A 110,447-nucleotide genomic window follows, 5' to 3' on the forward strand; every position below is an offset into this window, starting at 1 on the left:
TTGCAGTTATCCGCCAGTACATCGAGCAGCAGCAGACACCGCACTAGATGCACCAAACCGGACGGCTGCGCCGTCCGCGCTCTTGACCCCGTCCTGAAGGACGGGGCTTGCCGCGCGCTTGGTCAAGCGCACTTTCCTTCTGTTGCTATGAATCGGCGCAAGCTTGCGCCCCGCCGCTGCCAAGAATTGGCGGCATGCCCCGATCACCGTCCCCGCCGCCAGCACATGGAACGCCGCAAGCACCCTTCCCGCGCCAACACAAGCCGACCCAAGCCATGGAAGGCGGCGCGCGACCCGCGCATCCAGGACTTGCAGGCCGCCACCGACGTGGCGGCCTTCGCCGCCTGCTTCGAGGCCAGCCCCAACATCGCCTGCCGGTTCGACGCCGAGCAACGCCTGCTCAACAAGCTGCCGCTGCACGACCAGCAGGGCCGCATCAACAGCGGCGAGATCTACCGCTTCTACACCAAGCCCTGGGACGACCAGAACCTGCGCGCCAACATCCAGGAATCCTTCCAATACCACCAGTTGATCCACGGCCAGGCGCACGAGGCTTGAGGCGGCCGGCGGGCTTTGTAAGCACTTGTGACAAGCGCAACAAATGTCGAAAATGTAAGTTACATTACGGCATCGTTTTCACCGCCACCGCGCTCTCACCCATGCATTTTTCCCGCAAGCTCCCGCGCCGCTGGGTCGGCCTGCTGCTGACGTTGCTGCTGCACCTGGCCCTGCTCTACTCCCTGCTGCTCGGCAAGCCCGCGCCGCAGCGGGAGGACGGCCAGGCGGCGCGGCCGGCGATGCAATGGCTGCTGCCGCCGCCGCCCAAGCGCGCGGCACCGATCGCCACGCCACCGCCGACCGCACCAAGCAGGCCGATCAAGCCGGCCAAGCCGGCGGCGGCGACGCTATTGCCGCCACCACCGCAGGCCATCGCCGCGCCGGCGGAGGCGCCGGCAGCCGAGCCGGCCGCCGCCCTGCCGGCCGAGCCCGTCTTCGGCGCGGCGCCGCCCAGCGCCGCCGACGTCATGCGCCAGCCCAAACGCGACCTGGGCAAGATCGACCTGGGCAAGCTCGAGCAGGAACTGCGCAAGGAATTCCCGCAACGTGGCGTACCGCAGCAGCCGCCCGACTCCAAACAGGCCAGGCTGGAGCGCGGCATCAACGCCGCCCACGAGGCGGTGCCGCCGAAATGGTACGAGCCGGCGCGGATGGTCGAGCTGAGCCAGCCCAACAGCCAGGTGCGCGTCTACAAGGTCAGCACCGCGTTGGGCGCCTACTGCATCACGGTCAAGGAAGACGGCAAGAAGAACTTCACCACTTGTCCGCGTTGATGCACGGCTAACTTATGCTAGACCGAGGCCATGGCCAGCTCGGCCTGGCCGAGCGGGCGCAGGCCGCGCAGGCGCAGCGCGATCAGCAGCGCCAGCCCGAGGCCCAGCGCCAGCACCAGCACCACGCCGTTCCAGCCGTCGCGGCCCCACATCACGCCGCTGGCCGAGCCGATCACGCTCGAGCCCATGTAGTAGAAGAACAGGTAGAGCGCCGAGGCCAGCGCCTTCGGCGCGCCGGCGCGCCGGCTGACCCAGCTGCTGGCCACCGAGTGGGTGGCGAAGAAGCCGAAGGTGAACAGGGCGGCGCCGGCGATGATCAGCGGCAGGCTGGACGACAAGGTCGCCAGCAGGCCGGCCAGCATGATCGCCAGCATCATCCACAGCACGCCACGGCGGCCCAGGCGGTCGGCCAGGCGGCCGGCCCAGACCGAGCTGAAGATGCCCAGCAGGTAGAGCAGCGAGACCATGCCGACCAGGCTCTGGCTCAGGCCGAACGGCGGCGCCAGCAGGCGGTAGCCGAGGTAGTTGTAGAAGCTGACGTAGCAGCCCATGAACAGGAAGGCCATGGCGAACAACCAGGGCAGGCCGGCGTCGCCGCAATGCTGGCGCACGCCGGCCAGCAGCGCGCGCCAGTCGCCCCGGCCGGGCGTGAAGTGGCGCGAGGCCGGCAGGCTGCGGTAGAACTCGGCCGCCGCCAGCAGGCCGGCCAGGCCCATCGCCAGCATGGCGACGCGCCACGACATCCAGTCGCTCAGCAGCGAAGTGAACACTCGCCCCGCCATGCCGCCGAAGGCGCTGCCGCTGATGTACAGGCCCATCGACAGGCCCAGCGAGGACGGCTCGATCTCCTCGCCCAGGTAGGCCATGGCGATGGCCGGCATGCCGCCCAGCACCGCGCCGAGGGCGGCGCGCAGCAGCAGCAACTGCGGGTAGTTCTGCGCGCCGGCGCACAGCAGGGTCAGCACGGCGGCGCCGGCCATCGCCGCCACCATCAGCGGCTTGCGGCCGAGCCGTTCCGAAATCGAACTGAGCAACAGCATCGAGACGGCCAGCGCCGCCGTCGACACCGACAGCGCCAGGCTGCTCTGCGCCGCAGTGAGCGCAAACTCGTGCGACAGCAGCGGCATCAGCGGCTGCACGCAGTACAACAGGGCGAAGCTGGAAAAGCCGCCGAAGAACATGGCGCGGTTGCTGCGCTTGAAGGCCGGTGTGCCGGCGGCGATGCGCGCCGGCGCGGGCGCGGGTGGAACGGAGGCGGGTGACATGGTGGCCTGGAGATGAACGGGATGGCTTCATCTTAGGATTGCGCATTATTACTGTCCAATATATATTTAAGGCGTCAGTAATACCTTAAAGAGATAACAAACATGGAACTGCGCCACCTGCGCTACTTCGTCGCCGTCGCCGAGGAACTCAGCTTCACCCGCGCCGCCGAGCGCCTGCACATCGGCCAGCCGCCGCTGAGCCAGCAGATCCAGGCGCTCGAGGCCGAAGTGGGCGCCCAACTGCTGGAACGCAGCAAGCGCTGGGTGCGCCTGACCGAGGCCGGCAAGCTGTTCCTCGACGACGCGCGCCGCGTGCTGGCCCTGTCCGAGCAGGCGGTGCAGACGGCGCGCCGGGCGCAGCGCGGCGAGACCGGCGAGCTGCGCATCGGCTTCACCGCCTCGACCCCGTTCACGCCGCTGTTCGCCGCCGTGGTCAACCGCTACCGCCAGCGCTATCCCGGCGTCAGCCTGCTGCTGCAGGAGATGCCCACCCTGCCCCAGCTGGCGCGCATCGCCGCGCGCGAGATGGACCTGGGCTTCGTCCGCCCGCCCGAGCACGCGGTGGCCGACAGCATCCGCCTGACCACGCTGCGCCAGGACCCGCTGCTGCTGGTGCTGCCGCAGGACCACCCGCTGGCGGCGCAGCAGGTGGTCGCCATCGGCCAGCTGGAGGGGCAGCCCTTCGTGATGTATCCGAAGAGCGCCGGCACCGGCATCCATCCGCAGATCTTCCGCCTGTGCCGCGCCGCCGGCTTCGTGCCGCACGTCGCCATCGAGGCCGGCGAGGCGACCACCATCATCGGCCTGGTGGCGGCCGGCTGCGGCATCTCGGTGCTGCCGGCCGCCTTCGAGATCCTGCACATGGAGGGGGTGTGCTACCGCCGCCTGGCCGACCCGGCCGCCGGCACCATGCTGCAGCTGGCCCAGCGCGCCGGCGAGAATTCGCCGCTGATCGCCGCCTTCGTCGCCGTGGCCGAGGAGGCCGCCGCCGAGGCGCGGCCGCACTGAAAAAAAAGGCGGCGCCTCGGCGCCGCCCCCTGCCGCAAGACGCGACCTTAGTTGAAGCTGAGCGCCGCGCTGTTGGCGTTGCTGAGCTTTTTGCCGGCCAGGTCGATGGTGAAGTGCTCGCTCGGCTTGGCCGAACCGAGGCCCTTGAAGATGGCGAACACCTGCTTGAACTGGCTTTGGAAGGCGGCTTGCACCGGGTTCTGGTCGGACAGTTTGTCGCCCACCTTGAGCGGCGCCGCCGGGCTGGCCGGGAAGGCGCCCATCAGCACCTTGTACTGCGCCACCCGCTCGGCGCCCATGTCGCGCAGCGCCAGCTCGCCGGCGTAGACGGTGCGGTGGAAGTCGCCGTAGAACTCGTAGCCGCTGATCTTGGCGAAGTCGTCCAGCTTGAGGCCGGCGGCGGCGGCCAGCTTGTCGGCGCGGGCGCTGGCGTCGGCCCAGTCGGCCGCCAGCTGGCCGGCCGGCACCAGCGTCTGCGGCGTCGCCGAGGCGGCGGCGCAGCTGGCGCCGAGCGGCAGCACGCCGGGCGCGTCCTTCAGCTGGGCCAGCGTGACCTTGCTCTGCAACTGCGACAGGATCAGCATCTGCTTGGCGTTCAGCGCGCTGGCCGCCTCCTTCATCTCGCAGGGCCAGTACTCGTCCATGAAGCGCAGGCGCGACAGCTCGCCGAAGTAGTAGCGGGTGAACTCGCCGTAGGACTTGGTGTCGAGGATGGCGCGGTTCCAGCGCTTGGCGGCGTCGGCGGCCAGGCTGCTGCCCTGCAGGTAGTCGTACTCGGTCTGGTACAGCGGGAACAGCTCGTTGTAGCGCGGCACCGCGTTCAGGCCGACGGTCTGCACGTCGACCACGTCCTTGCTCTGGTAGCGCACGATCTTGTAGGCGGCGCCGAACACCGCCAGCGACGGCGACTGCACGTTGACCAGGTAGTTGCCCTTGCTGTCGCTGTACTCGTTGCTGCCGTTGAAGTGCATGTGGCCGCCGATGTGCAGCTGCAGGCCGGTGGCCGCCAGCGCCGCCGTGGTGGCCGCCTCGGGCACGCGGGCGGTCTGGAAGGCGCCCGGCTTGAACACCGCCTTCATCGCCTCGGTCTGGTTGGCGTAGAAGTCCATCGTCGGGTAGTGCGAGAAGGCCATCAACTGCTTGCCCTGCGCCTTGGCGCGCTCGGTGACCGACTTGATCCACTCCAGCTGGTGCTGCTTGTGCGTCAGCACCTTGTTCCAGCCGGCGTTGCCGGCGCCGTCGTAGCCCTTGAAGCGCTTCGGATTGAGCGGGTCGAAATTGCTGTTGGGGAGGTAGACGTTGGCGTCGATCGCCAGCAGCCACAGGCCCTTGACCGGCTCGACCAGGTAGCTGGCGTCGACCACGTTGGCGCAGCGCGTGTAGTTCTTGCCCAGCTTGAGCTGGCCGGCGGCCTTGTAGGCGCCGCCCTCGCCCTCGGCGCAGATCTCGTACTCGCGGCTGGCGGCGCCGGCCTGGGCCTGCGCCTCGGCGTAGTTGTACTTGCCGCCGCTGTATTTGCTGAACGGCGTCTCCCAGTGCAGGTCGGCCTGGTTCGGCAGGTAGCCGAACTCGCCCAGCTTGGCCAGCAGCTTCTCGTAGCCCTGCTCCATCAGCTGGTCGGTGCAGACCACCGCCGGGTCCTTGGCCTTGCAGGCGGCGCTGCCGGTGGCGTAGACCTTCTGCTCCTTGCCGTCGCGCGTCAGGAAGTCGTTCTTGCCGGCCTCGTTGTCGTCGTGCGGCTCGTTCGGGTCGTGGTTGCCCGGTGCGATGAAGAAGCGCATGCCCTTGGCCTGGTATTCCTTGAGGATGGCGGCGATGCCGTCGATGTTGATCGGCTGGGCGTCGTCGGAAATGTCGCCCGGCAGCGCGACCAGGCGGATGCCCTTGCCGTAGGCGTCGTCGAGGGCGGCGCGGAAGGCGAAGTAGTTTTCGTTGAACAGCCGGGTCGAGGTCAGCTGGGCGTACATGGTGCGGATGGTGGCGTTCTTGCCGTCCTTGGTGGGGATGCCGGCGAACTGGGCGCTCTTCAGGTCGCCGTAGACGTTCTCGAAGTGCACATCGCTCATGAAGGCGACGCTGGGCGCGGCCTCGACGGCGGCGTCGGCGGGCTGCTGGTCGCTGCCGCAGGCGGCCAACAGCAGGGGCAAGACGGCCAGCATGAGGCGGCCGGGACGGCGTGGGGGGGCGATGCGCATGGATGCTCCGGGTCACTAGCGGGGAAGCGCCGAGTATGGCAGCGGCGTATGACCGCCGCGTTACAGGGCGGCGGGTTTCTTTCGACTTGCAAGGAAGCGGGCGGCGGCCGGCAAGGTCGCCGCCGCGGCGCCGCCGCACAAAAAAAAAGCGGCGCCAACGCGCCGCCCCGGTGTCCACGCGAAGCGCGGGCCGCCTCAGTCGTAGTCGGCGTCGAGCTCCGAGCCGGCGTAGTTCTCCAGTTCGGCGAACAGGGTCTTCATGGCCGTGCGGCCGCGAATGTGCTGGACCACCGTGCAGTGCTCGCGGTAGTTGGCGATGCGTTCGAGCAGCACCGGGTGGTGCTGCGCCGGCACCCGCGCCAGCAGCGCGGCCCAGCCCTCCTCGAAGTCCGGCTTGTTCTTGCGCACCGCCTTGACGAAGCGCTCGAAGTCCTTCTGCCCGGTGCGGGCGACCACCCGGCCGCCGCCCTCGATGGCGAAGATGATGGCCAGCGCGATCACCCCCTCGGCGTTCAGGTCGCTGTCGTTGACCGGGCCGCGCTCGTGGTGGCGGCGCAGCCAGCCGGCCAGGCGCACGATGGCCTGCACCTCCTTGCGCTGCTTGAGCAGGACGGCGTAGCGCTCGTAGCCGGTCCAGTTCTGGTTCGGGTCGGCCTGGCACAGGTCGACGAACAGGTCGCGCAGGCGGCGCTGGGTGTACACCGGGTCCTGGTCGTACTCGCCGACCAGGGCGTCCTCGGGCAGCGCCGACAACTCGCGCACCAGGCGGTAGCCGGCCTGGAAGGCCGCCTCGGCGCCGTGCTCGACGAGGAAGTCCAGCGCCGCGCCGTCGCCCTCGTCGAGCAACAGGCTGTCGAGGCCCATCGAGACGCAGCCGACGGTCAGCTGCAGCGCCTTCTGGATGCCGTCGGCGGTGCGCTCGTTGGTGAACTTCTCGGCCACCATGGCGGTGATGCCGGAAAGCTCGTCGGCCAGGTTGACGGCGACCTCGTCGTCGTGCGCGCCGGCGGCCAGTTGCTTGATCGCGCGGGTCAGCCGTGGCAGGTTTTCTACCACCAATGCAGGCAGCATGTGTCCGCCTTCCATCAGGAGAAGATGCCGCTGCCCAGGCTGCGGCGGGCGCTGGCGCGGCCGCTCACGCTGCGGCTGGTCGGCACCTGCTTGCGCAGACGGTACAGCAGCTCCTTGGTGGAGCGCTGCAGGTGGGCCGGCTCCTCGTCCGGGTCGTCGCCGAACTCGGCGTCGGCCAGGTCGGCGCTGTGGCGGAACTCGGGGAACAGCTCGAACAGGGCGCGGTCCCAGCCGTCCTCGGAGGCCTTGGCCAGCTCCACGGCCAGCGGCACGACGTCGTTGTCGGACGAGGTCTGGCCGGTCAGGTAGGGGCCCTTGGCGATGATCTCGCCGGCCACTTCCAGGATTTCCTTGGGCGCCATCGAGAACAGGATGGCGAAGGCGGTCGAGCCCCAGTCGGTGGCCGAGGCCTCGGCCAGCAGCGCGTGGCGGCGCTCCTCGTCGTCGGTGGCGAAGACCACGCCGTGGATGTGGGCGAACAGCGACTCGGCGATGCGCTCGGGGTCGTCCTCGATCAGGTCGTCGCCCCAGGTGGCGGCGAAGAAGGCCAGGCTGTCGGCCCAGGCCTTGGGCGGCACCAGCAGGGTCGCCAGCGACATCTTGCCGCCGTCGAAGCCGGCCATGTGCAGCGCGGTGACCTGCGGCGGGATGTTGCTCAACACCTCGACCACGGCCAGGTCGCCGTACTGGTCGGCGGCCTCGGAGAAGGCCTGTTCGGCGTGGCCCAGCGAGCCGGCCAGCACCAGTTCGGTGACCTGTTTGGTCAGCGCCGGCAGATTGCTTTTTTCAGTCATGGTTGATCTCCATCCTGGTCGAACATCTGGGAGAACTCGTCGGTCACGTCGTCGTCGTCATGCACGTCGTCGCCGTCGTCGTTGGCCGACAACTGGTCGAGCGACTGGTCGTCGTCGTCCCACTTGCGCGGGTTCTTGAACAGGAAGGCGGTGATGATGGCCTGGCGCGCCAGCTCGGGCAGGCTTTCCTCCAGCGCCGCGTACATCTTGGCCGCCTCGTCGCCGGCGCAGGAGGCCATGGCGAACACGCGCGACGGGTCGCCGAACTCGTAGTCCTCGGCCTCGGCCAGCAGGCCCTTGGGGTCGGAGAACTGGATGTGGTCGACCAGCGCGAAGGCCAGCATGTTGACGTCCTCGATGCCGCCGCCGCCGGCGTATTCGGAGACCAGCGCGTTGACCATCATCTGGTAGTTCTTGCGGTCGGGCGGATCGCCCAGAATGCCGTCGATCTGGCCGCCCAGCTCGCGCGACTGATAGGCAAATTCGGGGTGTACTTTTCTCATGGGGTGCTTTCTTTATTCTCTAAATGGTGCTGTCTGGTTGGCGCCGGGCGCCCGTGCCGGCGCCGTGGCCGGCGCCGCCGCCCGCGCAGTCGCTTGCGGCGGCGGCCGCGGCCGCCGTGTCAGTTGGCCGGCAGCACGGTGCCGTGCAGGTTGAAGACGGCGCGCCACATCTGGTAGGCCTCGCCCTCCGCATCGAGGATGATGCGGTGGTTCACGCTCTGGTTGTATTCGTCGCGCTTGACGGGATCGGACAGGATCTCGTAGGCCTTGGTGATGCTTTTGAAGCGCACCTCGGCGCCGGGGGCGTCGTTGCGGTCCGGGTGGAAACGCATCGCCAGCGAGCGGTAGACCTTCTTGATTTCCTCGTCCGAGGCGTTGGGCGCGACACCGAGCACATTGTATAAATTTTCCATACGGAAACTCCGGGCCGAATGCCAAAACAATTAAAGACGAATTATCCTATAGAACGGGGCACAGCGGCGGGCGGCGTCCCGCCGGGGCCGACATGGCGCCACTTAGCTGCGGGAAGGTGGCAGGAAAGCGGCAGAAAGCCGGCGCAAAGCCGGCCGATGGCGCGCCGCGCGGCGCGCCGGGGCGGCCCCGGAGCGCGCCCCGGCGTTGCCGCACAGGCAAGTTTTCCGCCGATCAGGTGCAGGCCCGGGGGGCGATACGGTAAAATGCCCGTCAACCCTACCCCCTACAAAGCAAATCCCTGATGAGCAACGATAAAAACAGCCCCGCACCGGCACTCACCTCCAATTTCCTGCGCGCCATCGTTGAGGCCGACCTGGCCGCCGGCACCCACAGCCGCGCCGGCCTGCCGCCGGTGATCACCCGCTTCCCGCCCGAGCCGAACGGCTACCTGCACGTCGGCCACGCCAAGTCGATCTGCCTGAACTTCGGCCTGGCGCGCGACTACAACGGCCGCTGCCACCTGCGCTTCGACGACACCAACCCGGCCAAGGAAGAGCAGGAATACGTCGACACCATCATCGACAGCGTCAAGTGGCTCGGCTTCAGCTACGACTACCAGGGTCCGCAGGGCGAGGAGCACCACCTGCACTACGCCAGCGACTACTTCGACCAGCTGTACGCCATGGCCGAGTACCTGATCACGGCCGGCTTCGCCTACGTCGACAGCCAGAGCGCCGACGACATGGCCGCCAACCGTGGCAACTTCGGCACGCCGGGCAAGAACTCGCCGTTCCGCGACCGTCCGCGCGAGGAGTCGCTGCAGTTGTTCCGCGACATGAAGGCCGGCAAGTTCGCCGACGGCGAGCACATCCTGCGCGCCAAGACCAGCGCCGACGCCATGGCCTCGCCCAACATGAACCTGCGCGACCCGGCCATCTACCGCATCCGCCACGCCCACCACGTGCGCACCGGCGACGCCTGGTGCATCTACCCGATGTACGACTACACCCATCCGATCTCGGACGCGCTGGAACAGATCACCCACTCGATCTGCACCTTGGAGTTCCAGGACCACCGGCCGTTCTACGACTGGCTGCTGGCCACGCTGGCCGAGGGCGGCTTCTTCCAACAGCCGGTGCCGCGCCAGTACGAGTTCTCGCGCCTCAACCTGACCTACGTCGTCACCAGCAAGCGCAAGCTGCGCCAGCTGGTCGACGAGAACATCGTCGACGGCTGGGACGACCCGCGCATGCCGACCATCGTCGGCCTGCGCCGCCGCGGCTACACGCCCGAATCCATCCAATTGTTCTGCGAGCGCATCGGCGTGACCAAGTCGGACGGCTGGATCGACATGAGCACGCTGGAGGGCTGCCTGCGCGAGGACCTCGACCCGAAGGCGCCGCGCGCCACCGCCGTGCTGCGTCCGCTCAAGCTGATCGTCGACAACTTCGGCGAGCACGACAGCGTCGACTGCCAGTCGCCGGTGCACCCGCACTTCCCCGAGCGCGGCATGCGCCAGTTCCCCTTCACGCGCGAGCTGTGGATCGAGGCCGACGACTTCATGGAAACGCCGAGCAAGGGCTACTTCCGCTACTACCCGCCGATCGGCGACGCGCCGGGCAGCCGGGTGCGCCTGCGCCACGGCTTCGTCACCGAGTGCACCGGCTACGACAAGGACGCCGACGGCAAGGTCGTGGCGGTGCACGTCACGCACTTCCCGGACTCCAAGTCGGGCACGCCCGGTTCGGACAACTACAAGGTCAAGGGCAACATCCACTGGGTCTCGGCCGCCACCGCGCTGGAGGCCGAGGTGCGCCTGTACGACCGCCTGTTCAGCGACCCGCAGCCCGACGCCGGCGGCAAGGACTTCATCGCCGCGCTCAATCCGAACGCCAAGGAGGTGGTCACCGCCTACCTGGAGCCGGGCATGAGCGCGGCGCTGCCGGACCAGCGCTACCAGTTCGAGCGGCACGGCTACTTCGTCGCCGACCGGGTCGATTCGAGCGCCGGCAAGCCGGTGTTCAACCGCATCGTCACGCTCAAGGACAGCTGGGTCGCCAAGTAATCAAGGCCCGGCCCGACGCCAGAAACCGCCCTCCGGGGCGGTTTTTTTATGGCCGCGCGCCGCGCCGGGCCAGGGTGACTATCCTGTCAGAAGTGACATTTTGACAAAAAGTTGCTTGACGGGAGTAAGCAGTCGTTTATATATTTGAGCAATATTGTCCAATCCACCCCGCCAGCGGGACTTCCAGCACAAGGAGCAGCCTCGAGCCACCGCATCATGCCTGCCTTCCTCGCGCACAAATTCGTACTCTCCCCAAAAAAACCGGTCTGGTGGAGCGGCGTGCTGCTGTCGCTGGGGGTGGGCGCGCTGCTGTACTTCGTCACCGCCGGCTCGATCGAGCACGACGCCGGCCAGCGCTTCAAGCACCAGGCGCGCAACACCCAGTACGCCATCGCCTCGCGCATCAAGGCCTACACCGACGTGCTGCGCGGCGCCGCCAGCTTCGTCCAGGCCAGCGAGCAGATCAACCGGGGCAAGTTCCACCACTACGTCGCCGGCCTCGACCTGCAGCAGCACTTCCCGGCGATCGACAACATCAACTACGCGCAATACCTGACCGAGGCGCAGCGCGCCGACTTCGAGCGGGCCATGGCCGACCCGGCCGAGCTGGCGCGCGACGGCTACCCGCCGCTGCGCATCAGCCCGCCGGGCCGGCGCGCCGACTACTCCGTCATCACCATGCTCGAGCCGGTGCAGCCCTTCGCCGAGAAGTTCGGCGTCGACATCGCCGCCAAGGAGCACGTCGCCAGCGTGCTGGCGCAGGCGCGCGACAACAACACCCTGAGCACCTCGGGCCAGCCGATCGACATCCTCAGCAAGCCGCGCCAGTCCGGCTTGGCGATGCGCCTGCCGGTCTACCGCAACGACCTGCCGCTGCACAGCGTGGCGCAGCGCCGCGCCGCCTACCTGGGCACGGTGGGCATCGGCTTCAGCGTGCACCGCCTGGTGCAGGGCGCGCTCGAGGAGATGCCGGTGCGCGCCGTGCGCCTGTCGCTGTACGACGGCGGCAAAAGCTCGGAGCCGGTGCTGCGCCAGACCGCGCCGGGCGACCTGCTGCTGTTCGACAGCCAGCCGCCGGGCGCGCACCAGCTGGCCGACGGCAAGCTGTTCTCCATCGTGCTGCCGCTCGACTTCAACGGGCGCGCCTGGAAGGCCCGCTTCAGCGCCCCCAAGTCCGACTGGTACACCAGCTTCGACGCCTACCTGCCCTGGCTGGCCCTGCTCACCGGCTTCGCCGGCACGCTGCTGATCTACGCCCTGTTCCACACCCTGTCGTCGTCGCGCCTGCGCGCCATCAAGATGGCCAAGGCGATGACCCAGGAGCTGCGCGACAGCCAAGCCAAGCTGCAGATGTCGCACCACAAGCTGCGCCGCCTGGCCGCCCACGCCGAGCAGATCAAGGAGCAGGAGCGCAAGCGCATCGCCCGCGAGATCCACGACGACCTGGGCCAGAACCTGCTGGTGCTGCGCATCGAGGCCGACATGCTGGCCTCGCGCACGCGCGGGCACCACCCGCGCCTGCACGCCCGCGCCCGCCTGACGCTGAGCCAGATCGACACCACCATCAAGAGCGTGCGCCACATCATCAACGACCTGCGCCCGACCGTGCTCGACCTGGGCCTGGCCGCCGCCGTCGAGTGGCAGATCGCCCAGTTCCGCCAGCGCTCCGGCATGGTCTGCGAGCTCATCGGCCACCAGCACGAGATCGCCATCAACGACCACTGCGCCACCGCCTTCTTCCGCGTGCTGCAGGAGTCGCTCAGCAACATCCTGCAGCACGCCAAGGCCAGCCTGGTGCGGGTCGAGCTGCGCCAGCAGCACGGCATGCTCAGCATGACCATCAGCGACAACGGCGTCGGCATCCGCGCCAACAGCCGCAACAAGATCGGCTCGTTCGGCCTGGTCGGCATCGAGGAGCGCATCAGCATCCTCGGCGGCGAGTGCGCCATCAGCGGCGGCGCCAACGCCGGCACCACGGTGACGGTGTCGGTGCCGATCGAACAGCAGGCCGCGGCGCCGTACCAGGCCGGCGCGGCCAGCCCGCTGGCCGCCGACGCGGTGGTCTGAGCGCGGCCGCCGCCCGGGGCGAATTCCGAGGGCGCTAGGAATTTCCCGACAAACATTGATAAATATCAATATGGATGAGATGACAAGGGACAAGAATCAGCATGCATGCTTTTCATCAACCCGTCTCACTGAAAGGGAACACCTCATGGACTCGACCGCATTCGACGCAATTACCCAATTGGATCTGGAACCCATCAAAGTCAAGCTGATGCACCGGGAATCCGGCGAGGGCTGGACCCTCGAGCACGCCAACGCGATCGAGTTCGAGTACCGCCGCTTCCTGATCCTGATGAAAAAGTTCCCCCACGAGCAGACCGCGCCGCTGGTCGACGTCGACACCTTCTGGCACTACCACATCCTCGACACGATGAAGTACGCCGCCGACTGCGACGCCATCTTCGGCCACTTCCTGCACCACTTCCCCTACATCGGCCTGCGCGGCGAGGACGACGAGCAGGCCCACCTGCGCGTCGGCCAGCGCATGAAGGAGTTGTACGAACAAACCTTCGGCGAGGATTATGTGCGCGCCGAGGCCGCCTATTCCGGCGTGGCCAACCAGGCGGCCTACTCCGGCGCCGCCGCCAAGACCGCCTATTCCGGCGCCGCCGCCGCGCAGACCGCCTACTCCGGCGCCGCCGCCAAGACCGCCTACTCGGGCGCCGCCGCCGCGCAAACGGCCTACTCCGGCGCCGCCGGCCAGACCGCCTACTCCGGTGCCAGCGCCGCCCAGGCCAGCGAGGCCATCGAGAACGCCCGCCTGGCCAGCTTCTACAGCGAGCGGCCGCGCCTGAAACCGGCCGCCTGAGCGCCTAAGTAGCATTTGAGCAATCCAGCCCCGCCGCCCGCCGGCGGGGTTGTTCGTCCCTCCCGCCGTCCGCCACTGTGTCGCCGTTCAGACACTATCGAAACGCAAGCAATTATCTGCCGTTCTGCCAGCCAGACCCTGTGCGATCCGCCTTCACTTTTTGAAGTTTGTGGTTGAAATTGGCGTTTTCCTGCCTATACTGGGAAAGTTGACACAAGGCAAGTCAACGACGAGGCCAGGCCGGCCGAGCCAACGCAGCGCCCTCCGGTGCCGAATCCACGCACCGTCCGGCAGCACGATTCCGCCACACCACCGCAGCGCATCCATATTTCCAAAAAGGGTATACGTCCATGATTTCCAATGACAGCTTCACAGCGATCGCCGCTCTCGACCTGGAACCGATCAAGGTCAAACTGATGCACGCCGAGTCGGGCGAGGGCTGGTCGCTCGACCAGGTCAACGCCGTCGAGTTCGAGTACCGCCGCTTCTTGTACCTGATGAAAATGTTCCCGCAGGAACAGACGGCGCCGCTGTTCGACGTCGACATCTTCTGGCACTACCACATCCTCGACACGATGAAATACGCCGCCGACTGCCAGGCCGTGTTCGGCTACTTCCTGCACCACTTCCCCTACCTCGGCCTGCGCGGCGAGGACGACGAGGCGGCCCACCACCGGGTCGGCGAGCGCATGCGCGAACTGTACGAGGCGACCTTCGGCGACAGCTATCTGCGTCCCGCCGCGGCGGCCTACTCGGGCGTGCCGCCGCAGCAGGCCAAGGCCAGCGCCTATTCCGGCGTGCCGGCCGTGGCGTACTCGGGCGTGCCGCCGCAGCAGGCCAAGGGCAGCGCCTATTCCGGCGTGCCAACGGTGGCGTATTCGGGCGTGCCGACGCAGAAGATGGCATACTCTGGAGTACCGACGCAGAACATGTCGGCCTACTCCGGCGTGCCGCCGCAGCAAGCGGTGGCCTACTCCGGCGTGCCGGGCGCGTCGACCACGGAGAATTTGTATTCGACCCGGCCGCGACTGAGCGCCTAGCCGTTTCAGCCAGTGCCGCCGCCTTCGCCTCGAGCGGCGGCGGCACGCCCGGCCCTTATTTCAGGAGCGCATCATGAGCATCAGCGCCATACCCTCCAGCGGCAGCGCCGTCAGCAGCGCCAGCGTGGTGCAAACCGCGCCCCCGCCGGCGGCCGAAGCCCCCAAGCAGCTCGACAAGCCGGCCGAACGTGTTGCACCGCCACCAGCACCGGCCGCCACCACGCCATCGGTCAACACCAGCGGACAGAAGATCGGCACCACCATCAGCACCTCGGCCTGAGCGGCCTGGCCGGCAGGCCGCGCGCTTGCCGCAGGTGGCAAACAACAGACGAAAAAAAAGCGCGAGCCATAGCTCGCGCCCGTCCGGCCTTGCGGCCGCCGCGGCCGCTATGGCCGCGCGACGACTTTATGCCGCCATCAGCTCGCGCAGTTCGCGGATGCTGAAGTCGCTGATCTCGTGCATGCGGATCAGGATGGTCGCGCCGATCGGCAGCGTGTTGTGGCGGATCTTGCTGATCACCGGTGGTGCGACTTCCAGCGCGCGCGACAGGGCCGCGTCGTTTTTCAGTTGCAGTTTTTCGATGATGGCATCCAAAACGCGATTTGGATTGTAGGTGGGCGACGCCGTGATTTCTTTGATAGACATAATGGTTTCAATCCGTTCTTTGGCCGCCTTTGGATAAAAGCGACACTAAAATAAAAAAATTTTTAGCTGAAATGCCAAGGCAGCACTGTTAAACGCAGTTGTTTATGCCGGTTTCGAGCGCACAATGCACATAATACACCTTTCTGTTAACGTTCGGCTAACGCAGGTGATATTTTTGTGATTTTTTGATAGATTTTGCAGCTATTTCTTATGCTAGGAAGATTTCAGTAGCGAAATGGCAATGAAAATCAACGGGATCGGCTGACGCCGGCGGCGAGGAAGCACCATTCGACGGCCAACAAGGTGGCCAGTTGCGCGATGCTGCTGGGGAGGAAAAGACACTGGTTGCCGGAATTGGTATTGAGCGAGGAGTAGCCATACCACCCCAGTTGCTGTCGGATTTCCGCCGGGGTGGGCGGTGGACGGCGGTCGAACTCGCGCAGATGCATATACGCCCGAACCTGTTCTTTGGTTGGATGCAGGATGGTAGGCATGCGCACTCCTTGAAGAAGTCGCCAATCACACGCCGTGGCGACACGGGAAAGACAAACTAATTAACGGCAGGCAAACCCAATTCTGCAGCGCCAACCTCGATTTTGCTCACAATATCGTCAAGCGACAAACCCGGGCTTGATGCACATCAAGCCGTCATGGTCGGCCGCCATCTGGAGCCAGTCTGCGCCGCGAAGCTTACAGCGGGCTTTCAGCGTTGCCCGAAAAACAGGCATGTTGCTTTTTTGGCGTCGGCAGCTCACGCCCCTGCTATTTCCTTGCCAGTTGTCACGACACCATTTTAACGCAGGCGGCCAGGGTGGCCGCCACGGTTGGATAGCGCAGGCGCACGCCCAACTCGTTTTTCAGCCGCCCGTTGCGCAGGCGCCGCGATTCCGACATGAACGACAGCAGCGCCGGCGTGACCACCTGGCGCAACTGCTCGCGCGGCAGGCGCGGCGGCCGGGCCAGGCCGTGGGCGTCGGCCACGGCGTCGAAGTAGGCACCCATCTTCAACTCGCTGTCGTCGGACGCGTGGTAGACCCGGTTCGGCGCGCCGCGCCACAGCGCGCGGGCGACGATGGCGGCCAGGTCGTCGGCGTGGATGTGGTTGGTGTAGACGTCGTCGGCCTCGCGCAGCGCCGGGGTGCCGGCCTGCAGGCGCTTGAGCGGCAGCCGCTCGGCGCCGTAGATGCCGGGCACGCGCAGGATGGCCAGGCGGCCCCGGGCGCGCACGGCCCAGGCGCGCAGCACCTGCTCGGCGTCGACCCGGCGGCGGGCGCGCGCGTTGTGCGGCGCCGGCGTGCGCGTCTCGTCGATCCAGGCGCCGCCGCAGTCGCCGTAGACGCCGCTGGTGCTGACATAAACCAGCCGCGCCCGCTCAGGTAAAATGGCGCTCAGATGGCGTGTGCGCCGGTCCAGCGCGCCGTCCGCTTGCGGCGGCGCCAGATGGACAATATAGTCCGCCAGGCCGGCCAGCCGGCGCAGCGTGGCCGGCCGGTCCAGGTCGGCCAGCAGCGGCACGGCGCCCAGCGCGCGCAGCTCGTCGCGCCGCTCGGGCCGGCTGGTGACGGCGAACACGCGGAAGCGCCCGCGCAGCAGCGGCAGCAGGCGCATGCCGACGTCGCCGCAACCGAGGATGAGCAGGCGCGGCAGGTTTATTTTTCGAGTCAGAGTTTTTTTCATATCAAGGATTGTATGACGTTCCACATTACTGTTCAGCCCAGCGGCCATCAATTCAGCTGCGAGGAAGACGAAACCGTGCTGGCCGCCGCCATGCGCGCCGGCGTCGGCCTGCCCTACGGCTGCAAGAACGGCGCCTGCAGCTCCTGCAAGGGCAAGGTCGTGTCCGGCTCGGTCAGCCACAAGGCGCACCAGCAGCGCGCCCTGACGCCGGAGGAGGAGGCCCAGGGCTTCTCGCTGTTCTGCTGCGCCAGCGCGCACAGCGACCTGGTGATCGAGGCGCGCGAGGTGGCCGGCAGCGAGGACTATCCGCTCAAGAAGATGCCGTCGCGCGTGGCCAGCATCGAGAAGGTGGCGCCCGACGTCGTCGTGCTGACCTTGCAACTGCCGGCCAACGAGCGGCTGCGCTACCGCGCCGGCCAGTATATCGAATTCATGCTGCGCGACGGCAAGCGGCGCAGCTACAGCATGGCCAGCGCGCCCGACGGCGACGCCCCGATCACCCTGCACATCCGCCACATGGCCGGCGGCCTGTTCACCGAGCAGGTGTTCGGCACGATGAAGGAGCGCGACATCCTGCGCTTCGAGGGCCCGCTCGGCACCTTCTTCGTGCGCGAGGACTCGGCCAAGCCGATGCTGCTGCTGGCCTCCGGCACCGGCTTCGCGCCAATCAAGGCCATCGTCGAGCACCTGATCCACGCCAAGTCGGATCGCGCCATGACCCTGTACTGGGGCGGCCGCCGCCCGCAGGACCTGTACATGGACGCGCTGTGCCGCCAGTGGGCCGAACAACTGCCCAACTTCCGCTACGTGCCGGTGGTGTCGAACGCGCTGGCGGAGGACCAGTGGCAGGGCCGCGCCGGCTTCGTCCACCAGGCCGTGATGGCCGACCTGCCCGACCTGTCCGGCCACCAGGTGTACGCCTGCGGCGCGCCGGTCATGGTCGACTCGGCCAAGCGCGACTTCGTCGCCCAGTGCCAGCTGCCGGCCGACGAGTTCTACGCCGACGCCTTCACCACCGAAGCCGACCTGAACCGGCCGTAAGGCCGGCTCACTTTCAGCATCCGTCCATGTCCGTCCCGCTCCCCTTCCGCAGCTTCGTGCGCAGCCGTCCCCACCTGACCCTGGCCATCGTGCTGGGCGCGCTGGTCGGCCCCTTCCTGCCGGCCGCCTGGCCCTTCCTGACACGCCTGCTGGCGGCCTGGGACGTGACCGTCTGGGCCTATCTGCTGACCATGGGCTGGATGATGGTGCGGGCCGACCACGGCCAGGTCAAGCGCGCCGCCGCGATCCAGGACGAGCGCTCGCCGGTGATCCTGGCGACGCTGAGCGCGGCGGCGATGATGAGCTTGTTGGTCATCTTCTCGCAGTTGTCGGCGCTGAAGGACTTGCCGGCCGGCGACAAGGCTTGGCACTACGCCTTCGTCATCGTCACCCTGCTCGGCTCCTGGTTCCTGGTCGGCACCCTGTTCTGTGTCCACTACGCCCACCTGTACTACCGCCAGGACGGCGGCCACAGGCCGCTCGCCTTTCCCGACCAGCAGCTGGAGCCGAACTACTGGGACTTCCTCTACTTTTCCTTCACCATCGCGGTGGCGGTGCAGACCGCCGACGTGTCGCTGCACACGCGCACCATGCGCAAGGTGGTGCTGGGCCAGGCGGTGCTGAGCTTCTTCTTCAACCTGGTCATATTGGGGCTCTCCATCAATCTTGCAGCAGGTCTGATCAATTCCTGAGTAACTAGCTCGACTAAGCATTCTGGAGTACCGGCGGTGGCCGAAAAAAGGAGTAATATGAAGTCATGTGCACAGCGTTTCAGCCAGATGCACACTGGCCGCGCCATGGCGTCGCACTGCGCGCCACGCGGCCCTCGAAGCACATTGCTTTGACCTGGGTTGGACGGGTTTATCTTTTTGTATAACCGGGAGTAAGCATATGCAGATCAAAGTCAACACCGATACCACCATCGAACATCATGCCAGCCTGGATGAACATGTGCAGACCGTCGTCGCCGCCGCCCTCAATCGCTTCGGCGAGCAGATCAGCCGGGTCGAAGTCCACCTGAGCGACAAGAACAGCCAGAAATCGGCCGACGGCGACAACCGCTGCCTGATGGAAGCCCGCGTCGCCGGCTACCAGCCGATCGCCGTCAGCGACCACGCCGCCACCCTGCACCAAGCCATCGCCGGCGCCGCCGACAAACTGAAACGCGCCGTCGACAGCGCCCTCGGCCGCCTGAACGACAAACGCCACAGCCCGGCGCCGGTCGCCGCCGAGGCCGAAGTGGAAGAAGAGTAAGTCCCCCGGCCGGCATGCCGCCGGCCCACCACACGGAGCACACAGCCGCCCCTCCCCGCCCACGCGGGGCCGGCGGCTTAGTTTTGCGCCAGCTGGCGCAAATAGCGCAGGCCCCGCAGGGCGCGCGTGCCATACCACGACAGCATTTCCCCATCGACCAGCAGGACCGGCTTGCCGATCTGCTTTTCCAGCGCGTCGGCGTGCGCCTCGGTGAAGCGGTAGGGCTCGCTCGACAGCAGCACGCCGTCGATCTGTTCGAGCAGCGCGGGCGACCAGTCGAAGCGCGGATAGCGCCCGCCGCCCAGCGCCGGCACGCTCCAGCCGAGCTGCGCCAACATGTTGGCGATATAGGTGTCGGCCGACACGCTCATCCACGGGTCCTGCCAGATGCAGTACAACATGGTCTGCGCCGGCCCGCGCGGCGCCGCTTGCAGCGCGGCGTACTCGGCGGCGAAGTCGGCGCACCAGGCCTCGGCCCGGTCCTCGGCGCAAAAGATGCCGCCCAGCAGGCGCACCAGCGCCAGGTTGTCGAACGGCGTGTTGGGATGGGTCACGACGATGTGCGGAATGAACTCGGCCAGCGCCGCGACGGTGGGCTTTTCGTTCTCGTCGATGTTGACCACCAGGTGGGTCGGCGCCAGCCGGCGGATCTTCTCCAGGTTGACGTCCTTGGTGCCGCCCACCTTGGGAACGGCGGCCACCAGCGCGGCCGGATGGATGCAAAAACCGGTGCGCCCGACCAGCTGGCCGGCCAGGCCAAGGTCGCACAACAACTCGGTGATGGACGGCACCAGCGAGACGATGCGCGCCTGGGGCGCGGCCGCGTGCGCGGTGCCGATTGCGTCGATGAAGCTCATGCTGCTCATGATATTTTCCTGCGGATGGCTGACGACGCCATTGGAACACAGGCGGCGGCGGCCGCGCACAAAATATTACAAAGGTAAAGTCCGGCGGGCCGCCGGCGGCGCGGGGATTGCGCTATGATCGACCTTCAGCTTGCCAGTAGGAACCTTGTTCTACGTTTTTGAAAGATTACCTTGAAACAAATCTGCACCTTCGGCACCTCCAACTACCGCATCAGCGACCTGCAATTACTGCGCGACTCGGACGACGAGGCGGCCATCGCCAAGCTGCTGGCCGATTGCCCCGTGGTCCAGGTGGCCAGCGGCGAGGTGGTGGCCGACGCCAGCCGCGCCCGCCTCTACATCGTGCTGCGCGGCGCGCTGGCGGTGGCCGCCGACACCCGCACCGGCATGGCCGACGGCACCGTCAGCAAGGTCCTGCCGGGCGAGAGCGTGGGCGAGCAGTCGGTGCTCGACGAGGAGACCAACCTGTCGTCGATCAGCGCGCTGGAGGACAGCGAGCTGCTGGTGATCGAGGCCGAACTGGTGTGGAAATTGATCGACGAGTCGAACGCGCTGGCGCGCAACCTGCTGCGCCTGCTGTCCTTCCGCATCCGCGCCGCCAACGCGCAACTGCGCCGGCGCCAGAAGCTGGGCGAGTTCTACCGCCAGTTGTCGATGATCGACGGTTTGACCGGCCTGTACAACCGCGCCTGGCTGAACGACCTGCTGCCGACCATGATCGCCACCGCGCACGGCGCCGGCACGCCGCTGGCGCTGATCATGATCGACCTCGACCACTTCAAGAAATTCAACGACCAGCACGGCCACCTGGCCGGCGACGAGGCACTGCGCGCCGCCGCCCACGTGCTCAGCGGCGCGCTGCGGCCGACCGATTTCGCGGTGCGCTACGGCGGCGAGGAAATGATGGTGCTGCTGCCGGACACCAACAGCAAGGTCGCCCTGCTGGTCGCCGAGCGGCTCTGCGAGCGCATGCAGAACGCCGTGGTGTTCAGCGACATGCGCGTGGCGCTGCCGCACATCACCGCCTCGCTGGGCGTGGCCAACCTGCGGCCGGGGCAGGACGACGAGGCGCTGATCGCCGTGGCCGACGCCGCCCTCTACCGCGCCAAGGACCAGGGCCGCAACCGCGTGGTCACCGAGTTGGCCCTGCCGGCGGGCGAGTGAGCGCGCGCCGCCAGGCTGAAGGAAGCGACAGCTAGGCGGCCTTGCCGAAGGCGACCCGGGCCGTGGTTTTACTGCCGGCGCTGGCCACCACGCCGACCGTGGTGTTGGCGTCGCCGGCCGTGTCGGCCGCCGCGGCGTCCGCTGCCGGCTTGGATTTGTGCGCCGCCAGGAAATCGTCATAGCCCTTGTCGACCAGCTGCTGGGTCTTGTCGATGTTGCTGGCGATGTCGCCGCCCAGCACGTTCAGGCCGCGCAGGATGCCGCGCGCCTCCGAGAAGCCGGTGGTGGCGCCGCCGCGTATCGTGTCGAGGAACTTCTGCAACACCGCGTCCGGGTCCTCGCCCGGATGCTGCTGGCGGAAGGCGTCGTAAAAAGCCGTCGACAAGGCTACAATGCGGCCCGCCGTGCCCTCCGGCGTGTTGTCCTGCGACATGGCGTTCTGGATCGCATTGTCGCCGAACTGGTCCTTGAGGGCCTCGTTGATGCCGGTCAGCGCCGATTTGAGCAGCAGCGCCAGCGGTTCGTTGCCGGCGCCGATGGACACCGTCAGCGAGGCCTGCACGATGGAGGCGTTGAGTTGCCCCTTGGCCTTTTGCACGGCGCTCATGCCGCTGTCGTCCTTGACCTTGACGTTGTCGTCCTTGACCTTGACGTTGTCGTTGGCCGGGGCGGCGGCGGCGGCGGTGGCGCCGACGGAAACGGGATTTGACACGATAGCTCTCCTTGGTCCAGCATTCTGTGCAACCATACGGGCGGCGCGCGCCCCCGGCCGGAACAGAATTGCAATAATTATAATTAACGGCAGAAAATCAGAAAACTGTAGCCCTTTTTTTAGCGAACTCATGAGCACCCACACCTTCCTCTGGCACGACTACGAAACCTTCGGCGCCCAGGCGCGCCGCGACCGGCCGGCCCAGTTCGCCGCCATCCGCACCGACGCCGAGCTCAACGAGATCGGCGAACCGATCATGCTGTATTGCCAACCGGCAAACGATTTCCTGCCCGACCCGCAGTCCTGCCTGATCACCGGCATCACGCCGCAGCAGTGCCTGCAGCTCGGCGTGCCCGAGCACCAGTTCGCCGCCACCATCGAGCAGGCCTTCTCCCAGGCCGGCACCATCGGCGTCGGCTACAACACCATCCGCTTCGACGACGAGATCACCCGCTTCATGTTCTGGCGCAACCTGATCGACCCGTATGCGCGCGAATGGCAGCACCAGTGCGGCCGCTGGGACCTGCTCGACGTGGTGCGCATGACCTACGCGCTGCGCCCCGAGGGCATCGAGTGGCCGCTGCGCGAGGACGGCAAGCCCAGCTTCCGCCTCGAGCACCTGGCCGCCGCCAACGGCCTGCTGCACGAGGCGGCGCACGACGCGCTGTCGGACGTGCGCGCCACCATCGCGCTGGCCCGCCTGATCAAGCGGAAGCAGCCCAAACTGTTCGACTTCTGCTTCGCGCTGCACAAGAAGGACCGCGTCGCCGACGAGATCGGCATGCAATTGGCGCCGGCGCTGCGCGCACCCTTCCTGCACGTGTCCGGCATGTTCCCGACCGAGCGCGGCTGCCTCGGCCTGGTCTGGCCGCTGGCGCAGCACCCGTCGAACAAGAACGAGATCATCGTCTGGGACTGCAGCCACGACCCGCGCGAGCTGTTCGGGCTGGACGCCGACACCATCCGCACGCGCATGTTCACGCGCGCCGACGCGATGCCCGAGGGCATGACGCGGCTGCCGGTGAAGAGCATCCACCTGAACAAGTCGCCGATGCTGGTGGCCAATTTGAAGACGCTGACGCCGGCCATGGCGGCGCGCTGGGGCATCGACCTCGAGCAGGGCCGCGCCAACGCCGCGCTGGCCGCCGCCGGGCCGGACATGGGCGCCGTCTGGGCCAAGGTGTTCCAGCGGCCCGGCGCGGCCGAGTCGCTCGACGTCGACGAGGACTTGTACGGCGGCTTCGTCGGCAACAACGACCGCCGCCTGCTCGACTCGCTGCGCAAGGAGAGCCCGGCCAAGCTGGCCGCCCTGCGGCCGTCCTTCGACGACCAGCGCCTGCAGGAACTGCTGTTCCGCTACCGCGCGCGCAACTTCCCGCAGACCTTGACGGAAGCCGAGCAGCAGCGCTGGGAGGAGCACCGCGCCGCCCGCCTGTTCGACGGCGAGGCCGGCGCCCGCACGGTCGACCAGTTGTTCGGCGAGATCGACCATCTGCAAGAGACCGCCGACGAACGCGGCGAGGAGATCCTCGGCGCGCTGTACGACTACGCCGAGATGGTGGCGCCGGCGCGCTACTAGCCGGGGCGCCGCGCCAGAACGGCGGCACAAAAAAATGGCCGGGGCGCATGTAGCGGCCCGGCCATTTTCACATCAGCTCAGCGACTCAGCCGCGGTGCAGATTGATCGCGTCGCGCGTTTCCAGCGCCACCCGGCGGGCGGCGGCGGCGAAGTCCTCGCCCGGCTGGCGCGTGGCGTACAGAATCGCGCGCGAGGAGTTGATCATCATGCCGCTGCCGTCGGCGGTCTTGCCCGAGGCGACGGTGGCGGCGATGTCGCCGCCCTGGGCGCCGATGCCCGGCACCAGCAGCGGCATGTCGCCGACGATGGCGCGCACCTGCGCCAGCTCCTCCGGATAGGTGGCGCCGACCACCAGCGCGCACTGGCCGTTGCTGTTCCACTTCTGCGCCACCAGGCGCGCCACGTGCTGGTACAGCGGCTTGCCGTCGACCTGCAGGAATTGCAGGTCGGAGCCGCCGGCGTTCGAGGTGCGGCACAGGATGATCACGCCACGCTCGCTCCACTCCATGTACGGCTCGATCGAGTCGGAGCCCATGTAGGGGTTGACGGTGACGGCGTCGGCGCCGTAGCGGTCGTAGGCCTCGCGGGCGTACTGGCGCGCGGTGGCGCCGATGTCGCCGCGCTTGGCGTCGAGGATCAGCGGAATGTGCGGGTAGTTGGCGCGCAGGTAGGAGCAGATGTTCTCCAGCTGGCGCTCGGCGCCCAGCGCCGCGAAGTAGGCGATCTGCGGCTTGAAGGAGCAGGCCAGGTCGGCGGTGGCGTCGATGATCTCGGTACAGAACTTGAAGATGCCGTCCGGATCGTTTTGGAACTGCGGCGGCAGCTTGGCCATGTCCGGGTCCAGTCCCACGCACAACAGGGAGTCGTTGGCCGTCCACGCGGCAGACAATTTATTAATGAAATTCACGACACACCCTTCTATTCAGTTGCAAACCCTCCATTGTACCGCGCCGGCCGGGCGGCGGCCCGAACGCCGCGCGCGCTCCCCGCGCGCGCCGGCAAGATCGGCGAAACGGTATTGAAATCCGCGCCAACGGCCACGATTTTTCGCTTTGATGTCAAAATCGCCGCAAATTCAGCGCGACCGGGACGCCCGTTGCGGCGCGGCTGAGGTATATTCACCATATCCATTTGCGGGAGCAAGCATGTCCACCACTTCATCACCCAGTTCCTTCTGGTCGCGCCTGCTGCGACTGGCCCTGTTCGCCGGCCTGCTCGGCGCCCTGCTGTCCGGCTGCGGCTACAACGACTTCCAAACCCGCGACGAGGCCACCAAGGCGGCCTCGGGCGAGGTGGTCAACCAGTACCAGCGCCGCGCCGACCTGATCCCCAACCTGGTCAACACCGTCAAGGGCTACGCCAGCCACGAGAAGGACACGCTGGAGGCGGTCACCCGCGCCCGCGCCGCCGCCACCAGCTTCCAGATCACCCCCGAGGTGCTGAACAATCCGGCCGCCTTCCAGAAGTTCCAGCAGGTGCAGGGCGAGCTGTCGGGCGCGCTGTCGCGGCTGATGGTCGTGTCGGAGAAGTATCCCGACCTGAAGGCCGACACCAGCTTCCGCGACCTGCAGTCGCAGCTCGAGGGCACCGAGAACCGCATCACCGTGGCGCGCCAGCGCTACATCGTCACCGTGCAGGAATACAACGTGCTGGCGCGCAGCTTCCCCAGCAACCTGACGGCGATGGTGTTCGGCTACCAAGTCAAGCCCTCGTTCACGGTGGAGAACGAAAAGGCCATCTCGACCGCGCCGACCGTCAATTTCGGCAAGTGATCCGATGAAAGCGCTGCGCGCATTGTTGTGGCTGCTCTGGCTGGCCGTGGCCCTGCCGGCCCCGGCGCAGCAGTTGCTGGCGGTGCCGCCGCTGGCCGCCCGCGTCACCGACCAGGCCGGCATGCTGGACGCCCGGCAACGCGGCGCGCTGGAGGCGGTGCTGGCCGACTACCAGGCCAAGACGGGCAGCCAGATCGCCGTGCTGCTGGTCAAGAGCACGGCGCCCGAGGCCATCGAGCAGTACAGCATCCGCGTCGCCGACGCCTGGAAGCTGGGCCGCAAGGGCGTCGACGACGGCGTGCTGCTGCTGGTGGCGAAGGACAATCCGCCGGCCCTGCGCCGGCTGCGCATCGAGGCCGGCCGTGGCGTGCAGGGCGTGCTGACCGATGCCCAATCCAAGCGGGTGTTGCAGGACGTCATCGCGCCGCACTTCCGCCAAAACGATTTCTACGGCGGCCTGGTGGCCGGCGTGGGCGCCATCAGCACCCTGCTGAACCAGGAAAAATTTCCCGCCGCCGACACCCGGGCGCCGGCCGAGGAGGACGGCGGCCTGGCCCTGTGGCTGCCGCTGCTGTTCTTCGGCGGCCTGGTGCTGCTGGCCCTGCTGCGTTCGCGCGGCGGCCCGCGCGTGGCGCGCGGCAACTGGGGCTCCGGCGCCAAGGGCGTGCTGCTGGGCGCCGTGCTCAACGAGCTGAGCCAATCCGGCCGCCATGGCGGCGGCTTCGGTGGCGGCGGCGGTGGCGGCGGTGGCGGCGGTGGCTTCTCCGGCGGCGGCGGCGGTTTCGACGGCGGCGGCGCCTCGGGGAACTGGTGATGGACGAGACGATGAACGAGCCAAGCAAGACCACCCTGGCCGGCCGCTGCGCGCGCGCCTGGCGCCACCTGTGCAGCACCAGCGGCGCCGGCCGGCGCGCCTTCCCGCCGGCCACGCTGGCGGCGATCGAGGCGGCCATCGGTGCCGGCGAGCAGCGCCACCGCGCCGAGATCCGCCTGATCGTCGAGGCGGCGCTGCCGCTGGCCGCCGCCTTCGACAACTTGTCCAACCGCGCGCGGGCGCGCCAGTTGTTCGCCCAGTACGGCGTGTGGGACACCGAGGAGAACTGCGGCGTGCTGGTCTACATCAACCTGGCCGAGCACGCCGTCGACATCGTCGCCGACCGCAACGCCGGCCGCCGCGTCGCGGCGGCCGACTGGCAGGACGTCTGCGCCCGCCTGACCGGCGGCTTCGCCCGGGGCGACTTCCACGCCAGCACGCTGGCCGCGCTGGAGCAGTTGAACACGCTGCTGCAGCAGCACTTCCCGGCCGACGGCGCCCGTCCCAACCAGTTGCCCAACGACGCCATCATCCTGTAGTTTAGAATCCGCTACCGCAACAGGGCGCCACGAGCGTCCTCAACTCTCGCTAGGAAGAGCATCCGATGAAACTATCCCAACAAGTCGCTATCGTGACCGGCGCCACCCAAGGCATCGGCCTGGCCTGCGCCAAACGCCTGCTGGCCGAAGGCGCCAGCGTGATGCTGGTCGACATCAAACCGGAGGGCGCCGCCGTCGCCGCCGAGCTCGGCGCGCAAGCCCGCTTCTTCGCCGCCGACGTCAGCCAGAAGGCCGATGTCGACGCCATGGTGGCCGCCACCCTGGCCGCCTTCGGCCGCATCGACATCCTGGTCAACAACGCCGGCGTCACCCACGCCGCCGACTTCCTCGACCTGACCGAGGACGACTTCGACCGCGTGCTGCGCATCAACCTGAAATCGATGTTCCTGTGCGGCCAGGCGGCGGCGCGCGAAATGGTCAAGCACGAGCGCGGCTGCATCATCAACATGTCCAGCGTCAACGCCGAGCTGGCCATTCCGAACCAGGTGCCGTATGTGGTGTCCAAGGGCGGCATCAACCAGCTGACCAAGGTGATGGCGCTGAACCTGGCGCCGTTCGGCGTGCGCGTCAACGGCATCGGCCCGGGCACCATTTTGACCGAGCTGGCCAAACAGGCCGTGCTGTCGAGCCCGGAGGCGCGCAACACCATCCTGTCGCGCACCCCGCTGGGCCGCTGCGGCGAACCGGAGGAGGTGGCCGGCATCGCCGCTTTCCTGGCCAGCGCCGACGCCAGCTACATGACCGGCCAGACCCTGTACGTCGACGGCGGCCGCCTGGCGCTGAACTACACGGTGCCGGTCAAGGATTGAGGCGGGATTGGGGCAGGTCAAGACATACACAAAACATATGTCTGATATCCGAAACAACAATTAGACATATATGTGGCGGCGCAGCATAATGCACCTGTCTCCACTATTCTCCTCCAAGAAAATAGTTTTAAGCCCGCTTTCACCAGCGGGCTTTTTTTTGTCCATTTTTCGGCCTGGAGCATTTCCACGGGCCATGGCGCGACGCCCCGCCGCGTTGCCGGCACGCCCTTGCGCACTGTCATAACAGCGTCACATAGCCCCCTTATACTGATTCACATCTGCGGTACATGCAACCGATGTGCATGACCGCAGGCAGGTGCGCCGGACCCGTCCGGCGCGCCACTCCCCTTTCCACGGCGCCGCTGCCGCAGCGACGCCAGCTACCGTTCTCTTCATCCCGCTCTCTTGACCCATAACCGGGTTTTTCAGCCCGCTTTCAACAGCGGGCTTTTTTTGGCCGGCGGACATGATATCGTTCGCCTCTTTCCTTCGCCCGGCTCACCATGCGCACCCTGCTCGCTCAACTACTCCTGACCAACAGCCACGCCAAACTGCGCTACTGGGGCGCGATGGTGTTGTACCTGCTGATCCTGATCCTCGGCTCGATCCCCGGCGCCCGCAGCGACATCGGCAACGTCGCCTCCGGCCTGATCCTGCACTCCTGCGCCTACGCCGGCCTGGCCTTCCTGGTCTTCACCGGCGGCAGCGGCACGCCGGCATGGCGCGCCGGCAAGGCCCTGCTGACCATCATGCTGATGGGCGCGCTGGACGAATACATACAGAGCTTCTTCCCCTACCGCCACGGCACGGTCTCCGACTGGCTGGTCGACTGCAACGCCGCCCTGCTCACCTCGCTGCTGATGTGGGCGTTATGGAGCCGCTACAAGGTGTTGCCGGCCGCCTGAACGGCACCCTCCGGCGTCAATCGCGCGACAGGCCGTCGCGCATGCCGGCGCCGCCCGGGCCGTCGTCGCCCGCGATGTCCGTACCGTCGCCAAACTCCAGTTTGCGTTGCACCTGGTCCAGTTCCAGATCCAAACCGATCCGCCGCAGGATGGCGCGGGTCTGGCGCCGCGCGCTGGCGTTGCCGGACAGGCCGGCGGCACGTTGCGCGTCGAGCCGGATGTCGAGCAATTGCTCGGCCTTGGCCAGCCGCACCAGCCCCTGCAAAGCCTGGCCAAACACATGCCGCTTGCGCGCATCGAGTTGCTCGCCATAGGTAGAAGCAATTATTTCCTCAATAATATTTTCCGTTGCATGCATCCGCATCATAGTGCCCCCCTTGGATTTCGACCGAACGATTATTGCTTGCTCACAGCCTGATTCTTTTGAGATTTATCAACTGTTTCGTGGCAGGCAAGAAATTGCCTGCCTGTCAAATATTGCAGGATAGTCAAGGTAGCGAACTCGAGGGAGTTTCGGTTTGATGTAGCTCAATATCCGAATGGGGATGAAAGAACAAAAACGCTGGTTTCTGCTCTTACATCAATTGCGCGTTTTTTCTATGACGAAGGGCGGACTACGTGAAAAGACTATATTCAATTTTTTGCTTGAATAAAATACGTGGGCAAAACAATCAAGCTCGGGAGATCGGCATGACTATCCAACATCGCACGGCCTGGCTGGGCGCAGCATTCCTGCTGGCCGCCAGCCCCTGCAGCAGAGCGCTATCGGCCGGCAGCCGGCCTCAGTAGATACGCTCGACCTCGTAGCCCCGGCGCTTGAGCAGTTGCGGCACGCTGTTCTCGCCGAGTAAATGCAGCAGGCCGACGCCGACGAACGGCCGTTGATCGTGCTGCATGATGCGTTCGATGGCGCTGGCCATCTCCGGATTGCGTTTGCCCAGCAGCGTTTCCTGCAGGAAGCTCGCCGAGATGGTGGGGCCGCTGGTCAAATCGCGCCACAGCGCGTTCATGCGCGGCGCGTCGGCCGCGCTCCAGGCGTCGATCAGGCTCTGCGAATTGCGCAGCGCCCGGCCGCTGTCCAGGTCGGCGAGGTTTTCGCGCAGATACTGCTCCTGCTGGCGGTCGTCCAGCGAGTCGAACAGCGCCAGCTGGTAGTCGGCGCTCTCCAGCTCGCGCACCGTCTTGTCCTGGCGCTTGGCGGCGGCCAGCAGGAAATATTCGACGCCCTGGCCCCGTTCCAGACCGTGGCCCTCCAGCTGCATGCCGACCAGGATGTTGGCCACCAGCCAGGGTTTGTACTGCTCCACCGTGCGCAGCGGCAGGCCGGCCTTGGCCAGCGCCTGCACCAACTGGCGCAGCGTGGCCGGCGCCAGATGGTGGACGATGCTGTCGCCGGCCGGATAGCGGCCGTGTTTGTCGAGCGCCTGTTGGAAGGGCAGGTTGTCGCGGATGTCCAATTCGATGACCAGGGCGCCGGAATCGGACAGCGTGCGCGTCACTTCGGGCTCCAGTGGAAAGAACGCCTGCTTGCCGACATGGATGGTGCCGAACAGGTGGGCGCTGCGGCCGTCGTGGCGCACACGGAACAGCGCGCCACGGCGCTGGGCCGGGTCGGCGACATCCGGCCCATCCAACTGGATCGGCGCCGCGAGGACCGCCGGCCCGCCCGGCACGCTCATCTCCACCGCGTGCGCCGAAAGGCCGAGCAGGAGGAGACAGAATGCGTAGCAAGAAGAGCGCAATGGCAAGATCGACCACATACAGTTTCCCCTGCCGGCGGCGGGCGCGCGCTGGCATCGAACAGCTTGGATGAACGAGAATAATTTGGAATAAAAGAAGGCCGCAGAATGCGTTACCGTTTCCAATGGTAAAGCATGATGCGGCCTCGGGAAATGCTTTTATCGATTACTTGCGATTTTTAAAAACCGATTACAACATGAAATAATTACATCAATTTGCAATAATATATCGATATCAATTGCGATATTCAAAACCATTCTTATGGATTGAATCATATTAGTGCGGCGCCCGCCTCCGCGCCAAGTGGCTGGCAAAGCGATACCCACATCCAAATCAGGGCCTTCATTGAAAGCGGCAGCAACGGCCCGATATGCGGACGATGATCCCACTCTCCATCCTCGACCTCTCGCCGATCGCCGAAGGCAGCAACGCTTCCGCATCGCTCCGCAACACGCTGGACCTGGCGCAACACGCCGAACGCTGGGGCTACCGGCGCTACTGGCTGGCCGAGCACCACGGCATGCCCGGCATCGCCAGCGCCGCCACCGCCGTGGTCATCGCCCACGTCGCCGGCGGCACCTCGACCATTCGCGTCGGCGCCGGCGGCATCATGCTGCCCAACCACTCGCCGCTGGTGGTGGCCGAGCAGTTCGGCACGCTCGAGGCGCTGTTCCCCGGCCGCATCGACCTGGGCCTCGGGCGCGCCCCCGGCTCCGACCAGCTGACCGCGCGCGCCCTGCGCCGCAACCTCGACAGCGAGGCCGACGCCTTCCCGCAGGACGTGCAGGAGCTGCAGGACTATCTGTCCGACCATCCGCGCCAGCGCGTGCTGGCGGTGCCCGGCCGGGGCGCCAAGGTGCCGTTGTGGATCTTGGGATCGAGCACCTTCGGCGCCCAGCTGGCGGCCCACCTCGGCCTGCCGTTCGCCTTCGCCTCGCACTTCGCGCCGCAGATGATGATGCAGGCGCTGGAGCTGTACCGCAACAACTTCCAGCCCTCGGCCCAGCTCGACAAGCCGTATGTGATGCTCGGCTTCAACGTGTTCGCCGCCGACAGCGACGCCGACGCCCACTTCCGCGCCAGCTCGATGCAACAGGCCTTCGTCAACCTGCGCAGCGGCCGGCCCGGCCAGCTGCCGCCGCCGCGCGCCGGCTACCTCGAACAACTGCCGCCGCCGGAACGCGCCATGCTCGACGCCGTGCTGTCCTGCTCGGCCATCGGCGCGCCGGCCACGGTGGCCGGGCAACTGCAAGCCTTCGTCGCCCGCACCGGCGCCGACGAGCTGATGATCACCTCGCAGATCTTCGACCACGCGCAGCGCCTGCGCTCCTACGAGATCACCGCCGACGTGCACAAGCAGTTGGCGTAGCGTCGGCATAAAGCCGGCATAAAATCGGCGCAAGCGCGCCGGCGGCGCAGCAACGACGGCAAGACGGGGCCGGCCCGGCAGCTAACTGCCGGGCCGGTTAGAATAGCCTGCTAGCTAACTCAGGAGCACGCCTTGCCCCAGCCACACAGCCAACGCGCCACGCATCCGACCGCGCACCACGCGCCCGACACGCCGGCGGCGCCGGCCGACATCGCCCCCGGCATGGTCTGGTTGCTGGCCATCGCCAGCGGCCTGATCGTCGCCAACCTCTACTACGCGCAAACCCTGGTCGGCCCGATCAGCCGCGCCACCGGCCTGACGCCGGGCGCCGCCGGCCTGATCGTCACGCTGACGCAAATCGGCTACTGCCTCGGCCTGCTGTTCATCGTGCCGCTCGGCGACCTGCTGGAAAACCGCCGGCTGATCTTCACCGCCCTGCTCACCAGCGCCGTGGCCCTGCTGGCCGCCGCCTGCACCAGCAGCGCGCCGCTGTTCCTCGCCGCCGCGCTGTGCATCGGCCTCGGCTCGGTGGCCGCCCAGGTGCTGGTGCCCTTCGCCGCCCACCTGTCGCTGCCGCACACGCGCGGCCGGACGGTCGGCAAGGTGATGAGCGGCCTGCTGCTCGGCATCATGCTGGCCCGCCCGGTCGCCAGCCTGGTGGCCGACGCCTTCGGCTGGCACAGCATCTTCGTGCTGTCGGCGCTGGGCACGGCGGCGCTGGCCTTCGTGCTGCGCCGCAAGCTGCCGCCGCGCCAGCCGGACTCGACGCTGCGCTACCCCGCCCTGCTCGCCTCGATGTGGCAGCTGCTGCGCGACACCCCGGTGCTGCGCCGCCGCGCCCTCTACCAGGCCTGCATGTTCGGCGCCTTCAGCCTGTTCTGGACCACCGTGCCGCTGGTGCTGGCCGGCCCCTACTTCCAGCAAAGCCAGACCGGCATCGCCATCTTCGCCCTGGTCGGCGTGGCCGGCGCGATCGCCTCGCCGATCGCCGGCCGCCTGGCCGACGGCGGCCACACGCGCGCCACCACCGCCGCCGCGCTGGCCATCGGCGCGCTGGCCTTCGTGCTGCCGCTGCTGCTGCAATGGGGGCGTGTGGCCGACCTCGGCCTGCTGGTGTTGAGCTCGATTCTGCTGGACATGGGCGTGTCGGCCAACCTGGTGTTGGGCCAGCGCGCCATCTTCTCGCTCGGCGCCGAGGTGCGCAGCCGCTTGAACGGGCTGTACATCGCCATCTTCTTCGCCGGCGGCGCGCTCGGCTCCTCGCTGGGCGGTTGGATGTTCGCCCAGCACGGCTGGCGCGGCGTGTTGTGGGCCGGACTGGCCTTCCCCGCGGCGGCGCTGCTGGGCTATGCCAGCGAGTTCATCGGCAAACGGCGACCAGCAGCGGGCGCCACCCCAGGGTCAGACCCTAGGGTCTGACCCTCGCGGCGGGCGGCGCTAGTTCAATGCGACCACAGCCGCACCTGGCCCTGCAGGGACACGGTGCCGTTGATGTTCAGGCTGCCCAGGTTGCCCGTCACGGCGGCGTTCGGATCGCTCTGCACGCTGAGCGACTCGAAGCCGAAATTGGTGTAGTGCACATAGCCGGGCAGGCCGATCTGGATGTAGTCGCCGCCGCCGTCGCCGCGCTGCTTGACGCCCAGGCTGACGGCGAACATGTCGACCACGCCACGCAGGTTCTTGATGACCACATAGCGTGTCTGGCCGTCGCCGTTGAAGCCGAGCGAGAGCCGGCTGTCGCTGACGGCGCCGACCAGGGTCGGATCGTTCAGCACGACGTGGGCGGCGAAGCTGATGCCGTCGCCGCCGCTGACCTGCGACAACTCGGCGTCGTCGAGCGCACGCAGCGGCCCGGCCGCGCGCGCGCCCAGGCTAGCCAGCAGCAACGTGGCGGCCAGCGCCGTGGGAAGGAAGTGTGCGGGCCGCATCTCAGCGCCTGAACTTGATGTCGAGATACTGGATCTGCATCGAACCGATGCGCGAGGAACCCAGGTCGACCGTCGGCTGGCCCGGACTGCTGAAGGAGATGTTGTCGATCAGCAGGCCGCCGGCCGGCGCCGCGCCCGTGCCGTAGCGGCCGTCCGGCCAGTCGATGCCGATGTGCAGGCGCGGGCCGGTCTCGTCGGTCAGCGCGTTGATCACCGCCGGCTGCGCCGCCACGTCGGCGATGGCCCACGGCGTCTGGTTGAAGTTGCCGTTGGCGTCGACGCCGCCCAGGTGGATGCCGCTGAAGGCCATCTGCTCGCCGCTGTAGTCGCGGCCGCGTGGACGCAGCGCCAGCTGGCCGACGTCGAGCCGCAGCGCGGCGCCGAAGGCGACGCCGTCGTTGACCTGCGGCGTGGAGAACTGCAAGCCGCCGCCAGACATCACCACATCGCTCATCACCACGCTGCCGTTGCCGCGCGCCACGCCGTCGGCGTTGACGCCCCAGTCGTAGGCGAACTGCCAGCGCTGCTCGCCGTTGGCGTTGAGCGGGAAGGCCAGCTTGATGACGTCGGCCAGGCCGGGCGCGCCGGGCACGATGTCGAGCCGGTAGGGGTCCGAGAACGGCAGCGGGTTGTCGCTGCGCGCGGCGGCGAAATGGTCGACGTAGACGCTGGCGCCGAGCGCCGTGGTGTAGGTGACGCGGGCGTCGCCGCTCATGGCGAAGCCGTTCAAATCGAAGCTGACGCCGTCGCGCCCGCGCACGTTCGACAGGGCGCCGTCGCTGAGCGGCTCCAGCGCCAGCGCCGGCGCCGCCGGCACGGCGGCGCCGATGGCCGCAGCGACGGCGGCGGCGGCCAGCGCGGCGCGGCGCGGCGCCAGCGAAGTTGGTGGCGCGCGCATGCTCAGCGCACCTTCGGCAGGTTGGGCGGCACCAGACTGTTGGTGCTGATGGCCTGCAACTTGTCGCGCCAGTTCAGCCAGATGCCGGCCTGCGCCATGTCGGGCAAATTCGTGCTGCCGGACGGCGCCTGGAACTGCACGCCGGTCTTCAGCGCGGAGATCCAGAAGTCGCGGCTCGGCCCGCTGGCGTCGCCGGCCCGCACGCCGCCCAGCTGGGCCATCGGCAGGCAGGGCGCGCTGCAGGCGCCGTCCCAGCGCTTGCCGCCGCCCAGCGTGTCGCCGCGCGAATCGAGCAGCAGCGCGCTGCCGTCGGCCGCCGTGGCGCCGACCCGCAGCGAGCCCGACAGGGTGTTCAGTTTGAGGCCGACGTCGCCGCTGACGGCGTCGAAGCCGAAGCGCATGCCGACCACCTCGCGCGTGGCGTTGTCGGCCGCGCTGCGGTAGACGAATTCGAAGTACGGGTTGCTGATGTGGACCAGGCGCTGCGCCTCGCCGGCGTCGCTGCGGCCGAACTGCAGATAGGGCATGTCGATGTCGGCGCCGCCGCCGTTGCGCGCGGCGTAGTTGTACTCGCCCAGGCGCATGTTGCGGAAGTTGGCGCTCAGCGTGATGTCGGCGTCGAGCGCGACGCGGGTGAAGTCGTAGCCGCCCAGGCTGCTGTTGTTCATCGCCAGCAGGCCCTGGCCGCGCGAGTTGGACATCTCCTCGTCGCTCAGCGGTTTCAATTGCGCCCAGCTCGACGGCATCGCCAGCGCCGCCGCCAGCAGGGGCAGCGCGCGCAGCAGACGCCGCGGCGACAGGCGCGGGGTGGACGGGACGGCAAGCCGGCCCGGCGGGAATGTGGTGGTTGTCATGGTCGGTTCGATCGCGCAGTGGGCGAGCGTTCTGCGCCCGCACGGAGGGAGGACAGGCCGCCGGCGGCGCCGGCGGCTTGTCGGTCCAGTCGGGAGCGGCCGCGGGCGCGGCCGTCCTGCTCGGACCGTCGGACGATTAGTGCGCCCAGATCCAGACTTGGGTGCCGCGCAGGTCGATCTGGTTCATCGCCATCGAACCGTACGACGCGGTGCTGTGGCCCATCTTGATCGAATCGACCGAGACGTTCAGCAGCTTGCCGGCGGCCACTTGCACGTCGGCCGGAATGGCGATCTGCACCACGTCGCCACCGCTTGCGGCGTTGTAGAAGGTGCCCGGATTGGTCACACCGGCGGCGCCGGCGGCCTGCAGGAAGGAGTTGCGCGACAGGATGTCGATGCTGGCGGCGATCAGGCCGTTGATTTTGATGCCGTTGAAGCTGACCGAACCACCACCGAGGCCGTTGGCGTCGACCACGTCGGTATCGGTGTAGACGAAGGAGTCGATCTTGATGTTCAGGTTCGCCGCGATCGACACGCCGTCCTGGCCGCTGACGGTGCTCAGCTCGGCGTCCTGGATCGGGGTCATGGCCGAGGCGGACAGGGCCAGGGTTGCCAGGGCTGCGGCGACTGCGGATTTGATGATTTGCATGTTTATCTCCAAGAATAGTTGTATGAGTGCGAAGGTTGATTACCGAATTACCGTCTTGCTCTTATGTCACGACCGCCCCGCCCTGGCCCCTTGTCGGGGCCCTGCCGCCAGGGATTCCCCCCTGGAGTTGCCGCCGGTATCGGCAATCCTGGGATGGCGTCGCGCCGGGCCGGCTTGCCGTGAAAATCTTAATATTTGAATATTAATTAAATTAATGATAGGGGCCGCCCTCCGCCCCGGTCTAGCCTTTCACACTGACTTGCAAAGCCAAGCACTTGGCCCCGGGAGCCACACAGAGTGAGCGCGGTGTTGTGCGGCTGTTGCTTGCGTTAGCATAGGTTTTGCAACATTTCCTAGAGCTTCCTTTCTAAAAAAACAGATGCCGGGCCGGCGCAAAGCATGCGTTAATAAATAACAAAAAAATAAGAAGTGTTGTCGGCTTAATAAAGCACGACCGTTCTATTCATATAAAAGATGGAGACAAAATGATCACACTGTTCGGCCGCCCCGCGTCCAGGGCAGGCGCGCGCCGCGCCCCCGTCCACCGCCCCCGGGCCATGTTGCACACGCCTCGCGGCGGCACCGGCCGCGCCGCCTGATCCCATGCTGATGCTCCTGCTGGGCGTAGTCGCCGCCATCATTGGCGGCGCCGGTGTCATGTCCCGACACGAACCACAGGACCGCCCGCAAGGGCAGTTCGAGATGCCGCAAACCATGCTGGGCGGCGGCCAGTACAGCCAGAGCGTGACGCTCGAGCCGTTCTCCGAGTTGAAGTACCGCCACATCGTGCGCCAGGCCTTCGACTACAGCTGCGGCTCGGCCGCGCTGGTGACCATCCTGACCTACCACCTGGGCCTGAAGGTCAACGAGCAGCAGGCCATGGAGGGCATGCTGGAAAAGGGCGAGAAGGAAAAGATCATCGAGCGGCGCGGCTTCTCGCTGCTCGACATGAAGCGCTACGTCGCCTCGCTGGGCGTGTCCGGCGCCGGCTTCAAGGCCGACATCAAGGACCTGCTGACCCTGGACCAGCCGGCCATCGTGCCGATCGACTACGCCGGCGCCAAGCACTTCGTGGTGCTGCGCGGCATCCGCGACGGCGTCGTCTACATCGCCGACCCGTCGGCCGGCAACATCGTCTTCTCGCTGTCCGAATTCGCCGGCCTGTGGGACAAGAACACCCTGTTCATCCTCTCGCCGGCCAAGGGCCAGAGCGCGCCGGCCCGGCTGGCCCTGTCGGACCGCGAGCTGGGCGTGGTCGACATGGACCGCGTCACCCACCAGGGCCGGCTCGACGCCATGAACCACGCCAGCCACCTGCTGGAGCGGGCCGTCAACTCCGGCGCCACCGGCACCTGGATGCACCGTCAATAAACTTTTTTGCAGCGTTCACTTTTTTCCACAAGGATCCCGCATGACTCTTCGCACTCTGCCCGCCGCTGTGAAAGCTGCATTCGCATTGACGGCCACCGTCGCCACCACCCTGCTGGCCATGTCGGCGCCGGCGCTGGCGCAGAGCGCGCCGGCCATGGCGCCGGCCTCCTCGGCGCAGGACGCCGGCGCCAAGCCGGCCGACGCCGCCGCCGCCCGCGACGCCCTGGCCAAGAAGGAGGGCGAGGGCGACCAGAGCGCCCTGCTCAAGCAAACCCTGACCGCCGTCGACAAGCAATACTCGCTGATCCGCCGCCGCCAGTTGCAGGTCAGCTACGACCTGAGCTACAGCTACATCGGCCAGGAGAAGATCGTCACCGACCTGGCCGGCGGCGGCATCACCCTGTTCGACATCGAGAACACCAGCGCCCACACCATCACCAACACCCTGTCGGCCGACTACGGCCTGCTCGACAACCTGACCGGCAACGTCACCCTGCCCCTGATCTCGAAGTACTCCGAGTCGCGCGGCAACAGCGGCCTGTCCAACTCGCTGGGCGACATCGGCCTGGGCGCGCGCTGGCAGCCGCTCGAGGCGCGCCGCGACAGGCCCAACATGACCGTCACCGGCAGCATGCGCCTGCCCAGCGGGCGCAGCCCGTTCAAGATCGTCGCCGGCAGCGGCCAGGCCACCGGCGCCGGCGTCACCTCCTTCACCGGCGGCCTGAACGTCAACCGCATCGTCGACCCGGTCGCCCTGTTCGGCTCGATCAACCTGACCGCCAGCCTGCCGGCCAAGAACCTGTGGCAGGTCAACGGCACGCGCGTGCTGACCCGGGTCCAGCCCGGCGCCTCGGTCGGCTTCGGCCTGGGCTTCGCCTACGCCCTGTCGTACGGCATCTCGACGACGATCTCCTTCCAGCAGGCCATCGCGGCCGGCTCCAAGCTGACCTTCGCCGACGGCCTGAAGGTCAAGACGGCGATGCAGACCTCGGGCATCCTCAACCTGGGCCTGGGCTACCGCGTCTCGCCCAAGACCACCGTCAACCTGTCGGTCGGCATCGGCCTGACCGCCGATTCGCCCAATCTGACGGTGGGCTTGAATCTGCCGCTGGCCTTCTAAATGCGCGCCACCGCCACCGCCGCCGGCCGCGCCGGCGCCCGCGCCGGCCTCGGCGCCCGCCTCGGCACGGCCGCCGGCGCGGCGCCGCTGCGCCTGCTCGCCGTGGCGGCCGCCGCCGCCGTGTGCGCGGCGCCGGCCCGCGCCGCGCTGACCGAGAACCTGACCACCAGCGTCGCCGCCATGGCGCTGGGCAACGCCGTCACCGCCGACCCGCCCGGCATCGACTCGATCCACTTCAACCCGGCCGGCCTGGCCCGCCTGAGCGGCGACAGCGAGAGCTTCCACGCCTTCGGCGCCTCGATCCGCTCGGCCTCGGGCTTCCAGGCGCCGCCCGGCTTCGAGGTCGGCGGCTGGAGCAACGACCCGGTCAGCGGCCAGAGCGGCGGCCCGGTGCGCCAGGGCATGTACGTGCCGGCCTACGGCAAGCCCGGCTGGCGCCTGCCCGGCGTCATCATCCCCGGCGTCGGCATGGCCTGGAACAAGGCCGGCTCGCCGTTCACCTTCGCCACGCAGAGCTATATGTCGCAGGCGATGAGCCTGGACCGCACCAAGGACGTCAACGACCCGGCCCAGTTCGGCGGCCGCCAGGTGCAGCTGCAGCGCCTGGTCTACCTGGCGCCCTCGGTCGGCTACAAGTTCTCCGACACGCTGCGCTTCGGCGTCTCGGTGCCGATCGCCCACTCGGCCTTCGTGGTCGACACCAACATGCGCTTCCCCAACGAGCTGCTGGGCGTGTTCGGCAAGCTGCAGCAGGGCTGGTGCCCCGAGGACGGCGGCAACATCATCGACACCTTCGGCTTCGGCGTCTGCGGCGGCGGCAAGGAGGGCATGGTCAACCCGTTCAAGAAGGCCGCCCACATGCGCCTGGAGATGACGGCGCCGTTCGACCCGACCATCAACCTGGGCGTGCTGTGGGAACCCAGGCCCTGGTTCGCGCTGGGCGCGGTCTACCAGGGCGGCTCGAAGACCAGCTACAGCGGCACCTACGTGTTCAACACCGAGCCGATGCTGCGCAACTTCGTCCACGGCCTGAACGCCAGCCTGCTCGGCCCGATCGCCGGCGCCGTGCTCGGCTTCCCCTCGTCGATCCCGGCGCAGCAGAAGGGCAACCTGAGCGCCACCATCCCCTTCCCCATGCACCTGCAGGTGGGCGTCAAGCTGAAGCCGGTCAAATACGTCCAGCTCAACGTCGACGCCAGCTACGCCAAGTGGGGCGAGTGGAAGGAGCTGACCTTCCAGTTCGACCAGAGCATCAAACTGCTCGAGGTGGCGCGGCTGTACGGCATCCCCAACTCGAGCAAGCTGACCATTCCGCGCGGCTACAAGAGCGTGCTCAACTTCGGCTTCGGCCTGCAGCTGTTCCCGACCGAGAAGCTGACCCTGCGCATGGGCTACGAGCCGCGCAAGAGCTCGATTCCGTCGGACAAGATCGACCTGATCGCGCCGCTGCCCGACACCAAGCTCTACGGCCTGGGCCTGAACTACAAGCTGGGCAAGAACAGCGACATCAGCGTCAGCGGCGCCTACATGGTCGGCAAGTTCAAGGTGCCGGCCAACAGCGACTGCAACCTCAACTGCAACACCTTTTTGAACGTGATCTACAACCCGTACGCCGGGCTGGATGTCTCCGGCGACATCCGCGTGCGCTATATGGGCGTCAACTTCAGCCACCGTTTTTGATCCCGGCCGCACGGCCGGGCACGCCGCCCGGCCGGATTTTTATAGGAGTGCAAGCAATGTCCGCAACAATGTCCACAATACAGCAAGCCAAGAGCGCCGTCCTCGTCCTCGCCCTCTGCGCCGCCGGCCTGGCCGGCGCCGCCGCGCCGGTGCCGGCGGCCAAGCAGGAGTTGGTCAACAAGATCCTGCAACTGTGGCGCATCGACGCCATCGGCCAGAGCATGCTGCAGGCGCCGGTGGCCGACGCCGTGCAACAGGCGCGCGCCATGCTGCAGGGCCGCGCCGCCGCCGACAAGCGCGACGCCGCCATGGCCGACATCGTCGCCGAGGCGAAGAAGTTCATGGAGGAGGCCAGCCCGATCACCGTCGGCAGCGCCGACAAGCTGATCCCCTCGACGGTGGCGCCGCTGCTGGCCGAGCGCTTCTCCGAGGACGAGCTGCGCCAGTTGGTCGTCATCCTCGAGTCGCCGGTGAAGAAGAAGTTCGAGGCGATGGTGCCGGAGATGCAAAAGCTGCTCGGCGAGGGCGTCGCCAGCGACACCCGCGGCGTGATCGACCCCAAGCTGCAGGGTTTGAAGGAGCGCATCGGCCTGCGCCTGCGCGCCGCCGTCACGCCCTGATGCAAGCAGCCCGGCAGCTCTGCCGCGCCCGGCGCGGCCACCGTTTCGTCCAACGCAGTGGTGACATACAGGAGGTCCACCTTGTCTACGCACTTCACTGAAGCATCATCGGCGCGCCCGTTCCGCCCCACTGCGCAGGAGGCGGCATGAGCTATTCATCGGCACTGCACCTGGTGCGCGGCGTCAAGTCGCGGCTGGCCCATTCCGGCGTCGAGGCCGAGGCGCTGTTCGCCGAGGCCGGCCTCGACGAGGGCGACGGCCTGGCCTGCGACGCGCTGACCCTGTCCGACAAGCTCAGCCACTTGTGGGAGCTGCTGGTGGAAAAGTCCGGCGACCCCCTGCTCGGCCTGAAGATCTCCACGCCGCACCGGCTCGGCTGGCTCGGCGTGATGGGCCAGATCATGCTCGACTCGCCCACCGTGCAGAGCACCATCGAGCGCTGCCACGGCCACACCCGGGTCGGCATGCTGTTGCCGGGACGCCAGCGTGTGGTGCCGCAACAACGCTACGACTTCGTCTGGTGCGTGCTGCTGCGCACCCTGCGCTGCGCCGCCGGGCGCGACGACGCCACCCCGGTGGTGGTCGAGTACGCCTTTCCGCAGCCGGCCAACACCCAGGTCTACAGCGACACCTTCGGCTGCCCGGTCAAGTTCAACATGCCGCACAACGTGATGGAGTTCTCCGACACCGAGCTGGTCATGGCGCTGCCGCGGAACCAGCCGCTGGAGAACGGCAACGGCCGGCACGCCCTGGCCAGCCTGGCGCGCGCCGAGCCGCCCTGCTTCGCGGCCAAGGTGCAGGCCATGCTGGCCAGCCTGCTGCCGAAGGGGCCGCCGCACCGCGACGAGGTGGCGGCCCATCTGATGATGAGCGAACGCACCCTGCAGCGCCGCCTGGCCGAGGAGGGCACCAGCTTCACCAGCCTGGTCGACGACACCCGCCGCGAGCTGGCGCGCCAGTCGCTGCGCAGCGGCGAGCTGTCGCTGAAGATGCTCAGCTTCCAGCTCGGCTTCTCCGAGCCGAGCGCCTTCTACCGCGCCTGCAAACGCTGGTTCGGCATGGCGCCGTCGGACATCGTGCAGATGGCGCACCAGCCGGGGCCGCCGCCGCCGCTGCTGGCCAAGCCAGCGCAGCAGCAGCAGCAGCAGCAGCAGCAGCCGGCGCCGACGGCTGCGGCGGCGGCGGCGGCGGGCATGCTGCGCAAGCTGATCGCCTGAACACACTTTGTAGTTCCACCACCACAAACGGAGTCCGCCATGGGATGGCTGTCACAAAACCACCACAAATCGATGTTCGGCCAGCTGCTGGTCAGGAAGAAGCTGATTTCGCAGGAGCAGCTCGACGCCGCCATCGAACACCAGCGCAAGACCGGCCAGCGGCTGGGCGACATTTTCGCCGAGTGGGACATCATCACCCACGAGCACGTCAACGACATCCTACACACCCAGCGCAACCTGCGCCTGGCGGCGGCCATCGCCACCTCGCTGCTGGCGCCGCTGGAGGCCTACGCCGTCGAGGCGCTGCCGGCGCTGACCATCACCACGCCGGTGCTGCTGACCAAGCAGCAGTCCGGCATGCAGCTGCTGACCGAGGACGAGATGAGCGACACCGCCGCCCAGGGCATGAGCGAGGACCTGGTGGCCCACGTCAAGGAGCAGATCAAGCACAACGGCGTCGAGGCGGTCGGCGACATCGCCAAGATCGTCCACCCGGTGCTGGGTTTCCTCGAATCGGACATGAGCATGAAAAACGTCGTCTACGACCCGAGCAAGGCGGCCGCCACCATCAACAAGGACGGCTCGCTGACCCTGCGCCTGCCCACCTCGATCGGCGAGCTGAACTTCCAGAACATCCGCATCAAGGGCACCGACGGCCCCAGCTTCGGCAGCATCGCCATCAAGGGGATAGACCTGAGCGGCACCGTCATCACCGTGGCCTTCCACCACTGACGCCATGCTCCGCCCCCTGCCACCTTTCCCCTGGAGAGCGGCGCCGGAAGCGCCGCGCGCGCCCTCGCTGGGCACGCTGCTGCTGGCCAGCGCGCTGTTCGGCGGCCAGGCCGGCGCGCAGAGCGCCGCGCCGCCCGTCTACATCGCCCACGAGCGCCTGTCGGAGGAGCAGATCGACGTGGTCGAGCTGAACCGGCCCGCCCTGCCCGGCAAGTCCTTCGCCGCCGCCACCATCATCGACGCGCCGGCGCAGAAACTGTGCGCCATCGTGCAGGACTATCCGGCCTACGCCGCCTACATGCCCAACACCAAAAGCGCGCAGGTGGTCGCCGCCAACGAGCACAACGTGCTGGTCGACATGACGCTGGAACTGCCGCTGGGAAAAATCAAGCGCTACCGCCTGCAGCTAGACGCCAAGCAGCGCGGCGCCACCTGCCAGCTGAACTGGAAGCTGGTGCCGGCCGAGCTGAAGATCGAGGACACCATCGCCGACACCACCGGCTACTGGATGTTCAGTCCGCTGCCGGCCAACCCGGCCAAGTCGGTGGTCGAATACGTGGTCTACGCCGACCCGGGCCCGGTGCCCTACGGCCTCGGCTGGATCGTCGACATCATGAGCAAGAAGAGCCTGCCGCGCACCCTCGAGGCGCTGCGCGGCCAGGCGAAGAAGCTGTAGGCAGCGGCCGCGAGGAGGACAGCGCTCTACATCGCCGTCGAGGGCGGCGCGCGCCGGGCCGGCGCGGGAGCGAACGGAATCTTGGCCAATGCGACCCCGCCGGCCAAACGCTCGCTGATCGCACGTCGCATACTATCGGGCGCGTCGCCGAGGAGTTCCGGCCAGTCCGCCTTGGCCTTGGCGGCCACGCCTTTGGCGACCTGCAGGACGCGGCCGCGCCGCATCACCCTGGCTCTTTCGAGCAAGGTGTCGAGGTCATCCCAAGTGAATGCCCGCACCGTCTTGTCGATCGCCCGATTGAGCGCATAGTCATGTTCTGATACACCGTCGAAGAATGCCGTGACGCACACCGGATCGTACAGCGGCGCCAGCTCCGGCTCGACCCCATCCGGATAGCGAAACGCCCAGTTCTTCAAGTGCGCATCGGTATTGCCCATCAGGATGAACGTCACGAAGCGGTTGACGAATTCCTGCACATCCTGGGCAGGCCGCGCGGATAGCTGGTCGATGACGCGCAGCATGTCCGAATAGTCCTTCCGAAGCCCTTTGCCGTATTTATGTTTGGGGTCGTAGCGCAGCACCTGGGCGAACTCTTCCATGTGTATGCGTTGGCCGGCCGGGCCCCGGTCAAACCGCTGCACCGCCAGAATATCCTCGAACGGGAGGTTTTCCGGCAGCTCCGCATCGTCCCGCGAAATCACCGAAGCGTTGGCGCAGTCCAAGCCCAGCGCTTTGCAGAGTTGGTAGCCCTTGAATTCGTTGACCACCAGGTCGGGATGCCGAGTGCTTGGCAGCTTGAGGATGGTTGAGCCGGCCGCGCCGTGACGTTTGACAACATAGCGGCGGCCCTCGAGCACCGCCGAGAATTTGGTGATGACACCTGGCAGCGCCGCCGCATCCTCCACCGGAAACTCAACGAAACCAGGTTCGAGCACGTCCAGGCCCAGGGCCGTGTGCCAGTGGCGCACCGCATCCGGGATGCCCTCATCGGCGGGAACCGGTTCGACTTCAATCGCTCCCATCAAGTCATGGCCGGCTGCAGCCAACAGCTCGAATTCGTCGTCAGTGCCACATCCGCGCTGCGCCGCAAGCCGGTCGCGGTTGTGCCCCTCCGGCAGCAAATTCTGGAAGTAGGACGGCCACTTGCCGTCGCTGCGCGACAGGCGGACATCGCGGGGGGCGGTCAAGATCGCCCTCGTGGCGGCCTCGCTGGCGCCAAGGTAAGCCAAAGACAATGTGGGGCGCCCGACATCGTTGACGTAATCGTCGTTGAACGACACCCGCAGGATGTCACCGTACTGTGACAGGTAGCCGATGAGGTTTTTGGCGCCCGCGGGCGAGTGCAGAAACATCCGCAGGTAGCGAATGGACGTGCTCATCGCCTGCTCTTGGCAGAGGTATGTTTTTTGGCAGGTTCATCAGGCTGCAGCAGCTCGTCGACCAGCGACGGCGGCGCGCCGATGCCTGAAGGCTGGCCAAGGAAGCGGCCGCCCGAGCGAACAAAATCCTCCAGGTCCGGTCGCAACGCCTTCGGCACCAGCATCAAATCCATGCCGAGCGCGCGCGCGAGTACCAGAAGTGTCGACAGGCGCGGATCGATCTTCCCGGCCTCGGTACGCTGAACCGTCATCCGGCTTACGCCCGCGCGCAACGCCAGCGTGTCGTGGGTCAGGCCGGCGGCCTTTCGTGCATGTTGAAGTTCATCCACGATATTGCTCACAATAATACTCATTTCTCTTAAATTGAGTATAAAGAGTAGCAGTATTGGCGCAACGAAGTCAATTTGAAAGAGTAGCAAGGCGCTCATTTCAGAGAAAAAGCGTACATTGATACTCAATTACTACGGACTCGGCGCCCGCACGGCCGCCGCGAGGCGGCCGTTTTCACATCAAATTACTTGGCCGCGCGCACCTTGCCGAAGGCATCGCCCGCCTTCCAGGCCGGCATGGCCGGCGCGTCGGCGACGCGGCGGCCCAGGTTCAGCGTGAACTGCGCCTGTTGCGTCATGCCCGACAGATCCCAGCCGGCATCGTACTCGTCGCTGACCTGGTGGTAGCGCACCGCGTAGGCGTCCACCGCCTTCTTGGCGGCGGCCGGGTTCTTCACGTAGTCGTGGCCCGCCTCGATCGAGAAGGCCGGCACGCCGCCCTTGGCGAAGTTGAAGTGGTCGCTGCGGAAGTAACCGCCGGCCAGGTCCGGCTCGGCTGCGGAGATGCGCATGCCCATCTGCTTGGCGGTGGCCTCGGCCATCTTGCCCAGCTCGGTGCGCTCGCTGCCCTGGGTGCCGATGTCGCGCGTCAGGCCGACAAAGTTCAGGCTGTCCAGGTTCAGGTTGGCGGCCGTCTTGGCCAGCGGCCACAGCGGCGCGGTGGCGTAGGCGGCGCTGCCCAGCAGGCCCTGCTCCTCGGCGGCGACCCACAGGAACATCTGGCTGCGGCGGGCCGGCGAATGCACCGCCTCCTTGGCCATGGCCAGCAGCGCGGCCGTGCCCGAGGCGTTGTCGACGGCGCCGTTGAAGATGGTGTCGGCGCCCGTGCCTTGCTTGCCCAGGTGGTCCCAGTGGGCGCTGTAGATCACCACCTCGTCCTTCAGTTTCGGATCGGTGCCGGGCACGATGCCGGCCACGTTGAACTGCTCCAGCAGGCGCACGGCGGCCTTCATCTCGCCGCTGACCTTGGCGGCCAGCACCACCGGCTTGAAGTCCTTGCGTTCGGCGCCGGCGCGCAGCGCGTCCAGGTCCTGGCCGGCGGCCTTGAACAGGCTGCGCGCGGTGGCGTCGGTCATCCAGCCGTGCAGGCCGCTACCAAGCGCGCCTTCGGCCAGTTGGAAGCGTTCCGGACCGGCCCAGCTGTTCTGCACCACGCTCCAGCCGTAGGAGGCGGTGGCGTCGGTGTGGATCAGCAGCACGCCGGCGGCACCGCGCCGCTTGGCTTCCTCGAACTTGTAGGTCCAGCGGCCGTAGTAGGTCAGGCCTTTGCCGTTGAAGCGGTTCGGCTGCTCGGCGGTGGGCTGCGGGTCGTTGACCATCATCACCACCACCTTGCCCGTCACGTCGACACCCTTGAAGTCGTCCCAGTCCACTTCCGGCGCGCTGATGCCGTAGCCGACGAAGACCAGGCCGTTGTCGAAACTATGCACCGGCTTGGCGTCGCCCGGCGCCCACACCCAATCCTGGCCGAAGCTCAGCGGCAAGGTCTGGCCGCCAACCTCGATGTGCAGCGTGCTCTCGGCCGGGGTCGACTTGATGCCGGCGATCTTCACCGACTGGCGGAAGCTGGCGCCGTTGGCCGGCTTCAGGCCCAGCGCCGCCGCCTGCGATTCCAAATAGGCGACGGTCAGGTCGCCGCCGCGCTGGCCGGTGCCGCGACCTTCCAACACGTCGTTCGACAGGAAGGCCAGATGGGCGCGCAACGGCGCCTCCTGCACCACCGGCGCGGTTTTACCTTGCTGGGCATGGGCGGGGAAAGCCAGCGCCAGGCTGATGGCCAGGGCGGAGGCTACAAAGGACGGGGACATTTTTTGCATGGGATCCTAATCGCGAATGAGGTTGGGGTGCGGTCGGTGTATTTGCCGCGCCGCACATTGTATGCCAGCGGCGCGCGGCGCCGAAGCGCGACCTCTTGCGCAGTGCAGCAATCGGCCGGCGCGGCCTCAGGCCAGCAGCAGGTGGGCCACGCTGCGCAGCGCGATGCCGACGCAGGCGCCCAGCGCGGCCTGGCGCCAGACGCCGGCGACACGGCGCCCGACGAGACCAGGATCGCCACGCCGGGCAGGTCGAAGGGGTTGAGCAGGAAGCCGGCGCTGCGGTTGAGCATGGCGGCGTCGGCCGTGCCGTGCTCAATCATCTCGTCCATCACGCCCATCCAGGCGGTGGGGCCGGCGCCGTGGCCAGCACCATCGCCAGGGTGGCGGCCAGGTGGCGGTCGGAGGCGCCGCGCTGGTCCATCATGGCCAGGGTGGCGATGGGCGCGGCGAAGCTGACAAAGCTGATCTGCAACAGGGCGAAGATGGACAGCCCGGTCAGGCCCAGCGGCAACAGCAGCGGCGCCAGGCGCGCCACCAGCCAGTCGAGTATGCCCTTGGCTTCGAGCAGGCGCATCAGCGACAGCATCACCACCATCACCGGCAGCAGGATGAAGAAGGCCAGCTCGACGGCGGAGCGGCCGGCGCGCAGAAAAATCTCGGTCAGAAGTTTCATGGCCTATCTAAACCCGGGCGGCGCCGCGTACAACTAGGCGTCCGGCGTGTTGCTCACCACCAGCAGAAGCTCGGCCTGCGCCGGGCCGACGCTGCGCACCCGGTGCGGCGTCATCGCGTTGAAGTACAGCGAGTCGCCCACCTCCAAGCGCACGGTTTCGTCGGGAAATTCGATCTCCACGGCGCCGCTGTGGACGAACAGGAACTCGTCGCCGGCGTGCTCCTTGAACGCCGAGGCGACGAAATCGGCCGGCGGATACACCATGAACGGCAACAGGCGCTTGGGGCCGACGTCGGCGGCGATGCTGGCGTAGCCGCCCTTGCCGCCGGCGCCCGGCTCGGCCACCCGCTGGGCCGCCCGGGTGACGCTGATCATCGCCGCGTTCTGCCCACCGGCGAACAACTGTTCCACATCCACTTGCAAGGCGGCGGCCAGTTTCAGCGCCACCGCGATCGACGGCACGCTCAGGCCGCGCTCCACCTTGGACAGATAACTCTTGGTCAAACCGGTCTTTTCGGCCAGCAGTTCGAGCGACCAACCGTTTTGCTTTCTTAGCAATTTGAGACGTATCGTCATGAGCGCGCATTCCAACGAAAAAAACATTTTACTACATGACACCTTGTGTCCTATACTAATCCTTGTGTCATTTCAGGCGATCCGGAGCGTCGACGGTGGCACCTCCCTTCCATCCCACATTGGAGGCCCGACATGGCCAATACCCTGACCCTACCGAAAGACCAGCTGGTCGCCATCGCCCAACAGCGGCTGGCGCACGGCATCGCCGACAACCATTGGAGCGAGCGCGAAAAGCTCGCCCTGAGCTGCCGCATCCTGTTCGACGCCGGCCACGACGCCGGCCTGGCCGGCCAGATCACCTGCCGCGCGCCGCAGGCCGACACCTACTACACCCAGCAACTGGGGTTGGGCTTCGACGAGATCTCCAGCGCCAACCTGCTCCACGTCAATGAAGATCTGGAGGTGCTGTCCGGCAAGGGCATCCCCAACCCGGCCAACCGTTTCCACAGCTGGGTCTACCGCCAGCGGCCCGACGTGCAGTGCATCATCCACACCCACCCGACCCACGTGGCGGCACTGTCGATGCTGGCGCTGCCGCTGCAAATCGCGCAGATGGACACCACCCCGCTGTACGACGACTGCGCCTTCCTCGGCGAGTGGCCCGGCGTGCCGGTGGGCAACGAGGAGGGCGAGATCATCGCCGCCGCGCTGGGCGACAAGCGCGCCATCCTGCTGGCCCACCACGGCCAGCTGGTGGTCGGCGCCAGCATCGAGGAGGCCTGCATGCTGGCCCTGCTGATCGAGCGCGCCGCCCAGCTGCAACTGCTGGCGATGGCCGCCGGCCAGATCAAGCCATTGCCGCCGGCCTTGGCGCGCGAGGCGCACGACTGGATCTCCACCGCCAAGCGCAGCAGCGTCAGCTTCGCCTACTACGCCCGCCGCGCGCTGCGCCAACACGCCGACTGCCTGGCCTGAGCCGCGCGCGGCACGGCACCCCACCCACATTGAAAAAAGGAAGCACATCATGCAAGCACAATTCCACGGCATCATCGCCTACCCGGTCACCCCCTTCGCCGCCGACGGCAGCCCCGCGCTGGACCAGCTGGCCAAGCTGATCGACAAACTGGTCGCCGACGGCGTCCACGCCATCGCCCCGCTGGGCAGCACCGGCGAGAGCGCCTACCTGTCCGACGCGGAATGGGACGCCGTCGCCGCCACCGCGCTGGCCAGCGTGGCCAAGCGGCTGCCGGTGGTGGTCAGCATCTCCGACCTGACCACGCGCAACGCCATCCGCCGCGCCCAGTTCGCCGAACGCCACGGCGCCGACGCGGTGATGGTGCTGCCGGTGGCCTACTGGAAACTGAGCGCCGACGAGATCTTCGCCCACTACGCCGCCATCGCCCAGGCCATCAGCATTCCGATCATGCTGTACAACAACCCCGGCACCACCGGCATCGACATGCCGCCCGAGCTGATCGTGCGCATCGTCAAGGAGATCGACAACGTCACCATGGTCAAGGAGAGCAGCGGCGACATCCAGCGCATGAACCGGCTGATGCAGCTGGGTCGGGGCGACATCGCCTTCTACAACGGCAGCAACCCGCTGGCCTTCGCCGCCCTGACGGCCGGCGCCACCGGCTGGTGCACCGCCGCGCCCAATCTGCACGCGGCGCTGCCGCTGGCGCTGTACCGCGCGGTGCAGGAAGGCGACTTGGCGGCGGCGCGCGCCTGCTTCCTGCAGCAACTGCCGTTGCTGCAGTTCATCGTCAAGGGCGGCCTGCCGACCACGGTGAAGGCCGGCCTGCGCCTGCTCGACTTCGACGCCGGCCTGCCGCGCCTGCCGCTGCAGGCCTTGCCGGCGGCGGCCGAGCAGGAGCTGCGGCAGATCCTCGCCGCCCTGCCCGCCTGACGCCAAGGCCGCCAAATCGAGAAAGATCACGGCCGCAAGCTGAGGGTCAGACCCTAGGGTCTGACCCTGGTCATCTGCCTTGGCGGCGGCTCCTGGCTCGCCGCCGCCGCAGGCGCTAGAATTGCGGCATGAGTGAACAAGCACAATACATCGGGCGCTTCGCCCCCTCGCCCACCGGCCCGCTGCACCTGGGCTCGCTGGTGGCGGCCATGGCCAGCTATCTGGATGCACGGTTGCACGGCGGCCGCTGGCTGGTGCGCATCGAGGACGTCGACGGCGACCGCAACGTGGCCGGCGCCGACCAGCACATCCTCGCCTCGCTGCAACGCTGCGGCATGCGGTGGGACGGCGAGGTCACCTGGCAGAGCCGGCGCACCGCCCTGTACCAGGCCGCGCTGGAGCAACTCGGCGCCCTGGTCTACCCCTGCGCCTGCTCGCGCAAGGAGATCGCCGACTCACAGCTGAGCCTGACGGGCAAGCAGGCCCAGTCGCAAATCTACCCCGGCACCTGCCGCCACGGCCTGGCGCCCGGCCGCGTCGCGCGCGCGCTGCGCCTGCGCGTGCCGTGCGGCGCCGAGCCCTTGCGTGTGCTAGGCTTCACCGACCGCTGGCAGGGTTGGCTCAGCCAGGATTTGTGCGACGAGGTCGGCGACTTCGTGGTCAAGCGGGCCGACGGTTTTTGGGCCTACCAGCTGGCCGTGGTGGTCGACGACGGCGCCCAGGGCGTCACCGACATCGTCCGTGGCGCCGACCTGATCGACTCGACACCGCGCCAGCTCTACCTGCAACATCTGCTTGATCTACCGCAGCCGAGCTATCTGCACGTGCCGGTGGTCAGCAACGAAGCGGGCGAGAAGCTGTCCAAACAAACGGGTGCGCAGGCCTTCGACAACGGCGCCCCGGTGGAGCAACTATTGAACAGCGCGCTGCTGCCGGCCGCGCGCTTGCTCGGCTTGGAGCTGGCCGCCAACAGCGTCGAACAGTTCTGGCGCGTCGCCGTGCCGGCCTGGGGCCGGGTGGTGGAACGCGCATCGCAGAAGGCACAACAATGAGCACCGCAATGGAAATCGAACTCAAACTCCTGCTCGACGCCAACGACAACGAGCGCCTGCGCCAACACCCCCTGGTCGCCGCCCACAGCGACGGCCGGAGCAGCCACCAGAACCTGCTGGCGCGCTACTTCGACACCGCCGACTTCGCCCTGCGCCGCCAGCAGGCCGGCCTGCGCGTGCGCCAGATCGACGGCATGTGGGTCCAGACGATGAAGGCGGGCGGCAGCGTGCAAGGCGGCCTGCACCAGCGCAACGAATGGGAGGGGCCGGTCAAGCGCGCCTGGCCCGAGCTGGGCAAGCTGAAAAAAATGATGGCCGCCGACGCCGACTGGCGCGCCCTGCTCGACGGCGACCTGGCCAAGCGGCTCGAGACCCAGTTCACCGTCCGCGTCGAGCGCGACAAATGGGACGTGCGGGTGGGCGACGACGACATCGAGCTGGTGCTCGACCACGGCAGCGTCGAACACCAGGAGCACAGCAGCCCCGTCAACGAGATCGAACTGGAGTTGAAGTCGGGCAGCCCGCAGGGCCTGTACGCCTTCGCGCTGGCCTTGCTGGACGACATCCCCCTGCGCCTGAGCAACACCAGCAAGGCCGAGCGCGGCTATGCCCTGTGCAGCCAGTCCGGCACCATCGTCAGCAAGGCGCGCGCGCCGGCGCTGCCGGCCGGCGCCAGCGTGCTGCAGGGCATGCAGGCGATCGTCGACAGCTGCCTGCAACAGATCCAGGCCAACGAGGACGGCGTCATCCACACGGACAACCCGGAGAGCGTGCACCAGATGCGCGTCGGCGTGCGCCGCCTGCGCTCGGCGCTCAAGTTGTTCGACGGCGCCGCGCCCTGCCCGCCCGATCTGCTCGAGGAAATCGACTGGCTGGGCGGCGTGCTGGGCGGCGCGCGCGACTGGGAGGTGTTGTCGGGCGGCACGCTGCAAAGGCTGGCCGACTCGCCGGCCGCGCTGCGCCACCTGCTGGCGATCCAGCAGCCGGTGCTGCTGCAGGCCAAGCAGGCGCGCCGCGACGCCGCCCAGGCGCTGCTGTCGCCGCGCTACACCCGCCTGCTGCTGCGCTTTTGCAGCTGGCTGCTGGAGCTGCCGGCGCAGGCCGAACTGGACGGCGCGACGCTGGCCAGGCCGCTGCAAAAATTCGCCCGCGACACCATCAAGCGCAACCAGCAGCGCCTGCTCGAACGCGGCAAGGCCATCGCCGACGGCGACGCCGCCAGCCTGCACCGCCTGCGCATCGCCGGCAAGAAGGCGCGCTACGCGCTGGAGTTCTTCCAGCCGCTGTACCGCGCCGGCGGGGTGCGCCGGCAGATCGGCGCGCTGACGGCGATCCAGGACGAGCTGGGCCGCCACAACGACCTCAGCGTGGCCGGCCGCCTGCTGGCGCAGTTGCAACAGGAACACAGCGGCGGCGCCGAGTCGATCGCCTTCGCGCGCGGCTACCTGCTGGCCCAGCAAGGCCAGGAGACCGGCGCCGTGCTCAAGGCCTGGCGCGCCTTCAAAACGCTGCCGCTGCCGCGCCCGGCCGGCTGAGCCGGCGAGGGACGCCCGGCCGCCTGAGCCGGGGGCGCGGCAGACCTAGGGCGCCGGCGCGCGCGCCTTGCGGCCGATCTTTTTGTAGAAGCCCTCCAATTCGCGCCGCACCAGGTCCTGGCCGTTGTCGATCACATAGTCCTGGAAGGCCGCCGCCACCTTCGGGATCGGCTGGTCGGTCAAGTGCATCACGTGCCAGTCGGCCTCGACCGGGTTCTCCTGCATCGGCAGGATCGCCAGCAGGCCGGTCTCGAACTCCAGCGCGCAGGCGTGCACCGACAGGAAGCCCAGGCCCAAGCCGGCCGACACCATGCGCTTGATCGCCTCGTTGCTCGACACCTCGGAACCGAAGTTGAGCGGATGGCCGCTGTCGCGGAACAGCCGCTCGATCGCCGAACGGGTGCCCGAGCCGCGCTCGCGCACCAGCAGGTTGTAGCCCATCACGTCGTTCAAGCTCACCTTGCGCTTCTTCATCAGCGCGTGCGTCGGGCTGGCCACGAAGGCCATCGGGTGGCGCGCGAAGCGGGCCGCGTTGGTGCGCAGCTCGCGCGGCGGCGTGCCCATGATGGCCAGGTCGATCTCGTGGCGCGCCAGCATGTTGACGATCTCGGCGCGGTTGCCCACCTGCAGCTTGAGGCGCACGTCGGGCCGCTCCAAGGTGAACGGCACCAGCAGCGGCGGCAGCAAGTGCTCGGCGGTGGTGACCGCGCCGATGCGCAGCGTGCCGCTGGTCACGCCCTGCAGCGCGGCCAGCTCGTCGCCGGCCTGGTCCCACAGGCGCAGGATGCGCTCGGCGAAGTCGACCATCACCTCGCCGGCGGCGGTCAGCTGGATGTTGCGGCCCAGCTTGCGCGTCAGGGCGATGCCGGCGATTTCCTCGAGTGTGCGCAATTGCAACGAAACCGCCGGCTGCGTGACGTGCATCGCGTCGGCCGCGCGCGACACGCTTTCATGCCGGGCGATCAGCACCAGCGACTGGAGCTGGCGGAAACTGGCGTGATGCATAAGCCTATCCTTATCAATTATCGAATAACTTTAATTTTTCTTTTGGTTATTCTACAACTATATTAGGCTCATCCACCGCAGTTTTGCGATCACCCACCTTTTAGCGGAGCACGACATGAGCATCGACGTAATCTTCCTGGGCCTCGACGGCGTACTGTTCGACACCGAAGCGCTGCACCTGGCGGCTTGCAACGCCGCCTTCGCCCAGGCCGGCCTGTCGCTGCGCTGGACCCTGCCGGCGCTGCGCGGCGCCGCCGCCACCCACGGCTACGCCCGCGCCGTCGGCGCCGCGCTCGGCGGCGAGCCGCTGGCGCGCGACAAGGCCCGCGTCGCCGAGCTGTTCGCCGCCAAGCACGCCCACTTCCAGCAGGCCGTGGCGCAGCAGGCGCTGAAGCCTTCGCCTGCCGCGCTGGCGCTGATCGAGGACGCCCGCGCCGCCGGCTGCAAGCTGGCCGTGCTGTCGGACCTGCCGGCGCCGGTCACCGCCCAGCTGCTCGAGCAATGCTTCGGCGCCGACGTCAACAGCCTGTTCGCCGTGGTCGCCGGCGGCGCCAACTTCGACGGCCCGGCCGGCACCGGCCCGCACGCCCGCGCCCTCAACGCCATGGGCCTGGAGCCGGCCGCCAGCATCGCCATCGACGCCGCCGCGCCCAGCCTGCGCGCGGCCGAGGCGGCCGGCCTGTGGACCGTCTCGGTGGCGCCCTACGGCGCCGACGTGCTGCGGCCGCAGCAGTTCATCACCTTCGACGCGCTGCGCGAACTGCGCACCAGCCCGTTCACGGCCAATCCGCAGGAAGAGCAGGAACTGGCCGCCTAAGCGAGACGAACGGGGCGGCCGAGCGGCCGGCCCGGCATAGCCGGAAGCCTGAGGACCATCCTGTCGCACACCATCAACACACTCTGGAGGCGAACCATGGACACCATCGTTATCGTAGGAGGCGGCGCCGGCGGACTCGAACTGGCCACCCGCCTGGGCGACACCCTGGGCAGGAGCAAGCGCGCCCGCGTGCTGCTGGTCGACCGCTCGCCGGGGCACTTCTGGAAGCCGCTGCTGCACACCGTGGCCTCCGGCAAGTGCGACCCGCAGGTGACGCAGATCGAGTTCTCCGCCCAGGCGGCCGAGCACGCCTTCGAGTTCGTCCAGGGCGAGGTGCTGTCGATCGACCGCGCCCGCCGCAGCGTCGAGCTGGCGCCGCGCTGCGTCGACGGCCTCGAGCTGCAGCCGCGCCGCCGCCTGCCCTACGACAAGCTGGTGCTGGCGCTGGGCTCGGTGACCAACTTCTTCAACGTGCCCGGCGCGGCCGAGCACGCGCTGACGCTCGACAACGTCGGCGAGGCCGAGGCCTTCCGCAAGCGCTTCGTCGCCGCCTGCATCCGCGCCGGCGAGCACAAGGCCAACGGCAACCTGGCGCTGGGCCGGGTCGGCGTGGTGATCGTCGGCGGCGGCGCCACCGGCGTCGAACTGGCGGCCGAGCTGAGCCACGCCGCCCGCTCGCTGGCCGAGTACAAGGTGCACGCCCTCGACCCGCTGCGCGACGTGCAAATCAGCGTCATCGAGCGCGGCCAGTACCTGCTGCCGCACCTGCACCCGCAGTTGTCGGAGCGCGCCGCGCGCCACCTGCGCTCGCTCGGCATCGCCGTGCTGACCGGCACCGCCGTGGCCAGCGTGGCGCCGGGCGCCGTGCTCGACGCCACCGGCCAGGCCCACCCGGCCGACCTGATGCTGTGGGCCGCCGGGGTCGAGGCGCCGGCGCTGTGCGCCAGCCTCGGCCTGGCGGTCAACCGGCTGCGCCAGATCGTCGTCGACGCCACGCTGCAGGCCGGCGGCGACGCCAACGTCTACGCCTTCGGCGACTGCGCCAGCTTCACCTGTCCACAGAAGGGCACGGCGGCGCCGCCGCGCGCCCAGGTGGCGCACCAGCAGGCGATGTTCCTGGCCGACCTGCTGGCGCGCCGCGACACGCCGCGCAAGCCGGACTTCCGCTACCGCGACTATGGTTCCCTGGTGTCATTGGGGCCGCTGGCGGCGGTCGGCGTGTTGACCGGCGCGCTGAGCGGCAAGAGCGTGCACGTGGGCGGCGCGGCGGCACGCCTGCTGTACCGCCTGATGTACCAGAAGCACCTGCTGGCCCTGCACGGCATGGCCAGGACGGCGGCGCACAGCCTGGTCGACTGGCTGCGCGGCAAGCTGGTGCCGCCGGTCAAACTGCACTAAGGGTGCGCCGGACCGGTTCGCCTCAGTAGTCGAACTTCGAGCCGCGCGAGTTGCGCTTGGAGAAGGGCACCGGTTCGGCCTCGACGCGCAAGCGCTCGCGCTCCATCTTGACCATCAGCGCGTGCTGGGCGCGCTCCTCGCGCTCGTCGTCGAGTAGGCGTTGCTTGGCGATGCGCTGCTGGCAGTCGCGGAACAGCTTGACCCGCTGCGACATGGCGACCACCCACAGCACGCCCATCAACAGCAGCACGGCGACGTAGCCGGTCTGCCACAGCGCGTAGTTCTGCTCGATGACGGGAAACAGCGGGCGGGCGTCGGCCAGGAACTGCTGGCCGAAGAAGGCCAGCACGACCGCCGCCAGGCCCAGGCCGATGGTGCTGAGGATATGCCAGCCGCTGGTCTTCAGGCGTTGGCTCAGGTAGTTCGCGGTGTCGATGGAGTTGGTCATGTGGCGTGGCAGGCGGTGGCGGCGCGGCGGCAAGCCCGGCGCCTAGGCCGCCATCTTACGCTATTTCCACATGGGAATAAATATTTGCGATTATTCCTGGTTGTCGATTTTTTCAGCCGACGCCGGCGCGGCGCCCTGCGCCGCCCCGCCGCGCGCCCGCAGGCACTGGACGACAATCAGTTTAACGGCAATACTCAGGCCCATTCCGGCGCAGCCGACGATCACCAGCAAATCGCTCATGTTGTTTCTCCCTTTGCTTGGATCAGGCCAGACTGTAACGCCGCCAGCGGCACCGGCGCCAATATCAAATGTGCGCCCCAGCTATCTCGAAAAGGCATAGGCATGATCTCGCTCAAACAGATGAAGTATTTCGTGGAAATCGTCGACGCCGGCAGCTACTCGCGCGCCGCCGAGCGCCTGTACGTGGCGCAGTCGGCGCTGAGCCGCCACATCAAGGAGCTGGAGAACGAGCTGCAGGCCGTGCTGCTCGAACGCGACGCCCGCCACTTCGAGCTGACCGAGGCGGGCCGCCTGTTCCACCAGCGCAGCAAGCGCCTGTTGCAGGAGCTGGCCGAGACGGTGCAACAGACCCAACACGTGAGCAAGGGCGAGCAGGGCACCATCCGCCTGTTGCACTCGAGCTCGGTGACCTTGACGGCGGCCATCGGCGCCGCCCTGCACCGCCTGCTCGACGACTTCCCCGGCGTCACGCTGGAGGTGGCCAAGGCCGCCTCCGACCACCAGGTGAGCGACATCGAGGAGGGCCGCGCCGACCTCGGCCTGGTGCGCCTGCCGGTGCTGCGCCGCCACGCCAACATCGAGCTGCGCGAGGTGTTCAGCGAGCGCCTGGTGGTGGCCGTGCCGCGCCGCCACCGCCTGGCCGAGCAGGCCGCCGGCGACATCGCCGGGCTGCGCGGCGAGCGCTTCGTCTCGCTGCCCCACCCCGAGCGCGGCGGCCTGAGCTACCTGGTCGCCGGCCTGTGCCAGGCGCAGGGCTTCTTCCCCACGGCGGCGCGCGCCACCTCGCGCAAGACCTCGCTGCTGAACCTGATCGAGGCCGGCTTCGGCATCGCCATCGTGCCCGACAGCATGCGCGAGGTGGCGCCGGCCGGCGTCCGCTTCCTCGACCTGCCGCCGCAGCAGGCCGGCTCCATTGTCGGCCTGCTCCGCCGGCGCGACACGGCGCCGATTGTGGCAAAATTCGCCACGGCGTTCGAGCAGGCGCTGCGCCAACTGCCCGGCGCGTCCGCGCCCCCGGGCGCGCACCCCACCGAGGAAGCACGATGAGCACACGCGAACACTTCGCCTTGATGGCGAGCTACAACGAGACGATGAACCAACAGGTCTACGCCGCCGCCGCGCGGCTGGCGCCGGCCGAGCTGACGGCCGAGCGCGGCGCCTTCTTCGGCTCCATCATCGGCACGCTGAACCACCTGGTGGTGGCCGACACCATCTGGCTGCAACGCTGCGCCGCCCTGCCGGCCACCCACCCGGCGCTGGACCCGGTGCGGGCGCTGCCGGCGCCGAGCGCACTGGGCCAGGTGCTGGAGACGGAACTGGCGCCGCTGCTGGCGCGCCGGCGCGCGCTCGACGCCGTCATCCACGCCTTCGTCGCCGAACTCGGCGACGAGGAGCTGGCCGGCCCCCTGCGCTACCACAACACCAAGGGCCTGCCCTTCGCCAAGCGGCTGTCCAGCGTGCTGGCCCACCTGTTCAACCACCAGACCCACCATCGCGGCCAGGCCAGCACCCTGCTGTTCCAGGCCGGCCAGGACATCGGCGTGACCGACCTGCTGGTGCTGATTCCGAACGAGCCGGCGGACTGAACCATCACGGCCGGCCATAGCCGACCATAGCCGGCCAAAGCATATATTGCAAAACGAAAGTTGTGACGAATCTTATGCGGCGATATACTCGTTGACAACACCTACTCATCCTTTACCCACCTTGGGAGGGCTATGCCCGTCGCTTACCGTGCCAACGCCGATTTCGCCAAACTGAACCACCCCTTGCGGGTGCCGCTGGCCGCCGAGATCCATTCGCGCCCCTTCCTGGCGCTGCAGGCACCGGAGACGCTGACCCACTTCGCGCTGTACGCGCCGGTCGAACCGGGCGCCCAGCACAACCACCGCGCCGTCCAGCACCGCATCCTGCAGGAGCTGTGCCTCCACTACGGCGTGGCCGTGCCGCATCCGCAGGCGCGCTACTTTTACCACGACTTCGACCGCTTCCGCCTGAAGTGGGAATGCCACACCGAGTTCGCCACCTACACCTTCGTCGAGCGCGGCGCCGAGGCGGCCGGCTGGCGCCAGGCCTTCGAGCGGGCGCCGCTGCAACACGTGCCGCAGGAATGGCTGGCCGGGCTGCACGGCAAGATCATCGTCGCCGCCCACGTCGTGCTGAGCAAGGACGCGCCGACCGGGGCGGGCGCGGCGGCCGCGCCGCGCGGCGGGCCGGGCGAGGACCTGCCAGAGGACCTGCGCGAGGAGCTGCGCGAACTGTTCCAGGGCAACGTGCTGGTCGGCGGCAGCGTCGGCGGCGGCGGCGGCGAGATCTGGACCGACTTCAAGATCCAGCCGGACGGCTTCAGCCGCTTCGTCGTGCGCGACCTGAGCCTGCGCGAGTTCCAGGCCGGCCGCCTGGTCGGCCGCTTGCTGGAGATCGAAACCTACCGCACCATGGCGCTGCTCGGCCTGCCCCAGGCCGAGGCCAGCCAGCCGGCCCTCAACACCATCGAGAGCGAACTGGCGGCGCTCACCGCCACGCTGGTGCAAAGCGAGCAGGGCGCGGCCCCGGCGGCCGGCTCCAACGAGGACCAGAACCTGCTGCACCGCATCTCCGGCTTGGCGGCGCGGCTGGAGAAGCTGTCGGTCAACAACAGCTACCGCTTCGCCGCCTCGCAGGCCTACTTCAGCCTGGTGCAGGCGCGCATCCAGGAGCTGCGCGAACTGCGCATCGAGGGCATGCCGACCCTGGCCGAGTTCATGGGCCGGCGGCTGGCCCCGGCCATGCACACCTGCACCTCGGTGGCACAGCGGCAGGAGGCGCTGGCCACGCGTATCGCCCGCAGCAACGACCTGCTGCGCACCCGCGTCGGCATCGAGCAGGAGCGGCAGAACCGCAAGATCCTGCAGTCGCTCGACGCCCGCGCCGCCCAGCAGCTGCGGCTGCAACAGGCGGTCGAGGGCCTGTCGGTGGTGGCCATCTCCTACTACCTGCTGGGGCTGGTCGGCTACGCCGGCAAGGCGATGAAGGCGAGCAACCTGCCGGTCAATCCCGACCTGCTGACCGGCCTGATGGTGCCGCTGGTCACCGCCGGCGTCTGGTTCTGCCTGCGCAAGCTGCACCAGCAGCTGCACGCGGCGGCCGGCGCCGCGCCGCGCCACGGCGCCTGAGTGTCCGGGCGGGCGCGACGGCGCCCGCCGCCGATGCCGGCTGGCATCTGCAAATGTGAACGACTTGTTCATAACTAATCATTATCTTTTCCGTCCCCGCCGCACTACCATGCCCGCTCGAATATCGAACGCGCCCCTATTGCGGAGCCGAATCAAGGATGATGCAAACCTTCCTCATAATGCTGGGAATCGCAGGCGTGGTCGTCAGCCTGCTCGTCAAATACGTCTTCGCCACCCTGCGCCGGACGCCGCCCGGCGACACCCCGCCACGCCAGCGCCGGCGCCCGGCAAGCTCGCCTCATGCAAGGCGCCAGGCGGCGCCCCGCCGCCCGCCCGACTAATCGTCCACCCGGCTTTCCACACCGAACACCGGCAGGAGCGAGCCCTGCGGGCGTATGCGCGGACGCGGCCAAAAGGTGCATTTATGTGCTTACAATTTACATATATTCACTGTGGAAACTAATGTTGTATTTTTGCACTTTGAGTTATTTTTTTGGAACCTTAGTGGGCAAAATGCTACTATCGTTCCTGTAGTGCCCGTATCAAGCGCGCTGACGAAACTGACGGGAAATGGGGTCAATTTCACTTCTGCGCAACACCACCAATTCAGAGGACAAAATGAACTTCTCCACTTCCGCGGTCGCCAAAACCACCCTGCTCGCCGCCACGCTGCTGGCCGCCTCCAGCGCCTTCGCCGCGCCACCGCCGCCACCTGTGTGGACCGACGTAGGCCCCGCCAGCGGCTTCATGATCGACGGCAACGTCATCACCTACTCGCCTTCGCCGGCGCTGGAAGTGAAGTACTACGATGGCAACATCGCCAACCAGAGCGCCGCCAACATCATGGCCGTCATCAACACCCAGTTCGGCTTGACCGGCCTCAACGCACTGACCGCCGTCGTGTCGCAGTGCGACAACCCAACCAGCGCGTGCACCAACGGCTCCGGCGCGCTGGCCTCCACGCCGTACAGCAACAGCTTCACCAGCAACGGCTCGTACGACTACCTGGCGGTGCACTTCGGCCAAGGCGAATTGCTGTTCCACTGGAGCGCACCGCTGGCCGCCGGCACCACCTTCAGCATCGGCGGTCTGCCCCACGGCCTGAGCAACTACCGCGCCTACGAGTCGCCAACCGCCCCTGTGCCTGAGCCAGGCACCTACGCCATGCTGCTGGGTGGCCTGGGTCTGCTGGGCATGATCAGTCGCCGCCGTTCGGCCGCCAAGAAATAAGCAGGGAACAAAAAGTAATACTTCAGCAAGAAATTGAAGGGCGGCCAGCGCGAGTTGGTCGCCCTGTTTTTTTGGCCGCAGCGGGTTGGCATTTGGCAAAACAGCCGGACCGGGCGCACCGCAAACAGTGCGCCGTAGGCAGCCCACCGTAAACAGCAGGTATCAAACGGCACGCTTCAAACAGCACGTTTCAGACAGCATATAATCGCCGCTTTTCCTCTTCCCATCACCGTCCATGCCTACCACCGCACTGCCGCCGGACGCGCGGCCTGCCCTCGTTTTACTGCACAGCTCCATGAGTTCCCGCGCCCAGTGGTCCGACCTGATCGCCCAACTAGAGTCGCGCTTCCGCTGCATCGCCGTCGATTTGCTCGGCTACGGCAAGTCGCCCTTCCCGGCCGACATCGGCGCCGCCTTCTCGCTGGCCCACGAGGCCGACGCCGTCAACGCCGCCCTCGCCGCCCACCTGGACCCGGCCGAGCCCTTCCACCTGGTCGGCCACTCCTACGGCGGCGCCACGGCGCTGCGCATCGCCCGCCAGATGCCGGCGCGCGTGCTGTCGCTGGCCCTGTTCGAGCCGGTCGCCTTCCACCTGCTGCCGGCGCACGACGCGGCGCGCATGGAGATCGAGGCGGTGGTGGCGCAGATCATGCGTGCCGACACGGCGCCGGACGCCACCCGCATCTTCATCGACTATTGGAACCGCCCCGGCGTGTTCGACAGCCTGCCGGCCGTCCAGCAGGACAAGCTCGGCGGCCAGATCGCCAAGGTCAAGCTGGACTTCCAGGCCCTGCTGGGCGAGCCGGCCACGCTGGCCGACCTGGCCGGGCTGGACATGCCGGCGCTGGTGCTGTCCGGCCTGAACAGCCCGGCCTCGACGCGCCGCCTGGCCGAGCGCCTGGCGGCGGCCCTGCCGAACGCCAGCGCGCTGCAGACCAAGGGCGGCCACATGGCGCCGATCAGCCACGCCGCCGTGGTCAACGCCGCCCTCGCCGACTTCCTGCAGGGCGCCGAAGTCGGCAGCCCCGCCTAACAGTCTCGGTGTCGGCCGGGCGGCGCGCCGCTCAGAACGGCTTGGTCGGCAGATACTTGCCGTCGAGCGTGATGACGGCGCGCGAGCCGCCCTCCGGATCGTCGACCTTCTTGATGTCGAGCTTGAAGTTGATCGCGCTGATGATGCCGTCGCCAAACTGCTCGTGCACCAGCGCCTTCAAGGTGGTGCCGTAGACCTGGATCATCTCGTAGAAGCGGTAGATGGTCGGGTCGCTCGGGATGCCGTCGGCGAAGCTGCCGCGCAGCGGAATCTGCTGCAACAGCAACACCGCCTCGGCGTCCAGGCCGAGCCGCTCGGCGACGATCTCGGCCACCGGCTGCGGCAGCGGATGCTGGCCCAGCAGGGCCGCCGTCACGTACACCAGGCTCAGGCCGGTGCCGGCGGCGAGCGCCTCCCAGCTCAGGTTCTTGGCCGCCTTGGCGGCCAGGATGCGCTCGCTCAGGGCGAGGCGGGGGGCGGAGAATACGTTCGAATGTGGCATGGTCTTTCCTTTCATGGTTTGGTGGGGACTACTAGGGTGTGAAACAGTTCAGCCGACCAGCGCCAGCGCCGACGGCTGGCTGCGCATGGCGCGGGTATGGGGAAACTTGTCGAGTTGCACGAAGCGGCCCGAGTCGCCGTCCAGCGCCAGCATGCCGCCGCTCTCGATGTCGTAGACCCAGCCGTGCAGGTCGAGCTTGCCCTGTTCGACCGCCAGCGCCACCGACGGATGGGTGCGCAGATTGGCCAGCTGGGCCACCACGTTGTCGCGCACCAGGGCGCTGACGCGCGCCTCCGGCGAGCTGTGGCGGCGCGCCGCGTTGATCGCCTTGGCGGCGTCGGCGTGGCGCAGCCAGTTGGCCACCGCCGGCAGGTGGTCGAGGCAGGTGCAATTGGCGATGGCCGACATGGCGCCGCAGTCGGAGTGGCCGCAGATCACCACGTCGCTCACCCCCAGCACCGCCACCGCGTACTCCACCGTGGCCGACACGCCGCCCGGCTCCGGGCCGTAGCCGGGCACGATGTTGCCGGCGTTGCGGATCACGAACAGCTCGCCCGGCTCGCTCTGCACCAGCAGCTCCGGCACCACGCGGCTGTCCGAGCAGGTGATGAACAGCGCGCCCGGCGCCTGGCTGTTGGCCAGCTTGCCGAACAGCTCGGCCCGCTGCGGATAGGCGGCGCGACGGAAGCGCATAAAACCTTTGATCACGTCTTTCATGTTCTTGTCCCGAGAAGTAATGGACGTAGAATAGGCCGGCACGGCCATAAGATCTAATACTTGTTTATAATCACGGTTATAAGCCCACCTTATAGTTTAATCCCATGCTGCTGCGTCACATCCGCTACCTCTTGGCCGTCGCCGAACACCGCAACTTCACCCGCGCCGCCCAGGCGCTGCACGTGTCGCAGCCGGCGCTGTCGCAGCAGATCAAGCAATTGGAGGAGGGCTTCGGCGCCCGCCTGTTCGACCGCAGCGGCCGCAGCGTGCAATTGACCGACGCCGGGCAGGCCTATCTGGCCCACGCCCGCCGCGCCCTGGCCGAACTGGACGCCGGCGAACGCGCCATCCACGACGTGCGGGACTTGTCGCGCGGCAGCCTGCACCTGGCCATCACGCCCACCTTCACCGAGTATTTGGTGGCGCCGCTGGTCGAGCGCTTCGGCGCGCGCCATCCCGGCATCGAGCTCACCGTCAGCGAGATGACGCTGGACCAGATCGTCGCCGAACTGGGCGACGACGGCGTCGACCTGGGCATCGCCTTCAGCGGCGTACGCGCCGCCGAGATCGACAGCCTGCCGCTGTTCCAGGAACGGCTGACCCTGGTGGTCGGCCGCGACCACCCCTACGCCGGCGCCGGCCCGCTGGCGCCGCAACAATTGCAGGACCAGCCGCTGGCCCTGCTGACGCGCGAGTTCGCCACCCGCCAAAGCGTCGACGCCTGGCTGGCCGGGCACGGCGTGGCGCCGCGCATCATGTTGCAGGCCAACTCGATCAGCAGCGTCGTCAAGATCGTGCGCCAGGGCCGCATGGCCACCCTGCTGCCCGACGCCATCGCCCGCGCCCAGCCGGAGCTGGTCTGCGTGGCGCTGGCGCCGGCGCCGCCGGCGCGCACCGTCGCCATGCTCGGCCGCAAGGACGGCTACCGCAGCGCCGCCGCCGGCGCCGCCGCCGACTTGCTGCTGGCGATGGCGGCCGAGTTCGGTCCGCCGCCCGAGGCCGCCTGAGCCGGCCCGTTCAGGCCGGCGCGCGCGGCGCCGACGCCCACTGCACCGCGAGTATGCTACCGATCACCAGCGCCATGCCCAGCAGCGACACGCCGCCCAGCGACTGCCCCAGCAGCGCCCAGCCCAGCGCGACCGCCGTCAGCGGACTGAGCAAACCCAGCGACGACACCGCCACCGGCGACAAGCGCGCGATGCCACGGAACCACAGCGCATACGCCAGCATCGCGCCGGCCACGGAAAGGTAGGCGTAGCCCAGCAGCTGCGGCCCGCTCAGCGCCGGCAACGGCGCGTCCACCAGCGCGGCCACCGGCGCCAGCATCAAGCCGCCGGCCAACAACTGCCAGCCGGTGAAGGCCAGCACCGGCACGTCCGGCCGCCAGCGGCGCGCCAGGAAGGTGCCGGCCGCCATGCAGACGGCGCCGGCCAGCGCCGCCGCGATGCCCACCGCGTCCCATGCCGAGCCGGGCGACAGCAGCAGCGCCGCCATGCCGCCTATGCCGACCACGCCTGCCGCCACCGCCAAGCCGGGCGGACGGCGGCCGTCCACCGACCATGCCAAGCCCATCACCAGCAGCGGCTGGATCGCGCCGACCACGGCGGCCAGCCCGCCGGGCAAACGGTAGGCGGCGACGAACAGCAGCGCCTGGAAGAAGCCGATGTTCAAGGCCGACAACAGCAGCAGCCGGCCCCACTGCCCCCGTTGCGGCAGGCGGCGGCTGAACAAGGTCAACAATATGCCGGCCGGCAGCACGCGCAACAGCGCCGCCGTGAACGGCCGGTCCGGCGGCAGCAACTGCGTGGTGACGATATAGGTCGAGCCCCAGATGACGGGTGCCAGCGCCGTCGTCAGCACGTCGGCCCAGGTGGCGATGCGGTTCGATGTTTTCATGGCGAATTACCTTGAGTTCAAGATAAATAATGCTAACACATATCTTGAACTCAAGTTAAATCGCCCCGCAACACCGGCGCGCCGGCCGGCAGTTCGACTTGGGCGTGACGGCACGCACCGACATCGGCGTGCCGTCCCGGCTGCACGTGCTGGTGGGCGGCGGCATATAATCTTCACCTCAAGACAAACCGGGACAGCAGATGAAAACAGAGCGAGCCGCCGACGCGGTCGACCGCATCCTCGACCAGTGGCACCGCGAGCGGCCGGACCTGGACGTCGCCCCGATGGCGACCATCGGCCGCCTGCGCCGCTGCGCCCTGCTGCTGCAGCGCCGCCTCGACGACACCTTCGCCGACTTCGGCATGAGCAGCTGGGAGTTCGACATGCTGGCCACGCTGCGCCGCGCCGGCGCGCCGCACCGGCTGACCCCGACCGCGCTGTTCTCGGCGCTGATGATCACCTCCGGCACCATGACCCACCGCCTGCAGCGGCTCGAGGCGGCCGGCTGGATCGTCCGCCTGCCCAACCCGGACGACGCCCGCAGCATGCTGGTGCAGCTGAGCGAGGCCGGGCTGCAACTGGTCGACCGCGCCGTCGAGGCGCACGTGGCCAACGAGCACCGCATCCTGGCGCCGCTCGACAGCAAGCAGTTGGCCGCGCTCGACGCCGGCCTGGCGCGCCTGCTGGCGGTGCTGGAACCGGGTGCGTAATAGATTTCGGGCCGCGCCCAAGCATAACATTGCATAGAAAGAAAAATTTTCCCAAGTGCAATTACCTCATTGATATGCAAAAATAGCATTTATTTTCTATTTACTCACCGCCAGCTGGGATCCGCCCATACGTTGTGCTGTATTGCGCGTCGCTCCAGGCATATCAAGAAAGCCAATCAAATATGAACAGTCGTACCGTGCGCGCCGCAATGCCCGCATTTGCCTCGCTGGTCGTGCTGCTTGCCAGTCCGTCAACCCAGGCAGGAACCCAGACAGTCTCCTTTACTACCGAGAAAATTTTTGAGGCGGAACACGGTGATATTGCCAACCGTTGGGAAACACAGACGGATGCCACAGAACCCAACACCCGCTATGTGGTGGTGCCAACTGGCCCCGTGCCCTCGGTCCCCGATGCCGTGGCCGAACTGTCCTATACCGTCCAGGCCGACGTGGCGGCAAATTACGTGCTGTGGATGCGGGTGCTGGCACCGAACAGCTATTCCGACTCCCTGTATTGGACGAACGACGAGCGGAATAATTCCATCTTTTGGTTCAACGACAGCTACAACAAATGGGTCTGGGTCATGGTGTCGAAAAGCCTGCCCTTGAGCGCCGGCCCGCACACGCTCAAGGTGAAGTACCACAACGCTGGAATGCGGATAGACCGTATTCTGCTGACCAAGCGCGGCTACTTTAAACCAACAGGAATCGGCGAGGACCCGACGGTGTACAACTCCATGCCGCCGAGCAGCTACAACGTCGCGCTGCCCCAGCCGCCGCTGAACGAACACCCACGGTTGTTGCTGCGCGCCGGCGACCTGCAGGATATCCGCAACCGCGAGGCCGAAGCGGCGCTGCGGGCCAACGACCGTAGTCCCGAGTATCAAGCGATGAACGCGGCATGGGGCCGGCTGCGAGCCTTCGCGAAAAACAACCCGAGCGGCACGCTGCCCCCGCCCCCAAAACCGGGCGATCCCGCCGACGCAAAGAAAGAGCTGGCGAAATACTGCGGCCTGGCCGCCGAGACTGTCCGCGCCAAGGCGCTACTCCATCTGATCGACAGCGACGAGCAAAGCGGCCGGCACGCCATCAGCCTCATGGAAGGCTACTTCGACACCTGTAAAATCGACAACACGCGCGCCATCGGCGAAACGATCTGGCTGAGCGCCATCGTCTACGACTGGTGCTATTGGTTGATGAATACGGACCAGCGCACCGCCTACATCGAGAGATTCGTCGCGCTCGCCTCGAAGATGGAAATCGGTTTCCCGCCGGTCAATCAAAGCGCCGTGACCGGCCACAGCAGCGAAGCACAATTGCTACGCGACCAGCTCAGCGCCGGCATCGCCTTCTATGACGAAACCACGGCGGTCTACCAGCTCGCCGCCGGCCGCATCCTGCAGGAATTCATCGCCCCGCGCGAGCTCGTCTACAAATCGCACAGCCACCACCAGGGCGACTCCTACGGTCCCTATCGCTATACCTGGGACGTGTACGCCGCATGGATATTCCAGCGTATGGGCGCCGGCAACGTCTTCCCGTCGACTCAGCAGTACACGCCCTATCAATGGCTCTACACTCGCCGCCCCGATGGCCAGTTGATGCGCGACGGCGACTCCTACCAAGGCGGCTACAACGCCTTCAACACCTACTGGAACCAGATCGGCACCTACATGCTGACCGCTAGCTACTACGACGAGCCCTACCTGAAAGATGAATTTGTGCGGCAGCTCGCCCTCGCCGCGCAATCGCCGACGCCCGACGCCCGCCATCCCTACGATGACTTGTCGATGGTCGTGCTGAACAAGCCGCAATTGGCCAACACCGACACGAAAACACTACCGCTGAGTCGCTACTTCGCCGAACCGGCCGGCCAGATGGTGGCCAGGACGGGCTGGAGCGAAGGCGTGCAAATGCAATCGCCCGCCGTGGTGGCAACGATGAAGGTGGGAGGTTACTATTTCGCCAACCACCAACACCTCGACGCCGGCCATTTCCAGCTCTACTACAAGGGCAACCTGGCGATCGACTCCGGCCTGTATGAGGGCGTTCTGGGAACCACTTCGCAGAGCTATGGCAGCGCGCATGACAGCAACTACCACAAGCGCACCGTTGCCCACAATGCGATGTTGGTCTACAAGGACGGCGAAAAATTCATCAACACCGCGTCGAACGACGGCGGCCAGCGCTTCGTCCTGGCCGAGCCGGCCACATTGACGGCACTGAAGGACGACAAAAACGGCTACCGCGTCGCCAACGTGCTCAAGCACGAAATCGGCCCGGACAATTCGACGCCCGACTACTCTTACCTGAAGGGTGACATCGCGCCGGCCTACTCCGACAAGATCAGCAATTACACCCGCTCGTTCGTGTTCCTGAACCTGAAGAACAACGCCCATCCGGCCGCCCTGCTGGTACTCGACAAGGTCAAATCCAGCAACAAGGATTTCAAGAAGACCTGGCTGCTGCACAGCGTGCAAGAGCCCGCTCTGGACAGCCAGACGGCCACCATCAAGCGGGATACAGACGGCTACAACGGCAAGCTGATTAACCGCACCCTGCTGCCGCTTGAGGCGACGCTCACCAAGGTGGGTGGCAAGGACCAGGAATACAGCGTCTACGACGGATCAACGGGACGCTACGTCAACTATCCAATCTCGTTGATGGACCACAAGGGTCTGAAATTCAGCGAAGAGCCGGGCGCATGGCGAGTCGAGGTGTCACCCAAGGAGGCCGCCGAGGCGGACGTGTTCTTCAACGTGATGCAGGTAATGGACGCCGACAGCGCCCTGCCGCCGCTGGCCACCGACGCCGTCGTGTCGGCATCGATGCACGGCGTAAAGATCGACAACCGCGTGGTGCTGTTCGCCAAGGACGACGCCGATCTCAGCGGCACGGCCAGCTTCGAGCTAGCCACCGCCGATACGCTGCGGGTGTTGGTAACCGACCTGAGCCAAGGCTACTGGAGCGTCAGCCGCAACGGCGCCCCCGCAACAGTCGAGTACGAAGTGGGCGCCGAAGACGGCACGATGTACTTTGTCGCCGCCGGCGCCGGCAGCTACACCCTGCGCCAAGCGTCCAAGCGGACCCTGCCGGCGCCTCCCGTCCTGACCAGCCTGCCGCTGCCTGCGCCGAAGTAAGCTAGCGCAACAGGAGCGCCCCTTGGCGCGCCTGCGGGCGGTGCTGGAACTTGGCGCGCAACCAGGCTATTCCGGTGGACTAGCCTTGCGGACCTCGTCGTCGCGCTGGCCGGCCACTCCGCTGGCCGGTTCATTGTCGACCGTCAACGGCTCGGCCAGGCGCTCCTTCAGGAACGCGATGAACAACTTGCTCCGGGCCGGCAGATGCCGCGTGTCGGTGATCACGTGCACCTCCACCGACTCGGCCTGCCATTCCGGCAGCACCCGCAGCAGGCGCCCCGCCGCCACCTCTTGCCGGGCCAGGCGCGGGTCCAGCACGGCGATGCACAAATCGTTGGCCGCCATCGTCAGCGCCATCGCCGCGCCGTTGGTCACGAAGCGCGACTCCTGCATCACCACCACCGTCTCGCCGCCGCGCCGCAGGCTGTGCCGGGCGGAAAACTGCCCGCCCGACGTCGGCCGGCCGCACAGCGCGTGCCCGGCCAGGTCGTCGGGATGGTCCAGGGCCGGCGCCTGCCGCAGATAGCCGGGCGAGGCGTACAGATAACGCGGCAGCGCGGCGACCTTGCGCGCCACCAGCGACGACGGCGAGGTCGGCGGCGCGCCCAGGCGGATCGCCAGGTCGTAGGGGTCGGCCTGCAGGTCCACCGCCCTCGGCGTGCAGTCCAGGTCGAACTTGATCAGCGGATAGGCGCGGGAGAATTCGCCCAGGATGGGCGCCAGATAGCCGACCGCGAAGCTGGCGGTCATCGACACGCGCAAGGTGCCGATGGCCCGCTCCGACACGTCGCGCAGCGACTCGTGCGCGCACAAGGCCTCCTCGACGATGCCCTGGCAGCGCTTGAAATACACCTCGCCCGCCTCGGTCAGCTCGACCTTGCGGGTCGAGCGGTGCAACAGGCGCAGGCCGATGGTGCTCTCCAGCTCGGCGATGTTGCGCGACAGCGTGGAGTTGGACATGTCCAGCGCCTCGGCCGCGCCGCGAAAACTCTTGCGTTTGGCGACCTCGACGAACAGCCGCATATAGTTCAACACGTCCACTTTATTGCTCCATTTTTGGGATGCTTAATTCGATTATACGCATTTATCCCATCAGTGAAACAGTGCAAAATGCAGGCTTATGCATTCAACAAGGGAGTCGCCATGAGCACGTTCTTCGGGAAAAAATCCAGCAATGAGGTTCGGTTCGCCGCCCCGCGTGGCATGGCAACGGCCGCCGCCAGCGTGCGCCCGGCACCGCCCTGCCGGCCGGCGGCGGTGGACATGGCCTTCATCGGCGATGGCGCTGTGGATGGAGAGGTGGCCGCCGGCGGATCGGCCGGCTTCACGGCCGAGCTCGTGAAGTTGCTGGCGAACTTGGCACGTTTTTAAACTCGGGGGAATGGCGGCGAACGCGCCCAAACGGTCTAACTGGCTGCCATCACCAGATGCTTGCCCAAGGCGTTGAGCGCCTGCTCCACTTTGTCGATTTTGGTCGGGTGCGCCAAGTCAAACAAGCGCTGCACGTCCTGCAGTTTGGCGCCCAGCAAGCGGGCCAGATCGGTCGGGCGCTTCTGTTGCGCCAGCATTTCGTTCAGTAGAAGCACCTTGGCCCACATGCTGGCGGGCAGGTCGACATGATACTCCCCCTCGGCGATATCACCGGGCAAGGGCACGGGGCGGCCGTCCTCAAAATAGAAGTCCATCGATGTGATCAACGCGTCCTTGGCCATCGCCAGCGCGGCCTCCGCGCTGGGGCCGCTGGTCAGTGCTTCGGGAATGGCAGGGACGGAGGCGAACCAGCCCTCGCCATCTTGCTCGATCTTCACGGGGTAGCGCATACCAATCCTTATGCTACTAAGCAAGGGGATAAGGGACCGACTGGCTGAAACGGCCGCCGGAGTCACTTCCCCGTTTTCAATCCTAACTGTTGCAAGACTGCCTGCCTTAAACGCTCGCCAATTTCGTGGCTCGGATGTCTGGGCATGACGGTTTGCTTGCCATTCAGATAGACCTTCAGATGATTGGTGCCGTCCTTGAAGGTCGCACCTTGCTCTCCAAGCCATCGCCTGAACTCGCTCTGCTTCACGGAGTCTCTCCGTAACCGAACCGAGAATTCATAATAGGCATTTTCGCATACCTTTTCAACTTGGCGCCGTCAAAACCTCAAGTCAACGCCCGCAAGTGGGTCCAACTGGACAAATGCTTGGCAGACCGCATCCTCGAGCTCGTATTTATTCCTAAAAACAGGTTCATTTCTCGTGATTCCACATCCATCGGCTGCCGGCCGGAGCGGAACGCCCCGTTCTCTGGGCCGCTAAGCACATGCTAAGGGAATCGGTAGCGCCGAGCGCCAACCAAAATCAAACTCGACAATGCTATGCCCGCTTTTCAACAAAGTCGTGCGATGGGCGCTACGGCTTTGACGCGAACGCGACGTACTCAAGCGTCCAGCCCCTTCTGCACCCGCCACGACAACGGCAGCGTGAACAGCAGAATCGCCGCCAGGCTGATCAACGCGGCGGGAACGCCGGCCACGTCCCCCAGCCGGCCGAACAGCACCGGCGCCAGCGCCCCGCCGCCGATGGTGCAGGTGTAGAAGCGCGCGAAGGCCTGCTCGCGCCGGCCAGTTCCGGCACCACCCCGTACAGCACCGAGGAGGTGCCGTTCAACGCCAGCCCCAGCAAGGGCAGCATGGCCATCATGCCGGCCAGCGGCAGGAACACCGCCAGCAGGATCAGCAGCGCGGTGGCGGACTCGGTGATCCACACCGTCTTCATCATGCCGATGCGCGCGCCGAGATAGCCGCACAACAACTTGCCGAACGCGCCGCCGACGAACAACAGCGACAGGGCCAAGCCGATGCCGGCGCTGCCGGCGCCCTTGCTTTGCAGCAGAAACGGCAGGAAGGTGAGAAAGCCCATGCGCACCGCGGTGTCCAGCGTGCCGGTGGCCAGCAGCGCGTAGAACCCGCCCGCCGAGCCGCTGCCGCCGACGGTCTTGGCGGACGCCACCTTGGCCGAGCTCGCTTCAAGCCGCGTCGGCAGCAGCCACCACAGCAGACCGGCCGCCGCCAGGCCGAGCAGGCCCATCAACGTGACACTGGCCTGCCAGCTGACCACCACCAGCAACAGGCCGACCAGGCCGGGGATCAGCGTCTTGCCGATGTCGCCGGCGAAGTTGTACTGCGACAGCGCCTGCTTGACGCCGCCGCCGGCCTCGTGGGTGTCGGCGACGATGGAGGACGCCAGCGGGTGCTGGGTGCTGGCGCCCAGCCCGCCCAGCACCAGCGCGAACAGCAACACCGGCAGGCCGCCGGCCAGGCCGGCGACCAGGTAGGCGGCGCCGGCCAGCGCCGTGCCGCCCACCAGCATGCGCTCGCGGCCCCAGCGCTTGGCCAGGCGGCTCGCCAGCAGCTGGAAGCCGGCCATCGTCCCCGCATACGCGCCGCGCAACAGGCCCACCAGCGCGTAGCTGAGGGAAAACTGCGCCTGCCAGATCGGCAGCAGCACGTAGATGAGGTCGGTCAGGCCGTCGTGTACGGCGTGGGCGCCGCAGGCGGCGAGCAGGGAGCGGCTGCGCACGTTGCCGTCCGGGCTGGCCGAATCGGCGGGAATGGCTGCGGTGTTCAGATCGCTCATTGTTCGGTGCGCGGAAAACGAAATATGATGAACTTGCTACTATATGCCTGCCCCGCACACCACAGCAACCTTAACAATTCAAGAAACACAACGCATGATCCAGAAAAATGAACTCGTCCGAGCCAAAGGCTTGGACACCCTGCGCGCCATCGCCATCGCTTTGGTGTTGATGACGCATTACACCGGCTTCGTCAGTGGCAGTCCCACCTTCGGCTTTGTAGGCCGCGTCGGCTGGGCCGGGGTGGATCTGTTCTTTGTGCTGAGCGGGTATTTGATCGGCAATCAAATACTGTCGGCGATCGCGCGCCAGGAGGATTTTTCGCTCAAGGTCTTCTTCGCCAAGCGCCTGCTGCGCACGCTGCCGAACTACTACGTCGTGCTGGCCGCGTACTTCCTCTTGCCGGACTTGCTCAAGGGATCGAGCACCGCGCCGCTGTGGCGCTTCCTCACCTTCACGCAGAATTTCGGCCTGGAGTATGGGCAAACGTTCAGCCATTCCTGGTCGCTGTGCATCGAGGAGCAGTTTTACCTGGTGCTTCCCTTGGCGGTGCTGGCGGTGGCCAGTTGCAGGAACGCGCTGCGGGTCGGCTGGACCGTCATCGTCGGCGCCATCCTCGTCGGCATGGCGGCGCGCGGGATGGCTTGGGTGGCGGATGGCCACGACGCCTTCGCGGCGGAGACGTATTACTCCACCCTGGGCCGCTTCGACGAGTTGCTGCCGGGTGTGGCCATCGCCATGCTGAAGAATTTTCACGGCGCGCTGTATGAAAAAATCCTGCGCAAGGGGAACCTGTTGTTGGTCGTGGGCTTGGCCGCCGTCATCGCCACGCTGTATTGCGTGAACCAGGGTTTCCCCGACACCATGCTGTCGACCACGCTGGGGTTTTCTTTGCTGGCCATGAGCTACGCCTTGTTGCTCATGGCCGCGCTCAGTCCCAGTTCGATCCTGAGCCGCGTGGGCGTGCCTGGCGCCACCAGCCTGGCGATGTGGTCGTATGCGGTCTACCTGATGCACAAGCCGATCTTCATGCTCGCCGCGCCGCATTTGCGCCGGATGAATGTCGATACGGGTGCGCCGTTGACGGTGCTGCTGGTGTTTGCCGCCGGCATATTCGGCGGCTGGCTGCTGTTCCGGTGTGTGGAGACGCCGTTCATGCGGCTGCGCGCGCGCTGGTATCCATCCAAGCAAGCAAGCGAAAGCGAATGCGGCTCAGTGCTTTTCACCGCTGCCGCGAGGCATTGTTGACCTTATCCATCAGGCTCTTGATCTGGCTTTCGGTCTCCGGCGTCATATTGCAGAACTGGCAGCCGATATGGGTCTGTTCGCCCGCCAGGAAGGAACGGAAGGCGCGCGTGAAGCGGATTTCCAGTTCGGTGACGACGACGGTTTCCGTTTCCTTTTCTTCCAGTACCAGCCGCACATCCGGCAGTTTGCGGCCCTTGAGCAAGCCCTTCGCCTCGCCCTTGGTGCAGTGCAGGCCGAGCCCGCCCAGCGAGCAATCGTAGATGGACCACTCGTGAGGGCTGCCGTGCAGCTCAAACGTGGCCGTGAAAGTGGTGCCCAGCGGCGTTTCCAAGCGCTCGTTGGCACGCCGGTCCAGTACCGCGCAGGTTGCCGGGAATACCATCGGGATCAGCTGCGGCTTGTCGGGAAGCGAGTCCCAATCCAGCTTGGACAGGCGAAATTGCAGCTTGGCGGTGCGCAGCACGGTGACAAAGGTGATCCTGCCGGACGGCAGGCTTGTACCTTCGTTTAATTCCATCACGAAGTGCGGTTGTTCGGGATCGACCGAGAGTATGCGTCCAAGCACCGGCTCGCGGGTGCCGGAAACGTACATCGAGATCGCGTCACCGTTGGCGGCCAGCAGGGTCAGCGTGTCGCCGATCTCGTCTTCGCTCGTCATTTCATGCGAGCTGGCCGAGGCCGGGATGGGCGCTATCGCATCTTGTGGCCGTGGCGGTCCTTTACGGATCGGGACGGCATGGGACTCGTTGGGCAGCATATCGTTCACTCATGATAGGTGCTACTGCAGACAGGGTTTGGGTCTATTTATAAGTTAATCATAGGTTGTTATTTTCCTTGCGGCAACCTATTTTTTATAATTTGAAAAATAGTACTTCGCCACGAGCGCTAACGCTCATTGGGCAACTCACCGTTCTTCCTGCATCCCGAGATTGCACGATCGCCCTAAGGCGAATGCTACCGGTCATCGGACGCTGAAGGGCAGCTTAGATCTGAGCTAGTACGCTTCATTTGGGATCAGCCGCTCCCTGTCAGTTCGCTCGCGCTTCCGGTATCATTCGGCATGAATACGATTTCTTTCCAACCGTTTATTATTGGCGTCGCAGGCGGTAGCGGCAGTGGCAAGTCCACTGTGTCCCAGAAGGTGCTCGCCGCGTTTGGCGCAGATATGGTCTCGGTCGTGATGCAGGACGATTACTACTGCGACCAAACCCATCTCCCCCCCGAAGTCCGCCCGCAGCAGAATTACGACCATCCGCAGGCTTTCGAATGGTCGCTGCTGGTGCAGCACATCCAAGCCTTGCGCAACGGCGAATCGATCGAGATGCCGGAGTACGACTTCACGCTCCACAACCGCTCCAACCGGACCATTCCGGTCAAGCCGGCCCCGGTGATCGTGATCGAGGGCTTGTTTGCTTTGTATGACGCGGACTTGTGCGACATGATGTCGCTGAAGATCTATGTCGATACCGCTTCCGACATCCGCTTCATCCGCCGTATGCAAAGGGATATTACCGAACGCGGCCGCTCGGTCGAAAGCGTCGTCGACCAGTATCTGGAAACAGTACGCCCGATGCACAAGCAATTCATCGAGCCGACCAAGCGCAACGCCGATATCATTATTCCGCATGGCGCCAATGGCCCGGCGGTCGATATGATCACCACCAAGGTGGCGAGCGTTATCGACCAGTTGAAGCGGGGCTGAGTTTATCGGATGAGGTGATGCCTAGGTAGGTGAAGAGAAAATGCCACATAGGGCACGCTACGAAATCGATACTTAGCTGCCCAACTCCTGTTCAAGATGTCGCTCAAGCCTTGGCTCGCCCGCAAGCAGTTTTCTTAGGGCAGCCTGGACGCGAGAACAGGGTGATATCTGGGCTAAACAAGCAAGGGAATGTTGGCATGGCATCCTGCCCGCATTCAAAAGGGCATCCAATGCTCAAATAGCTGACGCCAGTTTCAACATTGGTAAGATATAATCGGCACGGCGCATGCTCCCCGTGGAGAAAGCCGCGTCTCGAGCACGCCAAGGTATGAAACGTGCTCGCCAAACACTCTCTGTTTTGTGAGGTCGTCCTGTGGTAAGCCCCGTCCGCGATCATTACGAAAAGCTCCTTGGCCCAGTTTATTCTTGGATGGTCGGTGACATCGACGCGGCGATGAGCCGGGCAGATGCTGAGCTTGAAGCCATCGGTATACCCGCCAACGGTACCGGTATCGCCGTCGATCTTGGCGCTGGCTTCGGAATGCATTCCGTACCGCTGGCTCGACGCGGATACCAGGTGACAGCCGTGGATACTTACGAGCCACTATTGAGCGAATTGGAGGCCCACGCCGGCTCCCTCCCGATCCGCACGGTTAACGCCAATCTGTTGGAGTTCAAGAGTCACGTCCCGCAACCCGCCGCGGTAATTCTTTGCATGGGGGATACGCTCACGCATTTGCCGGATACCGCATCCGTCGAAGCTTTGTTCAAGGCCATCTCGGCTACGTTGGTCCCCGGTGGTCTGTTCGCAGTCACGTTCCGCGACTATGCGTCAGCTGCCTTAAAAGGTGATGGGCGATTTATTTTGGTGCGTAGCGATGAGAATCGGATTCTTACGTGCTTTCTTGAATACGGTGAGACGAGGGTGCAAGTCCACGATGTGTTGCACGAGCGGGATGGAGGTCAGTGGCACCTTCGACTCAGCAACTATCCAAAGTTGCGCCTATCGCCAGAGTGGGTCGTGACCGCCCTGGCGTCCCTTGGCTTCAATGTCCGTCGTGAGCCAGGACTCGGTGGAATGGTTCGCGTTATTGCACAGCAAATGCATTGACGACCAATGCCCGCCTTAGCGTGCTAAAAACTCCCTTTATTGAGGTGACCCCTCGTTCGCCGTGATGCCATACCGGACTAAGTCGCCCAGATACGCCGTATTGAACTGCATTTGTGAATGGGTTTCAAAAAACGCGTGAATTTGGGTTTTGCGCGCATTTTGACGACGCGACCGGCGTCCGATTCGATTTCACTGTCCGCTCCCGCGATAGCGCCTGCTGCGGCCGAGTGCGCTGCCTTTTCCTCTAGACGCCTTTTCTGGACCCGCCGCTCGACGACGCAGCCCGGGCCATGGTGTCGCTTGCCCGGGCGCAGCCGGGGGCCGGGGGCCGGGGGCCGTCCGGCCGGACGCAAGGCAAGGCCCTGCGCCTGCAGAACGAGCGCTGAAAGCGCCTTGCTTCTCTCCGCCAAGGCTACAACGCAAAAAGCCACCCGAGGGTGGCTGCTGTGCCGGCACGATCTTACACGTGAGGCTGCAAGTGGTTGCCCAACAGCACTAGCCTCAGTTTTAGCCTTGACGATCGGCCTGCAAAAAATATTTCTACACACTTCTACACAGTCGCGTTCTCGTGTGTACAATTACACACAGCGACACTCGGGGAGGAAGATGAACTCAAGCAAATTAATCCGAATGCTGGAAGACGATGGCTGGCAGCAAGTACGAATCAAGGGCAGCCACCATCACTTCAAACACGCTGAAAAGCCCGGTCTAGTTACGGTGCCTCACCCTAAAAAAGACCTGCCAATCGGAACGTGGAACAGCATACTGAAGGACGCAGGAATTAAGTAAAACTCCACCGGTATCAGACAAGATGCCGGGGACTTAGAGTTCTGAGCAATTAGCCGAATGTGCAAGTCGTAAGTGGAAAATCGTGAAATCGTGAAATCGTGAAGTCGTGAATCCTCGGAGTTATTTGTGTTTATGACCTGGAAAGAGAAAACCGGTCATAGGAAAGGCCAGAATGGACATCCCAGTAGTAATTTTTAAAGATGAAGGTAGTGTGTACGGTGTAAACGTACCAAACATTAAAGGCGTCCACTCGTGGGGCGACACCGTAGAAGATGCTCTGAAGAACGTGCGAGAGGCAATCACCAGCCACATTGAGACGTTATTGGAGCTGGGCGAACCTGTTGAAATCGCACAAAACAAGATCGAAGCGCTCCAAGAGAATCCTGATCATAAGGGCGGGATTTGGGCATTGGTCGAAGTCGACCTTGACAAACTTGATAGTAAGCCAGAACGTATCAACATCAGCCTGCCACGCTTTGTTCTCAGTAAAATTGATCGGTATGCAGACGCACGCCATGAAACGCGCAGCGGCCTGCTGTCGCGTGCCGCATTACAGTTGATTGATGCAGAGTCGAAGTCCCTCGAATTCGAATAGATATCCCTACTCTCGAACTGAACGCTTTTATGCCACCGAAAGCTTTAATATCATATTCTTGGGACTCTGAAGAACATAAAGACTGGGTCAGGGAATTGGCCGAACGACTACGCATGAACGGTGTAGACATCAGGCTTGACCAGTGGCATGTAGCTCCCGGGCAGAGCCTGACCCAGTTTATGGAAGTCGAAATTACTACATGCGACTTCGTGTTGATTATTTGCACGAAAAACTACTACATCAAGTCTCTCAATCGACGGGGTGGTGTAGGCTACGAGCAGCAGATAATTTCCGGCCATTTAGCCGCCGGACAGCCGCGAGAAAAATTCATTCCGATAGTGCGCCAGGGCAGTTTCGAACCTGGCGACGACTGTGCAGTCCCTCCTCATTTCGCCGGGATTTTCGCTGTTGATATGCGTGAAGGGGTGGAATTCGCTCATTCACAAGATCAAGTTCTACGCACCATCTTTAAGACCCCGCTACATGCCCCGCCAACCATCGGGCAACCACCCGAATGGGGTGCGGACGTGATGGACGACGTCGAGGAAATCCGCCTTGCCACGTTGGACTTGGATGGTTGGGAACTTCAAAGTGGTCTAGCGCAGAATCACAGAACTCCTGAAACGTTCTATATGCCAGGAGAAAAAGAACGCCGTGCTTTGGACGAAGGTGACGTCGTAAAGTTGGTCTTCGAAATCGCAATTCCGCCAGATAGAGATGACCCCGAATCGCCGGAGACGTTTGGCGAGCGCATGTGGGTGATCGTAAAACGGCGTGTAGGCCCTTACTACGTTGGCGAGCTAAACAACATTCCCGTTACGTCGGACGAACAGGAAAATCTAGCTCTAGGAGGCGAAGTGGTCTTCCTTCCAGAACATGTGATCGACATACATGACTGACCGCGCCATCAACGAGTCGACGATTTACCTGGTCAAGAGGGCAGAATGAGGTAGGCATGTCGAATCTGTCGTTGGAGGACATCAAACAACTTGCCTCCACATTCCATATTTTGGTTGCTAGCTATTCGTAGGAATCCAGCTTTCCGGGATACTATCGCGGCACTCTCCTATAAGGTTAGCAAGTTGAGACTCCGAAGTTGATGAACGCTACGCCATCGCGGCAATGCTTATATTCTAGGACTTTCACCATTTGGATCGACGGACTTTACTAAACTCGCAGCAGCTTGCTCATGGTAATCGCGAACGCCAAGCGCTCACTTTCGCTTTCGGTAATGACTGTATAGGTCGCCTTTCCATCGCTGAATCCGAACCCGTCCGCATAATCGGTCGTATTCACGAGACCCCCTAATGCGACCACGAAAGATTTTCTATCGCGCGCAAATATCACGCGCTTATCGGTACAGTATCATCATGGCGCAACTTTACTTCCACCAATCAAGCCATCCTTAAAATCTTCCAGAAGACGTCTCTCAAAAATACCTTTAGCAAATTTTTCTAAAGAAGTATTTTGCAAGGCCTTTATTACAACATCAAGTTTGTCGGCTTTATCAAATACTCGTGACGCTACTAATTGAGAAGATAGTTCGAATGGCAAGCCAAATTCCTCAAGAGAGGAAAAAGTTGTGGGTTGGAATAGATGCTCAATCGAAGCCGCAAACGAAACATAATTACAACCTTTCATTCCCCGTAGTAGAAGTATCACATCTGATATATCGCTAACAGCCATCAAGTACTTCGGATAACTAAAAGAAGCCCAACTTCGAAGAAAGGCAAGTACATTTTCAACTGCATCATCGGGAGACTTGCCTGCTTCAATCTGCTTCGCAATCATTTTAGTCCTAAATTTAGGAACACTTCGACTCTTATATAATTCCCAAATCCAATATGTCATCATACTTGCAGAATGAACGCCCCCATGTTTCGCCGCACTTGCTCCATTCAACTGATTCCAAATAATATTAGAAGTAGCCTTAATATTCTCGTACTGGGGATGTGACGACCAGGACAACTCAGAAATATCAGAGGAGTTCATCGATATGATATGGTTCGCTGCATTTAGGACAAACTCCGGTTCGATGCTAGAGAGCTTTTTCAGCAAATCCACAGGAATTAAACTTTGCTCAAGAATTGGCCTAATACGTCCCTGAAGTAGAGGAGAAAGTAGTTCATGTTCAATCTGCAACAATAAGCTATTAGGGGTCGTTTCAGTAGGATTAAAGACCGGAATATCAACAAAAGGCAATTCCGGCTCCGGTGGCGCATCAAATACAAATACATGTCCAATAAAATGACGAAACATTCGTCCAGAACGCCCTCGAATATTATTAAAAGTAAAAAAATCTAACGCCCTATTGTTTAGTTTACTATCAAAAATAACTACATTTTTAGCCGCCGTGTTAACTCCTTCGATTAATGTCGAAGTACATAAAAGCAACTTTAACTTACCCTCTTCAAAAGCCCTTATCATAAATCGTCCCAATGACCGAGGAAGACGACCATGATGAATACCGATTCCGTGCATAAGGGCAACTGAAACCAACCATTCCTCGTGATAATTTTCCGCTGTCCACTCTGCTGCCTCAACTAATTCAATATCATCTGTAATGGGAATTGATCTGTTTTCCAAATAGGCTTTGAGGACTTTCCTCGTACTTGCAGGGGATTGGCAATAAACCAACGTCTGACCATCCAGTTGATCTAGCAAGGCTGCAAAGGCCAGATCCTTATTAGGTTTTTTCGAAATAGTATGGAGTTCGATAGCAACAGTTTGAAATTTCTCCACCACAAAAACGCAATTTGTTCTGGATTTTACTATATCTGGAATCGACCCAATTGCCGGGCCAAGTAGATAAAACTGAGCGCCAGTACTTACCAGCCGTAGAAATGCCTGATTTAATTGTGTCGCTCGCCCTCCATCATTCTGAATAGATAATTTATAAAATTCATCTATAACAAAGAAATTTGGAATTGGAATTTCAGACTGAGAGGATAAATATCGCTCCTGAGTGAAGACGAAAATATTTCGCTCCCCAATTTTTTGATTGGATGTCGTAATAATGCTGTGGGTGGTAGCAAAGCGAGCCATCCTCCTGCGGGTTTCTTCAACTAACGCTAACGTAGGAACGATCAAAATCACGTTATCATAATCATTTGAAGAGATCGCCAAATCAATAAGTAAACTTTTCCCAAAAGAAGTAGGGGCACTCAAAATTACAGACATACCTTCTAGGAGCAAATTTAAAACCCGTGATTGAGCCGAATGCAGTACAAAGTCTGCCATCTCGCCATCTGCACGATTGCTAGCATGCGCAAGTGCCCCCCGAAGCGATAACTTTTCAAGATTATTCACATATGGATGTAAACCAACCTGAATTGCCAATTCATCTAATATATGCTGATGATCCGAGTTTAATTCGTTTCGACGATCTAACACTCTTATTACGAGCTCCCGCCCTATATCGGAATCCTTGTAACAAAATTTTGACACGGTGGATAGTATAGAAAAAGCATCCATCGGAAATGAAGCTGTAACAATTTCTTGGCGCAGATCATCTAAGACGTCCATTATTGTAACGCTTTCAATCGTTTATCTAACGTAGAGATTAGTGCTTTTTTATCCGCCAAAGGTATCAAAATCACATGAATGGTTATCGGAAGATCAACGCCATAGGCCGCTTTATATGAAGTTCCCAAGTCAGTGCGCAATTTAAGATATGCTTTTTCAATTTCTAATTTTACCTCTTGCAAATATTTTATATCAGTTTTTGAATTCCCTGCTACTGCTTTACTTTCGTATGTTAGCAAAACTGGAATGCATACTTTTTTAAAAACTGTGTCCAGTGACACGTTAGGATTTAAAAGGGATCGCAACTCCTTTTCTTCCGGCCAACTTGAATCTATTTTGTTCTGTATGAGCAAAAACTCGTTCTTTAAATAATCAACTCGAAGATGATCTACAATTTCTTTGCATACGTCTGTTATTGCTCGAGATACAGCAGTGTAAAATTTTGTCTCGCCAATCCATAGCTCCAACCCTGCTGTTCCTCTCACCACATGAACTGCATCAAATCCTTTAACAGTTTCATTTACTGCACTTTTGTAGTAAATCTTACTTACAGCAGGAATAGTTTCAAAGACTTGGCGAATAGCAATGTGCAAAAAAAGCTCACCGAACTCTCCACGGTTTCCATATTTTCCAGTTTGATATACTAGGCGAGCCGCCTTTTTTGTCATTCGTATTGCATTGCTGTGACTTATGCTAGTTAATTCACTATAAGTTAAAGCAAACTCCGGGAGCCACTCCATCGCATGATCAGCAAGCTGGTCGTTTCTCCAAATGCCAGATTCGTATCCAGCACACAACGCAACATCCTGCCCAGTACTTTTATTTTCATGAAAAATTACATTAAAGAAATTGTCTGGTTGGTTCATATTATTACTCTGAGGCTTCTTCGATTAATTAAGACAGCGAATTTATCGGGATGTTGCACTCTTAACTGCCGCGATGTAGCTAAAATCCACCGATGAGCCGTCAATACGAAATACCCAAAATCCATCTGTAGGCCATCCCAATACAGAATTATTTAAACGTTTTATGTACTGAATACCATCGCCGATCTTCGAGGATTCGTCGGCCGCGCGTGCCTCATCGTACACCGTCAAAAGTGCGGTGAGATCATCTATGTCATCGGGGCGGTCCACTATGTCGCCGTTTTTGTAACGATGAAGTAAATCCTTGAAGTGAGAGAGCGCGGCTGTTTGGGTCGCCCAGTGTCGGCCGTTTTTGAGGGTTACTGTCTTCGCCATGGCATTTCCAAGGTAATTAACTGTAGATTAAGTGTACTATTTATTTATAGTCAGCAACCATCTTCAATAGTAAATTTCTGTCTTATCTTGAAATTTTCGATCTCAGGGAAGTCTTCAGGACAGGCTGAGTGCGAAACTTATCTTTCTCGTGCCGTGAAGACAGAGCACACTAAAACGCGGTAGCGGCGCCTTAAAGCAAAACTACGTTGAGCACGTTGCGACTGCATAGTCAGCTCGCGCAATACGCCAGCATTTTCAGACCGAAGCGCCTTGATGAAAATTGTGTTTTTGCCAAATGACTGATATGTACTAACTCTTGCCCTGACATGAACTGTCAGATGAGCTAGCGTTCTTATGCTCCGCTACCGGCCAAAGCAGCAGCTCCCTGGCCATCATTGGGCAGGCATCACAGAACTGCCGCATGCGTCACTTCGGAACCGCCGGTCCCTGTCAGTTCGCTCGCGCTTCCGGTATCATTCGGCATGAATACGATTTCTTTCTAACCGTTTATTATTGGCGTCGCAGGCGGTAGCGGCAGTGGCAAGTCCACTGTGTCCCAGAAGGTGCTCGCCGCGTTTGGCGCAGATATGGTCTCGGTCGTGATGCAGGACGATTACTACTGCGACCAAACCCATCTCCCCCCCCGAAGTCCGCCCGCAGCAGAATTACGACCATCCGCAGGCTTTCGAATGGTCGCTGCTGGTCCAGCACATCCAAGCCTTGCGCAACGGCGAATCGATCGAGATGCCGGAGTACGACTTCACGCTCCACAACCGCTCCAACCGGACCATTCCGGTCAAGCCGGCCCCGGTGATCGTGATCGAGGGCCTGTTCGCCTTGTATGACGCGGACTTGTGCGACATGATGTCGCTGAAGATCTATGTCGACACCGCTTCCGACATCCGCTTCATCCGCCGTATGCAAAGGGATATTACCGAACGCGGCCGCTCGGTGGAAAGCGTCGTCGACCAGTATCTGGAAACAGTACGCCCGATGCACAAGCAATTCATCGAGCCGACCAAGCGCAACGCCGATATCATTATCCCGCATGGCGCGAATGGCCCGGCTGTCGATATGATTACTACCAAGGTGGCGAGCGTTATCGACCAGTTGAAGCGGGGCTGAGTTTGTTCGGTGAGGTGAGACCCCAGGCGGGGTCAGATACCGACATTGGGACACGGGCTCATGCGTTCGGGGGCGTGGGCGGCGCTGCTGAGAACCTAGTTAGAACCACGAACGCGCGCCCACGGCGCGCGGGGCTGCCGCGCAGCGGCAGCAGTCGGCCGATTCGGAGAGGCTCGCCCCTGCAGGGGCGAGGCCTTCGAATCCCCCGCGCAAGCCCCGCAGGGGGCTTGCTTCTCTCCGCCAAGGCTACAACGCAAAAAGCCACCCGAGGGTGGCTTTTGCTTTTGTATCCTTGGCGGAGAGAGGGGGATTCGAACCCCCGATAGGCTATGAACCTATACACGCTTTCCAGGCGTGCGACTTCAACCACTCATCCACCTCTCCTGCATTTCTTTCTCCTCTTCCGAGGAGCGCGAATTATAGCAAGGATTCCGAGGAGTACCAACTCTTTTTGCCTTCCCCCTCGTTTCCCTACATTAGGACGCTTCTTTGAGCTGCTCCAAAATCGCTGGATTCTCTAAAGTGGAAATATCCTGCGTGATGGTCTCGCCTTTGGCCAGTACGCGCAGCAGGCGGCGCATGATCTTGCCGGAACGGGTCTTGGGCAGGTTGTCGCCAAAACGGATCTCTTTGGGCTTGGCGATCGGGCCAATCTCTTTGGCGACCCAGTTGCGCAACTCCAAGGCCAAGCGCTTGGCTTCGTCGCCGGTCGGCCGCGCTTGCTTGAGCACGACGAAGGCGCAGATCGATTCGCCGGTGGTGTCGTCGGGCTTGCCGACCACGGCGGCTTCGGCCACCAGCGGGTTGGCCACCAGCGCCGATTCGATCTCCATCGTGCCCATGCGGTGGCCGGACACGTTCAACACGTCGTCGATGCGGCCGGTGATGGTGAAGTAGCCGGTCTCTTTGTTGCGGATGGCGCCGTCGCCTGCCAGGTACATCTTGCCGCCCAGCTCTTCTGGGAAGTAGCTGGACTTGAAGCGCTCGGGATTGTTCCAAATGGTGCGGATCATCGACGGCCATGGACGCTTGACGACCAGAATGCCGCCCTGCCCGTTCGGTACGTCGTGGCCGACTTCGTCGACGATGGCGGCCATGATGCCCGGCAGCGGCAGCGTGCAGGAACCCGGCACCATCGGCGTGGCGCCCGGCAGCGGGGTGATCATGTGGCCGCCCGTCTCGGTCTGCCAGAAGGTGTCGACGATCGGGCACAGTTCGCGGCCGATGTTTTTGTAGTACCACATCCAGGCTTCGGGATTGATCGGCTCGCCAACCGTGCCCAACAGGCGCAGCGTGGACAGGTCGTAGTTCTTCGGATGCACGGCCGGGTCGACGTCGGAGGCTTTGATCAGCGAGCGGATCGCCGTCGGCGCGGTGTAGAAGATGCTGACCTTGTGCTTGGCGATGGTGTCCCAGAAGCGGCCGGCGTTGGGGAAGGTGGGGATGCCTTCGAATACCACCTGGGTGGCGCCGACGGCGGTCGGGCCGTAGCAGATGTAGCTGTGGCCGGTCACCCAGCCGATGTCGGCGGTGCACCAGAACACGTCGTTGGGCTTGATGTCGAAGCTCCACTTCATGGTCAGCGCGGCCCACAGCAGGTAGCCGCCGCTGGAGTGCTGCACGCCCTTCGGTGTGCCGGTCGAGCCGGAGGTGTAGAGGATGAACAGCGGGTGCTCGGCGTCGACCCATTCCGGCTCGCACACGGCGGACTGTTTTTCCACCAGCTCGTGCAGCCAGATGTCGCGGCCTTCCTGCATGGCGATGTTGCCGCCGGTGCGTTTGTAGACGATGACGTCCTTGATGGTGTCGCAGCCGCCCAGCGCCAGCGCTTCGTCGACGATGACTTTCAGGGGCAGGTGCTTGCCGCCGCGCATTTGCTCGTCGGCGGTGATGACGGCGACGGCACCGGCGTCGATGATGCGCTCCTGCAGCGACTTGGCGGAGAAGCCGCCGAACACCACGGAGTGGGTGGCGCCGATACGGGCGCAGGCCTGCATGGCGGCCACGCCTTCAACCGACATCGACATGTAGATGATGACCCGGTCGCCCTTCTTGATGCCGCGTTCCTTCAGGCCGTTGGCGAACTTGCAGACCTTTTCGTGCAACTGCTTGTAGCTGACGTGGACCGACTCGCCGCCGTCGGCTTCGAAGATGATGGCGGTCTTGTCGGCGTTGCCGTTTTCCAGGTTGCGGTCCAGGCAGTTGTAGGAGACGTTCAGGTGGCCGTCTTCGAACCATTTGTAGAACGGCGCGTTGTCTTCGTTGAGGGTGCGGGTGAAGGGCTTCTGCCAGACCAGGTTCTCGCGCGCCAGACGCGCCCAGAAGCCTTCGTAGTCGGCTTCGGCCTCGGCCTGCAGCGCCGCGTAGGCGGCCATGCCGGAGATGGTGGCCTGGGCGGCGAAGGCGGCCGACGGCTCGAACACGCGCGATTCTTGTGGACCTTGCTGCTGGGTTCCTTGATTTGCTGTAGCGGTCATGCTTATCTCCATTTGTAGTAATCGTTTGCCAACAACATTAGACTTGGTCGCTTACTGCCTCCTTACAGGCGCCACTCGGGACGAATTCGCGGGGAATTTCGCCGGCCGGCGTGCGCTTTTGGTTGGACGGGCAATTTGATCTTTTATGCAATTTTACAGAGTTTTCCGCCATCGCTGTCGCCACCCCGCCGATTGTCGCACCGGCCGCCAATCTATGCGGGCGGCAAGACGATTGCCGGATTGCCCGTGTAAAATGTCGGCAGTCGTTTGACGCCATCCTTTTCCGGAGATACACCTCAATGTCTGACCCGCAACACAAACCAGCCCCCAAGTTACGCCCGCTGCCCGCCTTCATCTTCATGTCGCGCTGGCTCCAGCTGCCGCTGTACCTGGGCCTGATTCTGGCGCAGTGCGTGTATGTGTTCCATTTCTGGGTCGAGTTGAAGGACCTGATCGGCGCGGCGCTCGGCAACGAGGCGGCGCTGGCGCACATCTTCCAGGCCATCGCCGTGCCCAACGCCGTGGTGCCGACCAAACTCAACGAGACCACCATCATGCTGGTCGTGCTCGGCCTGATCGACGTGGTGATGATCTCCAACCTGCTGATCATGGTCATCATCGGCGGCTACGAAACCTTCGTCTCGCGCATGCACCTCGACACCCATCCGGACCAGCCCGAGTGGCTGTCGCACGTCAACGCCTCGGTGCTGAAGACCAAGCTGGCCATGGCCATCGTCGGCATCTCCTCGATCCACCTGCTGAAGACCTTCATCAACGCCGCCTTCTACGACGCCAAGACGCTGATCGCGCAGACTGCGATCCACGTCGTGTTCCTGCTGTCGGCGCTGGCCATCGCCTACACCGACCGCATCACCACCGGCACGCAGAACGAGTCGCAAAACCATTAACGCCTTCCCCTTAGCCACTCCCTCAACCGCGAGAACACCATGACCATCATAAAGCAAGAAGACCTGATCGAATCCGTCGCCGCCGCCCTGCAGTACATCAGCTACTACCACCCGGCCGACTACATCGAACACCTGGCGCGCGCCTATGACGCCGAGCAGAGCCCGGCGGCCAAGGACGCCATCGCGCAGATCCTGACCAACTCGCGCATGTGCGCCGAGGGCAAGCGGCCGATCTGCCAGGACACCGGCATCGTCAACGTCTTCCTGAAGATCGGCATGGGCGTGCGCTTCGAGGGCTTCTCCGGCACGGTCACCGACGCGGTCAACGAGGGCGTGCGCCGCGCCTACAACTTCGACGACAACAAGCTGCGCGCCTCGATCGTCGCCGACCCGCAGTTCGACCGCAAGAACACCAAGGACAACACGCCGGCCGTGGTGCACATGGAGCTGGTCGAGGGCAACACGGTCGACGTCAAGGTGGCGGCCAAGGGCGGCGGCTCGGAAAACAAGACCAAGTTCGTCATGCTCAACCCGTCCGACTCGCTGGTCGACTGGGTCATGAAGACCGTGCCGACCATGGGCGCCGGCTGGTGCCCGCCGGGCATGCTGGGCATCGGCATCGGCGGCACCGCCGAGAAGGCGATGCTGATGGCGAAAGAGGTGCTGATGGACGACATCGACATGTTCGACCTGAAAAAACGCGGCCCGCAGAACAAGCTCGAAGAGCTGCGCATCGAACTGTGCGACAAGGTCAACGCGCTGGGCATCGGCGCCCAGGGCCTGGGCGGCCTGACCACCGTGCTCGACGTGAAGATCATGATGTACCCGACCCACGCCGCCTCCAAGCCGGTCGCCATGATCCCCAACTGCGCCGCCACCCGCCACGCCCACTTCGTGCTGGACGGCTCGGGCGCGTCCTACATCACGCCGCCGCCGCTGTCGACCTGGCCCGAGGTGCACTGGACACCGGACACGGAAAAATCCAAGCGCGTCGACCTGAACACGCTGACCAAGGAAGAAGTGGCGTCGTGGAAGCCGGGCCAGACCCTGCTGCTGAACGGCAAAATGCTGACCGGCCGCGACGCCGCGCACAAGCGCATCCAGGACATGCTGGCCAAGGGCGAGCAACTGCCGGTCGACTTCACCAACCGCGTCATCTACTACGTCGGCCCGGTCGATCCGGTACGCGACGAGGCGGTCGGCCCGGCCGGTCCGACCACCGCCACGCGCATGGACAAGTTCACCGACATGATGCTGGAGAAGACCGGCCTGATCGCCATGATCGGCAAGGCCGAGCGCGGCCCGGTCGCCATCGAGTCGATCCAGCGCCACAAGTCGGCCTACCTGATGGCCGTCGGCGGCGCCGCCTACCTGGTGTCGAAGGCGATCAAGAGCGCCAAGGTGCTCGGCTTCGCCGACATGGGCATGGAGGCGATCTACGAGTTCGACGTGGTCGACATGCCGGTCACCGTGGCGGTCGACGCCGCCGGCACCTCGGTGCACAACACCGGCCCGGCGGAATGGAAGGCCAAGATCGAGCAGCTGAGCAGCGTCAGCGCGATCCCTGTCGTCACCGCCTAAGCAACCACCCGGCCCCGCCGCGCGCCCCCGCGCGGGCGGCGGGCGCCTTGTCCGGACACCAACTTGACTCCCACCCTACCCTTTGCGCCGCCCTTCGCCGCGCCGTCCGACGCCCCCGTCGGCGTGTTCGACTCCGGCGTCGGCGGCCTGTCGGTGCTGCGCCACATCCGCGCCCAGCTGCCCAACGAACACCTGATGTACTTCGCCGACTCGGCCTACGCGCCCTACGGCGCGCAAACCGAGGCGGTGCTCACCGAGCGCTCCCTGGCCATCGCCGCCTTCCTGGTGGCGCGCGGCGCCAAGGCGCTGGTGGTGGCCTGCAACACCGCCACCATCGCCGGCATCAAGGCGGTACGGGCGCGCTACCCGCAACTGCCGGTGGTGGGCGTCGAACCCGGCCTCAAGCCGGGCGCCGCCGCCAGCCGCAACGGCAAGGTCGCCGTGCTGGCCACCGCCAGCGCGCTGCGCGGCGAAAAGCTGCTGTCGCTGCGCGAGCAGGTCAGCGCGGCCACCGGCGCCAGCTTCCACCTGCAGCCCTGCGTCGGCCTGGCCGACCAGATCGACAAGGGCGAGCTGGACACGCCGGCCACCCGCGCCCTGCTGGAACGCTACATCGCGCCGCTGATCGCCGAGGGCGTCGACACGCTGGTGCTCGGCTGCACCCACTACCCCTTCGTGCTCGACGGCATACAGGCGGTGGTGCGCGCCCACACCGCCGCCCCCGTCAGCGTGCTCGACACGGGCGAGGCCGTGGCGCGCCAGCTCAGCCGCCTGCTCGAGGCGGCCGGCCTGCGCCGCGTCGGCGGCGAGCCGGGCAGCCTGGTCGGCTACACCAGCGCGGCGGCGCAGTCGCTGAGCGGGCCGTTCGCCGGTTTGCTGGGGCTGACGCCGCCGGTGCAGGCGGTGTCGGTCTAGGCGGTGTCAATCCAGGCCCTTTTGCCATTTTTGCGAAAAAGCCGCATTAAGGTTTGCGTGTTTCAAAACTGGCTTGTATAATTCGGCACCTGTCTACGAAACACTGTAGACAACGCAGTATCAGTGGTGGCTGTAGCTCAGTTGGTAGAGTCCAGGATTGTGATTCCTGTTGTCGTGGGTTCGAGCCCCATCAGCCACCCCAAAGAATTCGCAGCAAATAATGAGGTTGCAAGTTCATGCTTGCAGCCTTTTTTATTGCCCGCAATAGTGTCGTCGTCGATCACGCAGTGCCAGTGGTGGCTGTAGCTCAGTTGGTAGAGTCCAGGATTGTGATTCCTGTTGTCGTGGGTTCGAGCCCCATCAGCCACCCCAAGAATTCAAGTGAAAAGCCCAGTCCCAGGACTGGGCTTTTTGCGTTCGGGCGCGCAAGAAGTCCCCCTCCCCTCGATGCCCAGACATCACCACCAGCAATTGGCGCGCGGCTTGGACGCACCTGCCATTGAACAGCATCCAAAAAAGTAAATGCGAATGATTCTTGTTATTATTCGCATCGATTGCTATCATGGCTCCTTTTGACAGGATGCGACGCGGTGCTCGAACGCTACTACCAGGAACTGCTGCGCTTGATGGCGCGCGCCACCGGCTGCCGCGACAAGGCGCAGGACGTGGTGCAGGAGGCCTACGCCCGCGTGCTGACGGCCGGCCGGGGCGGCGACTCGGCCGAGCCCGGCAGCCAGGAACGCGCCCTGCTCTACGTGACGGCGCGCAACATCGTCATCGACCAGCAACGCCAGAGCCTGGTCCGGCGCCACGAGGACATCGCCCTGCACGAGCCGCGCGCGCCGCGCGCCTATGAACCCGAACAACGACTGGCCGACAGGCAGCACATGGAACACTTGCTTGCGATCATAGAAAACCTGCCGCCCCGTTGCCGCCAAGCCTTCGCCCTGTACAAATTCGACGGTCTCAGCCATGTCGAGATCGCCGCGCAGATGGGCATTTCCGTCAACATGGTGGAGAAGCACATCATCAAGGCGATGGTCGCCTGCAAGAAGGCGCTGGCCGGCGAGCTGCAAGCATGAGCCGGCAAGAACAGGCGCCAAGCCGCGCCGACGCCATCGACAGCGCGGCGGCGCAATGGCTGCTGCGGCGCGACGCCGGCCTGTCGCCGGCCGAGCAGGCGCAGTTGCAGCGCTGGCTAGACAGCGACGCCGCCCACGCCCTCGCCTGGCGGCAGATGTGCCGCGCCGACACGCTGCTGGCCAGCCTGCCGGCCGCCCGCGTCGCGGCGCTGGACCGCAGCGGCCTGGCGCCGGCGGCAAAGCCGGCCGCGCCATCGGGCTGGTTGCGGCGGTTGCCCTCGCTCCTTCCGCTGCGCTGGCTGGGCCGCCTGGCCGACGCCGTCCCGCGCGGCGCGCTGGCCGCCTGCGCGCTGCTGGCCTGCGGCCTGCTCGGCTACCAGCAACTGCACCAGCCGGGCTACAGCCAAACCTTCACCACGGCGCGCGGCCAGTACGCCGAGCAGCGCCTGCCCGACGGCAGCAGCATCGAACTCGACACTGCCACCGAGCTGCAGGTCGCCCTCTACGCCGACCACCGCGAGGTGCGTCTGCTGCGCGGCCAGGCGATGTTCCACGTCAGCCCGGACCCGCAGCGCGCCTTCCACGTCGAGGCCGGCGCGGCCCGCGTGACGGTGCTGGGTACGCACTTTTCCGTGCGCAATGTCGGCGGCCTGGTCAACGTCGCCGTGCAACAGGGCAAGGTCGCGGTGACGGCGCCGGGCCGCAACGCCGACGCGCCCATCCTGTTGGCCGGCGACGGCCTGACCCTGGCGGCCGACGGCCCGGCCGTGCCGGCCAGCGTGGCGCCGGCGGCCGTCGGCAGCTGGCGCGAGCGCCGCGTCAACTTCGACAACACCACGCTGGCCGAGGCGCTGGCCGAGTTCGAGCGCTACGCCGACAGCGGCCTGCGCGTCGACGACGCCGCGCTGGCCCAGTTGCGCCTGAGCGGCAGCTTCGACCTCGGCAATCCGGCCCAGTTCGCCGCCGCCCTGCCGCTGGCGCTGCCGGTGCGCGTGGTCGGCGACGGCCGCGTCAAACGCATACTGCCGCGCTGAGCCGGGCGGCCAGTCCGCCTCCGATCAACAATATTTTTCTGCGCACGTCAGGGTAAATGCGTCTCATTCGTTTTAACTATGAGCGACACAACACATCACCATAGGAAACAACGATGCCTTCATTGATACGCCGCAGTCCCCTGCCTCTGCTACTGGCCCTGGCCTTCGCCGCGCCGGCGCCCACCTACGCGGCGCCGGCCAGCGTCGAATTCAGCATCGCCGCCCAGCCGCTGGGCCGCGCCCTCAACGAGCTGGCGCGCCAGGCCGGCATGGTGCTGTTGGCCGACGCCCGGCTCACCCAGGGCCGGGTCAGCCCGCCGTTGCAGGGCGCGTTCAGCGTCGCCGAGGCGCTGCGCCAGCTGCTGGCCGGCAGCGGCCTGCGCGCGCAGGTGCGCGTCGACGGCAGCATCATCCTGACGGCGGCGCCCCAGGCGGCGGCAGGCGCCGTGCAGATCGGCACGCTGAACGTGCAGGGCCAGAGCGCCGCCGGCGCCTGGTCCGGCGACGACGACACCGACCCCGCCGACCTGCCCTACACGCAGTCCTCGTCGGCGGCCCACATCGGCCGCGAGCAGATCGAACGCTTTCGCGGCACCTCGCCGGCCGACATGTTCAAGGCGGTCGCCGGCGTGCAGGTCGGCGACAGCCGCAACAGCGGCGCCGTCGACATCAACGTGCGCGGCCTGCAGGGACAGGGCCGCGTGCCGGTGCTGATCGACGGCAGCCTGCAATCGTCGACCGTGTATCGCGGCTACGCCGGCATCGCCGACCGCAGCTACATCGACCCGGACCTGATCAGCGGCGTGCGCATCGACAAGGGGCCGAACCTGTCGGCGCAGGGTGCCGGCGCCATCGGCGGCATGGTCAGCATGCAGACGCTGCGCCCGGAGGACGTGCTGCTGCCCGGCGCGCGCAGCGGCGTGCGCCTGCGCGGCGGCCTGCAGAGCAACAGCGTCAGCGCGCCCGACGACTTCTCCGCCACGCCACGGCGCGAACGCAACGGCCTGTTCAACGCGCACAGCGGCTACGGCAGCGTGGCCGCCGCCACCACGCAGGACGACTACGACCTGGTGGCCGCCTACAGCCGCCGCCGCGTCGGCAACTACTTCGCCGGCACCAAGGGCTACAGCCGCTACCAGCTGCTCGACGAAGCGGGCGACGACAACGGCGTGACGCAGTTCTTCAAGGCCGGCGACGAGGTGCTCAACACCTCCAACACCACCACCTCGGTGCTGCTGAAGGGGGTGCTGCGCCTGCCGCGCGCGCAGACGCTGGAGCTGGGCTACCGCTATTTCGACAGCGCCTTCGGCGAAGTGATGCCGTCGCAAATCTACCGCAACAGCACCGGCTTCATCCCGCAGTGGAACACCAGCCAGGTGCGCACCGACGCCTGGACCGCGCGCTACGGCTGGAAGCCGGCCGGCCAGTCGCTGCTCGACCTGAAGGCCAACCTGTGGCTGACCGACATGCAGAGCGCCGCCCGCAACGGCGACATCTTCCACAACCCGCTGGAGGGCAAGCCGAACCCCGGCGACCACGAATGCGCGGCCTGCGTCGAGAGCCTGTACCTGGCCAAGACGGCGGCGCGCCGCCTCGGCGCCGACATCAGCAACACCAGCCTGCTGGACACGCGCTTCGGCCCGCTGCGCTTGAACTACGGCCTGTCGCTGCAAAACGAGAACATCGGCCCCGGCAAGGGCGTGCAGATCGTCGCCGACGACATCAACCACAACCGCACCCAGCGCGACGGCAGGCGCCACGAGGAAAGCGCCTTCGTTGCCCTGCAGTGGAAGCCGCGCGACTGGCTGAGCGTCGACCTGGGCGGCCGCTACCAGCGCTACAACACGCGCGACCGCAACCGCATGGCCGAGCAGCTGCACGACCCGCGCGGCTGGCAGTGGGTGACGCTGTACGACAAGGCCGGCGACAACATCGGCAGCGTCAAATGGCGCCAGGACGACGCCGGCAAGTTCACGCCGGCCACCAATCCGCTGCTGACCGGCGTCGGCATGGTCGAGAACTACGGCCAGCCGGCGGTGCCGATCGACCTGTCCAAGGTCGAGCACGCGCAACCGAACGACTACGTCTACCACGACGACATCCCCGGCGCCTTCAAGTACAGCGTGCCGCTGGAGCGCAAGGACCACGGCTTCGCGCCGTCGTTCGGCTTGACCGCCAAGCTGTCCGACAGCGTCAGCGTCTACCTGCGCGGCGCGCGCGGGCTGCGCATGCCCAGCCTGTACGAGTCGACGCTGGGCTTCTCGGCCACCTACTTCTCGCCGCTCAAGGCCGAGCGCAGCGACAACCGCGAGATCGGCCTGAACCTGGTCAAGGACGGCGTCTGGAGCGACAGCGACAAGCTGCGCCTCAAGCTGGCCTACTTCGACAACGTCACCCGCGACTACATCACGCGGCGGCAGATCGCCGGCCTGCAGGCCTGGGCGCAGAACTTCTCGATGGCCAACGCCGACAGCTACCAGGTCGCCGGCGTCGAACTGCAATCGAGCTACGACAACGGCGCGCTGTTCGGCGAACTGTCCGCCACCTACAACCGCAAGACCTTGGTCTGCGACGCCGCCACCGCCGCCTACCTGCGCACCAAGGGCGACTACCTGCCGCGCATGAAGGACACGCCGGACTGCTCGCCGATCGGCTTCACCACCTCCTACGTCAGCAACCACATCCAGCCCAAGCTGAGCATGAATGTCACGCTGGGCGCCCGCCTGCTAGCGAACCAGCTCACCGTCGGCACTCGCCTGAGCCACGTCGGCTCGCCGCTGGCCACCGAGGACAAGGACGCGCAATGGCAAAACTCGGCCGGCACCGCGACGCAGGTACTCACGCGCGCCTACACCCTGGTCGACCTGTTCGCCAGCTACAAGCTGGCGCCCAACGCCACGCTGGAGCTGGGCGTCGACAACCTGGGCGACCGCTACTACCTCGATCCGCTCACCCTCAGCCTGATGCCGGGGCCGGGCCGCACCATGCGCCTGTCGCTCGGCGTCAAATTCTAAACACACTCGCGCACCCACAAGGAACCCAATGAACGCCACCGATCTTCCCCTGACCCGCAGCCAGCGCCTGAAAACGCGTACCATGGCGACTCACCAACAACTCGACGACGGCATCATGGCCAGCGCCCCCTTCTCCAGCAAAGAGAACTACGCCCGCTTCCTGCAGGCGCAATACAGCTTCCTGCGCGACGTCGACCCGCTGTACGAGCATGCCGGGCTGGCCGCGCTGCTGCCGCAGTTGGCGCAGCGGCGCCGCTACGCCGCCATCGCCGCCGACCTGGCCGACCTGGGCGCGGCGCTGCCGCTGGACGGCCCCGAGGCGCCGCTGGCCGCCGACGTCGACCTGGCCACCGCGCTCGGTTGGCTCTACGTCACCGAGGGCTCGAAACTGGGCGGCGCGGTGCTGTACAAATTGGCCGGCAAGCTGGGGCTGGACGGCGACTTCGGCGCGCGCCATCTGGCCGCCCACCCGGACGGCGCGGCGCGCCACTGGCGCGAATTCACGGCGGCGCTCGACGACGTCGAGCTCGACGCCGAGCAGGAGTCGCGCCTGGTCGGCGGCGCCGAGGCGGCCTTCACGCGCATGCACGGCCACGTCGGCCGCACGCTCTGATGACACAGCCGCCGCACGCGCCAGGCATGCCGGCGGCGCCACGCGCGCCAGCGGCGCCGGCCACGCCGCCCGCCGGCGAGGCGCACGCCGCGCGCCTGCTGCGCTGGGGCTACACGGCGCTCGGCGTGCTGATGGTGGCGCTGGGCGTGATCGGCGCGCTGCTGCCGGTGATGCCGACGACCATTTTCCTGATCCTCGCCCTGGCCTGCTTCAGCCGCGCCTCGCCACGGCTGGAGCAGCGCCTGTTGCAGCATCCGCGTTTCGGCGCACCGCTGCGCCAATGGCGCGAACACCGCGCCGTGTCGAAGCGCGGCAAGCGCATGGCCTGCCTCGGCATGGCGCTGGGCTTTATCGTGATGTGTTTGGGCCGGCCGCCCTGGCCGGCGGTCGTGCTGGTCGGCTTGGTGGAGTTGGCGGTGCTGGTCTATCTGCTGCGCCGTCCCGAGGGTCCGCCTGCGGATGCGGGCGCCATCGACAGCGCATCGGCCGGCGCCACGGTCGATGTCAAGGCCAAGGCCGCCACTGACGCCGACGCTGCCGCTGAGCCCGACGCTGCCGCCAACGCCACCCTGCTCGCCGGCGCCGTTTCGTCTGGCGCCAACAGCGCCGCTGTTGGCCTCGCCAACGCGAGCACGCCCGCGTTCACGCGCAGTCCACGGCCGCTCGCGGCGGCGGGCATCGTCGCGGCGCATTGCGCGCTGCTGGCATGGATACTCTACGGCCACGCGCAGGAGAGCCACGTGGTCGCCGCCGCGCCGCAGGCCGAGCGCGCCATGATGCTGGTCTACCTGCCGGCAGCAGCGCCACCCAAACCGCTGGAACAACGCCAGGCGGACCACGTCAGCGCGGAGGCCAAGCCGACACCGGCGCCGCAGCAAGCACCACGCGAGACACCACCGACACTGCAAGCGGCCCCGCCGCAACCCAAGTCCACCCCGCTGCCGCCGACGGCCGATGCGCCACCAGTCGGCGCGATCGCCAGCAGCGCGCCGCGCGCCGCACCGCCGGCCGACACGGCATCGCTGGCGGCGGCGCCGCCCTCGCCCGCGCTACCGCCGGCGCCGCAGGAGGTGCGCAGCGGCGCGAACAGCTGGGAGGGCAAGGTGCTGGCGCGGATGGAACGCTTCCGCCGCTATCCAACGGCCGCCCGCGCGCGCGGCGAGGAAGGCGTGGTGACGCTGCGCTGCCGCGTCAACCGCGACGGCCAGGTGCTGTCCGCCGCCATCGAACAGAGCTCCGGCCATCCGCTGCTGGACCAGGCCGCGCTAGAGACGCTGCAACGCGCCGCCCCGCTGCCGCGCATCCCCGACGAGCGCCCCGCCCAGCTCGACCTGTCCATCCCGGTGCAGTTCAGCGTGCGCTAACAGAAGCTCGACTACCGTCGAGCTTGTTCATCAAATGATCCGGACGGGGCGCATAGGGCCCCTATTTGTGTGCAACGCACTGCCAGCTCAACGGATTGTTTGGCGCTCGACGGCACGCTCCAGAAACCAGCACGGAGACGGACCGATCATGCAGAGCCGAGATAGGTGTCACGCGGGCACTGTCGTCGAAATTATCACTGGATCGGCAGTGTTCAACATTGCTTGAACACTGCCGAGCCAGCGAAAAAGCCTATCACTTTGGCACCTGGGTCTGGCTTATGCCAAGCACTCCCAGCCGGAGTGCGCCAGCGGCATGCGCGTGACCGGCTCGCCGCCGGCCGCCAGCAGCGCGTTGGCCAGCGCCGCGACGATCGACGGCGGGCCCTCCTCGCCGACGCCGTAGCCGGCCTCGCCGCTGCCGATCACCAGCACCTCCAGCGGCGGCGTGTGGGCCATGCGCGCCACCTGGTAGCCGTCGTAGTTGCCCTGCTCGACGGCGCCGTCCTTCAAGGTGATCTCGCCGAACAGCGCGGCGGACAGGCCGAACAACGTGCCGCCCATCATCTGCGCCTCGACCAACTGCGGATTGGCGACGCGGCCCGGATCGATCGCCGCCGTGATGCGCACCAGACGGAACTTGCCGGGCGCGGCGACGGCGATCTCCACCACGTGGCCGCCCAGCGTCGGCCCGGTCTCGTTGAGGGCGAAGCCACGGAAGTGGCCGGGCGGCGGCGGCGCGTCCCAGCCGGCGCGCGCGCACAACTGGTCGATGAAGGATAGCTGCCGCGCCTTGCCGGCCAGCAGGCCGCGCCGGTAGGCCACCGGGTCGACGCCGGCCGCGCGCGCCGCCTGGTCCAGCGTGTGTTCGAGGAAGTAGCAGTTCTGCGAATTGCCGACCGAGCGCCAGTAACCGCAGGGCACGCCGTGGTCGACGCGGCTCCAGCGCGTGTCGTAGGCCGGAATGGTGTAGCTGCGCCCCATCCAGCCCATCAAATAGCTCCAGTCGAACACGCCGTCGATGGGCGGGCTGTTGGTGACGCCGGAATAGGCCAGCAGCGACGGCCCGGCCATGTCGCCGCGCAGCGCCGTGGGCCGGTGCTGCACGTCCAACGCCAGCCGCACGCGCGCCGTGGTGGCGGGCCGGTAGTAGCCGGAGCGCATATCGTGCTCGCGCGACCAGATGGTCTTCACCGGCTTGCCGACGGCCTTGGCGATCAGCGCCGCCTCGACGGCGAAGTCGTGCTCCAGCCGGCGGCCGAAGCCGCCGCCGACCTGCTGCGTGTGCAGCGTCACCTGCTCGAGCGCCAGGCCGAGCGCCTTGGCGACGGCGCGCTGGGTGTCGCTCTGACTTTGCGTCGACAGCCACAGTTCGGCGCCGCCACCGGGGCCGCTGCCGACGCTGACGGTGGCGCTCAAGGGTTCCATCGCCGCGTGCGCCAGGAAGGGTACCTCGTAGACGGTCTCGATGATCCGGCTGGCGCCCTGCAGCGCGGCGGCGGTGGCGGCGTGGTCCTGCTTGTCGGGCCGGTCGCCGGCCCTTGGATACATCAAGCCTCCCTCGCCCATCACGGCGGCGCGGTACTCGACGCGCATGGCGGCGCTGTCGGCCTTGCCGTGCGGGCCGGCGCGCCACACCGGCTTGAGCAGGCGGGCCGCCTTCTCGGCCTGCCAATAGCCGTCGGCCACCACCGCCACCGCGTTGGCCAGCCGCACCACCTGGCGCACGCCGCGCACCTTCAACGCCGGCGCCGCGTCGACCCGCAGCAGCGCACCGCCGAAGCCGGGCGCGTGCAGCACGGCCGCCACCAACAGGCCGGGCAGCTTGACGTCGATGCCGTACACGGCACTGCCGTCGACCCGCTCGGGGATGTCGGCGCGCGCCATCGGCCGGCCCAGCACCTTGCAGTCGCGCGCCGCCTTCAGCTGGGCTTTCTCCGGCGGCGGCAGCGCGGCGGCCTGCGCCAACAGCGCGCCGTAGGGCAGCCGGCGGCCGCTGGCGCCGTGCGCGATATGGCCGGCGGCGGCATGGCAGCTGGACGGCTCGACCTGCCAGCGCTGCGCGGCGGCGCGCAGCAGCATGTCGCGCGCGGCGGCGCAGGCCAGGCCCACGCTGTCGCGCGCGGTGCGCAGGCCGGCACTGCCGAAGGTGGTGATCCCCGGCGGGAAGCGGCGGTGGAACTCCTGGCGCACCGGCGCGTGGTGGACGCGTATCTGCGCGGCGGCCAGTTCCAGCTCCTCCATCACCAATTGGACGATGGCGGTGTGCGTGCCCTGGCCAAGATTGGTGACGGTGGTGTAGGCGTCCAGCGTGCCGTCCGCCGCGAAGCTGAGCCAGCAATCGAAGGCGACGGCCTTGTCATCGGTGCGGCGGTCGGCGATGGCGCTCCCCGGCCCGACGGCCGGCGCGGGCGCGGGCGCGGCCTCAGCCTCCCCGGGCGCCGTGCTCAGGCCCAGCGTCCACACGCCGGCCGCCAGTGTCGAACGCAGGAAGCTGCGCCGCGTCAGCGCGCCGCTCATGCGGCACCGGCCTTGGCGGCGGCGTGGATTGCGGCGCGCACGCGCGGGTAGGTGCCGCAGCGGCAGATGTTGGTGATGGCGGTGTCGATCTCGGCGTCGCTCGGCTCGGGGTTCCGCCGCAGCAGGGCGGCGGCCGCCATCAACATGCCGGACTGGCAGTAGCCGCACTGCGGCACTTGATGGGCGATCCAGGCCCGCTGCAGCACATGGCTGCGCTGCGGCGCCAGCCCCTCGATGGTGGTGATGGCGCGCGTGGCCACGCTCTGCACCGGCAGCACGCAGCTGCGCACCGCCTCGCCGTCCACGTGCACGGTGCAGGCGCCGCACTGCGCTGCGCCGCAGCCGAACTTGGTGCCGGTCAGGCCCAGCGCGTCGCGCAGCACCCACAACAGCGGCGTGTCGCCGTCGACCTCGGCGCGCTGGCGCCGGCCGTTGATGTTCAAGTCAAACCGCATCTGTGCTACTCCAAAAAGGGACGATGGACGCAGTGTAGACAGGCCCTCCCGGGCCGGCGCGCGCCGTGTGACGAAAGCCCGCATCGGCGGGACGGGGCCGCCGTGGCGCCTGCCGGCCGCTGCTATACTTCTCGCCCATGAACCCCGCCCTCGCCGCCACATTCGACACGTTCGCCCCGCTGGCCACACCGGCAGCGCCCGGTGCGCCGGCGGCCGGTGCGGCGCGCTGGCCCGACCGGCGCCAGATGCTGCGCGTGCTGGCCATCAACCTGCTGGCCTGGGGCGTGCTGAGCGCGCTCGGCGCCGCCTCGTCCTACAGCGCCACGCTGCGCAACGGCGTCGGCAACTCCTATGCCGGCGATTTCTTCGCCTGGTGGCGCTGCACCATGGCGCAGGTGCTGCTGTGCTGCCTGCTGCACGCGCTGTTTACGCGCTGGCCGGCGCTGGTGGCGCGGCCGCGCCATATCGCGCTGGTGTTCGCCGCCACGCTGCTGCTGTTCTTTCCGCTCGACGTGATGTACGAAACCACCTACGGCATGCTGCTGGCCGGCCGCGCGCTGCACCTCGAGCGCATGCTTCAGGCCCTGGCCAGCATCCACAAGTTCGACTGGTTCGTCGACGTCGCCCTGACCTGCGGCAGCATCGGCGCGCAGGTCGCGCTGAGCATCTGGCGCCAGGGCAAAGCCGACCAGCAGGCGCTGGCCCAGGCGGAGACCGACAACCTGCGCCTCAAGCTGGAGCTGGAACAACAGCGCATGCTGGCCCTGCGCGGCCAGCTCGAACCGCACTTCATGTTCAACGCCCTCAACGCCATCAGCGCGCTGGTGCGCTCGGACGACAAGAAGGTTGCGCTGGCCGGCATCAACCGCCTCAGCGCGCTGCTGCGCTACGCCCTCACGGCTGCCGACCGCGACTGGGTCAGCGTCGACGAGGAGCTGGCCTTCGTGCGCGACTACCTGGCGCTGCAGCAGCTGCGCTACGGCGCCCGCCTGCGCGTCAGCATCGAGGGGGGCGACGCGCGCGTCGGCGCCATTGCCTGCCCGCCGCTGCTGCTGCAACCGCTGGTGGAGAACGCGCTACGCCACGACCTCGACTGCCATACCGACGCCAGCGACATCCGCCTGCGCTTCCACATCGAGCAGCGCCAGCTGGCCGTGAGCATCTGCAATCCCTTGGCCGCCGCCCACGGCAGCAACCCCGGCCTGGGCCTCGGCCTGCGCCACACCGAGGCCAGCCTGCAGCTGGCCTTCGGCCCGCTCGCCGCGCTGCGCACCGGCGTGGACGCCGGCCGCTTCCGCGTCGAGCTGCGCCTGCCCTTGGCGCCGGCGGCATGAGCGCCGCCGCCAACGCCGACGCCGACGCGCCCGCCGCGCCCGCCATGCCGCCGCTGCGCGCGCTGATCGTCGACGACGAGGAGCCGGGCCGCGTCAATCTGCGCTACGCGCTGGCCGAGTATCCGTGCTGGCACCTGGCCGGCGAGTGCGCCAGCGTGGCGGCGGCGCGCGCGCTACTGGCGGCCGAACCGGTCGACCTGGTGCTGCTCGACGTGCAGATGCCGCAGGAGAGCGGATTGGCGTTGGCGCGCGAGCTGTGCCAACTGGCCGAGCCGCCGTTGCTGGTCTTCGTCACCGCCTTCAACGCCTACGCCGTCGAGGCCTTCGAGGTGCACGCCCTCGACTACCTGCTCAAGCCGATCGACGACCAGCGTCTGGCGCAGGCGCTGGAGCGCGCCGAGGCCATGCTGGCGCAGCGCCAGCGCGCCGCCTACGGCCAGGCGGTGCGCGCCTTCCTGGCGGCGCAGGACGCGGCGCGGCCGGCCGCGCCAGGCGGCGCCGGCCAAGCGGCCGCGCCGGCGGCGGAGCACTGGCGCCAGCTCAACGTGCGCTCGGTGGGCCGCATCGAATGCATCCAGCTCGACCAGGTGCACTGGATAGGCGCGGCCGGCAACTACGTCGAGCTGCACCTGGCCGGCCGCCTGGTGCTGCACCGCGTGCCGATCGGCCTGCTGGAGCGCCACCTCGATCCGCAACACTTCCTGCGCGTGCACCGTGGCGCCATCGTCCGCGTCGACCAGTTGCAGGCGCTCGCCGTGCTCGGCGACGGCAATTACGAGCTCAGCCTGCTCAGTGGCGCGCGCGTGCCGGTCAGCGAACGCCATGTGCAGGCCTTGCGCCAGCGCATGGCCGACGTCTGAGCACGCCGCCCCCCCCCGGACAACATTTCCAGCCGATTAAGGCCGAATCGCGGTTTCATTTCCACACATTAATTTCATAACGAAATGCAATGTTTCGATAACACAATTGAAATAAATATTTTCATCATCCTGTGTTTTTTGAAGTTTCCGGTGGTAATATTTAGGTATCGAAAAGCAATATATGTTTATCTAAAACAACTAACCCGGGATATCCTCATGCGCACCTCCTTCATCCGCCTCGCCGCCGCCGCCACCCTGCTCGCCGCCGGCGCCGCCAACGCCGACACCAACCTGGTCGTCAACGGCAGCTTCGAGGCGCCGCTGATCAACACCGCCTGGACTCCAGCCAGCACCGTGCCGGGCTGGACCTCCTCGGCCGGCGGCAACTCCGCCTTCGAGATCCAGACCGACGGCGCGCACGGCGGCAACGGCGGCTTCAACAGCCACGCCGCCGACGGCCAGCAATACCTGGAACTGAACACCGACCGCCTGACCAGCATCACGCAGAACGTCACCACCAGCGGCCTGGCCACCTACACGCTGTCGTTCGCCTACGCCGGCCGGCCGGACACGGCCAACGGCGCCACCAGCTCGATGAACGTCTACTGGGGCGGCCAGCTGCTCAACGCCAGCCCGCTGATCGGCCTGGTCAACAACAGCTGGAGCGTGTTCACCCTGTCCGGCCTGCACGCGGCCGGCGCCAGCACCGAACTGAAATTTGAATCGCTCGGCCCGCTCAGCTCGCCGACCTACGGTTCCTACCTGGACAACGTTTCTGTGACGGCAGCGGTGCCGGAACCGGAAACCTACGCCATGATGCTGCTGGGCATGGGCATCGTCGGCTTCATCGCGCGCCGCAAAAAAACCGCCAAAGCATAACAACAGCGTGTCGCCCGGAATGCCGTCCAGCTCGCGCTGGGCGGCATTTTTTTGCGTCGAAGAAAAGTGCGTAAACGTTTCCAAGTGGCACTAGATTACCGCTACAATGGGGCTCGGCGTTGCGCTGTGCCGCAACGCGAATCCGTCTCCCACTTTTTATCGAACAGGAGCGTCGCGTCCGCCCGGACTTGCGGCCAGATCAGGACATGTCTCAAGAAAAAAACATCACCGAAGTGAGCACCTACGGCAAGGACACGCCGGTCGGCCGCCCCGACACCGACGGCCGCGCCGGCGTCTTCGTGCCCACCGGCGCCTTCGACCTGGAAAACACCACCACCATCCGCAAGGGCGCCGGCATCGTCGGCTACGGCAACCCGGACGGCTCGCTGACCGTCTACTTCGAGGCCAACCGCTTCGAGGACAGCAGCCTGCACAAATGGGAAAACAAGGCGCGCAAGGCCTACGACCGCATGGTCATGGGCGCGCCCACCGTGTCGAAGGCGAAGATGGACGCCAAGCTGGTCGAACAGATCGGCATCATCGACGGCCGTGGCATCAACCTCAAGCTGCCGGACCGGCTGCAGCAGTGGCTGAGCGTGTCGGACGCGCTCGACACGGCGCCGGCCGAGGCCATCGTGCAGTGGCGTAAATAGCGCCAACGGCGCAGTTTTCCGCACGACGGGCGTTTGTCCTACAAGCGCTCGGACTTTTTGCCGATACAACAAACTTGTCACGACGGCTAAGCTGACGGCTATCCTCGCGGTTTGCCCGCGAGCTCAGACGATCAGGAGTACGCCATGGCTCGCTTGACCCACTTTCTCCCCCGCTGCATCCCGCTGTCGTATGGCGCGCTGGTGCTGGGACTGACCGGCGGCTCGACCTACCTGCTGTGCTCGGCCGAGGTGCTGAACGACGCCGCCCTGTTCTTCATCCATTGAGCTAGCCCGTCGACACACGCATACGACGCATACAACAATGCCCGCTGCGCCGAAAGGCGTAGCGGGCATTGTTGTATGCGCGCGCCGAGCGGCGTCGCCGTCAACGGTGGCCGTGGCGGCCGTGGTGGCCGTGGTGGCCGTAGCCGTAGCGGCCCCGGCCGCCCCAGCCGCCCCAGCGGTTACTGAAGACGAAGTCGAGACCGATCGTCACCGGCGGATAGTAATAGGACGGCGCCGCGTACACCGGCGCGTAGACTGGTTGCTGCACGTACACGGGTTGCTGCACATACACGGTGCGCGACTCGTACACGGGCTCGCTGCTGTACTCGACCCGCGACACGCTGCGCGTCTGCACCGGCTCGCTCGACACCGTGTGCCATTGGTATGGGTCGTAGGCCTGCGGCGCGCGGGCGCTGTAATACACCGGACCGGCCGGCGCCACCGCGCAGCCGCTCAACACCGCCACGGCGGCCAATGCGAATAGCATTTTCTTCATGATCGACTCTCCTCTTCCCATAGAATACTATAGGGAATCCGCGCCCGCTTCGCCGCAGATTTACAGCTTGTTACACACCGCGGGGCAAGGCTACATGGCGCGGGGGGGGGAGGAATGGTCCGAACGGACCGCAAGGCAGGGGTAAGGCGCGGGGCGGCGGCGCCGTGGCGCCGCCTGCCGCCGCGTTTGCATCAGTCCAGCTTCCAGGCGTAGTCGACCTTGGTCCAGGTCTCGGCGGCGGCACCGTCCTTGGTGCCCGGCTTGAACTTGCAGGCGCTCAAGGCCTTGATGGCGGCCTTGTCGAGGTTCTTGAAGCCACTCGACTTTTCGACCTTGGAGTCGGCCACGGAACCGTCGGCCTTGATCAGGAACATCATCGAGACGGTGCCCTGTTCCTCGTTCATCAGCGAGGCCTTGGGATACTCGGCCTTGCAGTTCTTCGCATCGAAACTCGCCGGCACCTCGGCGGCGAAGGCGGCAGACGCACCCATGACGAGCACCGCTGCGACCACACTCAAGCAACGCTTATTTGTAGACATTTGATTTCCCCAAGTATTTTTAGACGAGTTTTATGCTGGCAATAAGATGAATTACAGTTTCCAGGCGTAGTCGACCTTCGCCCAGGTTTGCGCCACCGCACCGTCCTTGGTGCCCGGCTTGAACTTGCAGGCGCTGATGGCCTTCACGGCGGCCTTGTCGAGGTTCTTGAAGCCGCTCGATTTTTCCACTTTCGATTCCATCACGCTGCCGTCGGCGGCGACCAGGAAGGCCATCGAGACGTTGCCCTGCTCTTCGTTCATCAACGACGCCTTTGGATACTCGGCGCGGCAGTTCTTGGCGTCGAACGAGGCCGGCACGTCGGCGGCGAAGGCGCTGGCGCCGGTGGCGATGAGGGCGGTGGCGATGATGCTGATCGAAATCTTTTTCATTTTTTGCAATTTTTCACTTATTTTTGATAACACGCTGTCCGCCGCGCCGTGGCGCGGCCCCGAACTACTTGATACTGGTTGATGCCGAACGATTGCTGGCCGGCCGCCCGGGGGCGGCCGGCGGGACGATTAGAACTCTTCCCACTCGTCGCTGGCGGCGGTCGTGCTGGCGGCGGCCTTGCGCGGCGCCGGCTTGGCGGCCGGCTTGGCGGCCGGCCTGACGGCCACGCTGCTGCCCAGCTTGCGGACCGGCGCGCGCGGGGCGATGGCGCGCACTGGCGCGCTGGCCATCGCCGACACGGCCGGCACCACGCGTTGCTCGCCTTCGACCAGCTTGAAGATGCTGACCACGCGGGCCAGCTCGGAGGCCTGGTCCTGCAGGCTCTGCGCGGCGGCGGCGGCCTGTTCGACCAGCGCGGCGTTCTGCTGGGTCATGCTGTCCATCTCGATGATCGAGACGTTGACCTGTTCGATGCCGGCGCTCTGTTCCTGGCTGGCGTTGGCGATCTCGCTCATGATGTCGGTGACGCGGGCCACACTGGCGACCACCTCGTCCATGGTCACGCCGGCCTGGCCGACCAGCTTGGTGCCGGCGCCGACTTTTTCCACCGAGTCGTCGATCAGCATCTTGATTTCCTTGGCCGCGCCGGCCGAACGCTGGGCCAGGTTGCGCACTTCCGACGCCACCACGGCGAAGCCGCGGCCTTGCTCGCCGGCACGGGCCGCCTCGACGGCGGCGTTCAGCGCCAGGATGTTGGTCTGGAAGGCGATGCCGTCGATCACGCCGATGATGTCGACGATCTTCTTGGCCGAGGCGTCGATCGAGCTCATCGTGTCAACCACCTGCGACACCACGGCGCCGCCCTTGCGCGCCACGTCCGAGGCGGTGGCGGCCAACTGGTTGGCTTCGCGGGCGTTGTCGGCGTTCTGTTTCACGGTCGAGGTCAGCTCTTCCATCGCCGAAGCGGTCTTCTCCAGCGAGCTGGCCTGCTGCTCGGTGCGCGACGACAGGTCGATGTTGCCGGCGGCGATCTCGCGCGAGGCGGTGCCGATGGTCTCGGTGCCGGTGCGCACCTGGCCGACGATGTCGACCAGGCTGTCGCGCATTTCCTTCATCTCGGCCAGCAGGCTGTCCTTGTCGCTGACGTCGGTGTCGATGACGACCGACAGGTCGCCGTTGGCGATGGCGCCGGCGATGCTGGCGGTGTAGTCGGGCTCGCCGCCGAGCTGCTTGAGCAGGCCACGGGTGATGACGATGGCGGCGGCGACGCTAATCACCACGGCCAGCGCGCCGAGGATCATCATGAAGGTACGGGCGCTATTGAAGCCTTCGGCGGCCTCGGTCTGCACCTGGGCGTTGAGTTTTTCCTCCAACGCGGCCAACTGGTCCAGCGCGGTCATCCACTTGGTCTGCACCGGACGGATTTCCTTGATCAGCACCTTGGTGGCATCCATCGCCTGGTTGGCCATCCACAGCTCGGACGCCTTGGCGATGGCCGGCACGGCGGCGGCATCCAATTCCTTGATCTGGGCCAGCAGCGCCTTCTCTTCCGGCGTCGATTCCAGGGCGAACTGGTCGCTCAGTTTCTTCTGCGTGTCGGCGTATTTGCCGGCCAGCTCCTTGATGCGGGCCATATCTTTTTCCATGTCGCTGGCATCGCTCATCAGGGTCAGGATGCGCAGCGCGGTGATGCGGTCGTTGACGTTGGTGCGCATGTCGAGCACCAGGCGGGTGACGACGTTGTTGACGCCGACCACGTGGTCGAGCCGGTCCTGGATCTGCGCCATGCGGGCGATACCCACCACCGTGACGGCGACCAGAAATACCAGCACCAACGCGAATCCGAGCCCCAGGCGTGTGCCAACCTTCATTTTTGCTAAATTCATTTCGTCTCTTCGTAAGTGACACAATTGATAAAAGTGCCTCGGAATGCCGTCGTCTTGTGCACGAAGCGCCCCACCGGCCCTTGATACTAAGCAATATCTGTGCACAGTAGCAAACTATGACTGCGAATGCAAAATAAGCGGCCCCACCGGCCGCTTAGCTGTAGTTTCTACGTCGCATACACAATCGGGGACCGGTGGATATGTGTGTATATTGTGAAATTATAGATGCAAGTTTTGCCTCAAAGCAAGCATTTCCTGCCTCAATTTTACGCAAACGAACTTTCTTTAAGGAAAGAACGGGAGGGCCGTGGTTTGCACTGCCGAAGGCCGGTTTTTACGTGCTTTGGCGCAGTCGCGCCGCCGCTTCGAGCAACAAACGGGGATCGCCGGCGGCCAGTTTTTTCGCGTCCGACAGGGTCTGGCGGAAGCCGCGCGCGCCCGGCAAACCCTGCATCAGCCCCAGCATGTGGCGGGTGATCGAGTTGAGCTTCAGGCCGCGCCCCCCTTCTTGGTGCAACTGCGCCTCAATGTAGGGCAGCATCGCCTCGAGCACCTGCTCGCGGCTCGGCACCGGCGTGTCGGCGCCGTAGTAGCGCTGGTCGAAGTCGGCCATCAGGTAGGGGTTGTGGTAGGCCTCGCGGCCCAGCATGACACCGTCGACGTGGGCCAGGTGCAGGTCGATCTCGGCCGTCGTCTTGATGCCGCCGTTGATGATGATTTCGAAGTCAGGGAAATCGCGCTTGAGCCGGTAGGCGAACTCGTACTTGAGCGGCGGCACCTCGCGGTTCTCCTTGGGCGACAGGCCCTTGAGGATGGCGTTGCGGGCGTGCACGATGAAGGTGCGGCAGCCGGCCTCGGCCACCGTGCCGACGAAGTCGCGCACGAAGTCGTAGCTCTCGACCTGGTCGATGCCGACGCGGTGCTTGACGGTGACGTCGATGCTGACGGCGTCGCGCATGGCCTTGACGCAGTCGGCCACCAGTTGCGGCTCGGCCATCAGGCAGGCGCCGAAGGCGCCCTTCTGCACCCGCTCGGAGGGGCAGCCGCAGTTCAGGTTGACCTCGTCGTAGCCCCACTTCTCGCCCAGCTTGGCGCTGGTGGCCAGGTCGGCCGGGTCGCTGCCGCCCAGTTGCAGGGCCACCGGGTGCTCCTCGTCGTTGAAACGCAGGTGGCGCTCGACGTCGCCGTAGACCAGCGCGCCGGTGGTCACCATCTCGGTGTAGAGCCAGGTGTGGCGGCTGATGTGGCGGTGGAACACGCGGCAGTGGCGGTCGGTCCAGTCCATCATCGGGGCGACGGAGATGCGCCGGCCGGGGATGGCGGCGGCGGCGGCGGGCGCCGGGGTCAGTTCAGTGTTCATATTGTTTCGCGAAATAGTACGTGTCAGTACCTGTTTGGCCGGCACTGCCGCCATGGCGCCGGGGCGGCGCTGGCGATGGGACAAGCAAGGGGAAGGCCGACATGATAACGGCAAACGCCGGCGCCGTCTTGACGGGCGCGCCGACTTGTCGCGCCGGAATGATTGCCCGGGCCGCCGCTTGGCCGTCAACCGGCCGGCGCCGGCGCGCCGGGCGCCGCCGCCCACGGCCGGCCGGCCTCGGCGCGCAGCCGGCGCATCGCCGCCCGGTGCAGCGCCAGCGCCGGCGCCGAGGCCAGCGCCGCGTAGCCGGCCGGCGCCGCCACCGGCGCGGCGCCGGCGGCGTAGGCGCGGATGGCCTGCAGCGGCCCGCCGCGCCCGGCGGGGGGGGAAATATAAGCGGGGCTTATCAACAGGTCCGGCGATTCAGTTGCGCTTATCGGCATGCTGGTCTCCTAGGCGGCGCGGGCGGCCGCCGCGCTACAGGGTGTGGTTGTTGATCCTGGTGTGGATGTCGAACGACCAGGTCAGCGCGTCCTCGGCGCGGCGCAGCCAGGCGGCGGTGTCCATGCGGGCGTCGGCGCACCACAGCAGGGCCAGCTTGCCGTCCACGGTCAGCAGGCTGATCGGGAAGTCGTAGTCGTGCGCGCTCGACAGGCGCAGCAGCAGCGCGCGCCAGCCGCTGGCGCGCAGCGCGTCGAGCCGGCCCACCTCGCAGAGCAGCGACAGGTGGCCGCCGTCGGTGTAGGAGGCCATCACGCGCCGCTCGGCGGCCATCAGGAACACCAGGCCCTCCTCGCCCAGCGTGTAGGCCGGCAGCTCCAGCGCCGCCCGCAGTTGCTGCAGATGGTCCTTGCGGTACAGCGGCTGGCCCTGGCTGAAGATCATTTTCATGCTTGTTTTCCGTTGTCGACGACGCCCCATGGGTGGGCCGGCGCGGCGGATCGTTCCACCGTCCTCGCCCGGGAGCACAGATTGTCGGAGCGGGCGGCGCGCGCCGCCGCGTCAGCGCATGCTGTTGAGCATGTCGTGCAGCTCGAGCCGGTTGTAGGCGGCGCGCATGGCGTCCTTCGGGTTGACGGTCTTCCTGGCCACCAGCTGGGCCAGCACCTCGTTGAGGCCGCGCGACAGGTTGTCCTCCTTGCGGCGCAGGAACTCGGCCATCAGGTGGGTCTTGGCCGGGTCGACGATGTAGGGCGCGGCCTGCTGGTTGTGGTTGAAGATCATCTCGCTGGCCAGCACGAACTCGTCGCCGGACTCGGTCGGCAGCAGGCTCTGGTAGATGATGCCGAGCAGGGCGTTGGCCAGCGTGGCGGCGCGCTGGGCGCGCTGCTCCGGCGAGAAGAAGGCCAGCAGCTTGGTCACCGCGCTCATGGCGCTGCTGGTGTGCATGGTGGCCAGCACCAGGTGGCCCGACTCGCCGGCGTGCAGCACGGTGTCGGCGGTGTCGAAGTCGCGGATCTCGCCGACCATCAGAATGTCCGGCTTCTGCCGCAGCGCCTCGCGCAGGCCGGCCGAGAAGCTGGCCGTGTCGGTCGGCACCTCCTTCTGCGAGATGATCGACTGGCGCCGCCCCAGCTGGTACTCGATCGGCTCCTCGATGGTGATGATGTGGGCGTTGCGCGTCGCGTTCAGGTGCTCGAGCATGGCGGCGATGGTGGTGGTCTTGCCCGAGCCGGTCGGCCCGGTCACCAGGATGATGCCCTTGCTGGCCTCGAGCAGGGTCTTGGCGTAGTGCGGCAGGCCGGTCTTGTCGAGCGCCAGCGGCTGCAGCGGCAGGCGGCGGATCGACACGGCCACCTTCTCGCCGCAGGACAAGCGGTAGACGTTGCAGCGCAGCCGGCAGGAGCTGAGCACCATCGGCCGGTCGATCGCCCCCTCGACGATCTTGTCCTCCCAGTCCGGATCGATGCCGCGCAGGATCGGCAGCATCTCCTCGCGCGCCACCGGGCGCGGGTCGAGCTGCTGCCAGCCGCGCGGCGTCTTGAGCATGGCCGGCGCGTCCTGCTCGAGGTGGATGTCGGAAAAGGTCTGGCCGGCGTTGATCCGTTCGACTATCTCGTGCAGCAGGTCGCGCGCGGCGACGATTTCATTGGACATGGTGGCCCTTCAATGGGAGGCCCGCCTCCGGCGCGGAGGAC

General features: G+C 65.7%; 110 protein-coding genes, 3 tRNA genes and 1 pseudogene. 64 read left to right on the top strand and 50 right to left on the bottom strand.

From position 1 onward, the window contains the following. The first annotated feature begins 225 nt into the window (after positions 1–225). Positions 226–558, top strand: coding sequence for a response regulator (locus BM252_RS10640; protein ID WP_093387328.1), 333 nt, complete (start codon positions 226–228; stop codon positions 556–558). 101 nt (positions 559–659) lie between these two features. Then, positions 660–1,331, top strand: coding sequence for a hypothetical protein (locus BM252_RS10645; RefSeq protein ID WP_093387330.1), 672 nt, complete (start codon positions 660–662; stop codon positions 1,329–1,331). A 17-nt stretch (positions 1,332–1,348) separates the two neighbouring features. Here the strand turns inward: BM252_RS10645 and BM252_RS10650 are convergent, their stop codons facing one another. Continuing rightward, positions 1,349–2,596, bottom strand: coding sequence for an MFS transporter (locus BM252_RS10650; protein ID WP_093387332.1), 1,248 nt, complete (start codon positions 2,594–2,596; stop codon positions 1,349–1,351). Between the two features lie 102 nt (positions 2,597–2,698). Here BM252_RS10650 and BM252_RS10655 point away from each other — a divergent pair, with 102 nt between their 5' ends. Next, positions 2,699–3,604, top strand: coding sequence for a LysR substrate-binding domain-containing protein (locus BM252_RS10655; protein ID WP_093387335.1), 906 nt, complete (start codon positions 2,699–2,701; stop codon positions 3,602–3,604). A 47-nt stretch (positions 3,605–3,651) separates the two neighbouring features. On the opposite strand, the gene BM252_RS10660 is transcribed toward BM252_RS10655, so the two are convergent. The 5 genes from BM252_RS10660 to BM252_RS10680 all read right to left on the bottom strand — a co-directional run bounded on the left by BM252_RS10660 (position 3,652) and on the right by BM252_RS10680 (position 8,580). Further along, positions 3,652–5,799: a metallophosphoesterase family protein gene (locus tag BM252_RS10660; protein ID WP_093387337.1), complete on the bottom strand. Its 2,148-nt coding sequence runs from the start codon at positions 5,797–5,799 to the stop codon at positions 3,652–3,654. 195 nt (positions 5,800–5,994) lie between these two features. Further along, positions 5,995–6,870: a hypothetical protein gene (locus BM252_RS10665; RefSeq protein ID WP_093387339.1), complete on the bottom strand. Its 876-nt coding sequence runs from the start codon at positions 6,868–6,870 to the stop codon at positions 5,995–5,997. Between the two features lie 14 nt (positions 6,871–6,884). Continuing rightward, positions 6,885–7,664: a hypothetical protein gene (locus BM252_RS10670; protein WP_093387342.1), complete on the bottom strand. Its 780-nt coding sequence runs from the start codon at positions 7,662–7,664 to the stop codon at positions 6,885–6,887. Further along, positions 7,661–8,167, bottom strand: a complete 507-nt coding sequence (locus BM252_RS10675; RefSeq protein ID WP_093387344.1) for a hypothetical protein — start codon at positions 8,165–8,167, stop codon at positions 7,661–7,663. The genes BM252_RS10670 and BM252_RS10675 overlap by 4 nt, the downstream gene beginning before the upstream one ends. Positions 8,168–8,286: 119 nt before the next feature. Beyond that, positions 8,287–8,580: a DnaJ domain-containing protein gene (locus BM252_RS10680; RefSeq protein ID WP_093387346.1), complete on the bottom strand. Its 294-nt coding sequence runs from the start codon at positions 8,578–8,580 to the stop codon at positions 8,287–8,289. 302 nt (positions 8,581–8,882) lie between these two features. Between BM252_RS10680 and BM252_RS10685 the strand changes: the two genes are divergently transcribed. The 5 genes from BM252_RS10685 (at position 8,883) to BM252_RS10705 (ending at position 14,838) form a co-directional block, all read left to right on the top strand. Beyond that, positions 8,883–10,646 (top strand): glutamine--tRNA ligase/YqeY domain fusion protein, encoded by a 1,764-nt coding sequence (locus BM252_RS10685; RefSeq protein WP_093387348.1) that lies wholly within the window; start codon positions 8,883–8,885, stop codon positions 10,644–10,646. Between the two features lie 216 nt (positions 10,647–10,862). After that, positions 10,863–12,713, top strand: coding sequence for a CHASE domain-containing protein (locus tag BM252_RS10690; RefSeq protein ID WP_093387350.1), 1,851 nt, complete (start codon positions 10,863–10,865; stop codon positions 12,711–12,713). A 145-nt stretch (positions 12,714–12,858) separates the two neighbouring features. Continuing rightward, positions 12,859–13,518 (top strand): glycine-rich domain-containing protein, encoded by a 660-nt coding sequence (locus BM252_RS10695; protein WP_093387353.1) that lies wholly within the window; start codon positions 12,859–12,861, stop codon positions 13,516–13,518. Positions 13,519–13,868: 350 nt separating this feature from the next. Beyond that, positions 13,869–14,558: a glycine-rich domain-containing protein gene (locus BM252_RS10700; protein ID WP_093387355.1), complete on the top strand. Its 690-nt coding sequence runs from the start codon at positions 13,869–13,871 to the stop codon at positions 14,556–14,558. A 73-nt stretch (positions 14,559–14,631) separates the two neighbouring features. Continuing rightward, positions 14,632–14,838, top strand: a complete 207-nt coding sequence (locus tag BM252_RS10705) for a hypothetical protein (protein WP_093387358.1) — start codon at positions 14,632–14,634, stop codon at positions 14,836–14,838. A gap of 126 nt (positions 14,839–14,964) precedes the next feature. Here BM252_RS10705 and BM252_RS10710 read toward each other — a convergent pair whose 3' ends face one another. The 3 genes from BM252_RS10710 to BM252_RS10720 form a co-directional block, all read right to left on the bottom strand. Further along, positions 14,965–15,204, bottom strand: a complete 240-nt coding sequence (locus BM252_RS10710; RefSeq protein WP_008445950.1) for a hypothetical protein — start codon at positions 15,202–15,204, stop codon at positions 14,965–14,967. Between the two features lie 248 nt (positions 15,205–15,452). Next, complete coding sequence (locus tag BM252_RS10715) at positions 15,453–15,698, bottom strand: hypothetical protein (protein WP_139236404.1); 246 nt, start codon at positions 15,696–15,698, stop codon at positions 15,453–15,455. Positions 15,699–15,984: 286 nt separating this feature from the next. After that, a complete protein-coding gene (locus tag BM252_RS10720) occupies positions 15,985–16,881 on the bottom strand; it encodes an SDR family oxidoreductase (RefSeq protein ID WP_093387361.1) in 897 nt (298 codons plus the stop codon). Between the two features lie 12 nt (positions 16,882–16,893). Here BM252_RS10720 and BM252_RS10725 point away from each other — a divergent pair, with 12 nt between their 5' ends. The 3 genes from BM252_RS10725 (at position 16,894) to BM252_RS10735 (ending at position 19,176) form a co-directional block, all read left to right on the top strand. Next, positions 16,894–17,922: a CDP-6-deoxy-delta-3,4-glucoseen reductase gene (locus BM252_RS10725; RefSeq protein WP_093387363.1), complete on the top strand. Its 1,029-nt coding sequence runs from the start codon at positions 16,894–16,896 to the stop codon at positions 17,920–17,922. A 26-nt stretch (positions 17,923–17,948) separates the two neighbouring features. After that, on the top strand, positions 17,949–18,614 hold the full coding sequence (locus BM252_RS10730) for a DUF1345 domain-containing protein (RefSeq protein WP_093387366.1): 666 nt from the start codon (positions 17,949–17,951) through the stop codon (positions 18,612–18,614). A 199-nt stretch (positions 18,615–18,813) separates the two neighbouring features. Then, positions 18,814–19,176 (top strand): HPF/RaiA family ribosome-associated protein, encoded by a 363-nt coding sequence (locus BM252_RS10735; protein ID WP_093387368.1) that lies wholly within the window; start codon positions 18,814–18,816, stop codon positions 19,174–19,176. Between the two features lie 77 nt (positions 19,177–19,253). Here BM252_RS10735 and BM252_RS10740 read toward each other — a convergent pair whose 3' ends face one another. After that, complete coding sequence (locus BM252_RS10740) at positions 19,254–20,033, bottom strand: helical backbone metal receptor (RefSeq protein WP_093387718.1); 780 nt, start codon at positions 20,031–20,033, stop codon at positions 19,254–19,256. Between the two features lie 180 nt (positions 20,034–20,213). Here BM252_RS10740 and BM252_RS10745 point away from each other — a divergent pair, with 180 nt between their 5' ends. Further along, a complete protein-coding gene (locus BM252_RS10745; protein ID WP_093387371.1) occupies positions 20,214–21,206 on the top strand; it encodes a GGDEF domain-containing protein in 993 nt (330 codons plus the stop codon). Positions 21,207–21,237: 31 nt separating this feature from the next. Here BM252_RS10745 and BM252_RS10750 read toward each other — a convergent pair whose 3' ends face one another. Beyond that, positions 21,238–21,918: a DUF5610 domain-containing protein gene (locus BM252_RS10750; RefSeq protein ID WP_174900491.1), complete on the bottom strand. Its 681-nt coding sequence runs from the start codon at positions 21,916–21,918 to the stop codon at positions 21,238–21,240. A gap of 130 nt (positions 21,919–22,048) precedes the next feature. On the opposite strand from BM252_RS10750, the gene sbcB reads away from it, so the two are divergent. Continuing rightward, entirely contained in the window at positions 22,049–23,497 is a 1,449-nt protein-coding gene (gene sbcB / locus BM252_RS10755; RefSeq protein ID WP_093387373.1) for an exodeoxyribonuclease I, read from the top strand. An 85-nt stretch (positions 23,498–23,582) separates the two neighbouring features. Here the strand turns inward: sbcB and pyrF are convergent, their stop codons facing one another. After that, positions 23,583–24,404: an orotidine-5'-phosphate decarboxylase gene (pyrF, locus tag BM252_RS10760; RefSeq protein WP_093387377.1), complete on the bottom strand. Its 822-nt coding sequence runs from the start codon at positions 24,402–24,404 to the stop codon at positions 23,583–23,585. Between the two features lie 238 nt (positions 24,405–24,642). Here pyrF and BM252_RS10765 point away from each other — a divergent pair, with 238 nt between their 5' ends. The 5 genes from BM252_RS10765 (at position 24,643) to BM252_RS10785 (ending at position 28,357) form a co-directional block, all read left to right on the top strand. Next, the gene (locus BM252_RS10765; RefSeq protein ID WP_093387379.1) at positions 24,643–25,269 is read left to right on the top strand and encodes a LemA family protein; all 627 of its coding nucleotides are present in this window, start codon (positions 24,643–24,645) and stop codon (positions 25,267–25,269) included. Positions 25,270–25,273: 4 nt separating this feature from the next. Then, positions 25,274–26,083 carry a TPM domain-containing protein gene (locus BM252_RS10770; RefSeq protein WP_093387382.1) on the top strand — a complete coding sequence of 270 codons (810 nt, stop codon included), beginning with the start codon at positions 25,274–25,276 and terminating at the stop codon, positions 26,081–26,083. Positions 26,084–26,094: 11 nt separating this feature from the next. Further along, positions 26,095–26,622, top strand: a complete 528-nt coding sequence (locus BM252_RS10775; protein ID WP_093387719.1) for a TPM domain-containing protein — start codon at positions 26,095–26,097, stop codon at positions 26,620–26,622. 65 nt (positions 26,623–26,687) lie between these two features. Then, the gene (locus BM252_RS10780; RefSeq protein WP_093387384.1) at positions 26,688–27,452 is read left to right on the top strand and encodes an SDR family NAD(P)-dependent oxidoreductase; all 765 of its coding nucleotides are present in this window, start codon (positions 26,688–26,690) and stop codon (positions 27,450–27,452) included. A 503-nt stretch (positions 27,453–27,955) separates the two neighbouring features. After that, on the top strand, positions 27,956–28,357 hold the full coding sequence (locus BM252_RS10785) for a VanZ family protein (RefSeq protein ID WP_093387387.1): 402 nt from the start codon (positions 27,956–27,958) through the stop codon (positions 28,355–28,357). A gap of 16 nt (positions 28,358–28,373) precedes the next feature. Here the strand turns inward: BM252_RS10785 and BM252_RS10790 are convergent, their stop codons facing one another. Beyond that, a complete protein-coding gene (locus tag BM252_RS10790) occupies positions 28,374–28,724 on the bottom strand; it encodes a hypothetical protein (protein WP_139236406.1) in 351 nt (116 codons plus the stop codon). A 415-nt stretch (positions 28,725–29,139) separates the two neighbouring features. Continuing rightward, positions 29,140–30,036, bottom strand: a complete 897-nt coding sequence (locus tag BM252_RS10795) for a TraB/GumN family protein (protein ID WP_093387392.1) — start codon at positions 30,034–30,036, stop codon at positions 29,140–29,142. A gap of 440 nt (positions 30,037–30,476) precedes the next feature. On the opposite strand from BM252_RS10795, the gene BM252_RS10800 reads away from it, so the two are divergent. Continuing rightward, on the top strand, positions 30,477–31,466 hold the full coding sequence (locus BM252_RS10800; protein WP_093387395.1) for an LLM class flavin-dependent oxidoreductase: 990 nt from the start codon (positions 30,477–30,479) through the stop codon (positions 31,464–31,466). A gap of 222 nt (positions 31,467–31,688) precedes the next feature. After that, complete coding sequence (locus BM252_RS10805) at positions 31,689–32,885, top strand: MFS transporter (protein WP_093387720.1); 1,197 nt, start codon at positions 31,689–31,691, stop codon at positions 32,883–32,885. Between the two features lie 23 nt (positions 32,886–32,908). Here the strand turns inward: BM252_RS10805 and BM252_RS10810 are convergent, their stop codons facing one another. The 4 genes from BM252_RS10810 to BM252_RS10825 form a co-directional block, all read right to left on the bottom strand. Then, positions 32,909–33,394 (bottom strand): hypothetical protein, encoded by a 486-nt coding sequence (locus BM252_RS10810; RefSeq protein WP_093387397.1) that lies wholly within the window; start codon positions 33,392–33,394, stop codon positions 32,909–32,911. A 1-nt stretch (position 33,395) separates the two neighbouring features. Continuing rightward, complete coding sequence (locus BM252_RS10815; protein ID WP_245774191.1) at positions 33,396–34,292, bottom strand: hypothetical protein; 897 nt, start codon at positions 34,290–34,292, stop codon at positions 33,396–33,398. Between the two features lie 2 nt (positions 34,293–34,294). Beyond that, entirely contained in the window at positions 34,295–35,146 is an 852-nt protein-coding gene (locus tag BM252_RS10820; RefSeq protein ID WP_245774192.1) for a hypothetical protein, read from the bottom strand. Between the two features lie 136 nt (positions 35,147–35,282). Beyond that, positions 35,283–35,795: a DUF6160 family protein gene (locus tag BM252_RS10825; RefSeq protein WP_093387400.1), complete on the bottom strand. Its 513-nt coding sequence runs from the start codon at positions 35,793–35,795 to the stop codon at positions 35,283–35,285. A 657-nt stretch (positions 35,796–36,452) separates the two neighbouring features. Here BM252_RS10825 and BM252_RS10830 point away from each other — a divergent pair. From BM252_RS10830 to BM252_RS10860, 7 genes are all read left to right on the top strand, one after another. Then, a complete protein-coding gene (locus tag BM252_RS10830; protein ID WP_245774193.1) occupies positions 36,453–37,166 on the top strand; it encodes a C39 family peptidase in 714 nt (237 codons plus the stop codon). Positions 37,167–37,206: 40 nt separating this feature from the next. Next, complete coding sequence (locus tag BM252_RS10835; protein ID WP_093387405.1) at positions 37,207–38,286, top strand: transporter; 1,080 nt, start codon at positions 37,207–37,209, stop codon at positions 38,284–38,286. Next, a complete protein-coding gene (locus BM252_RS10840; protein ID WP_093387408.1) occupies positions 38,287–39,966 on the top strand; it encodes an OmpP1/FadL family transporter in 1,680 nt (559 codons plus the stop codon). It abuts the gene before it with no gap. Positions 39,967–40,022: 56 nt separating this feature from the next. Beyond that, complete coding sequence (locus tag BM252_RS10845; RefSeq protein WP_093387410.1) at positions 40,023–40,586, top strand: DUF2059 domain-containing protein; 564 nt, start codon at positions 40,023–40,025, stop codon at positions 40,584–40,586. 146 nt (positions 40,587–40,732) lie between these two features. Then, entirely contained in the window at positions 40,733–41,803 is a 1,071-nt protein-coding gene (locus BM252_RS10850; protein ID WP_093387413.1) for an AraC family transcriptional regulator, read from the top strand. A 39-nt stretch (positions 41,804–41,842) separates the two neighbouring features. Next, complete coding sequence (locus tag BM252_RS10855; RefSeq protein WP_093387415.1) at positions 41,843–42,535, top strand: cyclic di-GMP-binding domain-containing protein, MshE-related; 693 nt, start codon at positions 41,843–41,845, stop codon at positions 42,533–42,535. A 4-nt stretch (positions 42,536–42,539) separates the two neighbouring features. After that, entirely contained in the window at positions 42,540–43,211 is a 672-nt protein-coding gene (locus tag BM252_RS10860) for an SRPBCC family protein (protein ID WP_093387418.1), read from the top strand. A gap of 26 nt (positions 43,212–43,237) precedes the next feature. Here the strand turns inward: BM252_RS10860 and BM252_RS10865 are convergent, their stop codons facing one another. From BM252_RS10865 to BM252_RS10885, 6 genes are all read right to left on the bottom strand, one after another. Then, complete coding sequence (locus BM252_RS10865) at positions 43,238–44,590, bottom strand: type II toxin-antitoxin system HipA family toxin (protein ID WP_093387420.1); 1,353 nt, start codon at positions 44,588–44,590, stop codon at positions 43,238–43,240. Beyond that, on the bottom strand, positions 44,587–44,931 hold the full coding sequence (locus BM252_RS10870) for a helix-turn-helix domain-containing protein (protein WP_342742501.1): 345 nt from the start codon (positions 44,929–44,931) through the stop codon (positions 44,587–44,589). The genes BM252_RS10865 and BM252_RS10870 overlap by 4 nt, the downstream gene beginning before the upstream one ends. A gap of 173 nt (positions 44,932–45,104) precedes the next feature. Then, complete coding sequence (locus BM252_RS10875; RefSeq protein ID WP_093387423.1) at positions 45,105–46,736, bottom strand: M28 family peptidase; 1,632 nt, start codon at positions 46,734–46,736, stop codon at positions 45,105–45,107. After that, entirely contained in the window at positions 46,709–47,065 is a 357-nt protein-coding gene (locus BM252_RS31395) for a hypothetical protein (RefSeq protein ID WP_217429901.1), read from the bottom strand. Before BM252_RS31395 ends, BM252_RS10875 begins: the two co-directional genes overlap by 28 nt. Next, a complete protein-coding gene (locus BM252_RS31400) occupies positions 47,065–47,409 on the bottom strand; it encodes a nucleoside recognition domain-containing protein (RefSeq protein ID WP_217429902.1) in 345 nt (114 codons plus the stop codon). The genes BM252_RS31395 and BM252_RS31400 overlap by 1 nt, the downstream gene beginning before the upstream one ends. A 33-nt stretch (positions 47,410–47,442) precedes the next feature. After that, positions 47,443–47,985, bottom strand: a complete 543-nt coding sequence (locus tag BM252_RS10885; protein ID WP_093387425.1) for a helix-turn-helix domain-containing protein — start codon at positions 47,983–47,985, stop codon at positions 47,443–47,445. A gap of 132 nt (positions 47,986–48,117) precedes the next feature. Between BM252_RS10885 and BM252_RS10890 the strand changes: the two genes are divergently transcribed. From BM252_RS10890 to BM252_RS10905, 4 genes are all read left to right on the top strand, one after another. Next, complete coding sequence (locus tag BM252_RS10890; protein ID WP_093387427.1) at positions 48,118–48,900, top strand: aldolase; 783 nt, start codon at positions 48,118–48,120, stop codon at positions 48,898–48,900. A 49-nt stretch (positions 48,901–48,949) separates the two neighbouring features. Further along, entirely contained in the window at positions 48,950–49,834 is an 885-nt protein-coding gene (locus BM252_RS10895; RefSeq protein WP_093387429.1) for a dihydrodipicolinate synthase family protein, read from the top strand. 128 nt (positions 49,835–49,962) lie between these two features. Next, complete coding sequence (gluQRS, locus tag BM252_RS10900) at positions 49,963–50,886, top strand: tRNA glutamyl-Q(34) synthetase GluQRS (RefSeq protein ID WP_093387430.1); 924 nt, start codon at positions 49,963–49,965, stop codon at positions 50,884–50,886. 8 nt (positions 50,887–50,894) lie between these two features. Further along, positions 50,895–52,421: a CYTH and CHAD domain-containing protein gene (locus BM252_RS10905; protein WP_093387432.1), complete on the top strand. Its 1,527-nt coding sequence runs from the start codon at positions 50,895–50,897 to the stop codon at positions 52,419–52,421. Positions 52,422–52,466: 45 nt separating this feature from the next. On the opposite strand, the gene BM252_RS10910 is transcribed toward BM252_RS10905, so the two are convergent. Then, positions 52,467–53,426, bottom strand: coding sequence for a LysR family transcriptional regulator (locus tag BM252_RS10910; RefSeq protein ID WP_093387433.1), 960 nt, complete (start codon positions 53,424–53,426; stop codon positions 52,467–52,469). Positions 53,427–53,541: 115 nt separating this feature from the next. Between BM252_RS10910 and BM252_RS10915 the strand changes: the two genes are divergently transcribed. Then, entirely contained in the window at positions 53,542–54,243 is a 702-nt protein-coding gene (locus tag BM252_RS10915) for an HAD family hydrolase (protein ID WP_093387435.1), read from the top strand. A 96-nt stretch (positions 54,244–54,339) separates the two neighbouring features. Continuing rightward, positions 54,340–55,641 carry an NAD(P)/FAD-dependent oxidoreductase gene (locus BM252_RS10920; RefSeq protein ID WP_093387437.1) on the top strand — a complete coding sequence of 434 codons (1,302 nt, stop codon included), beginning with the start codon at positions 54,340–54,342 and terminating at the stop codon, positions 55,639–55,641. Between the two features lie 22 nt (positions 55,642–55,663). Here the strand turns inward: BM252_RS10920 and BM252_RS10925 are convergent, their stop codons facing one another. Both BM252_RS10925 and BM252_RS30955 read right to left on the bottom strand, forming a co-directional pair. After that, positions 55,664–56,089 carry a hypothetical protein gene (locus BM252_RS10925; RefSeq protein WP_139236408.1) on the bottom strand — a complete coding sequence of 142 codons (426 nt, stop codon included), beginning with the start codon at positions 56,087–56,089 and terminating at the stop codon, positions 55,664–55,666. Between the two features lie 90 nt (positions 56,090–56,179). Then, positions 56,180–56,329, bottom strand: a complete 150-nt coding sequence (locus BM252_RS30955; protein WP_174900492.1) for a hypothetical protein — start codon at positions 56,327–56,329, stop codon at positions 56,180–56,182. Positions 56,330–56,431: 102 nt separating this feature from the next. On the opposite strand from BM252_RS30955, the gene BM252_RS10930 reads away from it, so the two are divergent. From BM252_RS10930 to BM252_RS10950, 5 genes are all read left to right on the top strand, one after another. Further along, positions 56,432–57,376, top strand: coding sequence for a LysR family transcriptional regulator (locus BM252_RS10930; protein ID WP_093387440.1), 945 nt, complete (start codon positions 56,432–56,434; stop codon positions 57,374–57,376). Then, positions 57,373–57,915, top strand: coding sequence for a DinB family protein (locus BM252_RS10935; RefSeq protein ID WP_093387441.1), 543 nt, complete (start codon positions 57,373–57,375; stop codon positions 57,913–57,915). Before BM252_RS10930 ends, BM252_RS10935 begins: the two co-directional genes overlap by 4 nt. Before the next feature lie 132 nt (positions 57,916–58,047). Further along, on the top strand, positions 58,048–59,484 hold the full coding sequence (locus BM252_RS10940; protein WP_093387443.1) for a DUF3422 family protein: 1,437 nt from the start codon (positions 58,048–58,050) through the stop codon (positions 59,482–59,484). A gap of 618 nt (positions 59,485–60,102) precedes the next feature. Then, a complete protein-coding gene (locus tag BM252_RS10945) occupies positions 60,103–60,714 on the top strand; it encodes a PEP-CTERM sorting domain-containing protein (RefSeq protein WP_139236410.1) in 612 nt (203 codons plus the stop codon). A 235-nt stretch (positions 60,715–60,949) separates the two neighbouring features. Then, positions 60,950–61,747 carry an alpha/beta fold hydrolase gene (locus tag BM252_RS10950; RefSeq protein WP_093387446.1) on the top strand — a complete coding sequence of 266 codons (798 nt, stop codon included), beginning with the start codon at positions 60,950–60,952 and terminating at the stop codon, positions 61,745–61,747. Between the two features lie 31 nt (positions 61,748–61,778). Here BM252_RS10950 and cynS read toward each other — a convergent pair whose 3' ends face one another. Together cynS and BM252_RS10960 are read right to left on the bottom strand one after the other, a co-directional pair. Next, positions 61,779–62,249, bottom strand: coding sequence for a cyanase (cynS, locus tag BM252_RS10955; RefSeq protein ID WP_093387448.1), 471 nt, complete (start codon positions 62,247–62,249; stop codon positions 61,779–61,781). A gap of 48 nt (positions 62,250–62,297) precedes the next feature. After that, positions 62,298–62,966, bottom strand: a complete 669-nt coding sequence (locus BM252_RS10960) for a carbonic anhydrase (RefSeq protein WP_093387450.1) — start codon at positions 62,964–62,966, stop codon at positions 62,298–62,300. A 104-nt stretch (positions 62,967–63,070) separates the two neighbouring features. On the opposite strand from BM252_RS10960, the gene cynR reads away from it, so the two are divergent. Continuing rightward, positions 63,071–63,973, top strand: a complete 903-nt coding sequence (gene cynR / locus BM252_RS10965) for a transcriptional regulator CynR (RefSeq protein ID WP_093387451.1) — start codon at positions 63,071–63,073, stop codon at positions 63,971–63,973. 10 nt (positions 63,974–63,983) lie between these two features. On the opposite strand, the gene BM252_RS10970 is transcribed toward cynR, so the two are convergent. Continuing rightward, complete coding sequence (locus BM252_RS10970; RefSeq protein WP_093387453.1) at positions 63,984–64,862, bottom strand: EamA family transporter; 879 nt, start codon at positions 64,860–64,862, stop codon at positions 63,984–63,986. A 200-nt stretch (positions 64,863–65,062) separates the two neighbouring features. On the opposite strand from BM252_RS10970, the gene BM252_RS10975 reads away from it, so the two are divergent. Both BM252_RS10975 and hepB read left to right on the top strand, forming a co-directional pair. After that, entirely contained in the window at positions 65,063–65,572 is a 510-nt protein-coding gene (locus BM252_RS10975) for a MarR family winged helix-turn-helix transcriptional regulator (RefSeq protein ID WP_093387454.1), read from the top strand. A gap of 182 nt (positions 65,573–65,754) precedes the next feature. Beyond that, positions 65,755–68,712 (top strand): heparin/heparin-sulfate lyase HepB, encoded by a 2,958-nt coding sequence (gene hepB, locus BM252_RS10980; RefSeq protein WP_139236412.1) that lies wholly within the window; start codon positions 65,755–65,757, stop codon positions 68,710–68,712. 66 nt (positions 68,713–68,778) lie between these two features. On the opposite strand, the gene BM252_RS10985 is transcribed toward hepB, so the two are convergent. Beyond that, a complete protein-coding gene (locus BM252_RS10985) occupies positions 68,779–69,753 on the bottom strand; it encodes a LysR family transcriptional regulator (RefSeq protein WP_093387458.1) in 975 nt (324 codons plus the stop codon). Between the two features lie 102 nt (positions 69,754–69,855). On the opposite strand from BM252_RS10985, the gene BM252_RS10990 reads away from it, so the two are divergent. Next, positions 69,856–70,083: a hypothetical protein gene (locus tag BM252_RS10990; protein ID WP_139236413.1), complete on the top strand. Its 228-nt coding sequence runs from the start codon at positions 69,856–69,858 to the stop codon at positions 70,081–70,083. A gap of 35 nt (positions 70,084–70,118) precedes the next feature. Here BM252_RS10990 and BM252_RS10995 read toward each other — a convergent pair whose 3' ends face one another. The 3 genes and pseudogenes from BM252_RS10995 to BM252_RS11005 form a co-directional block, all read right to left on the bottom strand. Then, complete coding sequence (locus BM252_RS10995; RefSeq protein ID WP_093387724.1) at positions 70,119–70,532, bottom strand: type II toxin-antitoxin system HicB family antitoxin; 414 nt, start codon at positions 70,530–70,532, stop codon at positions 70,119–70,121. 62 nt (positions 70,533–70,594) lie between these two features. Beyond that, positions 70,595–70,780, bottom strand: coding sequence for a type II toxin-antitoxin system HicA family toxin (locus BM252_RS11000; RefSeq protein ID WP_093387461.1), 186 nt, complete (start codon positions 70,778–70,780; stop codon positions 70,595–70,597). Between the two features lie 353 nt (positions 70,781–71,133). Then, a pseudogene (locus BM252_RS11005) lies at positions 71,134–72,332 on the bottom strand (MFS transporter). A gap of 94 nt (positions 72,333–72,426) precedes the next feature. On the opposite strand from BM252_RS11005, the gene BM252_RS11010 reads away from it, so the two are divergent. Then, complete coding sequence (locus BM252_RS11010; protein ID WP_093387462.1) at positions 72,427–73,578, top strand: acyltransferase family protein; 1,152 nt, start codon at positions 72,427–72,429, stop codon at positions 73,576–73,578. Here the strand turns inward: BM252_RS11010 and BM252_RS11015 are convergent. After that, the gene (locus tag BM252_RS11015) at positions 73,553–74,335 is read right to left on the bottom strand and encodes a flagellar brake protein (protein WP_093387464.1); all 783 of its coding nucleotides are present in this window, start codon (positions 74,333–74,335) and stop codon (positions 73,553–73,555) included. The two genes, BM252_RS11010 and BM252_RS11015, sit on opposite strands and share 26 nt — an antisense overlap. Before the next feature lie 303 nt (positions 74,336–74,638). Between BM252_RS11015 and udk (BM252_RS11020) the strand changes: the two genes are divergently transcribed. From udk (BM252_RS11020) to BM252_RS11040, 5 genes are all read left to right on the top strand, one after another. Further along, the gene (gene udk, locus BM252_RS11020; protein WP_093387465.1) at positions 74,639–75,280 is read left to right on the top strand and encodes a uridine kinase; all 642 of its coding nucleotides are present in this window, start codon (positions 74,639–74,641) and stop codon (positions 75,278–75,280) included. Positions 75,281–75,653: 373 nt separating this feature from the next. Then, the gene (locus BM252_RS11025) at positions 75,654–76,391 is read left to right on the top strand and encodes a class I SAM-dependent methyltransferase (RefSeq protein ID WP_217429903.1); all 738 of its coding nucleotides are present in this window, start codon (positions 75,654–75,656) and stop codon (positions 76,389–76,391) included. Positions 76,392–76,997: 606 nt separating this feature from the next. Continuing rightward, complete coding sequence (locus BM252_RS11030) at positions 76,998–77,180, top strand: type II toxin-antitoxin system HicA family toxin (RefSeq protein WP_093387468.1); 183 nt, start codon at positions 76,998–77,000, stop codon at positions 77,178–77,180. A gap of 172 nt (positions 77,181–77,352) precedes the next feature. Next, the gene (locus BM252_RS11035; RefSeq protein ID WP_093387470.1) at positions 77,353–77,775 is read left to right on the top strand and encodes a type II toxin-antitoxin system HicB family antitoxin; all 423 of its coding nucleotides are present in this window, start codon (positions 77,353–77,355) and stop codon (positions 77,773–77,775) included. Positions 77,776–77,804: 29 nt separating this feature from the next. After that, positions 77,805–78,674 carry a toll/interleukin-1 receptor domain-containing protein gene (locus BM252_RS11040; protein WP_093387471.1) on the top strand — a complete coding sequence of 290 codons (870 nt, stop codon included), beginning with the start codon at positions 77,805–77,807 and terminating at the stop codon, positions 78,672–78,674. A gap of 469 nt (positions 78,675–79,143) precedes the next feature. Here BM252_RS11040 and BM252_RS11045 read toward each other — a convergent pair whose 3' ends face one another. The 3 genes from BM252_RS11045 to BM252_RS11055 are packed head-to-tail and all read right to left on the bottom strand — an operon-like array spanning position 79,144 to position 82,541. Then, a complete protein-coding gene (locus BM252_RS11045) occupies positions 79,144–81,300 on the bottom strand; it encodes a DEAD/DEAH box helicase (protein ID WP_093387725.1) in 2,157 nt (718 codons plus the stop codon). Next, positions 81,300–82,166 carry a HamA C-terminal domain-containing protein gene (locus BM252_RS11050; protein ID WP_093387473.1) on the bottom strand — a complete coding sequence of 289 codons (867 nt, stop codon included), beginning with the start codon at positions 82,164–82,166 and terminating at the stop codon, positions 81,300–81,302. Before BM252_RS11050 ends, BM252_RS11045 begins: the two co-directional genes overlap by 1 nt. A 42-nt stretch (positions 82,167–82,208) precedes the next feature. Beyond that, positions 82,209–82,541, bottom strand: coding sequence for a DCL family protein (locus tag BM252_RS11055; RefSeq protein WP_093387474.1), 333 nt, complete (start codon positions 82,539–82,541; stop codon positions 82,209–82,211). Positions 82,542–83,240: 699 nt separating this feature from the next. Between BM252_RS11055 and udk (BM252_RS11060) the strand changes: the two genes are divergently transcribed. Beyond that, entirely contained in the window at positions 83,241–83,666 is a 426-nt protein-coding gene (udk, locus tag BM252_RS11060) for a uridine kinase (RefSeq protein WP_281249349.1), read from the top strand. 293 nt (positions 83,667–83,959) lie between these two features. Here udk (BM252_RS11060) and BM252_RS11065 read toward each other — a convergent pair. Next, a tRNA-Ser gene (locus BM252_RS11065) sits at positions 83,960–84,050 on the bottom strand. 92 nt (positions 84,051–84,142) lie between these two features. Next, entirely contained in the window at positions 84,143–86,143 is a 2,001-nt protein-coding gene (gene acs / locus BM252_RS11070; RefSeq protein ID WP_093387476.1) for an acetate--CoA ligase, read from the bottom strand. Between the two features lie 299 nt (positions 86,144–86,442). Here acs and BM252_RS11075 point away from each other — a divergent pair, with 299 nt between their 5' ends. From BM252_RS11075 to BM252_RS32115, 10 genes are all read left to right on the top strand, one after another. After that, complete coding sequence (locus tag BM252_RS11075; protein ID WP_093387477.1) at positions 86,443–87,051, top strand: YqhA family protein; 609 nt, start codon at positions 86,443–86,445, stop codon at positions 87,049–87,051. Positions 87,052–87,090: 39 nt separating this feature from the next. Beyond that, positions 87,091–88,632 (top strand): fumarate hydratase, encoded by a 1,542-nt coding sequence (locus tag BM252_RS11080; RefSeq protein ID WP_093387479.1) that lies wholly within the window; start codon positions 87,091–87,093, stop codon positions 88,630–88,632. A gap of 63 nt (positions 88,633–88,695) precedes the next feature. After that, the gene (gene murI / locus BM252_RS11085; protein ID WP_245774195.1) at positions 88,696–89,547 is read left to right on the top strand and encodes a glutamate racemase; all 852 of its coding nucleotides are present in this window, start codon (positions 88,696–88,698) and stop codon (positions 89,545–89,547) included. A gap of 126 nt (positions 89,548–89,673) precedes the next feature. Continuing rightward, positions 89,674–89,749 (top strand) — tRNA-His (locus tag BM252_RS11090). A gap of 94 nt (positions 89,750–89,843) precedes the next feature. Then, positions 89,844–89,919, top strand: a tRNA-His gene (locus tag BM252_RS11095). 218 nt (positions 89,920–90,137) lie between these two features. Then, on the top strand, positions 90,138–90,629 hold the full coding sequence (locus BM252_RS11100; protein WP_093387482.1) for a sigma-70 family RNA polymerase sigma factor: 492 nt from the start codon (positions 90,138–90,140) through the stop codon (positions 90,627–90,629). Next, positions 90,626–91,663, top strand: coding sequence for a FecR family protein (locus BM252_RS11105; protein ID WP_093387483.1), 1,038 nt, complete (start codon positions 90,626–90,628; stop codon positions 91,661–91,663). The genes BM252_RS11100 and BM252_RS11105 overlap by 4 nt, the downstream gene beginning before the upstream one ends. 113 nt (positions 91,664–91,776) lie before the next feature. Then, on the top strand, positions 91,777–94,677 hold the full coding sequence (locus tag BM252_RS11110; RefSeq protein WP_093387485.1) for a TonB-dependent receptor: 2,901 nt from the start codon (positions 91,777–91,779) through the stop codon (positions 94,675–94,677). A 28-nt stretch (positions 94,678–94,705) separates the two neighbouring features. Next, positions 94,706–95,290, top strand: a complete 585-nt coding sequence (locus tag BM252_RS11115) for a biliverdin-producing heme oxygenase (RefSeq protein ID WP_093387486.1) — start codon at positions 94,706–94,708, stop codon at positions 95,288–95,290. After that, positions 95,290–96,654 (top strand): TonB family protein, encoded by a 1,365-nt coding sequence (locus tag BM252_RS32115; protein ID WP_093387488.1) that lies wholly within the window; start codon positions 95,290–95,292, stop codon positions 96,652–96,654. Before BM252_RS11115 ends, BM252_RS32115 begins: the two co-directional genes overlap by 1 nt. A 276-nt stretch (positions 96,655–96,930) precedes the next feature. Here the strand turns inward: BM252_RS32115 and BM252_RS11125 are convergent, their stop codons facing one another. Together BM252_RS11125 and BM252_RS11130 are read right to left on the bottom strand one after the other, a co-directional pair. Then, the gene (locus BM252_RS11125; RefSeq protein WP_093387489.1) at positions 96,931–99,171 is read right to left on the bottom strand and encodes a xanthine dehydrogenase family protein molybdopterin-binding subunit; all 2,241 of its coding nucleotides are present in this window, start codon (positions 99,169–99,171) and stop codon (positions 96,931–96,933) included. Beyond that, positions 99,168–99,626 carry a (2Fe-2S)-binding protein gene (locus BM252_RS11130; RefSeq protein WP_093387491.1) on the bottom strand — a complete coding sequence of 153 codons (459 nt, stop codon included), beginning with the start codon at positions 99,624–99,626 and terminating at the stop codon, positions 99,168–99,170. The genes BM252_RS11125 and BM252_RS11130 overlap by 4 nt, the downstream gene beginning before the upstream one ends. Positions 99,627–99,763: 137 nt before the next feature. On the opposite strand from BM252_RS11130, the gene BM252_RS11135 reads away from it, so the two are divergent. The 5 genes from BM252_RS11135 to BM252_RS30960 all read left to right on the top strand — a co-directional run bounded on the left by BM252_RS11135 (position 99,764) and on the right by BM252_RS30960 (position 103,637). Then, a complete protein-coding gene (locus tag BM252_RS11135; protein WP_245774196.1) occupies positions 99,764–100,960 on the top strand; it encodes a sensor histidine kinase in 1,197 nt (398 codons plus the stop codon). After that, positions 100,957–101,820 (top strand): LytR/AlgR family response regulator transcription factor, encoded by an 864-nt coding sequence (locus BM252_RS11140; protein ID WP_245774197.1) that lies wholly within the window; start codon positions 100,957–100,959, stop codon positions 101,818–101,820. Before BM252_RS11135 ends, BM252_RS11140 begins: the two co-directional genes overlap by 4 nt. 216 nt (positions 101,821–102,036) lie before the next feature. Continuing rightward, positions 102,037–102,699, top strand: a complete 663-nt coding sequence (locus tag BM252_RS11145; protein ID WP_174900493.1) for an FxDxF family PEP-CTERM protein — start codon at positions 102,037–102,039, stop codon at positions 102,697–102,699. A 206-nt stretch (positions 102,700–102,905) separates the two neighbouring features. Continuing rightward, the gene (locus BM252_RS11150) at positions 102,906–103,352 is read left to right on the top strand and encodes a hypothetical protein (protein WP_093387494.1); all 447 of its coding nucleotides are present in this window, start codon (positions 102,906–102,908) and stop codon (positions 103,350–103,352) included. A gap of 144 nt (positions 103,353–103,496) precedes the next feature. After that, positions 103,497–103,637: a hypothetical protein gene (locus BM252_RS30960; protein ID WP_174900494.1), complete on the top strand. Its 141-nt coding sequence runs from the start codon at positions 103,497–103,499 to the stop codon at positions 103,635–103,637. A gap of 100 nt (positions 103,638–103,737) precedes the next feature. Here the strand turns inward: BM252_RS30960 and BM252_RS11155 are convergent, their stop codons facing one another. The 8 genes from BM252_RS11155 to BM252_RS11190 form a co-directional block, all read right to left on the bottom strand. After that, positions 103,738–104,133 carry a membrane lipoprotein lipid attachment site-containing protein gene (locus tag BM252_RS11155; RefSeq protein ID WP_093387495.1) on the bottom strand — a complete coding sequence of 132 codons (396 nt, stop codon included), beginning with the start codon at positions 104,131–104,133 and terminating at the stop codon, positions 103,738–103,740. 191 nt (positions 104,134–104,324) lie between these two features. Beyond that, positions 104,325–104,624, bottom strand: coding sequence for an energy transducer TonB (locus BM252_RS11160; protein WP_245774198.1), 300 nt, complete (start codon positions 104,622–104,624; stop codon positions 104,325–104,327). 99 nt (positions 104,625–104,723) lie between these two features. After that, complete coding sequence (locus tag BM252_RS11165) at positions 104,724–105,062, bottom strand: energy transducer TonB (RefSeq protein ID WP_093387498.1); 339 nt, start codon at positions 105,060–105,062, stop codon at positions 104,724–104,726. Between the two features lie 129 nt (positions 105,063–105,191). Beyond that, positions 105,192–106,934, bottom strand: coding sequence for a methyl-accepting chemotaxis protein (locus tag BM252_RS11170; RefSeq protein WP_093387500.1), 1,743 nt, complete (start codon positions 106,932–106,934; stop codon positions 105,192–105,194). Between the two features lie 349 nt (positions 106,935–107,283). Then, entirely contained in the window at positions 107,284–108,237 is a 954-nt protein-coding gene (gene dusA, locus BM252_RS11175; protein ID WP_245774211.1) for a tRNA dihydrouridine(20/20a) synthase DusA, read from the bottom strand. A 257-nt stretch (positions 108,238–108,494) separates the two neighbouring features. After that, positions 108,495–108,752 carry a hypothetical protein gene (locus tag BM252_RS30965; protein WP_174900495.1) on the bottom strand — a complete coding sequence of 86 codons (258 nt, stop codon included), beginning with the start codon at positions 108,750–108,752 and terminating at the stop codon, positions 108,495–108,497. Positions 108,753–108,786: 34 nt separating this feature from the next. Then, positions 108,787–109,200 carry a hypothetical protein gene (locus BM252_RS11185; RefSeq protein WP_093387505.1) on the bottom strand — a complete coding sequence of 138 codons (414 nt, stop codon included), beginning with the start codon at positions 109,198–109,200 and terminating at the stop codon, positions 108,787–108,789. A 111-nt stretch (positions 109,201–109,311) separates the two neighbouring features. Continuing rightward, complete coding sequence (locus BM252_RS11190) at positions 109,312–110,406, bottom strand: type IV pilus twitching motility protein PilT (RefSeq protein ID WP_093387506.1); 1,095 nt, start codon at positions 110,404–110,406, stop codon at positions 109,312–109,314. Positions 110,407–110,447: the final 41 nt, after the last annotated feature.

Source organism: Rugamonas rubra, assembly GCF_900114705.1.
Classification (GTDB): Bacteria; Pseudomonadota; Gammaproteobacteria; order Burkholderiales; family Burkholderiaceae_D; genus Rugamonas; species Rugamonas rubra.

Excerpts from the sequence above, each read along its gene's own strand:
- BM252_RS10945 (WP_139236410.1), top strand. The coding sequence starts at position 60,103 with ATGAACTTCTCCACTTCCGCGGTCGCCAAAACCACCCTGCTCGCCGCC.
- BM252_RS10675 (WP_093387344.1), bottom strand. The coding sequence starts at position 8,167 with ATGAGAAAAGTACACCCCGAATTTGCCTATCAGTCGCGCGAGCTGGGC.
- BM252_RS10805 (WP_093387720.1), top strand. The coding sequence starts at position 31,689 with ATGGTCTGGTTGCTGGCCATCGCCAGCGGCCTGATCGTCGCCAACCTC.
- BM252_RS11130 (WP_093387491.1), bottom strand. The coding sequence starts at position 99,626 with ATGCGGTTTGACTTGAACATCAACGGCCGGCGCCAGCGCGCCGAGGTC.
- BM252_RS10670 (WP_093387342.1), bottom strand. The coding sequence starts at position 7,664 with ATGACTGAAAAAAGCAATCTGCCGGCGCTGACCAAACAGGTCACCGAA.
- BM252_RS10655 (WP_093387335.1), top strand. The coding sequence starts at position 2,699 with ATGGAACTGCGCCACCTGCGCTACTTCGTCGCCGTCGCCGAGGAACTC.
- BM252_RS10940 (WP_093387443.1), top strand. The coding sequence starts at position 58,048 with ATGCCCGTCGCTTACCGTGCCAACGCCGATTTCGCCAAACTGAACCAC.
- BM252_RS10665 (WP_093387339.1), bottom strand. The coding sequence starts at position 6,870 with ATGCTGCCTGCATTGGTGGTAGAAAACCTGCCACGGCTGACCCGCGCG.
- BM252_RS11140 (WP_245774197.1), top strand. The coding sequence starts at position 100,957 with ATGAGCGCCGCCGCCAACGCCGACGCCGACGCGCCCGCCGCGCCCGCC.
- BM252_RS10815 (WP_245774191.1), bottom strand. The coding sequence starts at position 34,292 with ATGCGCGCGCCACCAACTTCGCTGGCGCCGCGCCGCGCCGCGCTGGCC.
- BM252_RS11135 (WP_245774196.1), top strand. The coding sequence starts at position 99,764 with ATGAACCCCGCCCTCGCCGCCACATTCGACACGTTCGCCCCGCTGGCC.
- BM252_RS11125 (WP_093387489.1), bottom strand. The coding sequence starts at position 99,171 with ATGAGCGGCGCGCTGACGCGGCGCAGCTTCCTGCGTTCGACACTGGCG.
- BM252_RS30960 (WP_174900494.1), top strand. The coding sequence starts at position 103,497 with ATGGCTCGCTTGACCCACTTTCTCCCCCGCTGCATCCCGCTGTCGTAT.
- BM252_RS10825 (WP_093387400.1), bottom strand. The coding sequence starts at position 35,795 with ATGCAAATCATCAAATCCGCAGTCGCCGCAGCCCTGGCAACCCTGGCC.
- BM252_RS10810 (WP_093387397.1), bottom strand. The coding sequence starts at position 33,394 with ATGCGGCCCGCACACTTCCTTCCCACGGCGCTGGCCGCCACGTTGCTG.
- BM252_RS10660 (WP_093387337.1), bottom strand. The coding sequence starts at position 5,799 with ATGCGCATCGCCCCCCCACGCCGTCCCGGCCGCCTCATGCTGGCCGTC.
- BM252_RS10920 (WP_093387437.1), top strand. The coding sequence starts at position 54,340 with ATGGACACCATCGTTATCGTAGGAGGCGGCGCCGGCGGACTCGAACTG.
- BM252_RS10835 (WP_093387405.1), top strand. The coding sequence starts at position 37,207 with ATGACTCTTCGCACTCTGCCCGCCGCTGTGAAAGCTGCATTCGCATTG.
- BM252_RS10695 (WP_093387353.1), top strand. The coding sequence starts at position 12,859 with ATGGACTCGACCGCATTCGACGCAATTACCCAATTGGATCTGGAACCC.
- BM252_RS10830 (WP_245774193.1), top strand. The coding sequence starts at position 36,453 with ATGTCCCGACACGAACCACAGGACCGCCCGCAAGGGCAGTTCGAGATG.
- BM252_RS11155 (WP_093387495.1), bottom strand. The coding sequence starts at position 104,133 with ATGAAGAAAATGCTATTCGCATTGGCCGCCGTGGCGGTGTTGAGCGGC.
- BM252_RS10715 (WP_139236404.1), bottom strand. The coding sequence starts at position 15,698 with ATGCCTACCATCCTGCATCCAACCAAAGAACAGGTTCGGGCGTATATG.
- BM252_RS10640 (WP_093387328.1), top strand. The coding sequence starts at position 226 with ATGGAACGCCGCAAGCACCCTTCCCGCGCCAACACAAGCCGACCCAAG.
- BM252_RS10795 (WP_093387392.1), bottom strand. The coding sequence starts at position 30,036 with ATGAGCGTGCCGGGCGGGCCGGCGGTCCTCGCGGCGCCGATCCAGTTG.
- BM252_RS11165 (WP_093387498.1), bottom strand. The coding sequence starts at position 105,062 with ATGAAAAAGATTTCGATCAGCATCATCGCCACCGCCCTCATCGCCACC.
- BM252_RS10890 (WP_093387427.1), top strand. The coding sequence starts at position 48,118 with ATGGCCAATACCCTGACCCTACCGAAAGACCAGCTGGTCGCCATCGCC.
- BM252_RS10905 (WP_093387432.1), top strand. The coding sequence starts at position 50,895 with ATGGAAATCGAACTCAAACTCCTGCTCGACGCCAACGACAACGAGCGC.
- BM252_RS10790 (WP_139236406.1), bottom strand. The coding sequence starts at position 28,724 with ATGATGCGGATGCATGCAACGGAAAATATTATTGAGGAAATAATTGCT.
- BM252_RS10930 (WP_093387440.1), top strand. The coding sequence starts at position 56,432 with ATGATCTCGCTCAAACAGATGAAGTATTTCGTGGAAATCGTCGACGCC.
- BM252_RS10860 (WP_093387418.1), top strand. The coding sequence starts at position 42,540 with ATGCTCCGCCCCCTGCCACCTTTCCCCTGGAGAGCGGCGCCGGAAGCG.
- BM252_RS30955 (WP_174900492.1), bottom strand. The coding sequence starts at position 56,329 with ATGAGCGATTTGCTGGTGATCGTCGGCTGCGCCGGAATGGGCCTGAGT.
- BM252_RS10700 (WP_093387355.1), top strand. The coding sequence starts at position 13,869 with ATGATTTCCAATGACAGCTTCACAGCGATCGCCGCTCTCGACCTGGAA.
- BM252_RS10915 (WP_093387435.1), top strand. The coding sequence starts at position 53,542 with ATGAGCATCGACGTAATCTTCCTGGGCCTCGACGGCGTACTGTTCGAC.
- BM252_RS10725 (WP_093387363.1), top strand. The coding sequence starts at position 16,894 with ATGACGTTCCACATTACTGTTCAGCCCAGCGGCCATCAATTCAGCTGC.
- BM252_RS11160 (WP_245774198.1), bottom strand. The coding sequence starts at position 104,624 with ATGGGTGCGTCTGCCGCCTTCGCCGCCGAGGTGCCGGCGAGTTTCGAT.
- sbcB (WP_093387373.1), top strand. The coding sequence starts at position 22,049 with ATGAGCACCCACACCTTCCTCTGGCACGACTACGAAACCTTCGGCGCC.
- BM252_RS11080 (WP_093387479.1), top strand. The coding sequence starts at position 87,091 with ATGACCATCATAAAGCAAGAAGACCTGATCGAATCCGTCGCCGCCGCC.
- hepB (WP_139236412.1), top strand. The coding sequence starts at position 65,755 with ATGAACAGTCGTACCGTGCGCGCCGCAATGCCCGCATTTGCCTCGCTG.
- BM252_RS10840 (WP_093387408.1), top strand. The coding sequence starts at position 38,287 with ATGCGCGCCACCGCCACCGCCGCCGGCCGCGCCGGCGCCCGCGCCGGC.
- BM252_RS31395 (WP_217429901.1), bottom strand. The coding sequence starts at position 47,065 with ATGGACGAGATGATTGAGCACGGCACGGCCGACGCCGCCATGCTCAAC.
- BM252_RS11010 (WP_093387462.1), top strand. The coding sequence starts at position 72,427 with ATGATCCAGAAAAATGAACTCGTCCGAGCCAAAGGCTTGGACACCCTG.
- BM252_RS10650 (WP_093387332.1), bottom strand. The coding sequence starts at position 2,596 with ATGTCACCCGCCTCCGTTCCACCCGCGCCCGCGCCGGCGCGCATCGCC.
- BM252_RS32115 (WP_093387488.1), top strand. The coding sequence starts at position 95,290 with ATGACACAGCCGCCGCACGCGCCAGGCATGCCGGCGGCGCCACGCGCG.
- BM252_RS10735 (WP_093387368.1), top strand. The coding sequence starts at position 18,814 with ATGCAGATCAAAGTCAACACCGATACCACCATCGAACATCATGCCAGC.
- BM252_RS11040 (WP_093387471.1), top strand. The coding sequence starts at position 77,805 with ATGCCACCGAAAGCTTTAATATCATATTCTTGGGACTCTGAAGAACAT.
- BM252_RS10780 (WP_093387384.1), top strand. The coding sequence starts at position 26,688 with ATGAAACTATCCCAACAAGTCGCTATCGTGACCGGCGCCACCCAAGGC.
- acs (WP_093387476.1), bottom strand. The coding sequence starts at position 86,143 with ATGACCGCTACAGCAAATCAAGGAACCCAGCAGCAAGGTCCACAAGAA.
- BM252_RS11015 (WP_093387464.1), bottom strand. The coding sequence starts at position 74,335 with ATGCTGCCCAACGAGTCCCATGCCGTCCCGATCCGTAAAGGACCGCCA.
- BM252_RS11055 (WP_093387474.1), bottom strand. The coding sequence starts at position 82,541 with ATGGCGAAGACAGTAACCCTCAAAAACGGCCGACACTGGGCGACCCAA.
- BM252_RS11145 (WP_174900493.1), top strand. The coding sequence starts at position 102,037 with ATGCGCACCTCCTTCATCCGCCTCGCCGCCGCCGCCACCCTGCTCGCC.
- BM252_RS10775 (WP_093387719.1), top strand. The coding sequence starts at position 26,095 with ATGAACGAGCCAAGCAAGACCACCCTGGCCGGCCGCTGCGCGCGCGCC.
- BM252_RS10645 (WP_093387330.1), top strand. The coding sequence starts at position 660 with ATGCATTTTTCCCGCAAGCTCCCGCGCCGCTGGGTCGGCCTGCTGCTG.
- BM252_RS10865 (WP_093387420.1), bottom strand. The coding sequence starts at position 44,590 with ATGAGCACGTCCATTCGCTACCTGCGGATGTTTCTGCACTCGCCCGCG.
- BM252_RS10720 (WP_093387361.1), bottom strand. The coding sequence starts at position 16,881 with ATGAAAAAAACTCTGACTCGAAAAATAAACCTGCCGCGCCTGCTCATC.
- BM252_RS10935 (WP_093387441.1), top strand. The coding sequence starts at position 57,373 with ATGAGCACACGCGAACACTTCGCCTTGATGGCGAGCTACAACGAGACG.
- BM252_RS10705 (WP_093387358.1), top strand. The coding sequence starts at position 14,632 with ATGAGCATCAGCGCCATACCCTCCAGCGGCAGCGCCGTCAGCAGCGCC.
- BM252_RS10910 (WP_093387433.1), bottom strand. The coding sequence starts at position 53,426 with ATGCATCACGCCAGTTTCCGCCAGCTCCAGTCGCTGGTGCTGATCGCC.
- BM252_RS10800 (WP_093387395.1), top strand. The coding sequence starts at position 30,477 with ATGATCCCACTCTCCATCCTCGACCTCTCGCCGATCGCCGAAGGCAGC.
- BM252_RS10820 (WP_245774192.1), bottom strand. The coding sequence starts at position 35,146 with ATGACAACCACCACATTCCCGCCGGGCCGGCTTGCCGTCCCGTCCACC.
- BM252_RS11110 (WP_093387485.1), top strand. The coding sequence starts at position 91,777 with ATGCCTTCATTGATACGCCGCAGTCCCCTGCCTCTGCTACTGGCCCTG.
- dusA (WP_245774211.1), bottom strand. The coding sequence starts at position 108,237 with ATGATGGACTGGACCGACCGCCACTGCCGCGTGTTCCACCGCCACATC.
- BM252_RS11030 (WP_093387468.1), top strand. The coding sequence starts at position 76,998 with ATGAACTCAAGCAAATTAATCCGAATGCTGGAAGACGATGGCTGGCAG.
- BM252_RS10970 (WP_093387453.1), bottom strand. The coding sequence starts at position 64,862 with ATGAAAACATCGAACCGCATCGCCACCTGGGCCGACGTGCTGACGACG.
- BM252_RS10895 (WP_093387429.1), top strand. The coding sequence starts at position 48,950 with ATGCAAGCACAATTCCACGGCATCATCGCCTACCCGGTCACCCCCTTC.
- BM252_RS10765 (WP_093387379.1), top strand. The coding sequence starts at position 24,643 with ATGTCCACCACTTCATCACCCAGTTCCTTCTGGTCGCGCCTGCTGCGA.
- BM252_RS10995 (WP_093387724.1), bottom strand. The coding sequence starts at position 70,532 with ATGCGCTACCCCGTGAAGATCGAGCAAGATGGCGAGGGCTGGTTCGCC.
- BM252_RS10950 (WP_093387446.1), top strand. The coding sequence starts at position 60,950 with ATGCCTACCACCGCACTGCCGCCGGACGCGCGGCCTGCCCTCGTTTTA.
- gluQRS (WP_093387430.1), top strand. The coding sequence starts at position 49,963 with ATGAGTGAACAAGCACAATACATCGGGCGCTTCGCCCCCTCGCCCACC.
- BM252_RS10690 (WP_093387350.1), top strand. The coding sequence starts at position 10,863 with ATGCCTGCCTTCCTCGCGCACAAATTCGTACTCTCCCCAAAAAAACCG.
- BM252_RS10785 (WP_093387387.1), top strand. The coding sequence starts at position 27,956 with ATGCGCACCCTGCTCGCTCAACTACTCCTGACCAACAGCCACGCCAAA.
- BM252_RS10875 (WP_093387423.1), bottom strand. The coding sequence starts at position 46,736 with ATGCAAAAAATGTCCCCGTCCTTTGTAGCCTCCGCCCTGGCCATCAGC.
- BM252_RS11190 (WP_093387506.1), bottom strand. The coding sequence starts at position 110,406 with ATGTCCAATGAAATCGTCGCCGCGCGCGACCTGCTGCACGAGATAGTC.
- BM252_RS11170 (WP_093387500.1), bottom strand. The coding sequence starts at position 106,934 with ATGAAGGTTGGCACACGCCTGGGGCTCGGATTCGCGTTGGTGCTGGTA.
- BM252_RS11075 (WP_093387477.1), top strand. The coding sequence starts at position 86,443 with ATGTCTGACCCGCAACACAAACCAGCCCCCAAGTTACGCCCGCTGCCC.
- BM252_RS10850 (WP_093387413.1), top strand. The coding sequence starts at position 40,733 with ATGAGCTATTCATCGGCACTGCACCTGGTGCGCGGCGTCAAGTCGCGG.
- BM252_RS10770 (WP_093387382.1), top strand. The coding sequence starts at position 25,274 with ATGAAAGCGCTGCGCGCATTGTTGTGGCTGCTCTGGCTGGCCGTGGCC.
- BM252_RS10960 (WP_093387450.1), bottom strand. The coding sequence starts at position 62,966 with ATGAAAGACGTGATCAAAGGTTTTATGCGCTTCCGTCGCGCCGCCTAT.
- BM252_RS11035 (WP_093387470.1), top strand. The coding sequence starts at position 77,353 with ATGGACATCCCAGTAGTAATTTTTAAAGATGAAGGTAGTGTGTACGGT.
- BM252_RS11185 (WP_093387505.1), bottom strand. The coding sequence starts at position 109,200 with ATGAAAATGATCTTCAGCCAGGGCCAGCCGCTGTACCGCAAGGACCAT.
- udk (WP_093387465.1), top strand. The coding sequence starts at position 74,639 with ATGAATACGATTTCTTTCCAACCGTTTATTATTGGCGTCGCAGGCGGT.
- BM252_RS30965 (WP_174900495.1), bottom strand. The coding sequence starts at position 108,752 with ATGCCGATAAGCGCAACTGAATCGCCGGACCTGTTGATAAGCCCCGCT.
- BM252_RS10845 (WP_093387410.1), top strand. The coding sequence starts at position 40,023 with ATGTCCGCAACAATGTCCACAATACAGCAAGCCAAGAGCGCCGTCCTC.
- BM252_RS10975 (WP_093387454.1), top strand. The coding sequence starts at position 65,063 with ATGAAAACAGAGCGAGCCGCCGACGCGGTCGACCGCATCCTCGACCAG.
- cynR (WP_093387451.1), top strand. The coding sequence starts at position 63,071 with ATGCTGCTGCGTCACATCCGCTACCTCTTGGCCGTCGCCGAACACCGC.
- BM252_RS11045 (WP_093387725.1), bottom strand. The coding sequence starts at position 81,300 with ATGGACGTCTTAGATGATCTGCGCCAAGAAATTGTTACAGCTTCATTT.
- BM252_RS11150 (WP_093387494.1), top strand. The coding sequence starts at position 102,906 with ATGTCTCAAGAAAAAAACATCACCGAAGTGAGCACCTACGGCAAGGAC.
- BM252_RS10730 (WP_093387366.1), top strand. The coding sequence starts at position 17,949 with ATGTCCGTCCCGCTCCCCTTCCGCAGCTTCGTGCGCAGCCGTCCCCAC.
- BM252_RS10740 (WP_093387718.1), bottom strand. The coding sequence starts at position 20,033 with ATGAGCTTCATCGACGCAATCGGCACCGCGCACGCGGCCGCGCCCCAG.
- BM252_RS11050 (WP_093387473.1), bottom strand. The coding sequence starts at position 82,166 with ATGAACCAACCAGACAATTTCTTTAATGTAATTTTTCATGAAAATAAA.
- BM252_RS10885 (WP_093387425.1), bottom strand. The coding sequence starts at position 47,985 with ATGACGATACGTCTCAAATTGCTAAGAAAGCAAAACGGTTGGTCGCTC.
- BM252_RS10680 (WP_093387346.1), bottom strand. The coding sequence starts at position 8,580 with ATGGAAAATTTATACAATGTGCTCGGTGTCGCGCCCAACGCCTCGGAC.
- BM252_RS31400 (WP_217429902.1), bottom strand. The coding sequence starts at position 47,409 with ATGAAACTTCTGACCGAGATTTTTCTGCGCGCCGGCCGCTCCGCCGTC.
- BM252_RS10855 (WP_093387415.1), top strand. The coding sequence starts at position 41,843 with ATGGGATGGCTGTCACAAAACCACCACAAATCGATGTTCGGCCAGCTG.
- BM252_RS10710 (WP_008445950.1), bottom strand. The coding sequence starts at position 15,204 with ATGTCTATCAAAGAAATCACGGCGTCGCCCACCTACAATCCAAATCGC.
- BM252_RS11105 (WP_093387483.1), top strand. The coding sequence starts at position 90,626 with ATGAGCCGGCAAGAACAGGCGCCAAGCCGCGCCGACGCCATCGACAGC.
- BM252_RS11115 (WP_093387486.1), top strand. The coding sequence starts at position 94,706 with ATGAACGCCACCGATCTTCCCCTGACCCGCAGCCAGCGCCTGAAAACG.
- BM252_RS10925 (WP_139236408.1), bottom strand. The coding sequence starts at position 56,089 with ATGACCAACTCCATCGACACCGCGAACTACCTGAGCCAACGCCTGAAG.
- cynS (WP_093387448.1), bottom strand. The coding sequence starts at position 62,249 with ATGCCACATTCGAACGTATTCTCCGCCCCCCGCCTCGCCCTGAGCGAG.
- BM252_RS10990 (WP_139236413.1), top strand. The coding sequence starts at position 69,856 with ATGAGCACGTTCTTCGGGAAAAAATCCAGCAATGAGGTTCGGTTCGCC.
- BM252_RS10685 (WP_093387348.1), top strand. The coding sequence starts at position 8,883 with ATGAGCAACGATAAAAACAGCCCCGCACCGGCACTCACCTCCAATTTC.